At 63.2% G+C, this 110,558-nt stretch carries 108 protein-coding genes, 1 tRNA gene and 2 pseudogenes (2 of these 111 running past the window's edge); 52 read left to right on the plus strand and 59 right to left on the minus strand.

Features of this window, described 5'->3' with window-relative positions; genetic code table 11:
• From RQ479_RS30815 to RQ479_RS30835, 5 genes are all read right to left on the minus strand, one after another.
• Window positions 1–78: the 5' portion of an ABC-F family ATP-binding cassette domain-containing protein gene (locus RQ479_RS30815; protein WP_376703502.1), read on the minus strand. It extends 1,452 nt beyond the left edge of the window; only the first 78 of its 1,530 coding nucleotides appear in the window; it begins with the start codon at window positions 76–78; its stop codon lies off the left edge, out of view.
• Window positions 79–370: 292 nt separating this feature from the next.
• Window positions 371–931 carry a hypothetical protein gene (locus RQ479_RS30820; protein WP_376703503.1) on the minus strand — a complete coding sequence of 187 codons (561 nt, stop codon included), beginning with the start codon at window positions 929–931 and terminating at the stop codon, window positions 371–373.
• A 30-nt stretch (window positions 932–961) separates the two neighbouring features.
• The gene (locus RQ479_RS30825) at window positions 962–1,438 is read right to left on the minus strand and encodes a hypothetical protein (protein WP_376703504.1); all 477 of its coding nucleotides are present in this window, start codon (window positions 1,436–1,438) and stop codon (window positions 962–964) included.
• Window positions 1,439–1,500: 62 nt separating this feature from the next.
• Entirely contained in the window at window positions 1,501–4,677 is a 3,177-nt protein-coding gene (uvrB, locus tag RQ479_RS30830) for an excinuclease ABC subunit UvrB (RefSeq protein ID WP_376703505.1), read from the minus strand.
• Between the two features lie 112 nt (window positions 4,678–4,789).
• Window positions 4,790–6,043, minus strand: coding sequence for a hypothetical protein (locus tag RQ479_RS30835; RefSeq protein WP_376703506.1), 1,254 nt, complete (start codon window positions 6,041–6,043; stop codon window positions 4,790–4,792).
• Between the two features lie 143 nt (window positions 6,044–6,186).
• On the opposite strand from RQ479_RS30835, the gene RQ479_RS30840 reads away from it, so the two are divergent.
• Together RQ479_RS30840 and RQ479_RS30845 are read left to right on the plus strand one after the other, a co-directional pair.
• Window positions 6,187–7,227 (plus strand): CapA family protein, encoded by a 1,041-nt coding sequence (locus RQ479_RS30840; RefSeq protein WP_376706050.1) that lies wholly within the window; start codon window positions 6,187–6,189, stop codon window positions 7,225–7,227.
• Window positions 7,228–7,299: 72 nt separating this feature from the next.
• Window positions 7,300–8,271, plus strand: a complete 972-nt coding sequence (locus RQ479_RS30845; RefSeq protein ID WP_376703507.1) for a hypothetical protein — start codon at window positions 7,300–7,302, stop codon at window positions 8,269–8,271.
• Between the two features lie 13 nt (window positions 8,272–8,284).
• Here the strand turns inward: RQ479_RS30845 and RQ479_RS30850 are convergent, their stop codons facing one another.
• On the minus strand, window positions 8,285–8,779 hold the full coding sequence (locus RQ479_RS30850) for a YegJ family protein (RefSeq protein WP_376703508.1): 495 nt from the start codon (window positions 8,777–8,779) through the stop codon (window positions 8,285–8,287).
• Between the two features lie 193 nt (window positions 8,780–8,972).
• On the opposite strand from RQ479_RS30850, the gene RQ479_RS30855 reads away from it, so the two are divergent.
• On the plus strand, window positions 8,973–10,595 hold the full coding sequence (locus RQ479_RS30855) for an FAD-dependent oxidoreductase (RefSeq protein WP_376703509.1): 1,623 nt from the start codon (window positions 8,973–8,975) through the stop codon (window positions 10,593–10,595).
• Window positions 10,596–10,602: 7 nt separating this feature from the next.
• Here RQ479_RS30855 and RQ479_RS30860 read toward each other — a convergent pair whose 3' ends face one another.
• The 3 genes from RQ479_RS30860 to RQ479_RS30870 form a co-directional block, all read right to left on the minus strand.
• Window positions 10,603–11,118, minus strand: a complete 516-nt coding sequence (locus RQ479_RS30860; RefSeq protein ID WP_376703510.1) for a hypothetical protein — start codon at window positions 11,116–11,118, stop codon at window positions 10,603–10,605.
• Window positions 11,119–11,276: 158 nt separating this feature from the next.
• The gene (locus tag RQ479_RS30865; RefSeq protein ID WP_376703511.1) at window positions 11,277–12,407 is read right to left on the minus strand and encodes a hypothetical protein; all 1,131 of its coding nucleotides are present in this window, start codon (window positions 12,405–12,407) and stop codon (window positions 11,277–11,279) included.
• Between the two features lie 6 nt (window positions 12,408–12,413).
• Window positions 12,414–12,848, minus strand: a complete 435-nt coding sequence (locus RQ479_RS30870) for a DUF4383 domain-containing protein (protein WP_023719157.1) — start codon at window positions 12,846–12,848, stop codon at window positions 12,414–12,416.
• A gap of 739 nt (window positions 12,849–13,587) precedes the next feature.
• On the opposite strand from RQ479_RS30870, the gene RQ479_RS30875 reads away from it, so the two are divergent.
• Complete coding sequence (locus RQ479_RS30875) at window positions 13,588–14,526, plus strand: diacylglycerol/lipid kinase family protein (RefSeq protein ID WP_376703512.1); 939 nt, start codon at window positions 13,588–13,590, stop codon at window positions 14,524–14,526.
• A gap of 99 nt (window positions 14,527–14,625) precedes the next feature.
• Here RQ479_RS30875 and RQ479_RS30880 read toward each other — a convergent pair whose 3' ends face one another.
• The 4 genes from RQ479_RS30880 to RQ479_RS30895 all read right to left on the minus strand — a co-directional run bounded on the left by RQ479_RS30880 (window position 14,626) and on the right by RQ479_RS30895 (window position 19,066).
• Window positions 14,626–15,837 carry a mandelate racemase/muconate lactonizing enzyme family protein gene (locus tag RQ479_RS30880; protein WP_376703513.1) on the minus strand — a complete coding sequence of 404 codons (1,212 nt, stop codon included), beginning with the start codon at window positions 15,835–15,837 and terminating at the stop codon, window positions 14,626–14,628.
• Window positions 15,834–17,450: a GMC family oxidoreductase gene (locus RQ479_RS30885; RefSeq protein ID WP_376703514.1), complete on the minus strand. Its 1,617-nt coding sequence runs from the start codon at window positions 17,448–17,450 to the stop codon at window positions 15,834–15,836. The genes RQ479_RS30880 and RQ479_RS30885 overlap by 4 nt, the downstream gene beginning before the upstream one ends.
• A gap of 141 nt (window positions 17,451–17,591) precedes the next feature.
• A complete protein-coding gene (locus RQ479_RS30890) occupies window positions 17,592–18,125 on the minus strand; it encodes a GNAT family N-acetyltransferase (RefSeq protein ID WP_376703515.1) in 534 nt (177 codons plus the stop codon).
• A gap of 149 nt (window positions 18,126–18,274) precedes the next feature.
• Window positions 18,275–19,066, minus strand: coding sequence for an alpha/beta fold hydrolase (locus tag RQ479_RS30895; protein ID WP_376703516.1), 792 nt, complete (start codon window positions 19,064–19,066; stop codon window positions 18,275–18,277).
• A 105-nt stretch (window positions 19,067–19,171) separates the two neighbouring features.
• On the opposite strand from RQ479_RS30895, the gene RQ479_RS30900 reads away from it, so the two are divergent.
• From RQ479_RS30900 to RQ479_RS30925, 6 genes are all read left to right on the plus strand, one after another.
• Window positions 19,172–20,077, plus strand: a complete 906-nt coding sequence (locus RQ479_RS30900) for a LysR family transcriptional regulator (RefSeq protein ID WP_376703517.1) — start codon at window positions 19,172–19,174, stop codon at window positions 20,075–20,077.
• 413 nt (window positions 20,078–20,490) lie between these two features.
• Window positions 20,491–22,002, plus strand: a complete 1,512-nt coding sequence (locus tag RQ479_RS30905) for a LuxR C-terminal-related transcriptional regulator (protein WP_376703518.1) — start codon at window positions 20,491–20,493, stop codon at window positions 22,000–22,002.
• A gap of 109 nt (window positions 22,003–22,111) precedes the next feature.
• Window positions 22,112–22,774, plus strand: coding sequence for a hypothetical protein (locus RQ479_RS30910; RefSeq protein ID WP_376703519.1), 663 nt, complete (start codon window positions 22,112–22,114; stop codon window positions 22,772–22,774).
• 39 nt (window positions 22,775–22,813) lie between these two features.
• A complete protein-coding gene (locus RQ479_RS30915; protein WP_376703520.1) occupies window positions 22,814–23,266 on the plus strand; it encodes a nuclear transport factor 2 family protein in 453 nt (150 codons plus the stop codon).
• 771 nt (window positions 23,267–24,037) lie between these two features.
• Window positions 24,038–24,433 (plus strand): acyl-CoA thioesterase, encoded by a 396-nt coding sequence (locus RQ479_RS30920; protein WP_023678380.1) that lies wholly within the window; start codon window positions 24,038–24,040, stop codon window positions 24,431–24,433.
• Between the two features lie 142 nt (window positions 24,434–24,575).
• Window positions 24,576–24,896, plus strand: a complete 321-nt coding sequence (locus RQ479_RS30925; RefSeq protein ID WP_023719143.1) for a hypothetical protein — start codon at window positions 24,576–24,578, stop codon at window positions 24,894–24,896.
• Between the two features lie 50 nt (window positions 24,897–24,946).
• Here RQ479_RS30925 and RQ479_RS30930 read toward each other — a convergent pair whose 3' ends face one another.
• Window positions 24,947–25,315 (minus strand): helix-turn-helix domain-containing protein, encoded by a 369-nt coding sequence (locus tag RQ479_RS30930; protein ID WP_023678378.1) that lies wholly within the window; start codon window positions 25,313–25,315, stop codon window positions 24,947–24,949.
• Between the two features lie 91 nt (window positions 25,316–25,406).
• On the opposite strand from RQ479_RS30930, the gene RQ479_RS30935 reads away from it, so the two are divergent.
• Complete coding sequence (locus RQ479_RS30935) at window positions 25,407–26,012, plus strand: NADPH-dependent FMN reductase (RefSeq protein ID WP_352743234.1); 606 nt, start codon at window positions 25,407–25,409, stop codon at window positions 26,010–26,012.
• Between the two features lie 75 nt (window positions 26,013–26,087).
• Here RQ479_RS30935 and RQ479_RS30940 read toward each other — a convergent pair whose 3' ends face one another.
• Window positions 26,088–26,480 carry a winged helix-turn-helix transcriptional regulator gene (locus tag RQ479_RS30940; RefSeq protein ID WP_376703521.1) on the minus strand — a complete coding sequence of 131 codons (393 nt, stop codon included), beginning with the start codon at window positions 26,478–26,480 and terminating at the stop codon, window positions 26,088–26,090.
• 98 nt (window positions 26,481–26,578) lie between these two features.
• Between RQ479_RS30940 and RQ479_RS30945 the strand changes: the two genes are divergently transcribed.
• Complete coding sequence (locus tag RQ479_RS30945; protein WP_376703522.1) at window positions 26,579–27,559, plus strand: zinc-binding alcohol dehydrogenase family protein; 981 nt, start codon at window positions 26,579–26,581, stop codon at window positions 27,557–27,559.
• Between the two features lie 49 nt (window positions 27,560–27,608).
• On the opposite strand, the gene RQ479_RS30950 is transcribed toward RQ479_RS30945, so the two are convergent.
• From RQ479_RS30950 to RQ479_RS30970, 5 genes are all read right to left on the minus strand, one after another.
• Window positions 27,609–28,286 carry an HAD family acid phosphatase gene (locus tag RQ479_RS30950; protein WP_352802704.1) on the minus strand — a complete coding sequence of 226 codons (678 nt, stop codon included), beginning with the start codon at window positions 28,284–28,286 and terminating at the stop codon, window positions 27,609–27,611.
• Between the two features lie 255 nt (window positions 28,287–28,541).
• On the minus strand, window positions 28,542–28,976 hold the full coding sequence (locus tag RQ479_RS30955; protein ID WP_376703523.1) for a peptidylprolyl isomerase: 435 nt from the start codon (window positions 28,974–28,976) through the stop codon (window positions 28,542–28,544).
• A gap of 234 nt (window positions 28,977–29,210) precedes the next feature.
• Window positions 29,211–29,753, minus strand: coding sequence for an SDR family oxidoreductase (locus RQ479_RS30960; protein ID WP_376703524.1), 543 nt, complete (start codon window positions 29,751–29,753; stop codon window positions 29,211–29,213).
• A gap of 222 nt (window positions 29,754–29,975) precedes the next feature.
• A complete protein-coding gene (locus RQ479_RS30965; RefSeq protein WP_376703525.1) occupies window positions 29,976–30,461 on the minus strand; it encodes a VOC family protein in 486 nt (161 codons plus the stop codon).
• Between the two features lie 72 nt (window positions 30,462–30,533).
• Window positions 30,534–30,719: a DUF1127 domain-containing protein gene (locus RQ479_RS30970; RefSeq protein ID WP_376703526.1), complete on the minus strand. Its 186-nt coding sequence runs from the start codon at window positions 30,717–30,719 to the stop codon at window positions 30,534–30,536.
• A 207-nt stretch (window positions 30,720–30,926) separates the two neighbouring features.
• Between RQ479_RS30970 and RQ479_RS30975 the strand changes: the two genes are divergently transcribed.
• A complete protein-coding gene (locus RQ479_RS30975; RefSeq protein ID WP_376703527.1) occupies window positions 30,927–31,820 on the plus strand; it encodes a transcriptional regulator GcvA in 894 nt (297 codons plus the stop codon).
• 42 nt (window positions 31,821–31,862) lie between these two features.
• On the opposite strand, the gene RQ479_RS30980 is transcribed toward RQ479_RS30975, so the two are convergent.
• The 3 genes from RQ479_RS30980 to RQ479_RS30990 form a co-directional block, all read right to left on the minus strand.
• Window positions 31,863–32,639 (minus strand): class I SAM-dependent methyltransferase, encoded by a 777-nt coding sequence (locus RQ479_RS30980; protein WP_376703528.1) that lies wholly within the window; start codon window positions 32,637–32,639, stop codon window positions 31,863–31,865.
• A 127-nt stretch (window positions 32,640–32,766) separates the two neighbouring features.
• A complete protein-coding gene (locus tag RQ479_RS30985) occupies window positions 32,767–33,198 on the minus strand; it encodes a VOC family protein (RefSeq protein ID WP_376706051.1) in 432 nt (143 codons plus the stop codon).
• 296 nt (window positions 33,199–33,494) lie between these two features.
• Complete coding sequence (locus RQ479_RS30990; protein ID WP_376703529.1) at window positions 33,495–35,492, minus strand: ABC transporter ATP-binding protein/permease; 1,998 nt, start codon at window positions 35,490–35,492, stop codon at window positions 33,495–33,497.
• 243 nt (window positions 35,493–35,735) lie between these two features.
• Between RQ479_RS30990 and RQ479_RS30995 the strand changes: the two genes are divergently transcribed.
• Window positions 35,736–36,026 (plus strand): hypothetical protein, encoded by a 291-nt coding sequence (locus RQ479_RS30995; RefSeq protein WP_376703530.1) that lies wholly within the window; start codon window positions 35,736–35,738, stop codon window positions 36,024–36,026.
• A 52-nt stretch (window positions 36,027–36,078) separates the two neighbouring features.
• Here RQ479_RS30995 and RQ479_RS31000 read toward each other — a convergent pair whose 3' ends face one another.
• On the minus strand, window positions 36,079–36,372 hold the full coding sequence (locus RQ479_RS31000) for a hypothetical protein (protein WP_376703531.1): 294 nt from the start codon (window positions 36,370–36,372) through the stop codon (window positions 36,079–36,081).
• Between the two features lie 185 nt (window positions 36,373–36,557).
• Between RQ479_RS31000 and arr the strand changes: the two are divergent.
• Window positions 36,558–36,981 (plus strand): annotated as a pseudogene (gene arr, locus RQ479_RS31005) (NAD(+)--rifampin ADP-ribosyltransferase).
• A gap of 119 nt (window positions 36,982–37,100) precedes the next feature.
• Here arr and RQ479_RS31010 read toward each other — a convergent pair.
• Together RQ479_RS31010 and RQ479_RS31015 are read right to left on the minus strand one after the other, a co-directional pair.
• Complete coding sequence (locus RQ479_RS31010) at window positions 37,101–38,411, minus strand: hemolysin family protein (RefSeq protein ID WP_376703532.1); 1,311 nt, start codon at window positions 38,409–38,411, stop codon at window positions 37,101–37,103.
• Window positions 38,412–38,470: 59 nt separating this feature from the next.
• A complete protein-coding gene (locus tag RQ479_RS31015; RefSeq protein ID WP_376703533.1) occupies window positions 38,471–39,412 on the minus strand; it encodes a LysR family transcriptional regulator in 942 nt (313 codons plus the stop codon).
• Window positions 39,413–39,539: 127 nt separating this feature from the next.
• Here RQ479_RS31015 and RQ479_RS31020 point away from each other — a divergent pair, with 127 nt between their 5' ends.
• Window positions 39,540–40,559 (plus strand): NAD(P)-dependent alcohol dehydrogenase, encoded by a 1,020-nt coding sequence (locus RQ479_RS31020; RefSeq protein WP_376703534.1) that lies wholly within the window; start codon window positions 39,540–39,542, stop codon window positions 40,557–40,559.
• Window positions 40,560–40,606: 47 nt separating this feature from the next.
• Here the strand turns inward: RQ479_RS31020 and RQ479_RS31025 are convergent, their stop codons facing one another.
• The 4 genes from RQ479_RS31025 to RQ479_RS31040 all read right to left on the minus strand — a co-directional run bounded on the left by RQ479_RS31025 (window position 40,607) and on the right by RQ479_RS31040 (window position 43,857).
• The gene (locus tag RQ479_RS31025; RefSeq protein WP_376703535.1) at window positions 40,607–41,314 is read right to left on the minus strand and encodes an LssY C-terminal domain-containing protein; all 708 of its coding nucleotides are present in this window, start codon (window positions 41,312–41,314) and stop codon (window positions 40,607–40,609) included.
• 66 nt (window positions 41,315–41,380) lie between these two features.
• A complete protein-coding gene (locus RQ479_RS31030) occupies window positions 41,381–42,250 on the minus strand; it encodes an extensin family protein (protein ID WP_376703536.1) in 870 nt (289 codons plus the stop codon).
• 115 nt (window positions 42,251–42,365) lie between these two features.
• Window positions 42,366–43,295 carry an extensin family protein gene (locus RQ479_RS31035; RefSeq protein ID WP_376703537.1) on the minus strand — a complete coding sequence of 310 codons (930 nt, stop codon included), beginning with the start codon at window positions 43,293–43,295 and terminating at the stop codon, window positions 42,366–42,368.
• 136 nt (window positions 43,296–43,431) lie between these two features.
• On the minus strand, window positions 43,432–43,857 hold the full coding sequence (locus RQ479_RS31040; protein ID WP_292658164.1) for a DUF3775 domain-containing protein: 426 nt from the start codon (window positions 43,855–43,857) through the stop codon (window positions 43,432–43,434).
• 236 nt (window positions 43,858–44,093) lie between these two features.
• On the opposite strand from RQ479_RS31040, the gene RQ479_RS31045 reads away from it, so the two are divergent.
• Complete coding sequence (locus RQ479_RS31045; RefSeq protein WP_352912488.1) at window positions 44,094–44,654, plus strand: tetratricopeptide repeat protein; 561 nt, start codon at window positions 44,094–44,096, stop codon at window positions 44,652–44,654.
• A 317-nt stretch (window positions 44,655–44,971) separates the two neighbouring features.
• Entirely contained in the window at window positions 44,972–45,445 is a 474-nt protein-coding gene (gene greA, locus RQ479_RS31050; RefSeq protein ID WP_023719113.1) for a transcription elongation factor GreA, read from the plus strand.
• A gap of 229 nt (window positions 45,446–45,674) precedes the next feature.
• On the opposite strand, the gene waaC is transcribed toward greA, so the two are convergent.
• Genes waaC through rfaD form a run of 3 tightly spaced genes read right to left on the minus strand, consistent with a single transcriptional unit; the run spans window position 45,675 to window position 48,591 of the window.
• Window positions 45,675–46,664, minus strand: coding sequence for a lipopolysaccharide heptosyltransferase I (gene waaC / locus RQ479_RS31055; protein ID WP_376703538.1), 990 nt, complete (start codon window positions 46,662–46,664; stop codon window positions 45,675–45,677).
• On the minus strand, window positions 46,661–47,668 hold the full coding sequence (gene waaF, locus RQ479_RS31060) for a lipopolysaccharide heptosyltransferase II (protein ID WP_376703539.1): 1,008 nt from the start codon (window positions 47,666–47,668) through the stop codon (window positions 46,661–46,663). The genes waaC and waaF overlap by 4 nt, the downstream gene beginning before the upstream one ends.
• Window positions 47,641–48,591, minus strand: coding sequence for an ADP-glyceromanno-heptose 6-epimerase (rfaD, locus tag RQ479_RS31065; protein ID WP_376703540.1), 951 nt, complete (start codon window positions 48,589–48,591; stop codon window positions 47,641–47,643). Before rfaD ends, waaF begins: the two co-directional genes overlap by 28 nt.
• Window positions 48,592–48,767: 176 nt before the next feature.
• Here rfaD and RQ479_RS31070 point away from each other — a divergent pair, with 176 nt between their 5' ends.
• The 3 genes from RQ479_RS31070 to RQ479_RS31080 all read left to right on the plus strand — a co-directional run bounded on the left by RQ479_RS31070 (window position 48,768) and on the right by RQ479_RS31080 (window position 51,601).
• Complete coding sequence (locus RQ479_RS31070) at window positions 48,768–49,400, plus strand: LysE family translocator (protein ID WP_376703541.1); 633 nt, start codon at window positions 48,768–48,770, stop codon at window positions 49,398–49,400.
• A 139-nt stretch (window positions 49,401–49,539) separates the two neighbouring features.
• Complete coding sequence (gene rfaE1 / locus RQ479_RS31075) at window positions 49,540–51,018, plus strand: D-glycero-beta-D-manno-heptose-7-phosphate kinase (RefSeq protein ID WP_376703542.1); 1,479 nt, start codon at window positions 49,540–49,542, stop codon at window positions 51,016–51,018.
• Window positions 51,019–51,025: 7 nt separating this feature from the next.
• Window positions 51,026–51,601: an SIS domain-containing protein gene (locus tag RQ479_RS31080; RefSeq protein WP_376703543.1), complete on the plus strand. Its 576-nt coding sequence runs from the start codon at window positions 51,026–51,028 to the stop codon at window positions 51,599–51,601.
• Between the two features lie 333 nt (window positions 51,602–51,934).
• Here the strand turns inward: RQ479_RS31080 and RQ479_RS31085 are convergent, their stop codons facing one another.
• Window positions 51,935–52,411, minus strand: a complete 477-nt coding sequence (locus RQ479_RS31085) for an Lrp/AsnC family transcriptional regulator (protein WP_352469300.1) — start codon at window positions 52,409–52,411, stop codon at window positions 51,935–51,937.
• A 267-nt stretch (window positions 52,412–52,678) separates the two neighbouring features.
• On the opposite strand from RQ479_RS31085, the gene trxB reads away from it, so the two are divergent.
• Window positions 52,679–53,653 (plus strand): thioredoxin-disulfide reductase, encoded by a 975-nt coding sequence (trxB, locus tag RQ479_RS31090; RefSeq protein ID WP_376703544.1) that lies wholly within the window; start codon window positions 52,679–52,681, stop codon window positions 53,651–53,653.
• A 97-nt stretch (window positions 53,654–53,750) separates the two neighbouring features.
• Entirely contained in the window at window positions 53,751–54,647 is an 897-nt protein-coding gene (locus RQ479_RS31095) for a LysR family transcriptional regulator (protein WP_023719100.1), read from the plus strand.
• Window positions 54,648–54,910: 263 nt separating this feature from the next.
• On the opposite strand, the gene RQ479_RS31100 is transcribed toward RQ479_RS31095, so the two are convergent.
• The 3 genes from RQ479_RS31100 to RQ479_RS31110 form a co-directional block, all read right to left on the minus strand.
• Window positions 54,911–55,408: a methyltransferase family protein gene (locus tag RQ479_RS31100; RefSeq protein WP_376703545.1), complete on the minus strand. Its 498-nt coding sequence runs from the start codon at window positions 55,406–55,408 to the stop codon at window positions 54,911–54,913.
• Between the two features lie 1,062 nt (window positions 55,409–56,470).
• A complete protein-coding gene (locus RQ479_RS31105) occupies window positions 56,471–58,522 on the minus strand; it encodes an elongation factor G (protein WP_352469147.1) in 2,052 nt (683 codons plus the stop codon).
• A 166-nt stretch (window positions 58,523–58,688) separates the two neighbouring features.
• On the minus strand, window positions 58,689–59,555 hold the full coding sequence (locus tag RQ479_RS31110; RefSeq protein WP_376703546.1) for an alpha/beta fold hydrolase: 867 nt from the start codon (window positions 59,553–59,555) through the stop codon (window positions 58,689–58,691).
• Between the two features lie 143 nt (window positions 59,556–59,698).
• Between RQ479_RS31110 and RQ479_RS31115 the strand changes: the two genes are divergently transcribed.
• Window positions 59,699–60,298, plus strand: a complete 600-nt coding sequence (locus RQ479_RS31115; RefSeq protein ID WP_352469145.1) for an isoprenylcysteine carboxylmethyltransferase family protein — start codon at window positions 59,699–59,701, stop codon at window positions 60,296–60,298.
• A 29-nt stretch (window positions 60,299–60,327) separates the two neighbouring features.
• Window positions 60,328–60,723: a cupin domain-containing protein gene (locus tag RQ479_RS31120; protein WP_376703547.1), complete on the plus strand. Its 396-nt coding sequence runs from the start codon at window positions 60,328–60,330 to the stop codon at window positions 60,721–60,723.
• A 6-nt stretch (window positions 60,724–60,729) separates the two neighbouring features.
• Here the strand turns inward: RQ479_RS31120 and RQ479_RS31125 are convergent, their stop codons facing one another.
• On the minus strand, window positions 60,730–61,932 hold the full coding sequence (locus RQ479_RS31125) for a pyridoxal phosphate-dependent aminotransferase (RefSeq protein WP_376703548.1): 1,203 nt from the start codon (window positions 61,930–61,932) through the stop codon (window positions 60,730–60,732).
• A gap of 202 nt (window positions 61,933–62,134) precedes the next feature.
• Between RQ479_RS31125 and RQ479_RS31130 the strand changes: the two genes are divergently transcribed.
• The 3 genes from RQ479_RS31130 (at window position 62,135) to RQ479_RS31140 (ending at window position 64,604) form a co-directional block, all read left to right on the plus strand.
• Window positions 62,135–63,028: an EAL domain-containing protein gene (locus RQ479_RS31130; RefSeq protein WP_352469142.1), complete on the plus strand. Its 894-nt coding sequence runs from the start codon at window positions 62,135–62,137 to the stop codon at window positions 63,026–63,028.
• 14 nt (window positions 63,029–63,042) lie between these two features.
• Window positions 63,043–63,879 carry an EAL domain-containing protein gene (locus tag RQ479_RS31135; RefSeq protein WP_376703549.1) on the plus strand — a complete coding sequence of 279 codons (837 nt, stop codon included), beginning with the start codon at window positions 63,043–63,045 and terminating at the stop codon, window positions 63,877–63,879.
• A 116-nt stretch (window positions 63,880–63,995) separates the two neighbouring features.
• Window positions 63,996–64,604 (plus strand): glutathione S-transferase family protein, encoded by a 609-nt coding sequence (locus RQ479_RS31140; protein WP_376703550.1) that lies wholly within the window; start codon window positions 63,996–63,998, stop codon window positions 64,602–64,604.
• Between the two features lie 130 nt (window positions 64,605–64,734).
• Here RQ479_RS31140 and RQ479_RS31145 read toward each other — a convergent pair whose 3' ends face one another.
• On the minus strand, window positions 64,735–64,950 hold the full coding sequence (locus tag RQ479_RS31145) for a hypothetical protein (RefSeq protein WP_292661819.1): 216 nt from the start codon (window positions 64,948–64,950) through the stop codon (window positions 64,735–64,737).
• A gap of 501 nt (window positions 64,951–65,451) precedes the next feature.
• A complete protein-coding gene (locus RQ479_RS31150) occupies window positions 65,452–65,664 on the minus strand; it encodes a cold-shock protein (protein ID WP_023678332.1) in 213 nt (70 codons plus the stop codon).
• 299 nt (window positions 65,665–65,963) lie between these two features.
• On the opposite strand from RQ479_RS31150, the gene RQ479_RS31155 reads away from it, so the two are divergent.
• The gene (locus tag RQ479_RS31155; protein WP_023719370.1) at window positions 65,964–66,290 is read left to right on the plus strand and encodes a hypothetical protein; all 327 of its coding nucleotides are present in this window, start codon (window positions 65,964–65,966) and stop codon (window positions 66,288–66,290) included.
• Between the two features lie 44 nt (window positions 66,291–66,334).
• Here the strand turns inward: RQ479_RS31155 and RQ479_RS31160 are convergent, their stop codons facing one another.
• Complete coding sequence (locus RQ479_RS31160) at window positions 66,335–66,907, minus strand: methylated-DNA--[protein]-cysteine S-methyltransferase (RefSeq protein ID WP_376703551.1); 573 nt, start codon at window positions 66,905–66,907, stop codon at window positions 66,335–66,337.
• A gap of 162 nt (window positions 66,908–67,069) precedes the next feature.
• Between RQ479_RS31160 and RQ479_RS31165 the strand changes: the two genes are divergently transcribed.
• The 4 genes from RQ479_RS31165 to RQ479_RS31180 all read left to right on the plus strand — a co-directional run bounded on the left by RQ479_RS31165 (window position 67,070) and on the right by RQ479_RS31180 (window position 69,562).
• A complete protein-coding gene (locus RQ479_RS31165) occupies window positions 67,070–67,891 on the plus strand; it encodes a transglycosylase SLT domain-containing protein (RefSeq protein ID WP_376703552.1) in 822 nt (273 codons plus the stop codon).
• On the plus strand, window positions 67,884–68,372 hold the full coding sequence (locus RQ479_RS31170; protein ID WP_376703553.1) for a GNAT family N-acetyltransferase: 489 nt from the start codon (window positions 67,884–67,886) through the stop codon (window positions 68,370–68,372). The genes RQ479_RS31165 and RQ479_RS31170 overlap by 8 nt, the downstream gene beginning before the upstream one ends.
• A 345-nt stretch (window positions 68,373–68,717) precedes the next feature.
• Window positions 68,718–69,101 (plus strand): DUF6152 family protein, encoded by a 384-nt coding sequence (locus tag RQ479_RS31175; RefSeq protein WP_376703554.1) that lies wholly within the window; start codon window positions 68,718–68,720, stop codon window positions 69,099–69,101.
• Window positions 69,098–69,562, plus strand: a complete 465-nt coding sequence (locus tag RQ479_RS31180) for a DUF6644 family protein (RefSeq protein ID WP_376703555.1) — start codon at window positions 69,098–69,100, stop codon at window positions 69,560–69,562. Before RQ479_RS31175 ends, RQ479_RS31180 begins: the two co-directional genes overlap by 4 nt.
• Before the next feature lie 221 nt (window positions 69,563–69,783).
• On the opposite strand, the gene RQ479_RS31185 is transcribed toward RQ479_RS31180, so the two are convergent.
• Window positions 69,784–69,859, minus strand: a tRNA-Val gene (locus RQ479_RS31185).
• A gap of 272 nt (window positions 69,860–70,131) precedes the next feature.
• On the opposite strand from RQ479_RS31185, the gene RQ479_RS31190 reads away from it, so the two are divergent.
• Both RQ479_RS31190 and RQ479_RS31195 read left to right on the plus strand, forming a co-directional pair.
• On the plus strand, window positions 70,132–70,935 hold the full coding sequence (locus tag RQ479_RS31190; protein ID WP_376703556.1) for a hypothetical protein: 804 nt from the start codon (window positions 70,132–70,134) through the stop codon (window positions 70,933–70,935).
• Window positions 70,936–70,955: 20 nt separating this feature from the next.
• The gene (locus RQ479_RS31195) at window positions 70,956–71,168 is read left to right on the plus strand and encodes a hypothetical protein (RefSeq protein ID WP_376703557.1); all 213 of its coding nucleotides are present in this window, start codon (window positions 70,956–70,958) and stop codon (window positions 71,166–71,168) included.
• A 376-nt stretch (window positions 71,169–71,544) separates the two neighbouring features.
• Here RQ479_RS31195 and carB read toward each other — a convergent pair whose 3' ends face one another.
• Together carB and RQ479_RS31205 are read right to left on the minus strand one after the other, a co-directional pair.
• Window positions 71,545–75,048, minus strand: a complete 3,504-nt coding sequence (gene carB, locus RQ479_RS31200) for a carbamoyl-phosphate synthase large subunit (RefSeq protein ID WP_376703558.1) — start codon at window positions 75,046–75,048, stop codon at window positions 71,545–71,547.
• 364 nt (window positions 75,049–75,412) lie between these two features.
• Window positions 75,413–76,276 carry an SH3 domain-containing protein gene (locus tag RQ479_RS31205; protein WP_376703559.1) on the minus strand — a complete coding sequence of 288 codons (864 nt, stop codon included), beginning with the start codon at window positions 76,274–76,276 and terminating at the stop codon, window positions 75,413–75,415.
• Between the two features lie 263 nt (window positions 76,277–76,539).
• Here RQ479_RS31205 and RQ479_RS31210 point away from each other — a divergent pair, with 263 nt between their 5' ends.
• Window positions 76,540–78,951: a DNA/RNA non-specific endonuclease gene (locus RQ479_RS31210; protein ID WP_376703560.1), complete on the plus strand. Its 2,412-nt coding sequence runs from the start codon at window positions 76,540–76,542 to the stop codon at window positions 78,949–78,951.
• Between the two features lie 66 nt (window positions 78,952–79,017).
• Here the strand turns inward: RQ479_RS31210 and RQ479_RS31215 are convergent, their stop codons facing one another.
• Both RQ479_RS31215 and RQ479_RS31220 read right to left on the minus strand, forming a co-directional pair.
• Window positions 79,018–79,764 (minus strand): metallophosphoesterase family protein, encoded by a 747-nt coding sequence (locus tag RQ479_RS31215; RefSeq protein WP_376703561.1) that lies wholly within the window; start codon window positions 79,762–79,764, stop codon window positions 79,018–79,020.
• A gap of 94 nt (window positions 79,765–79,858) precedes the next feature.
• Entirely contained in the window at window positions 79,859–80,215 is a 357-nt protein-coding gene (locus RQ479_RS31220; protein WP_023719360.1) for a helix-turn-helix transcriptional regulator, read from the minus strand.
• Window positions 80,216–80,408: 193 nt separating this feature from the next.
• Between RQ479_RS31220 and RQ479_RS31225 the strand changes: the two genes are divergently transcribed.
• A complete protein-coding gene (locus RQ479_RS31225) occupies window positions 80,409–81,587 on the plus strand; it encodes an MFS transporter (RefSeq protein ID WP_376703562.1) in 1,179 nt (392 codons plus the stop codon).
• A gap of 168 nt (window positions 81,588–81,755) precedes the next feature.
• Here the strand turns inward: RQ479_RS31225 and RQ479_RS31230 are convergent, their stop codons facing one another.
• On the minus strand, window positions 81,756–82,355 hold the full coding sequence (locus tag RQ479_RS31230; protein ID WP_376703563.1) for a LysE family translocator: 600 nt from the start codon (window positions 82,353–82,355) through the stop codon (window positions 81,756–81,758).
• A gap of 92 nt (window positions 82,356–82,447) precedes the next feature.
• Between RQ479_RS31230 and RQ479_RS31235 the strand changes: the two genes are divergently transcribed.
• The gene (locus RQ479_RS31235) at window positions 82,448–83,317 is read left to right on the plus strand and encodes a LysR family transcriptional regulator (protein WP_376703564.1); all 870 of its coding nucleotides are present in this window, start codon (window positions 82,448–82,450) and stop codon (window positions 83,315–83,317) included.
• A gap of 55 nt (window positions 83,318–83,372) precedes the next feature.
• On the opposite strand, the gene RQ479_RS31240 is transcribed toward RQ479_RS31235, so the two are convergent.
• The gene (locus RQ479_RS31240) at window positions 83,373–84,026 is read right to left on the minus strand and encodes a dihydrofolate reductase family protein (protein ID WP_376703565.1); all 654 of its coding nucleotides are present in this window, start codon (window positions 84,024–84,026) and stop codon (window positions 83,373–83,375) included.
• Between the two features lie 154 nt (window positions 84,027–84,180).
• Window positions 84,181–85,548 (minus strand): Nramp family divalent metal transporter, encoded by a 1,368-nt coding sequence (locus RQ479_RS31245; RefSeq protein WP_352466717.1) that lies wholly within the window; start codon window positions 85,546–85,548, stop codon window positions 84,181–84,183.
• A 234-nt stretch (window positions 85,549–85,782) separates the two neighbouring features.
• On the opposite strand from RQ479_RS31245, the gene mntR reads away from it, so the two are divergent.
• The 3 genes from mntR to RQ479_RS31260 all read left to right on the plus strand — a co-directional run bounded on the left by mntR (window position 85,783) and on the right by RQ479_RS31260 (window position 88,869).
• Window positions 85,783–86,238, plus strand: a complete 456-nt coding sequence (gene mntR, locus RQ479_RS31250) for a manganese-binding transcriptional regulator MntR (RefSeq protein WP_023678308.1) — start codon at window positions 85,783–85,785, stop codon at window positions 86,236–86,238.
• A gap of 291 nt (window positions 86,239–86,529) precedes the next feature.
• Complete coding sequence (locus tag RQ479_RS31255; RefSeq protein WP_352466697.1) at window positions 86,530–87,450, plus strand: neutral zinc metallopeptidase; 921 nt, start codon at window positions 86,530–86,532, stop codon at window positions 87,448–87,450.
• 150 nt (window positions 87,451–87,600) lie between these two features.
• Window positions 87,601–88,869 (plus strand): TCR/Tet family MFS transporter, encoded by a 1,269-nt coding sequence (locus RQ479_RS31260; RefSeq protein ID WP_376703566.1) that lies wholly within the window; start codon window positions 87,601–87,603, stop codon window positions 88,867–88,869.
• 56 nt (window positions 88,870–88,925) lie between these two features.
• Here RQ479_RS31260 and carA read toward each other — a convergent pair whose 3' ends face one another.
• The gene (carA, locus tag RQ479_RS31265) at window positions 88,926–90,143 is read right to left on the minus strand and encodes a glutamine-hydrolyzing carbamoyl-phosphate synthase small subunit (protein ID WP_352466695.1); all 1,218 of its coding nucleotides are present in this window, start codon (window positions 90,141–90,143) and stop codon (window positions 88,926–88,928) included.
• Between the two features lie 321 nt (window positions 90,144–90,464).
• On the opposite strand from carA, the gene RQ479_RS31270 reads away from it, so the two are divergent.
• Together RQ479_RS31270 and RQ479_RS31275 are read left to right on the plus strand one after the other, a co-directional pair.
• On the plus strand, window positions 90,465–90,914 hold the full coding sequence (locus RQ479_RS31270; RefSeq protein ID WP_352466694.1) for a GatB/YqeY domain-containing protein: 450 nt from the start codon (window positions 90,465–90,467) through the stop codon (window positions 90,912–90,914).
• 60 nt (window positions 90,915–90,974) lie between these two features.
• Window positions 90,975–91,532, plus strand: coding sequence for a GNAT family N-acetyltransferase (locus RQ479_RS31275; protein ID WP_376703567.1), 558 nt, complete (start codon window positions 90,975–90,977; stop codon window positions 91,530–91,532).
• 2 nt (window positions 91,533–91,534) lie between these two features.
• Here the strand turns inward: RQ479_RS31275 and RQ479_RS31280 are convergent, their stop codons facing one another.
• From RQ479_RS31280 to RQ479_RS31290, 3 genes are all read right to left on the minus strand, one after another.
• A complete protein-coding gene (locus RQ479_RS31280) occupies window positions 91,535–92,716 on the minus strand; it encodes an MFS transporter (protein WP_376703568.1) in 1,182 nt (393 codons plus the stop codon).
• Between the two features lie 128 nt (window positions 92,717–92,844).
• The gene (locus RQ479_RS31285) at window positions 92,845–93,054 is read right to left on the minus strand and encodes a DUF2061 domain-containing protein (protein ID WP_023678301.1); all 210 of its coding nucleotides are present in this window, start codon (window positions 93,052–93,054) and stop codon (window positions 92,845–92,847) included.
• Between the two features lie 131 nt (window positions 93,055–93,185).
• Window positions 93,186–94,850, minus strand: coding sequence for a Na/Pi cotransporter family protein (locus RQ479_RS31290; RefSeq protein ID WP_376703569.1), 1,665 nt, complete (start codon window positions 94,848–94,850; stop codon window positions 93,186–93,188).
• Between the two features lie 378 nt (window positions 94,851–95,228).
• Between RQ479_RS31290 and RQ479_RS31295 the strand changes: the two genes are divergently transcribed.
• From RQ479_RS31295 to RQ479_RS31315, 5 genes are all read left to right on the plus strand, one after another.
• Window positions 95,229–95,618, plus strand: a complete 390-nt coding sequence (locus RQ479_RS31295) for an RcnB family protein (RefSeq protein WP_352466690.1) — start codon at window positions 95,229–95,231, stop codon at window positions 95,616–95,618.
• 157 nt (window positions 95,619–95,775) lie between these two features.
• Window positions 95,776–97,722 carry a DNA primase gene (dnaG, locus tag RQ479_RS31300; RefSeq protein ID WP_376703570.1) on the plus strand — a complete coding sequence of 649 codons (1,947 nt, stop codon included), beginning with the start codon at window positions 95,776–95,778 and terminating at the stop codon, window positions 97,720–97,722.
• A 373-nt stretch (window positions 97,723–98,095) separates the two neighbouring features.
• Window positions 98,096–100,117, plus strand: a complete 2,022-nt coding sequence (gene rpoD, locus RQ479_RS31305; protein ID WP_023678297.1) for an RNA polymerase sigma factor RpoD — start codon at window positions 98,096–98,098, stop codon at window positions 100,115–100,117.
• Between the two features lie 206 nt (window positions 100,118–100,323).
• Window positions 100,324–100,617: a GYD domain-containing protein gene (locus RQ479_RS31310; protein ID WP_292658752.1), complete on the plus strand. Its 294-nt coding sequence runs from the start codon at window positions 100,324–100,326 to the stop codon at window positions 100,615–100,617.
• Between the two features lie 107 nt (window positions 100,618–100,724).
• Window positions 100,725–101,105 (plus strand): thiol-disulfide oxidoreductase DCC family protein, encoded by a 381-nt coding sequence (locus RQ479_RS31315; RefSeq protein ID WP_376703571.1) that lies wholly within the window; start codon window positions 100,725–100,727, stop codon window positions 101,103–101,105.
• Between the two features lie 61 nt (window positions 101,106–101,166).
• Here the strand turns inward: RQ479_RS31315 and RQ479_RS31320 are convergent, their stop codons facing one another.
• Window positions 101,167–101,424 (minus strand): DUF2798 domain-containing protein, encoded by a 258-nt coding sequence (locus RQ479_RS31320; protein ID WP_376706052.1) that lies wholly within the window; start codon window positions 101,422–101,424, stop codon window positions 101,167–101,169.
• A 271-nt stretch (window positions 101,425–101,695) separates the two neighbouring features.
• Between RQ479_RS31320 and RQ479_RS31325 the strand changes: the two genes are divergently transcribed.
• The gene (locus RQ479_RS31325; protein WP_376703572.1) at window positions 101,696–102,376 is read left to right on the plus strand and encodes a PadR family transcriptional regulator; all 681 of its coding nucleotides are present in this window, start codon (window positions 101,696–101,698) and stop codon (window positions 102,374–102,376) included.
• Between the two features lie 112 nt (window positions 102,377–102,488).
• Complete coding sequence (locus RQ479_RS31330; RefSeq protein ID WP_376703573.1) at window positions 102,489–102,779, plus strand: HlyU family transcriptional regulator; 291 nt, start codon at window positions 102,489–102,491, stop codon at window positions 102,777–102,779.
• A gap of 8 nt (window positions 102,780–102,787) precedes the next feature.
• Here the strand turns inward: RQ479_RS31330 and RQ479_RS31335 are convergent, their stop codons facing one another.
• The 3 genes and pseudogenes from RQ479_RS31335 to RQ479_RS31345 form a co-directional block, all read right to left on the minus strand.
• On the minus strand, window positions 102,788–105,364 hold the full coding sequence (locus tag RQ479_RS31335) for a polynucleotide kinase-phosphatase (protein ID WP_376703574.1): 2,577 nt from the start codon (window positions 105,362–105,364) through the stop codon (window positions 102,788–102,790).
• A pseudogene (locus RQ479_RS31340) lies at window positions 105,361–106,738 on the minus strand (3' terminal RNA ribose 2'-O-methyltransferase Hen1). Before RQ479_RS31340 ends, RQ479_RS31335 begins: the two are co-directional and overlap by 4 nt.
• 130 nt (window positions 106,739–106,868) lie before the next feature.
• Window positions 106,869–107,513 carry an FMN-dependent NADH-azoreductase gene (locus RQ479_RS31345; protein ID WP_352466683.1) on the minus strand — a complete coding sequence of 215 codons (645 nt, stop codon included), beginning with the start codon at window positions 107,511–107,513 and terminating at the stop codon, window positions 106,869–106,871.
• Window positions 107,514–107,622: 109 nt separating this feature from the next.
• Between RQ479_RS31345 and RQ479_RS31350 the strand changes: the two genes are divergently transcribed.
• Entirely contained in the window at window positions 107,623–108,579 is a 957-nt protein-coding gene (locus RQ479_RS31350; protein ID WP_352720857.1) for a LysR family transcriptional regulator, read from the plus strand.
• Here RQ479_RS31350 and RQ479_RS31355 read toward each other — a convergent pair.
• Entirely contained in the window at window positions 108,512–109,138 is a 627-nt protein-coding gene (locus tag RQ479_RS31355; protein ID WP_376703575.1) for a TetR/AcrR family transcriptional regulator, read from the minus strand. The genes RQ479_RS31350 and RQ479_RS31355 overlap by 68 nt on opposite strands.
• A 66-nt stretch (window positions 109,139–109,204) precedes the next feature.
• Here RQ479_RS31355 and RQ479_RS31360 point away from each other — a divergent pair, with 66 nt between their 5' ends.
• Window positions 109,205–109,630 (plus strand): VOC family protein, encoded by a 426-nt coding sequence (locus RQ479_RS31360; RefSeq protein WP_352466680.1) that lies wholly within the window; start codon window positions 109,205–109,207, stop codon window positions 109,628–109,630.
• Here RQ479_RS31360 and RQ479_RS31365 read toward each other — a convergent pair.
• On the minus strand, window positions 109,627–110,558 hold the 3' portion of the coding sequence (locus RQ479_RS31365; protein ID WP_376703576.1) for a S1C family serine protease. Its footprint extends 19 nt past the window's final position; only the last 932 of its 951 coding nucleotides appear in the window; the start codon falls outside the window, past its right edge — the gene reads right to left on this strand; the stop codon is at window positions 109,627–109,629. The two genes, RQ479_RS31360 and RQ479_RS31365, sit on opposite strands and share 4 nt — an antisense overlap.

The following is a 110,558-nucleotide window of genomic DNA, read 5'->3' on the forward strand; positions in this document are numbered from 1 at the left end:
GCCGATGGTGAGATCAAGGCTGGAGAAGAGCGGCGCACTCATGGTGACGCCGAGGGACTTGAGGCTGATCAGGGCCATGTCGATTTCTCTGGTCTGTCCGGAGTGATTCCGGTTGATGCACTTTGACGGTGCGCAGGCTGGCCATCAGGCTCGGCGTTGCAGCACCACGAAGGGCGGACCAAAAAATCGAAGCGGGAAGAAAAACCCGGACCGTCTCTGGTCAGCCCTGCAAGCAAGCTCGCAGGGCCGGGACAGGGCCGCGCTGACGGTGGTGGTCGAAAGACACGCAGCCCTCCTTTCAAGACGTTCGAGTGTGGATTGACTATACCAAGGGCAAGGTGGACCGCAAGTGGCCCTTCCGCACGCACCCTTAGTCTGGAACGTGGAATGTGTAGTCACCTCTGGTTCGCTGGATTTCCTGTGGCGTCAGGAAGTGAAGCTCCATCAGGACAGGTTCTTCCGGTCCCTTGAAGAAATGAAGTTCAGCGTGAGGAAGTACGAGCCGGCGGACAGTTTCAAACCTGCTATCCACCTTATATTCGTCGCCCGGCAATCCGAGACTTGCGACGAGGGTCTTGGCGGCCGAAAACATCATCGCCGGGCTAAAGCCGTCGAGATCGATTTGACTCTTGCCGCTCCATTTCAAAGGCGAGGGCTTAGGGATATCCGGCATCTTCCAAAGTTTGATGCTGATGCGATTGACGCGCGCTCGATTGCGACTGGTCAGAATGTCGATTTCCAGATCACCATAACCCAGAAGAAAGCCGCATGGCTGATCCTGATAGACATACAGCCATTTAGGAAAGCCAAGGTGTTTCTGCACCGGACCAAGATCGGCGCCAACCCGCAGGGGCGTGTCTTTGCTGCCCAAAATCAGGGGCAGAATATGTAGTTTGCCTTGTTGCCGCATGGAACCCAGGTTTGCTGCCAATTGTTGTCGTAGGTTTGGATACTCGGCCTTTCAGCCCCGCCTGATCCCTTCGGCCCAAGCCACCAGGTCGTCCTCGCTGCTGCGCAGCCGCTTCATGACCCGTTGCATGGGCCAGCAGATAACGCCGCTTCCGACTTCGAGAGCCGCGTTAATTTCCCCTTCGGGATCATCGTCATTCGTCAGCCAATGCCCGCCGAGTTCCTTACGAAGCACCTCGCCGCAGTAGCATCCCAATGCAAACAAACGTGGCCCGATATCTTGCGACATCAAACCGCCGGAGATGGGCTCTTCATCCTTCGTCTGCTCGCGAAAGAACCGTTCCACCTCGGATATGCTCTGTGGTGAGAAATCCGCGCCATAGCCCGAACTTTGCAGTGCGTTGGATATCCACCGCGCGGCTATCGGAATGTCGCCTTGCAAGCGCCGCGGTGCGCTTGTTGTTTGAGACGCCGCGCGGGACGGCAAGAACCCTGCAGCGAGAAACGCAAAGAAACGGCGTGTTATCATCTGTAGCCACCCAAGCGATGGCAAGAAGATACATGCGGCGCTCAAGCAGCGCCACGGCAGAATTACCTTCCCGGCCGCCCTGTCTTGCCCGGCCGACGCTTTTCGCGGCGGGCGTCGCCCGGATCCTCGTAGGAACCAATGCCGGCACGCTGGCGAACGATCGGCTTGGCGGAATCGTCGCGTTCCTTCGCGCCCCCCTCTGCCCTGCCGGGCATCTCCCCCGCAAGGGGGGAGATTGGCTGTGGTTTCCCCGGCACTTTTCCCTCGACCGGCTTCTCGGTCCGCCGCACCGTCATCTCATCGAGCGAGTTCTTCTTGAACAGCGGCTTGGTCGGTTCACCCGGTATACCGAAATCCGAGCCGTGCGCTTCCTGCGCCGACTGTTTCTTGAACAGCGAACGGGACACCGCGCCTGATGGCGTAGGCATGTCGGTCCCAGGCCCCATATCGTCCAGCGAAGGTTTGGCGAACAGCGGCTTCTTGACCGGCACGGCGCCGTCGGCGCCCATTTCGTCGAGCTCCGGCTTCCGGAAGAGGTTGGGCCGTGCAGCCTTGGCTGCCTCTTCGGCGGCACGTGCCTCGTCGAGCTTGCGGAAACGCTCCTGTTCCTCTGATGTACGATGTTTGGCCACGCCCTTGTTGTGCTTGCCCTTTTCGCGGCCAGAGACCGGGCTTTCCATGTCGGCGTATTTGGCGAGTGGGTCGTCGGAGATGGACAGCTCCATCTCGCGCAGCCGCTTGATCTCGTCGCGGATGCGGGCCGCCTTCTCGAAGTCGAGATTGGCGGCGGCGTCGCGCATCTGCTTGTCCATCGCGTCGAGATGGGCTTTCAGATTGTTGCCCATCATGGCGCCGGCGCTGTCGGTGAACTGCGAGATGTCGGCGCGGACATGATCCTTCTCGTAGACCGAGTCCAGAATGTCGGAGATGCGCGACTTGACCGATTCTGGGGTGATGCCGTTGGCCGCGTTCCACTCCATCTGCTTCTCGCGACGGCGGTTGGTTTCCGCCATCGCCCGCTCCATCGAGCCGGTGACCTGGTCGGCGTAGAGGATGACCTTGCCGTCGACGTTTCTGGCGGCGCGGCCGATGGTCTGGATCAGCGATGTCTCCGAGCGCAGGAAGCCTTCCTTGTCGGCATCGAGAATGGCGACGAAGCCGCATTCGGGAATGTCGAGGCCTTCGCGAAGCAAATTGATGCCGACCAGCACGTCGAAGGCGCCGAGGCGCAGGTCGCGCAGGATCTCGATGCGCTCCAGCGTGTCGATGTCGGAGTGCATGTAACGGACGCGAATGCCCTGTTCGTGCAAATACTCGGTCAGGTCCTCGGCCATGCGCTTGGTCAGCACGGTGACCAGCGTGCGATAGCCGGCTTTTGTCGTGTCGCGGATCTCGCCGACGACATCGTCGACCTGCGTCTTGGCCGGGCGCACTTCGACCGGCGGGTCGATCAGGCCGGTCGGGCGGATGACCTGTTCGGCGAAAACGCCGCCGGATTGCTCCATCTCCCAACCGCCGGGCGTTGCCGAAACCGCGACGGAAAGCGGGCGCATGGCGTCCCACTCCTCGAAGCGCAGCGGCCGGTTGTCCATGCAGGACGGCAGGCGGAAACCATACTCGGCCAGCGTCGCCTTGCGGCGAAAGTCGCCGCGATACATGCCGCCGATCTGCGGTATGGTGACGTGGCTTTCGTCGACAAAGACCAGCGCATTGTCGGGAATGTATTCGAACAAGGTCGGCGGCGGATCGCCCGGCTGGCGGCCGGTCAGATAGCGCGAGTAATTCTCGATGCCGGCGCAGGAACCGGTCGCCTCAAGCATCTCCAGATCGAAGCGGGTGCGCTGCTCCAGCCGCTGCGCTTCCAGCAACCGACCGGCCCGTTCGAGTTCGACTAGCCTGTGCTTGAGCTCTTCCTTGATCGACTTGATGGCTTGATTCAAGGTCGGGCGCGGCGTGACATAGTGCGAATTGGCGTAGATCTTGACGCTCTTCAGCTCGCCGGTCTTCTGACCGGTCAGCGGATCGAATTCGGTGATCGCCTCGATCTCGTCGCCGAACAGCGAGATGCGCCAGGCGCGGTCCTCAAGGTGGGCCGGGAAGATCTCGATCGTGTCGCCGCGCACCCGGAATGAGCCGCGGACGAAGTTGATGTCCTGGCGCTTGTATTGCTGGGCGACGAGGTCGGCGAGCAGTGCGCGCTGGTCGAGCCGGTCGCCGATCTGCATCTGGAAGGTCATCGCCGTATAGGTCTCGACCGAGCCGATACCATAGATGCAGGAGACCGAGGCGACGATGATGACGTCGTCGCGCTCGAGCAGCGAGCGCGTCGCCGAATGGCGCATGCGGTCGATCTGCTCGTTGATCGAGGATTCCTTCTCGATGTAGGTGTCGGTCCGGGGCACATAGGCCTCCGGCTGGTAGTAGTCGTAATAGCTGACGAAATACTCGACGGCGTTTTCCGGGAAGAATTTCTTGAATTCGGAATAGAGCTGCGCGGCCAGCGTCTTGTTGGGCGCGAGGATCAGAGCGGGGCGCTGCGTCTCTTCGATCACCTTGGCCATGGTGAAGGTCTTGCCCGAGCCGGTGACGCCGAGCAGCACTTGGGTGCGGTCGTTGCTGTTGACGCCCTCGACGAGATCCTTGATCGCGGTCGGCTGGTCGCCGGCCGGCTCGAAATCCGAGACCATCTTGATGGCGATGCCGCCTTCGGATTTCTCCGGCCGGGCAGGGCGGTGCGGCGTCCACAGCACGCCGTCCTTGTGCAGCGGATTGCCGGATTCGATCAGTGCCGACAGTGCCGCGACGGTGGCGGTGACACCGCCCGAGGCCATGGTCTCGGCCTCTTCCAGGGAGACATCGAGGCCGGCGACAGGGTTGAGACCGGCCGCAGTACGCTCCCGCGCCGAAGCCGCGCCGCCCATCGAGGTGCCGCGTGCCGTACGGCCGGGGGAAGAGGAGCGTTCGGGGATCTTTTTCGCCGGCTTCGCTAATTTGCCGCCGACTTTGCCGGAAACGCGCCCTTCCTTCTCGGCTTCCTGCTCGATCTGCTCGGCCCAGTCGGTGATCGAGCCGGCCAGCGGCGCGCCGGTGAACTCGGCCTGCGGCGCCTCGGCAAAGCCGCCCTTGTACAGAGGCTCCGAGGCATCGAGAAAATCGGTCAGCGGACTGCGCCGCTTGGGCGGCGAAGCGCGCTCGTCATTCGCCGGCGGCGGCGTTTTCTTGTCGGAGAGTCTGGCCATGGCCCGAATATGGGAGGTATCGGCCAAAATGGAAAGAGCGGAGTGGCGGGTGGCGCGAGGCGCAATTTGGCTGCTGACAGCAGGCTGTCAGGAGTGACGTCGAAGCACGCCCTCAGTTGAACCAAAGCGCGAACGTCAGAAACCCGGCGCCGCCGAACTGGCGCTGGATCTGGTTGAACTCCTCGCTGGTGAGAATCTTGCCGCGTTCGAGATAGGGCGCGATGGCCGGGCCGGTGATCGACAGCACCAGGTCGAAGGGCTTTGGCTCATCAAAGAAGCGCTTCATGTTGATGCCCTTGTCGGCGATGCGGAAATGCGGCAGCAAGCTGCGGCCTTCCAAGAGATCCTCGGCCATGGCCAGCGCGGCGAGCCAGGCCTGTACCTGCTGCTCACCGACTTCGAGACCGGTCAGCGGGCTGGCGCCTTTTTGCTGCGGCCCGGGCAGCCATTCACGATCATTGTCGGTTTCGGCGCGGATGGTTTTCCAGTCCTCGCGCGACAGCCGGATCATTTCCATGAGATGGCGGCGTGCCGCTTGCCGGCGCTCAGGCTCGACCACTTGCCAGTTGATGAGATGCACCAGGGAGATGAAGTCGGCGAGGCGCCATTCGGACGTCAGAATGCCGCCGCCCATGCCACCGTCCAGCGGCACGAGCGTGTCCTGCAGCGGCAGTTTTGCGCGCGGGAACAGCATGTGGAAGGAGCCGTCGAACGTGTTCCTGAAATCATGCGCCAGCCAGAAGTCCGCCTGCGCCATCAGGAACTCGGCATAGCCCTGCAGCCAATAACCGTCGGCGCGGTCGAAGCGGAAGGTGAGGGCGGGTGCGGCCGCGTCTGGCGCACCGCCGCCGCGTGACAGAGACGCCATGATAGCCGCGGCACTTTCGTCCGGCGCGATCGTGCCGTCCTCGTTGAGGTCGATGCCGAGGCGGGTGAGGTCGATGACCATACCGATGTCCGCGTCGGCGGGTACCGAACCCAGCGTGGCTGCGGATTTCTCCAGCCGGTCGCGGAAGGCAACGAGAATGGCGCGGAATTGTTCGTAGCTCAGCGGCTCGGGATCAGGGTTGTCCGGCACCGGCAACCGCATCAGCGGCAGCATGAAGGATTGCGGGCTGTCGAAACCGTGGCGGTGCAGGCCGCCGGCCAGGATCTCCAGCGCTGTGAAGAATTCGCCGGCGCCGGCGGCGTAGGTCGCTGCCGGATCGCCGGGCGCGGCGGCTTCCAGGGCGGCAAGAGCGCTGTCGCGTTCGGCTACGGTTTTCGCCTCAAACAGGGCCGCCGCTTCGGGAGCCGCGGCGCTGGGTGAAGCCAGCGGCAGGAGAAGAATGATGGCGCACGCCACCAGCCTGGAAAAACGCTTCATCGTGATCGCCCCTTTTGTCGCTCCGCAGTGGATCATACACGCATTTGGTTCGCGCGCCTGTAGCCCTGTGGTTCACCGATAACAGTCTGCGCTTCAATCAATCCGGCTGGCGGTCTACACAAGGCAAACCATTGGGCCGTCGCGTGTCGAACTATCCGCTTTCCTACAAACTGTCGTGGCTGCCACGCTTCCTCCGGCCTTCGCTCGATGGCGACGCGCACGGCTTTGCTCCGGCGGCCGCAGCCCTGCTCGAACCGCTGCCGGCGCGGACGGTGCGGCTGGCTTTCGTTGGCGATATCTCGGCGGTGGCCAATCGCCGCGCGCCGGACTGCGATCGGGCGATTGCGGCACTGCTTGCCTCGGCCGATCTGGTGGTCGGCAATTGCGAAAGCCCGGTGGTGGAACGGCCGAGCGCTGTTTTGGGCACCAGGCTTGGCACGCACCACGCGATGAGCGAGCGGTTCCTTGCCGAGGCGCTGGCCGCCGCCGGCATTTCGCGTGAAAAACTGGTGCTGTCGCTGGCCAACAACCATGTTCTCGACCAGGGTATTGCCGGCTTCGATGAGACGGTCGCCGCCCTGGAGCGGCTCGGCATCCGCACGATCGGCACTGCGGTTCCGGCAGAGCGGTTTGCAGTCGGGGCGCTGACAATCGGCCTTGCCGCCTTTACCTTGTGGCGCAATGCCGGCGCGACTCAGTTCGTGGGCCGAGTCTCGATGCAAGGCGATCCGACGCAATGGCCGCGCGACGCCGCTTTGGGTGTCGATCTCCTCTGCGCGGTACCGCATTGGGATTGGGAATTCCGGCATTTTCCGCGTGCGAAGACGCGGGCACTGGCGCGGCTTCTGGCCGAACATGGCGTCGGCCTGGTCGCCGGACATCATGCGCATGTCGTGCAGCCGATCGAGCGGATCGGCAAGACGCTCGTTGCGTATGGGCTCGGCGATTTCATCGGCACGGCCTTCGCGCGCCAGCCGTGGCCGGGCCGCATCGGCGCCATTCTCGTCGTCGACATCAGCGACGATCCCGGCACGCGCGGGGCCATCGCCGCCTACCGGCTGCATGCCTTCATGCGGCTGCGCGCCGGCGATCACGAGCGGCTGGTCCCGGTCGAAGCGCTGGCGGGAAAATCGAGGCAAAGGGTTCTGGCCCGCCTCGATGCGATCTTCGGTGCCGGGCGCTGACGGCTGCGCTGACGCGGTCCACCAAACCGGCTATCATGCTCAACGCGGGCAGGCTTGTGGCGGCGGTGGGTGATGGAAACTGCGGATTTCATGCCGAGCGAAGCGGTGATCGCCGGCCTCAGGAAGAACATCGAGGCCTATGAGGCCGAAAGAGCTTCGGCCCATCGCCGGACGCGCTGGCGGGTGCCACTTTTCATCGGGCTGGTGCTGGTGTTCGTGGTGTTTGTGGCCTGGCTCTTCAACGGGGTTGCCGACCCGAACGAGCAGTGGTTCTCGACCCCGCATGTGTTCCTCTATATCGGCGGATTCCTGGCTGCGATCTTGCTTTATTTCCAGGCGATCAAGCCGGCGAGCAAATTGCAGCAGTCGTTTCGCAGCACGCTGTTGCCGATCGTCTTCGGCTTCATCGAGGACATGCAGTATCGGCACAACGTCAAGCCGAATTCGTTCGACCGCCTGCCGCGTGAGACGGTTGGCCCGTTCAACCGACAGTCTTTCGACGATGTTTTTTCCGGCCGCTACGAAGGGTTTCCATTCGAGCTGTACGAAGCAGATCTACGGGAAGGGACGGGCAAGAGCACGACGGCAGTGTTCAAGGGCGTCATCGTCGCCTTCGAGACGATCGTGCCGTTCCCCGGCACATTGGTCGCCGCGCGCCGGACCAACAAAGCCGTCGGCTTCTTCCGCGGCATCTTCGGCAGCAAGATGCAGGAATTGTCCAGCGGCGTGCCGGAGCTCGATGCCGCCTACGAGTTCCGCACCGACAACATCGAGGCGGCGCGGCCGCTGGTGACCGGCCGGCTGGCGCAGGCGCTGCAATGGCTCGGCGAGACCCGGCCGAACGATCCGGCACGCGTGGCGCTCAGCGGCAGTGACGGCTTCCTGCTGCTGCCGCAGGAAAGGAATTTCTTCGAGCTGCCGGATATCCCCACGCGCCTCGACTACACCAAGCATGTCGCGCCGATGATCGCCGACATGGGCGCGATCCTGGCGACAGCGGCGCTGGTGCGCAAGATCGGGGCGAGGGACGAGGAGGCGGGTTAGTCCGGCTGGGCGGTCAGCAATCGAAGCCGCGTTGGCTACGCATGTAGTCGACTTCTTCCTTCGACATCGACCTGAACATCACACAAACGGTGAAACTGCCAACCTGGTGACCGTTTCTGGTGTATCCCCAGTCGGAAATATCGTCTCGGTTGAATTCGATATACTGGCCAGCCACGACGTTGTGGACACTATGTGGCTCATTCGCCAATATCCCCACGAATCCGGTTTCGTTCCGCTGGAACGGGATGACCCAGAAGTGTTCGGTCACATTTCCGTCCTTGATCATCACCTTCAGTTTGAATGTGTCCGTTCCAGGTGGCGGTGTCTGGGATAGTGCCAGGAATTCATCCAGGCTGGCACGTGCCTGTGCAGTCGCCGCCGCCATATCTGGATCGTCAGGCGCGACTGCGACGACGCTGTCCTCGCCCTGACTGGAGTCCTGAGCCTCGGCGGATATCGGAGCAAGCGCTAGCATCAGGGACAGTATCGCGCGGGACACGTGCTTCATGGAATGGGCGCCCTTACAATGGTCAGCATCATCATGGATCCGTTCGCTTTTTCAATCATAGCGCGAAAAATACCTTCATTGCAACCATAAGAAAATGCTCCTGATGCCTCAACTGCCGCTGTAGTTCTGCTACGCACTCCGGCTATGGTTTTTGCCGGAAGCTCGCGCTATCTCTGAGGGCAGCGAGGGATTCATGATCGGAGAACGCAAGGGGTTTCGCCTGTCGCGGCGGCTGCTGCTGGGTGCGGCGGTGGTGGGCGGCGCGATGCTGTGGGGCGGCACGACCGTGGCGCGGCTGGCGCGCGGTCCGTCCGGGCAGAAGAATTCCGGGCGCATTGCCGACATTGACGGGATCGACCTGGCTCAGACGCCGCTGGAGGGCCCGCCAGCCTACGATCCGGCGCTACCATGGCTGACCAAGGGCGGCGACATCAACGATGCCAGCGGCCTGTCGATGACGCCAGTCTACGGCGTTATCGAAGTCAGCGAGGAAGACCACATTGCGAGCGCGTTGGCCTTTGCCCGCACCAATGGCTTGAAGGTCTCGATCGCGGCGGTGCGCCATTCGATGGGCGGCCACGCTTTCGACGACAACGCACTGGTCCTCGACATGCGCAAATTCAACAAGGTCAGCGTCGATGCGGCGGCGAAGACGATGACCTTGCAGCCGGGCGCGCACTGGCACGACATTCAGAACCTTTTGCACCCGCGCTTTGCGGTGAAGGCTATGCAGTCGACCGACATCTTTTCGGTCGGCGGCTCGCTGTCGGTCAACGCGCATGGCATGGACCACCAGGCCGGCTCCGTTGCCGGCTCGATCCGTTCGATGCGGGTGATGCTGGCGGACGGTTCGGTGACAACCTGCTCACCGGCCGAAAAGACCGAGCTGTTCCGCCACGTCGTCGGCGGCTACGGTCTGTTCGGCGTGGTGCTGGAGGCGACGCTCGACATCGTCGACAACGCCGTCTACCGGACCTCGCGCGAGATCATCAAATCGGACGACTTTCCAACGTTCTTCGCCGAGGTGCTGGAGCCAAACAGGGCGATCGGCCTGTTTTATGGGCATCTGTCGACTGCGCCGGGCAATTTCCTCGAGGATATGATCGTCTACCGCTACGACAAGGTCGCCGACCAGCCGCCGGCCGACCAGCCGGCAATCGGCGAACCGAGTTCGGTCGGGCTCAAGCGGGTGATCATCAACCTGGCGAAATGGGGCAGCCTGTTCCAGGAGCTGAAATGGTTCACCGAAAAGACGCTGGAGCCGCAATTCGAGAGCTGCACGGTGGCGCGGACGACGGCAATGGCCGAAGGCGAGGCCTGCCTCGTCACCCGCAACAATCCGATGCACGATTCCGTGCCCTATCTGTTCAACGATCTGCTCGACGAGACCGACATCCTGCACGAGTATTTCATCCCGCGCGCCGCCTATAACCCGTTCATCGCGGAAGCGCGCGAGATCCTGCGCAACCAGGGCCTGCCGGTGCTCAACGCGTCGGTGCGCATCGTCCACAAGGAGGATGTGGCGCTGAATTATGCGCCGGAGCCGGCCTATTCGCTGGTGCTCTACATCAATCAGCCGACAGACGCCGACGGCAATGCCAGGATGCGGGCGCTGACAAGGGCGCTGATCGATGTGACGATCAAGCATGGCGGGCGTTTTTTCCTGCCCTACCAGCTTCATTATACGGGCAAGGAACTGCTTGCCTCCTATCCGGAACTGCCGTCCTTCCTGGCGAAGAAGCGGCAATACGATCCGGGAGAGCTGTTTTCGTCGACGTTTTATCGCGCCATCACGGCATTGATCGGCACGGCCTGAGCGGCGGCTACAGACCGTCAGGCAGCTTCGCCGCCAGCCAGTTCGCCGAACGCCTGGCGATGCCGATCGTTGCCGATGCGGCGCGGCCGAGATCGGTCTTGACCACGGCGTAGCCGGCCTTCGTGCGGTAGAGCACGGCGGGGCCGCCATCGACCGCCGCTTCATAGGCGACCGGCCGGACGGCTTCCGTTTCCGTCGCCGTGGCCTGCGTTCCGACGGCAGCACTGGGCCGATGGCTCAGCTCCGGTGGCAGCGGGTCTGTCGCGGCCGTGCTGGCCGTCGTCAATTCGGGCTCCGAAGCGGTCGCCGCGAGCTGCGATGACGAAGACGAGTTTTGTGTCCGGCAGATGCCGGAGACCAGCGGATAATCGAAATTGCGCTCGTGCAGCATCTGGCTTTTCATCGCCGCTTCGCATTCGGCGATGGTCGACCATTTGGCGGGCGTCTCGCCGATATATTCGCAAAGCCTGGCGTCGCAATCGCAGCCGACGATGGTCATGGCGACAAGGGCGGTCTTTATCACGGTCTTGTCCCTCCGAGTTGCCTGGCGATGTGCGCAAGACAAATTGCTACGGCATCATCAATCGTTGCGGAACAAGGCGGGATTTGGCCGCGATTGTGGAATGAGCGTGGCGGAGCATCACGCAACGTCTTGCCGGGGCCGGCTGTGACCGAAAGGCCTCAGTAGTCGTAGACGTGCTCGAGCCTGGCGCCCGCCGTCATCAGCGCCGGCAGCACGAGGTGCAGCTTGCGCACGGCGACGGTCAGGCCGGTGCGGCGCGTGGAGGGTTCCGCCGGAAGCGGGTAGCTGAACAAGGTGCGTGCGCCTTCGGGAACATTGATCTCGTCATTGGAAAGCATGGTGACCATGATCTCGTCATTGCCGCCGATCTCGACGAAGGAGACGCCCTTGCCGATCAGGCGCGGGATCATGTCGGTGAACACCTGGTAGCGCCTGGTGACGAAGACCGTGCCGTCGGCGCCGAGATCGCGCTCCAGCAAGGTGTCGGGCTCGTTACGCGTCACCTCGCTGACCGGACCCTTGGCCCAGACGTGAATGTCGAGCAAGGCCGGGTCGGTGGTGGCGGCGAGCGCCGACTTGATCAGATCGGCGTAGCCCTGCTTGATGGTGTCGGCGAGGCCGAAGGCGAGCTTGCGTTCGCTGGTGCGGACGGCGCTGTCGTCCGCTGCCGGCTCGACGGCAAACAGGCCGGCGCGCTTTTCGGCATAGGGGAACTGGTACCACGGCACCTGGTCTAGAAAACCGGCATACTCGGCCGCCACCTTGGCCTGGTAGATGTCGACCGCGGTGCGCTTGCCGGCTGTCGCTTCGGTGACGCGGCCGACCGTATTTTCATAGGCCCACTGGATGGCGTGCTCGATCGTGTGGCTGGTGCCGATGATCACCAGCATCTGGTGGTTGTCGAGGTTGAACTTGTAGGTGGAACTGGCGCGGATGACCATCGCATAGTCCTGCCAGAAGCGACCGATATAGGAGAGATAGGGAAAACCGCTCGGCTGGTTCTTGTCGACGAAGCCGGCATATTCGCGGGCGGCGTAGACGATGGCCCATTCCGGATAGGTGAGAAAGGTCGATTCCTCCGGCCGCTGGTAGCCGGGGATCTCGGCACGGACCTTGTCGGCCAGCGCCTTCGGCGGGGCACCCTCGGTGACGCCCGGCAATGGTGTTGTGTCCAGCGACGGCGTCGTGAGAAAGCCGTAGGCCAGCCCGGCGATCGGGATCAACACGACAATGACGACGAGCCGGAGGATCGCCTTGATGATGCGCTTCAGCCAGCGGAACAGGAACATGGCCGGTCAGGCCGTGGCGAAATGGTCGTACACACGTTTCGACAGCCAGAACCCGACATAGACGGCGAAGCCGCCGATGACGATGTGCGGCAGGTTGGCGAAGAAGCGGGCCGGGAATTCGATGTCGTTCAGGGAGCGGAAGCCGTTGATGAAGATGCCGCCATCGAGGCAGCCGGAACCGGTGACCAGGCCGAGCACGCCGTCAAACAGATAGACCGAGCCGAACAGCTTGAAATAGAACACCGCCTGGCGGTGCGAGATGAAGGCGGCCGCCAGCGCCCAGACGCCGGAGAAGGCGTGCAGCAAATCGTCATACCATTGCAGCGAGAACAGGCCGAACAGATTGCCGCCGGCATCGTTGAAGGCCGGCACATAGCCGATCGCAACAACACCGAAGAACAGGAAAGCATAGGCAACAGCAAGCTTCTGGATGAGCGTCATGAAATGTCCCCCTGCCGTTAGCCCTTTTAAACGGTCCCCGACGGCAAATGGATAGTAGCTGATTTTGGCGCAGCGTGAAGCGTCGCCGGCAAAATCGTCAGGCGGGGCCACAAAGACAGTCGGCGCCGGGATTTCTCCCAGCGCCTCCCTGTCAGATCAGGACACGGTCGCGGCAGCAACTCCCGAAAGATGTCGCGCCATGCCGGCCTTGATTTTGACGGTCCTGCCAGTCGCCACCCGAGGGCAGCGTCCGTTCCGGACCACGCCGGTCTCCACTCTTGCGAGCTTTGCCCAGCGCGCCATCGAAGGTTTTTGCCGTCCTTCATGGCAGCATCGGTCCGCCGTCGGCGTTCGCACGCTTTCCGCGGCCCCGTAGGTCTCGGCGTCCATCCCTCCAACAGGCAAGCCTGTTCTCGTTCAGGGCCGTACGGGCCTCAGGAAATCCCCGTTCCGCTTTGCCTTTCGGCATGGCGATCGGTAGCCGCCTGAGATGGGTTTAATGTACGCCGGGTAAGTGTTTGGCGAAACTGCCGCGAGCCTGTGGATAGCGGGATTATCGGGGACTGAGTCCGGCACTGGAGCGAATTGCCGATCTTCGACGCCGACCGCCTGCCGGGATTTGGCGTCTCGATGCCGAAACCGCGTTATTGAGCATTCGTCCCTTGCCCCGCGGCTCGGCGCGGGCTTCAATGCCGGCAAATGATTGGAAGGCGTGTTCGATGGCCTTGGGGAGGCAGGCTTGAAGGTCGCGGTGATTCTCAATCCGATCGCCGGCGGCGGCAGGCTCAAGCGGCATTGGCCCGAGATTGCGGCTTCGCTGAAAAGACATTTCGGCGATTTCGAGCTGCGTGAAACGCAGGCCGAGGGCGATGCCGAACGGCTGGCGCTCGACCTTGCCGCCATCGGCTTCGAGCTGGTGATCGCGGCGGGCGGCGACGGCACGGCCAGTGAGGTCGCCGACGGGCTGCTGAAGGCTTTCCGGGAAAGCGGCCGGACGGCCGAACTCGGGCTGCTGCCTTGCGGCACCGGCATCGACTTCGCCCGCGGGCTCGGCCTGTCGAACGATGTTGATCTGACGCTGAAGCGGATTGCCGAGGCCAAGCCGCGCAAGGTCGATGCCGGCTGCATCAGCTATGTCGACGACCACGGCGCGCTGGCCAGCCGCCATTTCATCAACATCGCCAGCCTCGGGCTTTCCGGAGCTACCGACCGTGCCGTCAACGCCGACAAGCGCAAGGGCAAGGTTTCGGCCAAGGCGCTGTTCTACTGGCGCACGGTCTGGGAGTTCCTCCGCTATCGATTCCAGGAGGTTGCGATCACCGTCGACGACGGTGCCCCGGTCGAGGCGCGCATGGCGCTGGTGGCGGTGGCCAACGGCAAATTCTTCGGCGGCGGCATGATGATCGCGCCCGACGCCGAGCTTAACGACGGCGAATTCGACATCGTCATCCTGCGCGCCGCCGGCAAGCTGAAGCTGATCTGGGACATCCGCCTGCTCTATGGCGGGCGGCACCGCAACCATCCGGCGATCACCATCCTGCGCGGCAAGAAAGTGGTTGTCGAGCCGCTCGGCGATCTGCAAAAGAACGCCGCGCTGATCGACATAGACGGCGAATCGCCGGGTCGCATACCGGCGACCTTCGAGATCCTGCCCGGTGCGTTGACGCTGAGATATTGAATCAAGCCGTTGAGGGATCGATTCAAGTTCTTTCGGCGGTGATTCCAGCCCTACGTCCAACACGTTGAAATCGTGTGACATTGTCGCCCGCTCGACAGATCACGGCATCAACGGCGTCTGCATCATCTGCAAATGCAGGTCCTTGCCGGTCCAGGGATGCGCCTCGCAGACGGCTTCGTCGAGCTCGACGCCGAGGCCTGGCTCCTTCGACGGGATGACGTTGCCGTCCTGCCATTCGATTTTCTTCTTGAGCAGCTTCTCGTGAAAACCGCCCCATTGCTTCAGCGATTCCAGAATGAGGAAGTTGGGCAGCGTCACCGCGAGCTGGATGTTGGCGGCGCCGACGATCGGCCCGCAATAGCAGTGCGGCGCGATCTGGATGTGATAGGCTTCGGCCATGGCGGCGATCTTCTTGGTTTCGAGAATGCCGCCGGAGCGGCCAAGGTCGGGCTGCAGAATGGTCGCCGCACGGTTCTCGATGACGCGGGCAAATTCAAATTTCGTGGTCAGTCTTTCCCCTGTTGCGATGGGGATCGAAGTGCCCCGCGCCACTTGAGCCATGACCTCGGGCATGTCGGGCGGCACCGGCTCCTCGAACCACAGCGGATCGTAGGGTTCGATGGCGCGGGCGAGGCGCAGCGCACCCGAAGCGGTGAACTGGCCGTGCGTGCCGAACAGGATGTCGGCTCTGGTGCCGACCGCCTCGCGGATCGCCTTGACCATGCGGGCGGAGAGGTCGATGTCGACGAGGCGCGGCTGGTGGCCGTCGAAGGCGGTGTAAGGGCCGGCCGGGTCGAGCTTGACCGCATTAAAACCCTGCTCGACATATTCGAGCGCACAGGCGGCGGCCAGATCTGGATCGTTGTAGACGTTCTTGCCGCGGGCGTCCTCGGAGTGGACGCTGCCGCTGTGCGGGTAGAGGTAGGTATAGGAACGCAGCGTTTCGTGCACCTGGCCGCCAAGCAGCTTGTAGACCGGTTTGCCGGCCTCCTTGCCGATGATGTCCCAGCAGGCGATTTCGAGCGCCGAGAAACAGCCCATTCCCGACACGTCGGGGCGCTGGGTGAAGCCGGACGAATAGGCGCGGCGGAAGAAATTTTCGACGTCGTGCGGATCGCGGCCGATCAGATAACGCTCGGCCATGTCCTCAACCATCTTCGCCGTGACGTGGGCCGAGAAGGTGGCGTTGTAGGCCTCGCCATAGCCGACGACGCCGCCATCGGTGGTGAGCTTGACGAAAATGAAATATTTGCCGCCGATGCCGGGTGGCGGATTGCCGACAACCCAGGTCTTGACGTCGGTGATTTTCATTTTTGATCCTCCAGAACCAGTTCGGCGCCCTTCCATCCGGTCATGATCGCGGCGGCGTTGGTGTTGCCGGTTATGTTGTCGGGAAAGATCGAGGCGTCGATGACGCGCAAGGCGTCGATGCCGTGCACCCGCAGGCGCGGATCGACGACGGCGCGCGCCGGGTCGGGCCCCATGCGGCAGGTCGAGACCGGGTGATAGACGGTGCCCGAGCGCTTCCTGAAATCCTGAATGAGATCCGCATCTGAGGTGACCGAGGGACCAGGCAAAACCTCCTCTTCGATGATCTCGGCCATCGCCGGCATCGAGGCGATCTTCCTGACGAATTTCACCGCCGCCAGCATTTCGGCGATATCTGCCTCGGTCGAAAAGGCGTTGGCGACGATTCTGGGATAATCGCGCGGATTGGCGGAACGGATCATGATTTCGCCGCGGCTCGACGGACGGCAATTCGAGAGGCCGATGGAAAAGCCCGGCCATGGGTCGGGCGTCAGGATCGGCCGTTCGCCACTCTTCGGAATGACCGTCGAAAACGCCTGGAAATAGAGCTGCATGTTGGGCCGTGCCGTGGCCGGATCGGTGCGGAAGAAGCCGCCGGCATTGTTCATCGACAGCGACAGCGGGCCCGACCGCAAAAACACGTACTGCATGCCGACCATCAGCTTGCCCCACCACGGGCGCAGGATCTGGTTGAGCGTCGGCAGCCTGCCCTTGAAGGTATAATTGATGCCGACGTGGTCCTGCAGGTTTGCCCCGACATTCTCGTTGGCGTGAACGACAGGAATGCCGAGCGCGCCAAGAAGCGCCGACGGGCCGACACCGGAAAGCTGCAGCAGTTGCGGCGAATTGACCGAACCACCCGACAGGATGACCTCGCGGCCGGCGCGGGCGGTTTTCGTGGCGCCATTCTGGAGATACTCGACACCGACGGCACGCTTGCCCTCGAACAGGATTTTTGTCGCCAGCGCATTGATCTCGACGCGGACGTTTTTGCGCTTCATCGCGGGGCGCAGGAAGGCGCGCGCCGCCGACATGCGGCGGCCGTTCCTGGTGGTGATCTGGTAGACGCCGGCGCCTTCCTGCGAGGCGCCATTGAAATCCGGGTTGAGCGGCAGGCCCGCCTGGCTGGCGGCGGCGAGATAGCGCTTGGTGAGCGGGTGGACGGAGGTCGAGCAGTCGGTGACGTGCAGCGGCCCGCCGACGCCGCGCCATTGGTCGGCGCCCGCCTGGTTATCCTCCAGCGCCTTGAACGCGGGCAGCAGGTCGTCGAAGCCCCAGCCGGGATTGCCGGCCGCTGCCCAGGCGTCGAAATCCTCGCGTGCGCCCCTGATCCAGACCATGGCGTTGATCGAGCTCGAGCCGCCGAGCAGCTTGCCGCGCGGCCAGTGGTCGACATTGCCGGCCAGGCCCGGATCCGGCTCGGTCTTGTAGTTCCAGTTGACCGCCGGGTCGAAGAAGGTTTTGCCATAGCCGAGCGGCATCTGCACGTAGAAGTGGCGGTCGCTGCCGCCGGCCTCGAGCACCAGCACCGAGAAGCGGCCGGAAGCCGACAGCCTTTCGGCCAGGACCGAGCCGGCCGAGCCGGAACCGACGATGATGAAGTCATAGGTCTGCATGGTGGATAAGATGGCCCTGAATTTTCGCCCAGCCTAGACGCCGCGGACCGCCGCCATCATCGGAGCTTCCGGCATTGCTTGTGAAAAAAGCGACTGGCACCTGACCTGAAGCGGTTCTGCCATCGACGGCAGCCAGACCCATCACTGCTTGAATTCATAGCGCATGATTGGGCGGGCGGGCGTCCTGCGAGCGACGACCCTGAACCCGGCGCGCGCGAAGGTGGAGGCATATCCGCTGCCGGAAGCGCTCGGCGATACGTCGGCGTCGAAAGGATAGGCTTCGAGTGCAGGAGCGTTTGCGCGCCTTGCGATTTCCAGAGCCTGTGCAATCAGCTGGGATGTTACGCCCCGCCGGCGGTATTGTTTTCGCACGTAGAGGCAGGACAGGGACCAGACCGGCCTGTCATCCACGCGCTTGAGCTGCCATAGCCGATCGAGCCAGGGCAGGGCATCCCGCGGCGTCACCTGGCACCAGCCGACAGCCATATCGCCGTCGAAAGCAAGCAAACCTGGAGGCGGACCATGCTGGACGGCTTGCCGGAACGCTGCCTTGTTTTCCTCGCCGGGTCGCTTTCGATAAGAACGACCGATCCGCCCGTACATACACCAACAACGACTGCAGACGGCGCTGTCACCGAACAGATCCTCGAGCGCCGGCCACAGATCGGGCGTCAATGGGCGAATGCTGAGTTCCATGTCAGCCGTCATTCGCTATCGATGTTGCCCAGTCTAGCCTGCATTGCGCGCTAGCGCATCATAGGTTGCGGTCCATGCGGGCGATGTTCGAAACGGGGATTCGCTCAGCATCCCCGCCGTGCTCCGGCTCAGCGCAGAAAACCGAGCACGGCCTCCATGAATTCGGCGGGGTACTCGACATTCGACAAGTGAACCGCGGGCAGGACAACCAGTTTCGCGCCGGGCACCGTCGCCGCGATCAGCTCGCTGTGACTGGCGGCTGTCACAGTGTCGTGCCGGCCGGCGATCACCAGCGTCGGCGTGGAAATCAGCGCTACGGTTCGGCGAAGGTCCGCATCGCGAACCGCCGCGAACAAGCCAGCCAAGCCTTGCCGGTCGATGCCCAGCAGCATGGCGCGAAATTCTTCGACGACGGGCTTGTTGGCCGCCAGCATACGCGCAGGAAACCAGTTGCCCAGGAACATCTCGGCGGTTTCCGACATGTCCGGCGCCTGCAGCACGGCGGCAATCCGCTCGTCAAACTGCTTTGCCGGTCCGAGATAGGACGAGGTGTTGCTCAGGATCAAGCGCTCGATCCGCTCGGGCGCTTGAATGCCGAGCCACTGCCCGACGAAGCCGCCCAACGACAGACCGAGGAGGTGTACGCGTTCAATGCCCCGGGCATCGAGCAACTCGATCACGTCGCGGCCAAGCCGGTCGAGCGAATAAGCGCCGGCCGGAACGCTAGACCCTCCATGGCCGCGAAAATCATAGCGCAGAACACGGAAATGCTTCGACAGCTCGTCGACCTGCATGTCCCACATCCGCAGTGTGGTGGCGATGGAATTCGACAGCATCAGCACGGGTTTCCCGGCGTCGCCGTCGATGCGGTAGGCGATGCGTGTGCCATCGCCGACGGTCACGAAATCCAGCTCATTCATGGTGAATACACCTTCCTTCTTGGAGCGTTGAATGTGGCAAAGCCTAGCCGCGGCGTGCTTTGATGATATTACAAAGATAGGACGATCTCTGTAATAGAAGCTGACATGGCCGAATTCACCCTGCACGACCTGCAATGCTTCGATGCCGTTGTCCGCTGCGGCGGCTTCCAGCCTGCGGCGGCCATGCTGCATCGCTCGCATCCGGCGGTGTTCGCCGCCGTTGCAAAGCTGGAGCGGCAACTCGACCTCGTTCTTTTGGATCGCAGCGGCTATCGCGTGCGCCCCACCGAGGCAGGGCTGTCGTTCCATCGCAGGGCACAATCGCTGCTGCGCGAGCTGGAAGGCTTGCGGCTTCATGCTGCTCAGCTGTCAATGGGCGAAGAAACCGAGATCCATGTGGTGATCGGCGACCTTTGCCCGCGCCCGCAGGCACTGGGCATGCTCGGACGGTTCTTCGCCCAGTGTCCGGGCACACGCCTGCATCTGCACTTCGAGGCGGTGGGCGGCCCGTGGGAGCGCCTCTTCGATGACGAAGCCGATTTGATCCTGCACTGGATCGACAAGAGCGATCCGCGGGTGGAATGGATCGATCTGTGCAAGGTGCAATTCGTTCCGGTAGTGGCGTCGGGCTTTCTGCCGGAGCGCATCAAGCACCCCATCACGCCGGATCAGATGCACGCGTTCACCCAATGTGTCATGCGCGACACGGCCCGCCATTCGCCGCAACAAGACTACTTCATGATCGAGGGTGCGCCTCAATGCATGGTGGCCGATCAGGGGATGAAGAAGGAAATCATCCTGCAGGGCCTCGGGTGGGGCCACATGCCCCGCTTCCTGATCGAGGATGAGCTGCGCGACGGACGCCTGCAATCCATTGCCGGCCGCCATCTGCCAGGCCGTACCGAGGAGTTGGTGGTGGCGCGCCGCCGCGACCGGCCGCACGGGCCGATCTCGAACCGTCTGTGGGATCATATCGAGCAAGAGGCGCCGACGTTGGGGCGGTTCCGGTAGAGGGCGAAATGACACCCTAAGCGGCCATGACACGTTTCACACGACAGGGATTTTAGCCGGTTTCGCCACACAACAGTCGCTGGACAAACACCTTGCAGACGGCAGAGTGCGACCCTTCCCGGTCCTCGGCGGCGGACGCGATGAACGGCTCGATTGAGCCCGAAACGAACTTCTGCCACATCGGTAACCTGCCGCCACCTCCTCAGCAAGATATGTGCTATTCTGAGGATATGCCCGCGCCCTCCGACCGATCACCCGACAAGTCGCCGGAAGACGGTGCAGTTGCATCGGATCCGTATGCGGAGCTAGCCAATCGCGGAGATTGGTCCAGGCTTCACCGCGAACTGTCAGACAGAGACCGCCGCAGTGAACTTGGCGGCGCCGAGCTCCAGCGCCTCGGGGAAGCCGCCTACATGCTTGGGCGCGAGGAGGAATTCGTTCGGGATTACGAGAGGGCCTTCGAAGAGCATCTCCGGAACGGACGCGAACGATCCGCAGCGCGTTGCGGCTTCTGGATCGGGCTCACCCTGATGTTTCGCGGCGAATTCGCCCAAGGCAGCGGATGGCTGACCCGCGCCAACCGGCTGGTCGCGGATCATGCGCCGGAATGTGCAGAACAAGGTTACCTTCAGCTCCCAATGGTCGAACAATGCCTCGCCGCCGACAGTCCGGACGAAGCATTCGCGCACGCAACACGTGCTGCGGAGATCGGGCAGCGCTGCGACGATCCGGACCTCTTGGCTATCGCGCGCCACCTTCAGGGCCGGATATTGATCCTGCGCGGCGACTATGTGCGCGGCTTCGAACTGCTGGACGAGGCGATGGTTTCGGTCACCTCGGGCCGGCTCTCACCGATCGTTACCGGGCTGGTCTACTGCAGCGTGATCGAGATCTGTCAGAAATTTCATGCCACGAGCCGGGCGAGGGAATGGACATCGGCGCTGATCGGATGGTGCGCGGGACAGCCCGACATCGTTGCCTTCACCGGCCGATGCCTGATCCACCGGGCCGAAATCCTGATCCTCGACGGCCACTGGGACGAGGCCGGCCGCGAGGCCAGTGTCGCCAGCATCCGCCTTCAGCAGGGGCCCTCGAAGCACCACGCCGGTCCGGCATTCTACCAGAAGGGCGAGGTCTTTCGCCTCCGCGGCCAATGGGACGAGGCCGATGCCGCCTATCGCGCAGCGAGCAGGCTCGGGTTCGATCCCCAGCCGGGGCTGGCGCTTATGCGATTGCAGCAGGGGCACGAGCAGCCGGCCCTTTCGGCGATCCGCCGCGCACTGCAGTCGGTCGACGACATGTCCGGCAAACTCCGCCTCTTGCCGGCTGCGGTGGAAATCACTCTCGCTGTCGGTTCGGCCGATGACGCCTGGGAACTGTGCGAAACACTGCGCGACTGCGCGCGCCAATATTCCGCTGATGCAGTCCGCGCCGCAGCCGCCGAGGCTACCGCGCGGGTGCTGATCCATGCTGGTCGAGCCGCGGAGGCATTGGCCCATATCCGGCGCGCAGTGGAAATCCTCTGGGACCTTCGGGCGCCCTATCATCTTGCCCGGATGCGGGTGGTGACAGCGCGGGCCTGTCTCGCAACCGGCGATACTGAAGCGGCGCAGACCGAACTGGACGAAGCGATAAGACTTTTCCGCGAGCTCGGCGCGCGCCCCGACGAAGCCGTTGCCGGCAAGCTGCGGGCTACCATGACGGCGACAGGCAGCGAAGCTCTCACCCCCAGACAGACGCAGGTTCTGCGCCTGATCGCGTCGGGCCTGACCAATCCGGAAATTGCCGGCGAGCTCGGTTTGAGCCAGCGGACGGTAGACCGTCACGTTAGCGATATCCTGACGCGGCTGAACGTGCGCACGCGCGCGGCAGCCACGGCCTTTGCGGTCGAGCACGGCCTGATCGGCATGGGCATATCTGGGTAATCTTACCCAAGCCAAAATTTCTCGCTGCGTGGGTATTTACGCCGAAGCGGGCAACCGTGGCGCGGGTCTAAACTTCATGGCGTGGCAAAGGCCACAGGAGGTTTTCCCGATGCAAACGAATAGTAACAGCATGAGCGGGCCGGGCGGTGTCTGGCTCGCCACGGGAACGCTGCTGCTGGCGGCTGCGCTCGTCTTTCACGGGCCACCGGACGCGGATTTGTCGGTTCAGATGCAGAATATCGCCGAGGGCCATGGGCGATGGGCTACGGTCCATTGGACGGCGGCAGCGGCGCTGTTCCTGATCGCCGGCGCTTCGTTCCTGAACCTGGCGCTCAACGCCCGGGTCCGGCATTCGCCGATGCTGAGTTCCGCCTGGATGGTGATGGCTCTCGGCGCCCTGACCACGTTTTCCACCGCAGTCGCCGAGGCATCGGTGGTCGCGGTCGCGGCCGACCGGGGTGACACCAACGCCTTCATGACCTGGTGGGCGTTTTCCGGCGGCATGGGTAACGGATTCTGGGCGCTGGCCTTGGCGACAGCGCTTGTCGCGTATCACGACGCCCGCGATAACGTCGGGATACTGCCCCGATGGGCCGCGATCGTCGGCTCGGCGTTCGGTATCCTTTCGGCAACCGGGTGGACACTCGGTGAGCAGCTCGGGATCGGCATCGGGGGTCCGATCTGGCTGATTTCCTCGCTTCTCATGTGCCTGTGGCTCGCGTGGTACGGGCTGTCCTCAAGCAGCGTCCGGTCGGGGCAAGCCACGGCGTAAAGCGCCTGATCCAGCATCATCTTGAGACAGGAGGAAAAAATGTCCCTTCAAACGAAGGAAATCGAGGCGACGATCCACGACATCCACGAATTCTTCGCCGACTGGGTGGCGGGCCGATGCCCTGGCGACGACGCGACGTTCAAGAAGAACGCGCTCGACCGGATCAGCGACGATCTGGTCGCCATCATGCCAGGCGGCAGGGCGTTCGGGAAAAAAGACTTCGCAGGTTACATGAAGAGCATCTACGGATCGAATCCGGCCTTCCGTATCAAAATACGCGACATCCGGATCAGCCATCAAAGCGCCGACCTGGCGGTCGTGAACTACCACGAATGGCAACGCGACGCGAAGGACTCCGATGAACCGAACAATGGCCGGGTCACGACGATGGTGGTCCGCGATCGCGGCTACAGCCGCGGGCCCGAGATCTTGCAGGTTCATGAAACCTGGCTCCCAGCCGATGTCGTTCAGTCCGCGGATTTCGCGTTCTGAAAAGCGTCGGTCCGAAACGGGCAGAGAAAGGAATTGCGCTGGCGGGACCATCGGCTCTGCCGCCGTCATGGAGCCAGAACTTTGCTTCTTTTCAGCCCGAATTGATCCACAGTCACCTGCCCTTCCCAGGCATCGATCATGTTATTCGCGAAGGCAACACCTACGCCTACGTCCCGACGCCCTGGCCCACTTTGTGAAGCACGCCTATCGGCAGGGGCTTGGTTCTGTCGCGCCATCGGGCGCGCCAGCTTTCTCGTTGCAGCCATTTAGAGAACGGCGAACTTCGGTTACAACATTACCGGAGCAGGAGCATAGAACCATGAAATGGAGACGAGTCTTGGCCGCTTCAACTGTGCTCGCGGTCGTGCTCGTCCTTGGATATTCTGAGGGTTACACAGGTCGGTTCCTGTGTCGCAATTTCAAGGACGGCTGGTTTGAAAGGAGTGGGTTTATGGCGTGCTATAGAGCGCCATAGCCCACATCGATTGACCGCTTTCCGCCCATATTGTTGAAAAAGTCACCCAGCCAACCGCCTGACACATTCCGTTAGAATTTAGTTTCAGGACGAGGTTGATCGCGTATCACGAATACGCTGCCAGCTCCGCTACGGAATGCAATCCTAATGGTTGCGCTCGTCTAGCTTCGCGCCGCATCTTTTCAACACTGTCGACCGATACCCGAACTTCAGGCTGCGACACCATTCAGTGGCGTTGACCTGCCCGTGCCATGACGGTACGGGATCGGGCGTTCGGCTTCGAGAGGATTGGCCAAATGGTGCATTACGCGGACGGGCGGCCGATCGGCGATCTGACGCTCAGGACGCTGGCCATGCCTTCCGACGCCAATGCGGCGGGCGATATCTTCGGCGGCTGGGTGATGGCGCAGATGGATCTGGCCTGCGGCATCCGCGCCGCCGAGCGCGCCAAGGGCCGCGTGGTGACGGCGGCGGTGAAGGAAATGTCCTTCGCCAAGCCAATGAAGATCGGCGACACGCTGTGCATCTACACGCATGTCGAACGTGTCGGCCGTACCTCGATGACGCTCAAGGTCGAGGCCTGGGCGCAGCGCTATCTCTCCGACCTGATGGAGAAGGTCACCCATGCCGACTTCGTCATGGTGGCGCTGGACGGCGAAGGCAAGCCGAAGGCGGTTCCGGCCGAAGGCTGACCGGCCTGATTCCAGAAGACGGATTTAAACAGCCGTCTCTCCCGCGCGGGGGATGCGGGCAGCGATCCCGCGTGGTTTTTGGCCAACGGGTTCCCGCATGCGCGCCTGCAGCGCGACCGGCGGGATCTTGGGAGGAAAGACAATGCGTCAACACATGCTGAACGCTGCGCTGGCCGGTGCCTTTGCAGCCTTGCTCTGCCTGTCGTCCGCAAGCGCTTTTGCCGAGGTCAAAAAAGGCGATCCAGGCGCAACCTGCACATCGGAAAACCGCACCATCAACGGGCAGGCGGCCAAGTGCGAGATCTGCTCGGCGACGAAATGCGACACCAGCGGCACGACGGTGAGCAATTGCCGCAAGGAGACGACCACGACCTGCACGATTGGCGGCAAGGTGGTCAGTCCCAACCCGAAATGGAACCGGATCGAGAAGCTGCCGAAGAGCAAGATGCAGTTACAGCAGTAGGGCTCATCCGGAGGATCCCCGACAGGTTCAAACCCTTGCAGCGCAAGGGTTCAGCTGTGCATGGCGTCGAATTTTTCGCGCGCCGCCTTGACGCGCTCGGTGTTCTTGCGCGCCCATTCGCCGAGCGCATCGACCGGTACCAGAAGCTCGTAGCCAAGATCAGTCAATTCGTAGTCGACCCGCGGCGGGATGGTCGGGAACACCGTGCGGGTGACGAAGCCGTCGCGCTCGAGCCCGCGCAAAGTGGTGGTCAGCATCTTTTGCGAAATGCCGCCGACGGCGCTGCGCAGCTCGTTGAAACGCAGCGGCCCGTTGCCGAGCTTGCCAACGACGAGCACGGTCCATTTGTCGCCGACGCGCTGCAGGATTTCCGAGATGGCGCGGCAGTCCTCGGTGCGGTGCGGGTGCCTTGGTAACAAAAAAGTGCCTCCTTGCACATTGAGCGGCCAGTTACTCATATAGCTCAGGTATCTAAACGATACCAGTATTCCCGTAAGGAGAGCCCCCTCTATGTCAAAACCCAAAATCGCCATCATCATTGGTTCAACCCGCGCGGCCCGCTTTGCCGACGTCCCGACCCAATGGATTGCCAAGATCGCCAAGTCGCACGCCGACATCGACGTTGAAGTCGTCGACCTGCGCGATTTCCCGCTGCCGTTCTTCGATGAGGTCGCATCCTCCGCCTGGGCGCCGTCGCAGAACGAAGTGGCGCAGCGCTGGCAAAAGAAGGTCGCCGGATTCGACGGCTTCATCTTCACCGCCGCGGAATACAATCATGGCCCGACGGCCGTGCTGAAGAACGCCATCGACTACGCCGCCAACGAGTGGAACAAGAAGCCGGCCGGCTTCGTCGGCTATGGCAGCGTCGGTGGCGCGCGCGCGGTCGAGCAGCTGAGGCTGCATGCGGTCGAGTTGCAGATGGCGCCGGTGAAGTCCGCCGTACACATCGCTTGGGCCGATTTCCTTGCCGTCAAGCAAGGCGACAAGAAGCTCGATGAGTTCGAGCACCTCAACCAGGCGGCAACCGCGCTGGTCAACGACATTGCATGGTGGGCCAGGGTGCTGAAGACGGCGCGTCAGGCCGATGCCGTCGCCGAGGAAGTCAAGGCGGCCTGAGAGCAGGTTCGAACAGTCCTCCCAAGGATTAATTCTCCCAAGCAATTGGGGCTGCGCATGCGCCGCCCTTTTTGTTCACACGGCATGCGCGTCCTGCGCTTGCCGTGGCCTGATGATGCAATCGGCAAGGCGGTCCATCTCATTCAGCTCGTCGGCGTGGTGCTGGCCCCACTGGCACAGTGCCAGCATAATAGGCTCGAGGCTGAGGCCGAGCCGCGTCGCCGAATATTCGACGCGCGAGGGGATCTCGGCAAAGATCTCGCGGCGCACGAGGCCGTGCTCTTCCATTTCGCGAAGCTGCTGGATCAGCACTTTCTGGGTGGTATCGGGCATCAGCGCCTGCAGCGCCGACAGCCGCCGGGGCCCGTCGAAGAGATGGTACAGGATGACCGCCTTCCAGCGGCCCGAAATCACTTTCAGCGCGCGCTCCGCCGGCAGCATCGGCAGTCTCTTGATCAGCTTGGCCATAGTCACCTCCCGGTCAGCAGCGGACAAATCGGTGTGTAGTCGAAGCCAGGCAGATAGTGGCAAACAGCGGCCGATGCCAATAACGATCGGTGCACGCGATGAGAGCCATTCAACTGAGCCGTTTCGGCGGGCCCGACGTTCTCGACATAGTCGCGGTGCCGAAGCCCGAGCCGCAAGCCGGCGAGGTCCTGGTCCGCGTTCAGGCGGCCGGCGTAAATTTCTTCGAAGTGCTGATGCGTAGGGATCGCTATGCGGTGACGCCGCAGCTGCCGATGATCCCTGGCGTCGAGGCCGCCGGGATCGTGGAGGCGCTCGGGCATGGGGTGGAGGCTTCCTTGCTCGGCACGCGCGTCGCCGCGCCGTTGTTCGCCTCGAGCCGGCCGTTTGGCGGCTATTCCGAGTATGTGACGATCGACGCAAGCCTGGCCGTGCCCTTGCCGGATGCGCTCTCGTTCGAAAACGCGACGGCATTGATGGTGCAAGGACTGACGGCGTTGCATCTATCGCAGCAAAGCCCGCCGGCCGGCAGATCGGTGCTGGTCGCCGCTGCCGCGGGCGGCGTCGGCTCCCTGCTTGTCCAGCTTGCCAAGCGCGCCGGCGCGAGCCGCGTCACTGCGGCTGCCGGCAGCAAGTCCAAGCTCGACCTTGCTTTGTCGCTGGGGGCCGACGCTGCCGTCGATTACAGCAAGACGGATTGGCCGGAGCACGTCCGGGCAGCGACAGGCGGCGCTGGCGTCGACATCATCTACGACATCGTCGGCGGCCCGCTGACGGCGGTTACGCTGGAGGCTCTGGCGCCTTGCGGAGAGTTGGTCTTTGCCGCACTTGGCAGATATGCGCTCGGCACCCCGCAGATGGAGGCGATGATCGGCCGCAACCAGTCGTTGAGAGGTTTTGCACTGCTGCCGCTGCTCTCTGCAGACATGCTCCGTGATGACCTGTCGGAGCTCTTCAATCTGGCGGCAAGTGGTGAGCTTAAAGTGATCAACGGCGGTCGCTTCCCGCTCGACCAGGCCAGCCACGCACATCGCCTGCTGGAGGAGCGCGGCGCGACCGGCAAAGTCGTCTTGATACCTTAGTAGGTGCTCGGTAAGGAGCCGAGGATCCGGGCCTGTGCCGTACAGGCCGTCAGCGAACCCGGTAGAATGGATTTGGCAGCAGGAACAGCTTCTCGGCATGCCCGCCGAACAGGTCGGATGGCTGGTCACCGACATTGGCAATTATTGTGTAGCCGGCCTTTTCGATTTCGGCCCTTATGGGTGCCTTGAAATCCGCGGCGGAGCCGTATTTGGCCCCAGGCTGGACCATGTAAAGGTGCTCATAGCCGGCATAGCCGGCCGACTGCAGGTTCTGTTCGGTTGCCTGACGCTGGTCCTCCGGACGTCCGGTGATGAAGAACACCGCGACTTTCGCCGTTTGCGCCTGCCGGAAGACCTCCAGCACCGGATCAATGGCCGGATCCTTCGCAAGCTGGTCCCAGGCGGCCCAGCCACAGGGACCGTCGATAGCGATGTCGCAGGCGCCGCCGATCGGGCGCCCGAAATTGTCGCGTGTGATCACTTCCCAGTTGGCCAAAGCCGTCTCGTCGATATCGAGCACCAGTGCGGGGCGAGGCACCTCCATTGCGCGCTTGACGACCCAGTCGCCTGCCTGCTTCGCCACAGCGGCAAGGTCGCGATCATAGTCGCCGGAATCATGATAATTGGCAGCCGCCAGCATCGCATCGCCGACATTGGCTGGCTGGGACGGGCTTGTGAGAAGGAGCGAGTCGGAACGCGCCGGTCCAGGAACATTTGTGCCGATCATCAGCACGATTGCCCCGGCACGCGCAATTCTATTCCAACCAATCGCCCGCATCACGAGACTTTGCTGTCACGAGAAGTCGGCTGTCAAGCTGCGACGCTGAGTTGGACATTCCAGATGCCGAATGTCTCTAGGGTTGGTGCAAGCTACACGATTTCCGCCGTCGCGGTCTTTCCCTCCGACAGGTGACGCACCGCCGAAACCGCCGGCGGAAGTGCGTCACCCGAAAATCATGGCCGATACGCGCTTTGCCGTGCCCTACGCCGCCTGAACGATCTCGACCAGCTCGACGTCGAACACCAGATCCCGTCCCGCCAACGGATGATTGCCGTCGAGCTTGACGCTGGTGTCGTCCACGCCGACGACTGTTACCGGCATCGGGCGCCCTTCTGAGGTTCTGACCTGCAATCGAGCGCCGATATCGACGTTGATGTTGTCTGGCACGCGGGCGCGGTCGACGGTCATGACCGCTTCGGGGCGGTGGGGGCCGTAGGCGGCGTCGGCGGGAATGGTGACGGTGCTTTTCGCGCCCACCTCCATGCCCTCGACATGGGTTTCAAGACCAGGGATCACTTGTCCTTCACCCAGCGTGAATTGCAGCGGTTCGTTGCCGGAAGAATCGAACTGAGTGCCGTCGGCCAGGCGGCCATTGTAATTGATGCGCACGGTGTCGCCATTCTTGGCCTGTGTCATGATAGCCATCCTTTGAAAGTTTCGAGGGGCCGGCCAAAGCTCACGGTCCCGTCCTCGATCATCCACGCACTTAGGTGCGCGGCGCGAAACGCTAAAACTAGGGACCTGGCTGCCGATGTAAACCCCGATTGAGCGACGCCGGCAGGGACCCGCCGGCGTTCGCCGCCTTCGGCAGGAGTGCGCCGGTCTAGCGGTCATGCCGGCTCACCCATTCAGGCGGCGTGCAAACGGCGGCTAGATCAGGTTATGGCCGCCATCGATGCGGATTGTCTCGCCAGTCGTGAACTCGCTTTCCATGAGGTAGACATAGGCGGCGGCGACGTCCGCAGCGGTCGGAATTTTTCTCGATGGCAACCGGGCAGCCATGTCGGCAAAGAAGCCGGATTTGGCTTCTCCAACGATGTCCCACATCGGTGTGTCTACCCATCCGGGCGACACGACATTGACGCGCGTCGGGGCCAGTTCGAGCGCCAGGGCGCGGGCGAAGTAGCTGAATGAGCCGGCAATTGCGGAGACGACCGAGCCTCCCGGCACCGGCGGCCGATCCTTGTTTATTCCAGAGGTGAAGGTCATGGAGCCGCCGGCTTTCAGGGTGCGCACAGCGTGCTTGGCGAGCAAGACGGCGCCAATCAGCTTGTTATCGACGAAGCGTCGCGCAGCCTCCATATCGGTACTGCCGATGGGATCGCCGGGCGGCAGTGTTCCGGCGGTCGATACCAGGTGATCGAAAGGACCGACCTCGTCGAACAGGCGGGCGACGTCTGCTTCGTCGGTCATGTCGGCGACCAAGCTGGTCACGTGGCCCGCATTGAGCGTCCGTTCGTCTCGGCGTCGCGGAAGCTGCTCTCAACAGCGGAGCGAAGGTCGTGATCGTCGGCCGGTCGCCCGAGAAACTGCAGGCAGCCGCTCGTGGACAAGAAAGTCATCGTCGTCGGCGGCAGCTCCGGCATCGGTCGATGTCATAGGGGTTCTCCGTTCGTTGCGATTCCGGTGGGAGAGTCAGGCCTTGCCCGCGTAGGCGGCTTCGAGGTCGGCGACGATGATCTTGCGCATCCCGTACATCGCCTGCCGGACGCGGTTGGCCTTTTCGCGATCCGGATCGGCACTGAGCCGCGGCAGGATTTCAGGGATGACCTGCCAGTAGACGCCGAACTTGTCGGTAAGCCAGCCGCAGGGTTGTGCCCTGCCGCCGCCGGCGGTGAGCGCCTCATAGTAGTAGTCGGTCTCGGCCTGGTCCTTGGTCTCGATGTAGAGCGAGAGCCGCTCGTTGAAGGGCGGCTGCGGCCCGGCATTGAGCGCAGTAAGGTGCAGACCCTCGACCTCGAAATCGAAGGTGGCATGCGGGACCGTCTTGTTGGTTCCGGACACCCAGTCGGTGTATTCGATGGTCTGGAGCGCTTTGCTGTTCTTGAAGACCGAGAGATAGAAATCGCGGGCTTGCTCCGCATCGGTGTTGAACCAGAGGAATGGGTGGATGGTGGCCATGTCCGTTCTCCATTAATTCCTTGCGACAGCGATCTTTGGCGAAGAGCCTGTCCGCTGTTGCTTTCGTTCAGGCTAGCGGTGGTCCGACGGCCAATAGACCGAGCCGTCCCAGTCGCGGGCAAACCCGAGGTCTTCGAGCCGGCGGGTCGAGAAGCGTGCAATCTGCCGCTCGATCCGGCGCCGGCTGGTCGAGGCGAGGATGCGGCCGGCCATGCCGGCGAGGGCGTCGACGATGGGTTCAACTCGTTTGGCGTTCATGGTGCTCTCCCAGAGTGCCGGCAGTTTCGGTTCCAGCAGTTGCCCCGCGACTTTCGTCAGCGAGAGTATCAGTCACATCAAACTTGCTTTTTTCAGCCGCGGTGAATGACTGATTACGTGAGCAAACATGCCGTCTCTCGGCCTGGACGACAAACGACTTATCGGCGACAATGTGTGAGCATCGCTCACACATACAGGTATCGATCCATGCCCCGGAAACTGCCTCCCCTCACCACCTTGCCGAGTTTCGAAGCGGCGGCGCGCGTGTTGAGTTTCTCCAAGGCGGCAGAGGAACTTCATGTCACCCACGGTGCGATCAGCCGGGCGATCAAGAATCTTGAGGATCAGCTCGGTGTGCAGCTGTTCGAGCGCGGTACGCGTTCGGTGAGCCTGACAGCCGTTGGCGAGCCCTATGCGCGGGCGGTGCGCGAGGTGCTCGACCAGTTGGCCGCCGCCACCGCTGCAGCAACAGCGCGCTATTCGAGCTCGACATTGAACGTCAGCACCTCCGATGGCTTCGCGGGGAGATGGCTGGTGCCGCGCCTCTACCGCTTTCACCGTGCGCATGGCGACGTCGATGTGCGGGTTTCGACGAGCGGGAAGCTGACCAACTTCCTCGGCGACGGCATCGATGTCGCCGTCCGTTATGGCAGCGGAAATTATCCGGGGCTCACGTCAGAGTTGCTGACCGGCGAGGAGGTGTTTCCAGTATGCAGCCCAAAGCTTCTTGAGGGCGCATACCCGCTCCGTACGCCTCAGGACCTCAGACATCACACGCTGATCCGTGACAGCTTTCCGATCGACTGGGCGACCTGGCTGGCAAGCGCCGGGGTCGAGGGCGTGGACCCGCAGAGCGGGATTACGTTTGACTCTGCCACCTTTGCCATGGAGTCGGCCGCACAAGGCGAGGGGGTGGTGCTCGGCCGGACCATGCTCGTTGCAGCCGACCTCGCCGCCGGGCGACTTGTCCGCCCCTTCGGCCACGCCCTGAAATCCCCCTCCAGCTTCTATCTCGTCTACCCGCCAGAGGCTATCCGTCAGCGCAAAGTCAAGGCTTTCCGGGATTGGCTGCTTTCAGAAGTCACGCCGCAAATGGACTGACGGGAAGGCCGAGAGAACAGGATCGTCTATATCGAGCGGTTATTATCGGCTCGCCCGAAATGCGGTGATGATCCAGGCACGCGAGTCGAAAAGCACACCGTCCGCGGTCAAATGCGCATCGAGCAGATCGCGCAACCGCCGCAGTGCCGCATCGACATCCACAGCCGCGCGGGCGAGCGGATCCTTCACCAGTTGCAGGCCAAGCAAAGCGTCATAGGCCACATCGACGTCCAGGCCGTAGAAGACCGGTTCATGCACTTCGGCAAAGTCGATCGACACAAAGCCGGATGCACGCAAGATCTCCGCGGTGATGGCCGGGTCGCCAAGCGAAAACGGGGTGGCGCCCGCCGACATGGTTGTCCCCGGCGCAATTGCCCGCTGAATGGCAGTCGCCCACTCGTTGCGGTCCTGGCCCTGCCATACCATCCATACAAGACGTGCCCCTGGTCGCATCGCCTGGCTGATATTGGCGAACGCCGCCGCCGGATCGGCAAAGAACATCACGCCAAAGCGACTGATGCACAGATCGAAGCCGGCAGGCGGAAACACCAGCAATTGCGCATCGCCGCGCTCAAAGGCGACGTTTCGCAATCCCTCTTCCGCGCTACGCCTCCGGGCGATCTCGAGCATCTCCGCCGATACGTCCACGCCAAGCACGCTGCCTTCCACCGCGACACGGGCGGCATCACGAGAGGATTGTCCCGAACCGCATCCGATATCGAGCACGCGATCACGCGTTCCCGCCTTGACCGCAGCCCTGAAGACCTCGTTGTGCCGTCGCAATTCGGCGTCGTAAAACGCAGCGCAGTTCAACACCATCGCACGCCTGTCTGGAGATGATGGGGCAGGCGGCGTTGCCAGCCGCTCCGCTCTGATCTTTTCGCGTCGGGTCAGCCCAGGACTGTCAGCCGCGCCGCGCTGCCTCGATCGCAGCTACGTCGATTTTCTACATCTCCATCATCGCCTCGAATGCGCGCTTTGCTTCATCGCCGCCGGCGGCCATCGCCTCGGTCGGCACGCGCGGCGTGATTTGCCAGGAGATGCCCCAGTTGTCCTTGCACCAACCGCAGGCACTTTCCTGGCCGCCATTGCCGACGATGGCGTTCCAGTAGCGGTCGGTCTCCTGCTGATCGTCGGTGGCGATCTGGAAGGAGAAGGCTTCGTTATGTTTGAACGCGGGCCCGCCATTAAGGCCGAGACAGGGGATGCCGGCGACCGTGAACTCGACCGTCAGCACGTCCCCCGCCTTGCCGGACGGGTAGTCGCTGGGAGCGCGGTGGACGGATTTCACCGAGCTGTCGGGAAAAGTCTCGGCATAGAAGCGGGCCGCAGCCTCGGCGTCCTTGTCGTACCAAAGGCAGATCGTGTTCTTGGCGATTGTCATTGCTGGTCCCTTTACTTTCGAAATCAATCTGGGCTTTTGATGCCATTCCGGGTTTTGCAGCCAATTCGGCCATTTTCCTGCCCTCGGGGCGTTTCGCAGCCGGCGTCGGCGTTGCACCACGAACAGGAATGCGCTCGCACCATCCGACGTTCCGACCGCGGCAGCTGCACGGAATCAAGGTACCACGGCTGGTGCTTTCAGGACCAGATGTGGGCAGTGACTCGAACAGGCGAGGTCCGCCGGGTCCTGACCGGCGGCCTCACTTTTTGTGTAGGGCAGCTCCACTTTGCTCAAGGTCGCGCTGGCCTTCCGTTGGCGCGCCGTTGCCTCAGAAGGCGCATGAGCAAGTTCCGTCTGTCCTTGCGCGGGACGAGTTCGATGTCGCTGACAAGTTTTGCGCCGCCCTTGTGCCGCTCCAATGTGATCTTGCGGCTGTGGAAGGCTTCCAGCTCGGCGCGGTGCGCTACGCTTATGATGGTGACCTTCGGCAATTCGCGAATGATCATCTCCATCATCTTGTCCTGGCTCTTCTCATCGAGTGCCGACGTTGCCTCATCCAGCACGATGATATCGGGGCGGTGCAGCAGCAGACGTGCGAAGGCGAGGCGCTGCTTTTCGCCACCCGACAAGGTCTGGTCCCATGGCGCGTCCTCCTCGATCCTGTCGTTGAGATAATCGAGTCCCACTTTGTCGAGGGCAGCCTTGATCTTATTCAGCGTCCAGTTGTCGGCGGCGCCTGGATAGGCGACTGCGCGGCGAAGCGTCCCGGTGGGGATGTAAGGCCGTTGCGGCAACATGAACAACCGCCTGTCGGCGCGGATGTTGACGCTGCCGCTGCCCCATGGCCACAGACCTGCGACGGCCCGCACCAGCGTACTCTTGCCCGAGCCGGATTCGCCGGCCACGAGCACCCGCTCGCCCGGTTCGATCACGACCTCGGTCTCCTTGACCACGGCGGTGCCGTCGTCGAGCGACACGGAGAGATTGTTCAGGCTGAGCATCGCATCGCCTCCGGTTTCGCCCCGCTTTATGCGTCCCAGCGTGTTGCTCTGCTCCGCCCGCTCGAGCCCGTCGAGCGACATCATCAGCGAGGCGATGCGACGTGCACAGGCGTTCCAATCCGCGAGACGGGGATAGTTGTCGACCAGCCATCCGAACGCGCCCTGCACGATGGCAAACGCCGAGGCAGCCTGCATGACCTGTCCAAGTGTCATGCTGCCTTCGAGAAACTTTGGAGCGCAAAGCAAGACCGGCACGACAGGCGCAAACAGGCTCGACCCTTGCGACACCAGCGCCGTGCGCATGTGCTGGCCTGCAAGGAGCGCCCATTGCCTGAGCACATGGGCGAATGTCTTGTCCATGCCGCTGCGCTCCTCCTCCTCGCCGCCGAGCAATGCGATGCTCTCGCCGTTTTCCCGCACGCGCGTCAGCGTGTAGCGGAACTCGGCTTCCGCCTGATTTTTTTCCTCGGAGAGGTGGACGAAATGGCGGCCAATGACCGTCATCGAGGTGGACGTGATCGCGGCATAGAGCACCGCGGTGATGACAAGGAAGCCGGGAATGGTGACGGTCCAACCTGCGATTGTCAGGGTCAGGGCGCCGCCGATCGTCCAGAGCACCACGATGAAGGTCGCGGCCGACAGAAATGCGACGATAACACCGGCGATGAAATCGACGGGCGATTCGGTGGCAATCCGCAAATCCTCGGCGATGCGGGCTTCGGGGTTGCTGTGGTCGCCGCCGACGAGGTTCAGCTGATAATAGCGGCCGCTTGCGAGCCAACGCGCGATGACCGCGGTGGTGAGCCAGGAACGCCAGCGGCGCTGTATTCTCATGCGAAAGAAGACTTGTGCCACCACGAGGCTGGCGCTTCCGAGCACGAGTGGCACGAAAACGGCGCTCAGCCAATATACGGTGTGGGCATTGCGTTGCTCAATGGCGTCGAAAATTGCGCGATTCCAGACATTGATCCCATACTGGAAGCCGACATTGGTGACGATCAGGACCAACAGCCCGATCGTCAACGGCCAAGCGACCCTGTCGCCACTGCTGCCCCAATAACCGCGCGCGCTGATCCAGAAGCGCTTCAGCAGATATCTCTTGCGCGCCTGCTCGGCCTCTTCGGGTGTCAACTCCGGATCGGGTTCGATGAAATCCGGCGGCGGCGCGGGCTCGCCGACGACCTCGGACGCGACTTCGACGGTCGATAGCTTCTCGTGGCGCGACTTCTCGACATCGCGCGATTGGGCGCCGTCAACCGATTTCGGCTTGAATTGAGCCTCGGGCATCCGGCGATAACGGCTTAAAAATCAGAAGGTTTCATAGCGTCCGCTCGAGATGCCAGATGCCAACAACGCCAAGGCTTCTCAGCTGTTTCCGAGCGGTCTCGACAATTCGCTTCAGCAGTCAATAGGACTGAGGAAAAAAATCAGCGATCGCCAGCATCTGCTGCTCAGCCCGACCGCGCGGGCGCTGAATTCCGGAACAAGGGTGCGATTTTGCCGTTGAGCCAGAAACTGGAAGCGACCCGCATGTCCGAATTGCCGAATGAAGAGATCGAAGGGCGGCTGAACGCGCAGCGCGAGACTTTGGCGCTGGTCGTCGCACTGCTTGCCAGCAAGGATACGGCACCCGAGCGAATATGGGCCGAACTGGAGGCCCGTCTTCAGTTTCAGAACAGTCAGGAGGACCCCGGCGTCCTGCCAAGCAGCGCATTCGCCATCGAGGCCGCGAAGATGCGGGAGTTCAAGCTGATCGCCGAAGAGGCGCGGGCGCGCAATGCGGAATGGAACGGCAGGGACAAGCCACAGGGCGCCAGCTGAAACCCCGGCGAGTGGATGCAGGACCGGCTATTTTACGGTGACTGAGCAAGCGTCAGCTTTGCCCTAGAAGTGCACGCGCCAACTCTTGCCATTCCTCGTCAAGCGTTAATGACGACGGCGCGGCGTTGCTGCGGCGATACCAGTATTCCGCATTCGACTGGTCGCCTTCCTTGCGATGGAGATAGGCATGAACGTGCATGCCCGCCGTATCGTCGCGCTGCTGCGCGCACTCGTGCGCCTTAGTCCAATCGCCCTTTGCATCCCACCACAGCGCCAGCAGGGCAGGGCTCAAGCCGACTGGCGGCTGTGGTTTGGCAATCGAATCCCTGAAGGCTCGCAGATCCATGTTTCCACCATAGCGACGGTACAGGGCGCCGATAATAACCGCGCCGGCGGCCTACCGCTAGCGTGCATCGGGCGGGATAACCGGAATGGGTCTCGGGAGCCGATAACCGCACGGCCAGATGCTTGATTTGGTGACGTGCATGAAATAGTGCGCGCTACGATACCATGATGCCTGAGACAGCGAGGATGAGTAGCGAGCCGATGACAGCGTCCGACAAACCGCGCCAATTCTACCACGGCACCCGGGCCGACCTTAAACCGGGAGACCTGATCGAAGCCGGCTACAGCTCCAATTACCGGCGCGCGAAAGCAGGCAGCCTGGGTCTATCTGACCGGCACTCTGGATGCGGCTATCTGGGGTGCAGAACTGGCCGCCGGTGACGGACGCGAAAGGATCTACATCGTGGAACCAACCGGCCCGACCATGGACGACCCCAATCTTACGGACAAGAAATTTCCCGGCAATCCGACGCAGTCCTATCGCTGCCGCGAGCCGCTCAGGATCACGGGCGAGGTCACCGGGTGGCAGGGCCACTCCCCCGAGCGGCTGAAAGAGATGAAGGACCATCTCGAACGGCTGAAGGCGCAAGGCATCGACGCAATCGATTGACCGCCAAGTCCTGCGATTGCCAAGCTTGGCTCTGACCTACGGTCGGCGGCAGTCGCGTTCCGCGTCGCCGCCGCCGCGAAATACGGTTCCACAATAGGTCACACCGACCGCGCCGCTTCTTACCGCACGACCTCGCGGTGGCCGCCGGGCAGGCGAGTGGCGATGAGCTTGTCGATGCGGCGGCCGTCGAGATCGACCACCTCGAAGCGCCAGCCTTGCGCGTCGACACATTCGCCGGTCGCCGGCAGATGGTGCATATGCGACAGCACGTAGCCGGCGACGGTTTCGTAGTCGCGGTTCTCGGGCAGGTCGATGCCGAGGACCTCCGCCATCTCGTCGGCCTGCATGTAGCCGGCGAGCAGCCATGAGCCGTCCTCGCGCTTGACGGCGTTTTCCTCGTCGCCGGCATCGAGGTCCGAGCGGAAGACGCCGGTAATCGCTTCCAGTATGTCGGCCGGGGTGACGATGCCTTCGAAATGGCCGTATTCGTCATGCACCAGCGCCATCGGCACGTCGGATTCCTTCAGCGTCGCAAGCACGTCCAGCGCGTCGGCCTGGTCATGCACGATCGGCGCGGCGCGCACGTGCCGGCGCGGGTCGAGGGCGCGGCCGCCGAGCATCGCCGCCAGCACGTCGCGGGTCTGGACGACGCCGATCATGGCGTCGACGCCGCCGTCGCCGGCCGGCAGGCGCGAATGCTGGGTGTCCATCAGCAGCTTCCTGATGGCCGCCTCGTCGGCTTGCAGATTGATCCAGTCGACCTCGGTGCGCGGCGTCATCACCGCGCGCACAGCACGGTCGCCGAGCCGCATGACGCCGGCGATCATCCGCCGTTCGTCGGATTCGATGGTGCCGTGGTGCTCGGCTTCGGCGACCAGCATCTTGATCTCCTCGTCGGTGACCTTATCCTCGCTCTGACCGTGCTGGCCAAGCAGCCACAGCAGGGCGCGGCCGGAAAAATCGAGCAGGAAGACCAGCGGCGCCGAAACGCTGGCGAGGATGGTCATCGCCGGAGCGACCCTGACGGCGACCCGTTCGGGGTCGCGCAATGCGATCTGCTTGGGCACCAGTTCTCCGATGACCAGCGAGCCATAGGTGATGATGGCGACGACGATGCCGACGCCGAGCGGATCGGCGAGGCTTTCGCGGACGCCGGCCGACGCCAGGAAGGTGGCCAGCCGCTCGCCCAGCGTGGCGCCGGAAAACGCGCCGGACAGGACGCCGACCAAGGTGATGCCGATCTGCACCGAGGACAGGAATTTTCCCGGATTGGCGCCGAGCGCCAGAGCCCGGCCGGCACCCTTGACGTTGCGGTCGATCATCGCCTTGAGGCGCGCCGGCCGCGACGAGACGATGGCGAGCTCGGACATCGACAGAAGGCCGTTCACACAGATGAGGACGACCACGATGGCAATTTCAGCATAAAGCATGCCGGGTCCATAGCATTGCCGCGCGGTTTTCGAAAATAGGACGGCCGCGCTTTTTAAATTTAGCGAGCCGGGCAATCAGGCGGCACCCATGCCTCATCCCAGGGCGGCGCGGAAAAATGCCCGATCAAGGCGTCGACGACGACGCGCACCTTTGGCGCGAGGTTGCGTGTTACCGGCCAGATGGCATGCACCACGGTGTTTTCGACAAGACAGTCCGACAGAACCATTTCGAGCTCACCGCGCCTGATGCTGTCGGCCGTCAGCCATGTCGGCAGATAAACGATGCCGCAGCCGGCCAGTACCGCATCGAGCATCGGTTCACCGTGGCCGAGGACCAGCCGCGCCTTGGGCGCGAATTTTTCTAGGCGGCCGTCGGCATGCCTGACGGTCCAGGGATGGACGGTGCCGTCGCGGCCGTAGCCGATCAGGCTATGCCTGGCCAGGTCCGCGATCGATTGCGGCCTGCCATGGGCGTCGAGATAGGCGGGGGCGGCGCAGATGGCCGAACGTTGGGCATAGATGCGGCGCGCAGCGATCGAAAGGCTGTCGTCGAGGTCGCCCATGCGCACCGCCAGGTCGATGCCTTCCTCGATCAGGTCGACGCGCCGGTCGTTGAACGAGATTTCCATCGTCAGATCCGGGAATTTTTTGGAAACGTCGAACAGCAGCGGGGCGACGCACCGCCGGCCGAAGGCCAAAGGCAGATCGACGCGCAGCCGCCCGGAAGGCACCTGCTTGCGCGATGCCAACAGCGACTGGGCGGCTTCGATCTCGGCCAGTGCCCTGACGCAGGCTTCGTAATAGCTCAGGCCCTCGCTGGTCGGGCTGAGGCTGCGGGTGGTGCGGTTGAGCAGGCGGACGCCCAATCGCTGTTCCAGCTGCGCAATCGACTTGCCGACCGCCGATTTCGTGACATGCAGCCGTGCGCCGGCGCCGGTGAAGCTGCCGGCCTCCACCGCGTGAACGAATGCGACGATGCCTTGCAAATTGGCCGATTCCAATGAAGCGCTCCTATTGTAGAATTTTGCTCCTTAATCTGTTGCGGAACATGCCACATGGAAGCACTTTTCTCCATAGTGAAACGGCGTAAATGTCTCGCGCCACCATCAACCACGGAGCGCGAACCAAATGAGCACCGAAAACAGATCCTGGCAGATGACCGGTTTCGGCCTGTCCAGTTTGAAGCCGGCCGAGGGAAAGCTGTCCCAACCCGGGCCGCACGATCTGCTGGTACGCGTCACAGCGGTATCGCTGAATTACAAGGACAGGATGATCGTCGATGGCGTGCTGATACCGGACCTCAGCTTTCCGTTCGTGCCGACATCGGACGCGGTGGGCGAGGTGGTGGCGATCGGCAGCAAAGTCAGCCGCTTCGGCATCGGGCAGCGCGTGCTCGGCCAGGTGATCGCCGACTGGCCGGACGGCGACGCCCCGCCGGTGCTGCACAAGCATACGTTGGGTTCGTCACTGCCCGGGACGCTGTCCGAGCATGTGCTTTTTCACGAGGATGCCGCCGTGGCGGCGCCGCCGTCGCTCAGCGACGTCGAGGCATCGACGCTGCCGATCGCGGCGCTGACGGCGTGGTTCGCGCTGGTCGAGGCGGCCAAGCCGATCCCGGGCGAAACCGTTCTCATCCAGGGCACCGGCGGCGTGTCGCTGTTTGCGCTGCAGTTTGCCGCCGCCTTCGGCCTGCGCGCCATCGTCACCTCGAGCAGCGACGAGAAGCTCGAGCGGGCGAAGGCGCTCGGCGCCTGGAAGGGGATCAATTATCGCAGCCAGCCGGCATGGGACGAGGCGGCGAGCGAACTGACAAACGGGGCCGGCGTCAGGCATGTGCTGGAAATGGTCGGCGGCGACAATGCGCGGCGCTCGCTCAATGCGCTGGGCGCCGACGGCAGGCTGTCGCTCATCGGCCTTCTCGGCAGCATGGAGCTCAGTTTTCCGATCATTCCGTTCCTGCGCAACCGGATCGTCGTACAAGGTATATCGATCGGCCACCGCCGCGCTTTCGAGCGAATGAACCAGGCGATCGAGACGCTCGCGATCAAGCCGGTGATCGACAAGGTGTTTGGCTTCGACCAGGTGCCGCAGGCATTTGAGCGTCTGGAGACGGGACCGTTCGGCAAGATCGTGATCACCGTGCCCTGAGCCCGTCGGGACGAAATGGTTGCCAGACGGGAAGGCCGATTGCGCGCCTACGGCAGTTGCAGCAGGACGCCGATGATGGCCTTGCCGTCGGTGAAATAGGGATCGCCTTCGCCGTTGCGCCCGGTCTTTGTGGCGCCGACGCCTGGTATCTTGCTGGTCGAGATCAGCATGCCGGCGGTGGAGAGGTCGCGCATCAGCGCATCACGCTCGGCGTCGATGTCGGGGCCGATATGATGGGTGATCGCGCCGGTGTCATGGCTGAGGCCGACGCCGCGGTCGAAGCTTGCCGAGCCAAGCCAAAGCGGCCGGCCGTCGTCGCCGGTTGCATCGGTCTGCCAGAAGCGGACGTGGTGGCGCCGGTCGGCGCTGTCGCCGACCGGCCTTTCGAAGGCGAGGTCCTGGGCGCGGCCTTCGAACAGCAGCCGACTGACCGGCGCGTCGGGATAGGGGCGATTAAACAGTACGCTTTCGCCGATCTCGATCGCGGTCTTCAGCGTGACCGCGTCTGCCGTATCCCAGCCGGCGACGGCAAAAGCATGGACAAGCTCCTTCTTCGTGCCGACCAGGCCGACATTGATCGGATCGCCCGGAATGCCCTGCGGCGTGTGCGTCACCATCTCGAATTGCTGATTGCGAAAATTGCGGTCCCGCAACGTCCAGAACTCAGGCGCGGCGAAATAAGCGAGCGAAAGATAGGCGGCACAGCATGCCACCAGCCAGGTCGTTGCACGTCGTCGAAGGCTTCGTTGGCTCAAGAGGCACCACCCAAGCGTCGGCGAACCATCTTAACCGCCGCAGCAAGTCTTGGGCAGGGGCTGCAATCAGCGGCAGGCGCGATAGCCGTTCTTGCGGTTCTTGATGTCGAAATGGAAATGGTTGCGGTGGTCGTAATTGTAGCCGGGGCCGAGCACGGTGGTGAAGTACTGGCAGCCGTCGGCGCGCACATTGTTGAGGAAGCCGCGTGTGCGGAAGGCGAACAGGCCGGGCTTGCGGACGTCGATGTCGTCGCCATTGTTGAGCTCGATGCTCATCACGTCGAGCGCATTGCCCTTGCCGTGTTCCGACAAAACACCTTCGCCGGCAATCCTGCGGCAGGAATAGCTCGAGCCCTGGTGGATGGTCTTGACGCCTGAAAAATAGCGCCAGCGGGCCGACGGGACGAGTTCGTTCCTGGTCCAGCCGGCAAAAGTAGCGGCCATGTCGCAGGTCAGCGTTGCCGCCGGCTTCATCTCGACGCTGCCGATGGCCGAGACCTTGACCGGATAGTCGATGCCGCACTGGCCTTCATGGATCGGCGCAACGTCGGTGTAGACGACGCCGAGGTGTTTCAGCTCCTTGCGGCAATCGATCTCTGTGGCCGGCATCTGTTCGGCCGGCGACATCGGGTTATCCATGCGCGGATAGGCGGCCGTCATATAGGGGTTGGACGGGACGAGGCGCTGCATGCCGGAATATTCTGGGCCGGAATCTTGCGGGCCGGAATCTTGGGGGCCGGAATATTGTGGGTCGGAATTGGGCGGGACGGCAGCGGTCTGGCTGCCGACATCGATCGCCGGCTGCAGCGAAAGCACGCTGCCGGTATTGCAGGCCGAGACCGCCGCAATGGCAAGCAGGGCGGCAAGCCTGCCGGCCACGCGCGCGCGTCTTGTTTGCCGCGCAGCGGCAAGCGCAGCGCGAAGTAGCCCGGCCATCGGAAGGGTTCCTGTCCCCAGATGGCACAGACTCTAAACCTGAAGAGTAAAGGAAAATCAGCGACGCCGTTCACGCCTGCGGCCAAATTGCGGCGCCCTCTATCGGCGCCCGACATCATTGGCAAAACGTGCCGCCATTGCGGCGCGGTTCGAGGTCGAAGTGGAGATGCAGCGAATGATCGGCATCGCTGCCGGGGCCAAGCACGGTCTTGAACGGCCCGCAGGCCGCCTTGCGCACTGTATCCAGGAATTTCGCGTCCTTCTGTGGCGGCGTTGGACCGACATCGATCTCTTTGCCGTCGGAAAGCGTGAAGCTGGCGATGTCGAGGGCGTTGCCGAAGGCGTGCTCCGATAGCTTGCCGCCGGCGTGGCGCGGCCGGCAGACGAAGGCGGAGGCCTGGCCGATCGATTTGATATCCGTGCCGAACTCGGCCTTTGCGGCAGGCTGGATGACCGAAGCGGCAAAGCGGACGGCCGCTTCCGCCATCTGGCAATTCAGCTCGGGCTCCGGGCCGATGGCGATGGATTTGCCGAGTGTCTTCAGCACGATCGGGTAGGGGATCGAGCAACCGACCGCCGTATCATGCTCGGGCTTGCGCTCCTCGAAATCGACGCCCATCGACTTCAGCCGCCTGCGGCAGGCCAACTCCTCGCCCGGCATTTCTTTCCCGGCAATGGCGGCCGATCGAGGATCTGGAACGATTTTTTGCTCCGCCTTTTTGTCTGCCTCGGCCGGGTTTGGTGGCGCGCCCGGTGGGCTTGCCGGCGGCCCAGCCCGCGCCGGCTTTTCGGGCGGCTGCGGTGCAATCGCCGGCGGCTCCGGCGGCTCGGTCTTTGGTTCGCCATTTTGGCGCTGGCCGTTCTGGGATTGACCGCTTTGCGGCTGAGTGGCCTGGGGCGGCTCAGCCGCCGGGGCATCCGCCGGGCGCGGTTCGGGGACCGGGATCTCGGTTGGTGGCGGCGGAGTGACTTGCTGGTTGAGCTGCGGAACCGGTGCAGTTTGCGGCAGCTCTGGCGCCTTCGCTAAAGTGGGTCCCGTCAGCATCGACGTAGCCGCAACGGCTAGCACCAATCTGCACAGTTTGGAAAAACCTAGCGCCGCCATTACGTCGCAACGGCCAGAATGCAGGGAAGTTGCCTTGGGCGAGGGGGGCGGCCGATCACAATCGGTAACCGCGCCGTCACGCGCCGATCGCTTCCAGGCCTTCCTCGAGCCAGTCCGCCAGCAGCGGCATGCCGAGCAGATATTTTGCCGTGCGCTTGTTGGCGCGCTCGCGGGCGGCGGCCAGCGCGTCCGTCCATTCCGTAGCGTCATAGTCGCCGCGGCCGACCCAGGCCAACGCAATCAGTTCGGCCGCTTCGTCGACATTGAGATCGTCGATCAGCTCGCGCAGTTCTTCCTCGGTGAGATCTTCGGAACTTTCCTCGGCAAGGCCGTCATGATGGTGGTTGTCGTGCGCGTTGCCGTCGAGCTCTACCTCGTGCTCGGCGCCGTCGGCATAGTCTTCGTTGACGGCGGCGCTGAGCGCCTTCGCCTTGAGGATGAACAGGCGCACGGTGTCGGGACCGATCGAAAGCTCCCAGTCTCGTTCAACGCGTTGCTGCACCGGCCGTCTCCCTGCTTCGTGCTCGGTCGGCCCGATGATAGCGGATTTGCAGCGCTCGTCACGTTCTCTTGCGCGTCGGCGTTAATCGTGAAGCATGATTTCCGATGCCTCTGTTCCCGGGATAAGATGGCCTTCCTGGGAGAGATCGCGGTTTTGAGATAGGATGGCATTTTCCGGGGACGAAACGGCTTCGGCCCGGCGTTAGTGTTGCATTGTCAGGTTCAAAGGAGAGTTCGATGCGCAGACGATTGCTGATTTACGCCATGGCCATCGCCGCCCTGCCGCTGATTGCGGCTCCGGCGTTTTCGGCTGGTGAAGGCGGGGGAGGTGGTGGCGGCGGCGGCGGCAATGGCGGCGGCGGCGGCCAGAGCCAGTGCAAGAAGGGGGAGGCCTGGGACAAGAAGCAGAAGAAATGTGTCTCGCCGAAGCAAGGCATGCTGGACGACGACAGCATCTATGATGCTGGTCGCGCGCTGGCGATGGATGGACGCTATGACGAGGCGATCGCCGTGCTCAGCCTCGCCGCCAACAAGCAGGACCCGCGCATCCTCAATTATCTCGGCTATTCGCACCGCCATTCCGGCCGCATCACCGTCGGCCTCGGCTATTACGAGGAAGCGCTGCGCATCGACCCGAATTACACGCTGGTACGCGAATATCTCGGCGAGGCGCACTTGCAGATCGGCGATCTTGCCGGCGCCCAGGAACAGCTCCGCGAAATCGAGAAGCGCACGGGCAAGGGGTCTCGCGAATACGGCATGCTGTCGGAGCAGATCGATCATTTCATGAGGAGCTGATCCGACCTCCGGAACGCTGCTCATAACCGGCTGCGGCGATCGCAGCCGGTTTTTTACTGTGCTGCACATGCTGCCCCGAACCGGAATTGGCCTCACGGTACACGTGATGCGCTCCTTGACGTTAGGTCAGCCGCGCCATCGGTGGATGATTTTTCAAAATCCGACTTTTTGGACGTGAAAAACCCGCGAAGATTGCTATATCTTGCAAGATTGTGGTGAGACGGTTCCGTTAGCGAGGCTGCCGGACCGTTTTCTTTTTGTACCATCGACAAGGTCGCTCCCGATTGCGGGGGCGGCGGCAGGAAAGGTCAGGCATTATGAACAAGGTCCCGATGACAGGCGAGGGGTTCGCGTCATTGAAGGAAGAACTGCGCTGGCGCCAGCAACAGGAGCGGCCGCGTATTATCGAGGCGATTTCCGAAGCGCGCTCGCATGGCGACCTCTCCGAAAATGCCGAATATCACGCGGCAAAAGAGGCTCAGAGCCTCAATGAGGGCCGGGTCAACGAACTCGAGGACCTGATTGCGCGGGCCGAGGTGATCGACGTCACCAAGCTCAGCGGCGACAAGGTCAAGTTCGGCGCCACCGTGGTGCTGGTCGACGAGGATACCGAGGAGAAAAAGACCTACCAGATCGTCGGCGACCAGGAAGCGGACGTGAAGTCCGGCCGCATCTCGATCTCCTCGCCGATCGCGCGTGCCCTGATCGGCAAGGAAGTCGGCGATGCCATCGAAGTCAACGCACCGGGCGGCGCCAGGGGCTACGAGATCGTCCAGGTGCAATTTATTTAGGGGTTAAGGGCGTGGGCGCCTTTAGCCTCATCAGTCAGCGCCGCCCCTCATCGCCCTGCCGGGCACTTCTCCCCGTATAGTGACGGGGAGAAGGGGCCATCCGGAACCTCGGCGCCGTTTCTGCAACGCCACCGATTGGCGAAATCCCCGGTGAAGGCGTTCTTCTCCCCGTCCCTATACGGGGAGAAGATGGCGGCAGCCTGATGAGGGGCGGCGCCAACTTTCCGGGTTATCCCCTACCGACCTTGAGCTGACCGATCTCCCGAAGCGCCAGCAATCTCTCGGCTTCCGCCATCACCTCCGGCGGCGTGACGCTGCGGCCGGGCCTCGCCAGCAGCGTCGATGAGAATGGCCCGCGTGGCCCCGTCAGGCCGGGCTCCGTCGCCAGGAACACCGCCACCGTCGGCAGGCCGAAAGCGCTGGCGAGATGGGTCAGGCCGGTGTCGGCGCCGATGACCAGCGTCGAGCCGCCGATGACGGCGGCGATTTCGGCAAGCGGCGATTTGGGGATCACCACGGTTTGCGGCACGGCGCCGACGATCGCCTCGGCGACCGCCTTTTCCCTGTCGTCAGACCAGGTGGTGACCGGCGTCATGCCGCCATCCACCAGCAGGCGGGCGGTTTCGATCCAGTCCGCGACCGGCCATTTCTTGTCCTCGCGGCTGGTGCCGTGCAGCAGGAAGGCGGTTTGGCCGGCGATCGCAGCCAAGCCGTCGGCAGGTGGCCGGATGCCCGATTCAAGCCGGGAAAAATCCGGCTCATAGCCGAGCGCCAGCCCGAACAGACGTCTCGTGCGCTCGATGGCATGCAGGCCGCGGGGCACGGCGTAACGGCGCTCATAGAATATCGTGGCCGAAGGCTCGCGGGCGCTTGAGCGGTCGAAGCCGGCGATCGGTGCCGCGGCCAGCCTCGCCACCAGAGCCGATTTCAGCAAGCCCTGCGCATCGAGGACGAGGTCGTAGCGGCAATCGCGCAAGGCCCGGCGCAGGGCGATCACTTCCCGCCATGTGCCGGGCTCGAGCAGTTTCCTGCGCCAGCGCCGGACCGCCACGCTGTGGATGGTTTGGATGGCTGGATGCAGCGCCACGATGCCGGCAAACGCCTCTTCGACACACCAGTCGAAGAAGATATCAGGCCGGGCGCAGCGCGCATCCTCGAGCGCCGGGAAGGTGTGGATGACGTCGCCCATGGACGACGTCTTGACGATCAGCACCCTCATGCGGCGGCCGGCATTTCCAGCAGCCGCTCGGCCGCCGCCACGACGCGTTCGACCTCCAACGTCTTCAGGCAGTTGAGATGACCGAGCGGGCAGATTTTTTTGTGGCAGGGCGAACAGGACAGGCCGAGCCAGACCAGTTCGCGGTGCTCGGCGAGCGGCGGCGTGTTGTCAGGCGAGGTCGAGCCGTAGACGGCGACCACCGGCGTGCCGACGGCGGCGGCGACATGCATCAGCCCGCTGTCGTTGGAGACGGCAAGCCTCGCCGCGGCGATCAGGTCGATGGCGTCCTCGAGCCGCGTCTGGCCGGCGAGATCGACGGCGCCCGGCGCCAGCGCGGCGATTTCAGCCGTCACCTCGGCGTCGTTCTTCGATCCGAACAGCGCCACGCCAAACCCTTTCGCCATCATCTCGCGGGCGAGGCCGGCATAGTTTTCGCTCGGCCAGCGCTTGGCCGGACCGAATTCGGCGCCGGGCATGAGTGCCACGAATTTCCCCGCCGTCAGCCCGAAACGGCCGAGCAGTGCCGCCTGGTTGGCTTGATCGACGGCAAGCTTCGGGGCCCGGAAGGCGCCGCCCAGGGCAAGGCCGAAATAGGCCTGCGCGGTGCGCCGTTTCAGGCGATCGGGCAACGGCACGATGTTGGTCAGCAGCCCATAGCGCATTTCCTTGAGATGGCCGACACGGCGCGGAATGCCGGCAAAGAACGGAATCAGCGCCGATTTCCAGCTTCCCGGAAGGACAAAGGCCATATCGTAGCGGCCGCGCAGCAGGCGGCCGAAACGCCTTCGGATGCGGAATTCGAACGCGCCGGATTTCAGCGGCAGGTCGATCTGCTGGCGGATTTCAGGCATGCGCTTGACCAGCGGCGCTGCCCAGGCCGGCGCCAGCACGTCGATGGCGGCGTCCGGATGAAGCTCCCTCAGCGCCGAGAACAGGCACTGGGCCATCACCATGTCGCCCACCCAGCGTGGGCCGATCACGAGGATCGTTGGGCTTTCAGCCATTCGACATAGTCTCTGACGCCGGTTTCCACTGTGCGGAACTGGCCATTGTAACCGGCTGCGCGCAAGCGGGACATATCAGCTTGCGTAAAGCTCTGGTAGCTGCCCTTGAGGTGGTCGGGAAACTCGATGAACTCGATCTGGCCTTGGCCGAGCGTATCGATGACCGTTTCGGCAATGGCGCGGAAGGGCTGGGCCTTGCCTGTGCCGCAGTTGAAGATGCCGCTCGAGCCGCGTTTCCACAGCCACAGATTGACCTCGGCGACATCGCCGACATGGATGAAATCGCGGCTCTGCTCGCCGGGCCCGAAACCGTCATAGGCGCCGAACAGCTTGGGGTTTTCGCCGCGTTCGACCTGGTTGAACAAATGGAAGGCGACCGAGGCCATGGCGCCCTTGTGCGCCTCGCGCGGTCCGTAGACGTTGAAATAACGCAGGCCCGCCACCGGCGAGTGATCGGTATCGAATACGGTACGGCGGACATAGTCGTCGAACAGCTTTTTCGAATAGGCATAGACGTTGAGCGGGCGTTCGTATTGCGGCTCCTCGCGGAACTCGGCGCCGTCGCCATAGACCGAAGCGGACGAGGCATAGAGGAAGGGCACGCGCAGGGCCAGGCAGGCGTGCAGCAGGCGCTTCGAATAGGTGTAGTTGACCTCCATCATGAACTTGCCGTTCCATTCGGTGGTGGTCGAGCAGGCGCCCTGGTGGAAGACTGCCTCGATGCGGCCGAGGTCACCGGCCTCCATCCGCGCCAGGAAATCGTCCTTGTCGAGGTAGTCCGCGATCTCGAGATCGGCGAGGTTGGCGATCTTGTGGCCGTCGGTGAGATCGTCGACGACGAGGATGTCGCTGAAACCCTCGGCGTTGAGCGCGGCGACGATGTTGGAACCGATCATGCCGGCGCCGCCCGTGACGATGATCATGAAAGCCTCTGGTACCTTGTGCCGGTTGCAGCCCTTGTGGGATTCTGGCCTTATAGGGGAGGCGGGCCGGGCTGTCGACAAAGCAGGTGGCGGGGCGGCCGGATGAGCGCCATCGTGGCGCCGCAAAGGTCACGTTTCAGTCGGCCTGCCGGCCGACCGGCGACAGGAGCAAGGCAATGCCGTCAACCGAACTGCTGGTCGCCTTTTTCGCCACCACGGCGATCTTCGCCTATATCCCCGGCCCGGCCATGCTCTATGCCGCCGCGCAAACCATGGCGCGCGGCCGCTGGTCTGGCCTGATGGCGGCGCTCGGCATCCATCTTGGCGGCTATGTGCATGTCTTCGCCGCGGCTGTTGGCCTGTCGGTGCTTTTCCATGCCGTGCCGGTGCTTTACATGGCGGTCAAGCTGGTCGGTGCGCTGTATCTGATCTGGCTCGGTGTTTCGCTGTTTCGCGCCAAGGCGCAAGGCGACGTTGTCTTGCCGGGAATTCAGCCGAAATCCGCCCGCCGCGCCTTTTTCGAGAGCGTTGCCGTCGAGGTGCTCAACCCGAAAACGGCGATTTTCTTCATGGCGTTCCTGCCGCAATTCATCGATGCCTCGGCAGCGTTTCCGGTCTGGCTGCAGTTCCTCGTGCTTGGAACGATCGTCAATTTGATGTTCTCGTCGGCCGACATTGTTTGCGTGATACTGGCCGGCGCGGTGATCGCCAGGCTGCGGCAGTCGAGCCGGGCGCAGCGCCTGATGCGGCGCGCCGGCGGTACGGTGCTCGTCGGGCTGGGCATGCATGTCGCGTTGCAGAAAAGCTGACGCACTGTCTCGCCGCCGCGATCGGTCGAAGGCCTACCGTTGCGTCGGCTGAAATTGCGGTATATCGGCATCGCCATGAACGGCCGGCCCTGCCAGTCGAATTTCCCGTCACTGAAAATCGGCCCTCCCACGCGTTGACATGATCAAGCTGCCCTCTCCCGAACCTCTTCACCGCGCCATTTCGCGCTTCGGCAGCGCCACCGTGCTGGTGGTCGGCGATTTCATCCTCGACCGTTTCGTCAACGGCGTGATCGAGCGCATTTCGCCGGAAGCGCCGATCCCCGTGCTGCACGGGCGCGGCGAAACGCTGGCGATGGGCGGCGCCGGCAATGTCGTCGCCAACATCGTTTCGCTCGGCGCTGCCGTCATACCGGTCTCGGTGATCGGCGCTGACGAGGCCGGCAAGAACCTCATGCGCATGCTCGGCGAATTTGGCGTCGACACCGGCGGGCTGGCGCAGGATGCCGATCGCATGACGTCGTCCAAGAGCCGCTTCAGCGCGCTCAACCAGCAGGTGCTGCGTTTCGACGAAGAGGAAATCAAGCCGCTGGTCGATGCCGAGCGCGCGACATTGGTCGGGCATTTTCGCGAAGCGCTGGCGCGCGCCGACATCGTCATCCTGTCCGACTATGGCAAGGGCGTGCTGCTCGACGGCGTCGCCGGCGAGCTGATCTCGATTTGCCGGGGAGCGGGCAAGCCGGTGCTGGTCGATCCGAAGGGCAGCGACTATGCGCGTTATGCCGGCGCGACGGCAATCACGCCCAACCGCAAGGAACTTGGCGAGGCGGTCGGCCGCGCAGTGTTTGCCGACGACGAGATCGAGGCGGCGGCACGCCAGCTGATTTCGGCGCACGGTTTCGATTTCGTCGTCGCGACGCGCAGCGAAAAGGGCATGAGCGTCGTCGGTCCAAACGATGCCCGCCATATCGCCACGCAGGCCCGCGAAGTGTTCGATGTTTCGGGCGCCGGCGACACGGTGATCGCGACCTTCGCGCTGGCTCTTGCAGCAGGCGCCGACCGCGTCATGGCCGGATCGATCGCCAACGCAGCCGGCGGCATTGTCGTCGGCAAGCGCGGCACGGCGCGGCTGACGATCGAGGAACTCACCGGCGCGCTGTTTCGCTCGCACGGCCCGGTTGCCCACAAGGACGCCATCCTCGATGCCGCCGCCGCGGCGCGGCTGGTGGCGGCCTGGAAGGACGAGGGCTTGAGCGTCGGCTTCACCAATGGCTGTTTCGATATCCTGCATGCCGGCCATGTCAGCCTGTTGCATGCGGCGCGCAGCCAGTGCGACCGGCTGGTGCTCGGCCTCAACAGCGATACCTCGGTGCGCCGGCTGAAAGGGCCGGGGCGCCCGGTCAACGACCAGCATGACCGGGCCTGCGTGCTGGCAGCACTTGCCTCGGTCGACGCCGTCGTCATCTTCGAGGAGGATACGCCGCTTTCGCTGATCGAGGCGCTGAGCCCCGACATACTGGTCAAGGGCGCCGACTATACGGTCGATCAGGTGGTTGGCGCCGATGTCGTGCAGAAGGCCGGCGGGCGCGTCGTGCTGGTCGATCTCGTCGCCGGCAAGAGCACGACCGGCACCATCGGCAGATTGCGCGCCGGGAACTGAGGGTTTCATGTCCGAACTGAACGATTACCTGGCCCGCTCGGCGGCCGCGATTTCGGCGATGGTCGAGCGCGACCTGACCAGCGAGATGGAGCGGGCGGTCAACGCCGTCGTCGCTGCGCTTTCGCAGGGCAAGGCGCTGCTGATAGCCGGCAATGGCGGCTCGGCCAGCGACGCGATCCACATCGCCGGCGAGTTGGTCGGCCGCTTCCTCAGGGAGCGCAAGGCCTACAACGTCATCGCGCTGCCGGCCAACGCGGCGGTGCTGACCGCCTGGGGCAATGATTACGGCTTCGACACGGTATTTGCACGCCAGGTCGAGGCGCATGGCTCGGCGGGCGCCGTGCTGCTCGCCATCTCGACCAGCGGCAATTCGCCAAGCATCCTCGCCGCCGCCCAGCAGGCGCGCATGATGGGCATGACGGTGATCAGCCTGACCGGCGACACCGGCGGCAAGCTGAAGCCGCTCTCCGACATCCTGCTCAACGTACCCTCGACCTCCACGCCGATCATCCAGCAGGGGCATCTGTGCCTCTATCACCATTTGTGTGAAATGGTCGAAGAGCGCCTCTGCGACGCGGGGTGATTGCGCCAGGCCGGGTAGAGGCCGTCAATTGTCAACATTGGCGCCGCCCCTCATCCGCCTGCCGGCACCTTCTCCCCGTGAAGGACGGGGAGAAGGGACTAGCCCGCAACGTCGGCGACCCCTCTCCCCGTCCTTCACGGGGAGAGGGTAAGGGTGAGGGGCAGCGCCAGCCTGCAGTGATTATTATTTTACGCATGGCCACATTTTGTTCTTGCTTTGTGCCGGCAGCTATGCTACTAATTTGGGTATGGTGATGATTCCCACCGACGACCCGCCCCCGAGGCGGGTTTTTTGTTTCCGGGTTTTTGTTTCTCAGGCGCCTTGCCTGATCTCTCAAGCTGAAAACGCCACCAGCCCTTCGTCCTTGACCCGGCGGATGGTCAGCGCGGTTCGCACCGTATCGACATTTGGGGCCGAGGCCAGTTCCTCGATGACGAAGGTCTGGAAGGTGCCGAGATCGCTCGCCACGCAATGCAGCAGGAAATCGGATTCGCCCGACACCATCCAGGCATCGCGCACGATCGGCCAGCCGCGGGTGCGCTCGGCGAAGGTCTTGAGCTCGGCGTCGGCCTGATGATGCAGGCCGATCAGGCAGAAGGCGACGACGTCAAGGCCGAGCGCCGGTGCGTTGAGCAGGGCGCGGTAGCCGCGGATGATGCCGGCCTCTTCCAGCCGCCGGACGCGGCGCAGGCACGGCGGCGCCGAAATGCCGACACGGCCCGACAGTTCGACATTGGTCATGCGTCCGTCCTGCTGAAGCTCGCGCAGGATCTTCCAGTCGATGGCATCGAGATCGGCCTTGATCGGCATGGTGGCTTCCGTGAGGCTTCCGTGGTGACGCGAAAGAATCTTTCGCGACTTTGTAGTTAAACGACTTTGCTGTCTATTCCATCCGCTGGATCGAGGTTTTTCGCATCATCTTGCTGCGGGTTGCTTGTCGCCGTCGCCGGCGCCGAAGCTTTCCGGGGACGAACGGCAACTTGCCTTGCTGGCGTCGCAGGCAACACTTACATTACGCGCAACAATCGACGAGAGTTCATGCCACAATCCATGGCTGCTCCCCCGCAGAGGCTTTTCATGATCACCAAGCACGCGCCTGTTCTCATCATCGGCTCCGGCCCCGCCGGCTATACGGCGGCGATCTATGCCGCCCGCGCCATGCTCAAGCCGATGCTGGTCGCCGGCCTGCAGCAGGGCGGGCAACTGATGATCACCACCGACGTCGAAAACTATCCGGGCTTCGCCGAACCGATCCAAGGTCCATGGCTGATGAGCGAAATGCTCAGGCAGGCCGAGCATGTCGGCACCGATATCGTCAACGACATCATCACCGAGGTCGACCTCAACGTGCGGCCGTTCCGCGCCAAGGGCGATTCCGGCACGATCTATACCGCCGACGCGCTGATCATCGCCACCGGTGCCCAGGCGAAATGGCTGGGCATCCCGAGCGAACAGACCTTCATGGGGTTTGGCGTTTCGGCCTGCGCCACCTGCGACGGCTTCTTCTACCGCGGCAAGGATGTCGCGGTGATCGGCGGCGGCAATTCGGCGGTGGAGGAAGCGCTCTATCTCTCCAACCTGGCCAAGAGCGTCACCGTCATCCACAGGCGCAGCGATTTCCGCGCCGAGCGCATCCTGCGCGAGCGGCTGCTGCGGAAAGACAATGTCCGCGTCATCTGGGATACGGTTGTCGACGAGGTCACCGGCCGGCCCGGCAAGGCGCCGCTGCCGCCTTCGGTCGAAGGGCTGAAGCTGCGCAACGTGGTGACCGGGCAGGAGATGCACCTGGTGGTCGACGGCGTGTTCGTGGCGATCGGCCACGCGCCGGCGGTCGAGCTGTTTGCCGGCAAGCTGAAGCAGAAGCCGAACGGCTATCTGTGGACGGCGCCGGATTCGACCCGCACCGACATGCCGGGCGTGTTCGCCGCCGGCGACGTGACCGACGATATCTACCGCCAGGCGGTGACGGCTGCCGGGCTCGGCTGCATGGCCGCGCTCGAGGCGGAAAAATATCTGGCAGGGATCGAGGTTCACCGCGAAGCGGCGGAGTGATTGTTCGACAAGCGGCTGAGAAGAGCCGCGCAAAAGCCTGATTTTTCATTCAGACGCCATAACAGGCGGACGCCAGAAAACAGGACGAGGGGAAATCATGGCGTTGGATTGGGACAAGCTACGCGTGTTTCACGCCGCAGCGGAAGCGGGGTCGTTCACGCATGCGGCGGAAACACTGCATTTGTCGCAATCGGCGATCTCCCGGCAGGTCAGCGCGCTCGAGCATGATGTCGGCGTCCCGCTGTTCAACCGCCACGCCCGCGGCCTGGTGCTGACCGAGCAGGGCGAGATGCTGTTCCGCACGGCGCACGACGTGCTGATGAAGCTCGAAACCATCAAGTCGCGACTGACCGAAACCAAGGACCGGCCCTCCGGCGTGCTCAGGGTGACGACCACGGTCGGCCTCGGCGCCGGCTGGCTGACCGAGCGCGTGCAGGAATTCATCGAGCTCTATCCCGAGGTCAGCCTGCAGCTCATCCTGGCCAATGAGGAACTCGACCTCACGATGCGCCAGGCCGACTGCGCCATCCGGCTACGCCAGCCGCAGCAGCCGGACCTTATTCAGCGCCGTCTGTTCACCGTGCATTTCCATCTCTATGCGGCGCCATCCTATGTGAACAAATACGGCAAGCCGAATTCGATCGCCGAGCTGAAGGCCCATCGCATCGTCACCTTCGGCGTTCCGGTGCCGGCGCATCTGTCGGAACTGAACTGGCTGGAAACGGTCGGCGATTTCGAAGGCGGGCAAAGGGTGCCGACGCTGCAGATCAACGACATCCTGTCGATCAAGCGGGCGGTGCAGGGCGGCGCCGGCATCGCCATGCTGCCGGATTACGTGGTCAGCAAGGATTCCGGGCTGGTGCAGTTGCTGCCCGAGACCGAAGTGCCGTCCTTCGATACCTATTTCGCCTATCCCGACGCGATGAAGAACCAGGCGAAGCTGCATGTCTTCCGCGATTTCATCATCGCAAAGGCGCGCAGCTGGTCGTTTTAGCGTTTAGTGCAGCTCGCCGACTTTTCCGAGCAACGCCGGCGATTGACGAAAGCTTCGGTGAAAGCGTCCTTCTCCCCGTCACTCTGCGGGGAGAAGATGGCGGTAGCCAGATGAGGGGCAGCACCAGCCTTTGTCGTACTTGGCTTGGCTCGGCGATGGGCAGTCCTGATATGTCGTGCCGCCGCCCTGCCGGGCGCTTCTCCCCGTAAGTGACGGGGAGGAGGGGCTGTAACGCCGGTTTGGCCAATCGTCGGCGTCCAGACCTACCCGCGCCAAGGTGTCAGGCGGGGCAGCCAGCCTGGTACGGCACGGCGGTAGGCCTCGTATTCGTCGCCGTAGCGGCGGGCAAGCGTCGGTTCCTCATATAGTTTCACGAAGGAGATCATGGCGGCCGCGGCGATGACTAGATAGGCGGCGACCGTCCAGCTCGAAAACAGCAGTGCCTGGCCGAGGACGATCGACAGCACGGCGACGTACATCGGGTTGCGGACATGGCGGTAGATGCCGCCGACGACCAGCCTTTCGCTCGGCGCGACCGGGGCGGGCGTACCCAAGCCCTCCAGGGCAAACCGGGCGAAGGCATGCAGCAGCACGGCTGTGCCGGCGACAACCAGCAGCCAGCCCACAGGAACGAAACCGGGCAGTCTCGACCAGGGCAGGCGATAGCGGTCGGTCAGCAGCCAAGGCACCAGTCCGGCGACGACGCCGGGCGCCGCAACAAGGAAGATGAAGCTGCCGGCGATCGCCGAAGCGGCCCGCATGGAGGTCTCCTTAGCTAGAGCGCGTCGCGTTCGACCGGCCTTCATGCGACGCGCTCTAGATTCTTGTTTCTATGCATGTCGTTGTCGCAAAACCGCTCCACACTTCTGCGCGACATGCATTAGAGCCCGTTCCACCCCGATGGGATCGGGATGTGGCTCTATCTTCCTGTTCGACCGGGATCATGCTCTATGGCGCGCGCTTGAACGGTCTTCTGCGACGCGCTTAAGCTTTTGGGCGGTATGCACCAGCAAGGTCTGGCTGCCGAAAAAACAAACGCGTGCTGCACGATTCCACGTCATCCTGCCTTTTTCGATTTTTCAGGCAAGAATTGCTGCTGATTCGCGGCTGCGGATCGATTTTTGCCTTGCCGCACGCCGTATTTCAGCGATTCAACTGGTCCTATTGCGCTTCGGGACGGATTAGACCACAGCCGGCACCTTTTTGCATGTGAGTGTTGCAAAATAGATGCTTGTTTCTTGGGCATGAAGAGCACATATATAGATCATCTCCTGAGCGCGTTCTCCTCCCATTAGCGCTCTCGAGTGTTCCCCTCTGGAGGTTAGCCTTAACAGGCACTTCCAATCAAACTCAGCCGGGTCTTCATTGATCCGGCTTTTTTGTTGCCCGAAACCAACACATCGCCAGAAAATCGGCCGGAACGGTCGCGTAACAGTGACATGTAACCTCGGGTAACATGCCGCGGGCGCGCCAAATCGACTAAGCAGAGCATAGGACGCGGTGTGGCTCGTCCGGGGGATGGGGGCATCACTCGGACGACCCGGGCTCAGGCAGCTACCGCGTCCGAACCTTCCTCCGCCGCCGGGCACCGGCGGCAAGTATGCGGCGGACCTGCCGTTTCGCCTCCCACGAAGACGGTCCGCAACGAAACGGCGCCCGAATGATCCGGGCGCCGTTTCCTTGTGTGCTTCCTAAAAGCGAGTCGCGTTCGACCGGCCTCATGCGACGCGCTTTTAGGTCCTTGTTTGATGCATGTCGTTATCGCAAAACCGCTGCACACTTTTGTGCGACATGCGTTAGTGTTCTGGCCGCAAGCTGCCGTTTCAGGCGGCCTTGCCGTTGGTGTTCAGCGCTTCGTCGGCCAGCCGGCCGGTGAGTTCGGCCATGTGGTCGAAGACGGCCCGATAGCTGGCGACACCCGCCGTGGCCGAGCGCAGCTCGATGATGAGGTCACCGATCTCGGCCTGCGGCATGGTCGCCTCGACCACGTCCCATCCCGGCCAATCGGGCCGCGCGTCGTAGCCGAGGATCTGACCGCGCCGCTGCGGGATCAGCGCGATGATCTTCGACGTCGCATCCGACGGCGTGACGATCTCGACCTTCATCACCGGCTCGAGCAGCACCGGCGAGCAAGCAGCCATGCCTTCCTTCATCGCCAGCTTCGCCGCCATCTGGAAGGCCATGTCGGAGGAATCCACCGCATGATAGGAGCCGTCGGAGAGGTTGACGGCAACATCGACGACCGGGAAGCCGAGCGGGCCGGATTTCAGGTAATCGCGCACGCCGGTCTCGACCGACTGGATGTAGGTCTTCGGCACGACGCCGCCGGTGATCGTATCGGTGAACTGGAAGCCCGACCCGCGCGGCAGCGGCTTGATCTCGAGAACCACGTCGCCGAACTGGCCGTGGCCGCCGGACTGTTTCTTGTGGCGGCCGCGCTGCTGCGTCGCTTTGCGGATCGTCTCGCGATAAGGCACGGCCGGCACATGGCCTTCGACCGGGATCTGGTTCTTGCCTTCCAGCCGCTCGCGCACGACGCGCAGATGCATCTCGCCATGGCCGGACAGCACGGTTTCGGCGGAATCCTGGTTGTGATGCAGGTTGAGCGAGGGATCTTCCTCGGCCAGGCGCTGGATGGCCGCCGACATCTTGACCTCGTCCTTGCGCTCTTTCGGCCGCAGCGCGAAGGCGAAGACCGGTTGCGGCGGCGCCAGCGTGACCAGCGGCTTGATGCCGCCCTTGGTCGAGCTCAGCGTCTGGCCGGTCCTGACGGCGTCCAGCTTGCCGAGCGCGATCGTGTCGCCGGCCTTGGCCGAAGTCAGCTTGACCTGGTCCTTGCCGAGCATCTTGTAGATGCCGGAGACCTTTGCCGTTTCGCCATTGGAAAGGAACAGCTCGCCGGCGTCGGCGACCTGGCCGGACAGGATGCGCGACACCGACAGCTTGCCGCCATGCGCGGTGTGGATGGTCTTCATCACCTGGACCACGGTGGCATTGCCATCGGGCGCGCCGAGACGCTGGCGCGTCGCCTCGATGTCGGGTGCGTCGTGACGGATCGCCTTCAACAGGCGCAGCACGCCATTGCCCTTCTCGGCGGTGCCGATCAGCACCGGCGTCACTATGCCGTCGCGCAGGTCGGCGGCGAGGTCGTCGAAGATCGCGTCCTTCGGCGGTTCGATCTCGTCCAGCAATTGCTCCATCAGGCGGTCGTCATGGTCGGCGAGCGTCTCCAGCATGGAAAAACGCGCCTCGAGCTCGCGCGCCTTGTCGTCGCTCGGGATCTGGGCGACCTCGCTCTCGGCATATTCGCGATAGATGTAGGCACGCTCCAAAGCGAGGTCGATCGAGCCGATGACGACGCCGTCCTTGCGCAGCGGGATCTGGCGCAGCAGCAGAGGCACCGAGCTTGCCGGCTGCAGCATCTTCAGCGTGTCGCGCACGCCTGCTATCGCCTTGTCGACCTTGTTCAGGAACAGCATGCGCGGCACGCCGAGATCGTCGAGCTTGCGCATGATCAGCTGCAGGGCAGGGATCTTCTTCTCGTCAGCCTCGGCAACGACCACGGCGACGTCGCAGGCGGCCAGCACCGGCTCGGCTTCGAAGGAGAATTCGATGGAGCCGGGACAATCGACGAAGGTGAACGGCTCGCCCATGAAATCGGTGGTGGCGAAGGTCGCCTCGACGCTCATGCCGTGAGCGCGCGCCTCGGGCGAATGATCGGAAACGGTATTTCCGGACGAAACGGGATTCTGGCGGGGAATGGCGCCTGTACGGGCGAGTATGGCTTCGAGAAGTGTCGTCTTACCGCTTGCGAAGGGACCGACTATGGCAATGCATTTCGGTCCCGTGCGTCGTCCTCCGGCGCGAGTACCCATGGCTGACCTCCACTCAGGCGTTTCCCTGTGAGCGGCGGCCGGCCTGTCGGCCGTCGCGGGCGAGGCTTTTTTCAATTTGCCACCTACCCAATGGGCATCGTCCCACGGGCAGGCCGGGAGGGCAAGGGATTTGAAGTTGAAGGGATTTGAAGTTGAGGGGCTGGGTTCAGCCGGTGCCGGCTAGGCGCGACGCCAGCGGGGGTGCGTCCACGCGCTGCACCGCCACCGTCTCGGCAAAGCGCGCGAGCAACGGATTGAGAAGGTCCGCACGCTCCCAGAAAGGCGCATGCCCGGCACCGGGAATGATGTGGCAATGCTCCCACAACGAGCCGTAGGCGAGCGTCTCAAAATAGCCGAGCCGGACGAACGGATCGTTCTCGCCATTGACGATGGCGACCGGAAACGCGGCCTGCTCGACCACCTGTCTCTGGTCGGCGCCCTTGCCGGTGAGCATGCCGCGCGTCACCGCGGCGCGCAGCCGGCCGTCGGTGCGCAGGATGGCTTGGCGGAAGGACGGATCGGCGGTGTCGCCGAAACACAGCGTCTCGAAGCGCTCGGCATCGCGTTCGGAATACGTCTTTTTGGACGCCAGCAGCATGTCCCAATGCGCGTGGAAGCCGCGCAGCATGCCGAAAGGACCCTTCGATACCGGCGGCGCGCCGGTCAGCATCAGCCCGCCGACGGCGCGGTGAAAACTCGCGAGTTCGATTGCCACGTGCCCGCCAAGCGACCAGCCGAAGACGACGGCGCGGCCGATGCCCAAGGCATCGAGGAGCTGAGCCGCCGATTGGGCAAGGCCGGCGATGGTGTAGTCCGTCGCCGGATCGCGGGCGTCCGAGGATTCGCCATGGCCGGGCAGGTCGAAAGCAATCAACCGATGGGCAGCGGCCAACGGGCTGTCGAACTGGCGGGCGAATACGGCGCGCGAACTGCCCGAGCCGTGGATCAGGACAAGCGGGATGCCGGGTCCCGACGACTGGCTGAGGCGCAAATCCGCGTGCGGCGTGCGGATCGTGCGGTGGGAAACGGCCATATCTGGTTGGACCTTGGGATTGTCTCCAGGTCAACATCGCATGCCGAGGTCACCATCTTGTTTAGAACGGTGGTTAAGAAATGATTTCTCGGTTTGCGCCGGGTATGATGACCGAATCCACCACAGCTAACCCCGGGACCCTGATGATGGAATCCACGCTCGACCTTCTCCTCTCGATCAGCAGCATCGCCACGCTCGGCCAATATGCCTGGTCGATGCGCGCGCATTTCCAGTCGCAGACCATGTCTCAAGGCGCGATGATCATTTCGGCCGTCGTGGTCGGCACGGCGCTGTTCTTTCTTGCACTGCTGTGGATCGAGCGGCAGCCGGTGGCGGCGAAGATCGGCGGGCTCGCCATCGAACTGGCAAGCTCGGCGCTGTTCTGGTGGGCGATCTCGGTCTCCCGCAAGGCGCGACTGCGGTTCGCGTTCGATCCGGACAATCCCGACAGCCTGGTGACCGAAGGCCCTTATCTCCATGTCCGTCATCCGTTCTACACGTCCTACATTATCTTCTGGATCGGGTGGGGTATCGCGACCTGGTCGGTCTGGGCGGTGGTGCCGGTCGCCGGTATCGTTGCGATCTATGTGATCGCAGCCTTGGACGAAGAACGAAAATTTTCGCGGACAAGGTTGGCCGACGCCTACGACGCCTACCGCAGGCGCACCGGCCTGTTTTGGCCGCGCCTTGCCCGCAGCCGGCAGGACATGCAGCCGGCGTCGGACGAAAGTGGTAGGCTCTAGACACTAGATTGGATCGAGGATTTGCGACGATGAAGATCATTGCCTGCGGCAGCGTGCCGACGATCGTTGCGCCGGAGACATATTTTACTGGCCGGGTTTTGCAGACGCCGATCATCGAGAAAGAGGCGCCGGCGCGGCTACGCGCCACGCTGGTCAGTTTCGAGCCCGGCGCCCGCACCCACTGGCACACGCATCCGCTCGGCCAGACGCTCTACGTCACGTCCGGTGCCGGTCTCGTGCAAAGCTGGGGCGGGCCGATACAGGAGATCAGGGCCGGCGACGTCATCTCCTTTGCGGCCGGCGAAAAGCACTGGCACGGCGCCGCGCCCAAATCGGCGATGACCCACATCGCCATGCAGGAGGCACTCGAAAGTGTGCATGTCGATTGGCTGGAGAAGGTCAGCGACGAGCAGTATGGCGGCTGAAACGTCTCAGGCCAGCGAGGCGGTAAAGCGCTGGATGCGCGTGCAGGCCTCTTCGAGCAAGGCCTCCGACGTGGCGTAGGAGATGCGGAAGTTCGGGCCGAGGCCAAAAGCCGAGCCGAAGACGACCGCCACGCCCTCGGCCTCGAGCAGTTCCGAGCAGAAGATTTCGTCGCTGTCGATCACCTTGCCGGTCTTCGTCTTCTTGCCGATCAGCTTGGCGCAGGACGGATAGACATAGAACGCACCCTCCGGCGACGGGCAGGTGATGCCGCGCGCCTGGTTGAGCATCGAGACGACGAGATCGCGCCGGCCCTGGAAGATCGCCTTGTTCTTCGGGATGAAATCCTGCGGGCCATTCAACGCTTCGACCGCCGCCCATTGGGCGATGGTGCAGGCGCCGGAGGTCTGCTGGCCCTGGATCATGTCCATCGCCTTGATCAGCGGCACCGGGCCTGCCGCATAGCCGATGCGCCAGCCGGTCATGGCATAGGCCTTCGACACGCCGTTCATGGTCAGCGTGCGTTCATAGAGCTTTGGCTCGACCTCGGCGATGGTCTTGAAGACGAAGTCGCCATAAGTCAGGTGCTCGTACATGTCGTCGGTCAGCACCCAGACATGCGGGTGCTTCAACAGCACGTCGGCAAGGCTCTTGAGCTCCGCCTCGGTATAGGCGGCGCCCGAGGGGTTGGACGGCGAGTTCATCAACAGCCATTTGGTGCGCGGCGTGATCGCCCTTTCCAGCACGGCCGCCGTCAGCTTGAAGCCGTTGTCGATCGAGGTCTCGACAAAGGCCGAGGTGCCGCCGCAGATCGCCACCATTTCGGGATAGCTCACCCAATAAGGCCGCGGGATGATCACCTCGTCGCCGGGGTTCAGCGTCGCCATGAAGGCGTTGAACAGGATCTGCTTGCCGCCAGTGCCGACGATGGTCTGCTCCGGCCGGTAGTCGAGATTGTTCTCGCGCTTGAACTTTTTCGCGATCGCTTCGCGCAGCGGCACGATGCCGGATACCGGCGGATATTTCGTCTCGCCGCGGCGGATCGCCTCGATCGCGGCGTTCTTGATGTTGTCGGGGGTGTCGAAGTCCGGCTCGCCGGCGCCCAGCCCGATCACGTCGCGGCCGGCGTTTTTCAGCTCGCGCGCCTTCTGCGTCACCGCGATGGTCGCGGAAGGCTTTACGCGGGAAAGGACGTCGGCAAGAAAGGCCATGACAGATGTCTCCAGAAGGACCGGCGCGGCGAAGGCGCCGCGGCGCCTCTCATGTCGCATCGTCTTGCCAAGCGCAAGCCCAGCGCAGGCATTGTCGAATGAGCCAGCGCGCAATGCTGGCAACAATAAATTCATCAACGATCGGTAAAAGCTTGAACGGCAGGACCGTAGCCGGTCCGCCAGTCTCGCACAGCGAGGAACCGTGACGCGCAGCATCGGGCTTGCCCATATCATCCGCCATGATGACGGCACCGCCAGCGGTGTCTGGGGGGTCTATACGCTGCAAAGCGCGTTCCAGCCGATCTTCGCCTTCAACAAGGGCAAGCTTTCCGTCGTCGCGTTCGAGGGGCTGATCCGGCCGTTCCGCGAAGGCGAGCCGCAGCCGCCAATGAGTTTCTTCAACAGCTGTCCGGCGGTCGACCGCCTGCATATCGAGGCGCTGACAAGGACGCTGCACCTTCTGAACGCCGGCGCCTGCCTGCCGCGAGACGCCTCCATCTTCATCAACTTCGATCCATCGGTGTTCACCGACCGCAGCATCGCCGACAATGCGCTGCGCGACATGCGGCTGGTGCTGCACGAGGCCGACATCGATCCGCGCCGCGTCGTCTGCGAGGTCACCGAGCAGAAATCGGCGTCGCAGGAAACGCTCTACAATTTCGTCGAGGCGCTCAGGGGCAATGGTTTGCGCATTGCCGTCGACGATTACGGCGCCGACGAATCCGACATCAATCGCATTAAGGAACTCAGGCCCGACATCGTCAAGTTCGATGCCGACTGGATCATGACGCTGATGGAATCCGGTGCCGGCTTCGCCTTGTTGACCGCCATGGTGACCAGCTTCGAAGAGCAAGGCATTCGTACGGTGTTCGAGGGCATCGAGACGGGCTGGCAGCTCGAGCTTGCCGAAAAGTCGGGCGCCTCGATGGTGCAGGGCTATGTGCTGGCGCGCCCCGAGCTTGCGCCGACCAGCTTTCACGTCTTCGACAAGAGCGGGCAGGCGGTCGCAGTGTCGCCGGACATGAAGGAGGTGCCTGCGGCAGTTCCGACTTCGCGGCGACCGAGGCGGGCCTTTGGCCGCAGGGTGGCATCGTGACCGGGCAAGCCGACATGCGGCGTAGGGTCGGCGAGGCGATCTTTGCCGACGAGGTCGGCATCGAATATGGCGTCTACGGCGCATTCCGGCTGAGGAGCGCCTACCAGCCGGTCTTCGCGCCGCGCGGCAGGTTTCTCGCCGCCGTTGCGGTCGAGGGACTGATCGAGCCGCATCGTGCAGGCAGGCCGATGGCGCCGCAAATCTTCTTCGAAGGCGTGCCGGCAGCGGATCGGCTGTTTGTCGAAACCATGTGCCGGGTGCTGCATTTGCGCAACTTCCGCAACATCGGCGTCGACGAGCTCGACCTGTTCTTCAACTACAATCCGCTGATCAACGATGACCCCGCACGGGCGCTGGCCGAAATCAGGCTGATGACCAGGCATCTGACGGATTTCGGCCTGCATCCCGGCATGCTGGTCTGCGAGATCACCGAGCAGGCGGCCGGCGACAAGGTGCTTGTCAGCCTGGCGCGTGAGATGCGGCGCGACGGCGTCCGCATCGCCATCGACGATTTCGGCACCGGGCATTCGACGGAAGAAAGGGTCGCCCTCGTGCAGCCCGACATCGTCAAGATCGACGGCACCTGGTTCGCCGAATTCTGCCGCCATGCCGCCGCCGAGCGGTTTTTCCGGCCGCTGGTTTCGACGCTGCACGACCGCGGCGCCAAGGTGCTGGTCGAAGGCGTCGAGAACGCAACGCATCTGCGCGTCGCGCTGGATGGCGGCGTCGACCTGCTGCAGGGTTTTTACCTCGCCCGGCCGGCGCTGGCCGGCACGCTGTTCGACGAGGAGCCGTTGTCGATCGACAGGCTGCTCGGCAGGGATAGCAACGTCATCCCCTTGTTCGGATGAATGCATCAGCGGCGCTGATGGTTACGCCAAAACAAATCACTGGATGAAGCCGCCGCTGCCGCGATAGAGGCTGGATCAAGCCTTGAGTCGGGTGGTTGCGAGCAAGGGGAGCACCGATGATACTCTATGGAATGATCGACAGCGGCAATTGCTACAAGCCGCGCCTGTTGATGGCCAAGCTCGGCATCGCTTTCACCAATGTCGAAGTCAGCTCGCATACCGGCGACACGCGCAAGCCCGACTATGTCGCGAAAAACCCGAACGCCATGGTGCCGCTGCTCGAACTCGACGACGGCCGCCGGCTGGCCGAATCCAATGCCATCCTGCTCTATCTCGCCGAAGGCACGCGGTTTCTGCCGGCGGACAAATATGAACGCGCGCTGGCCTATCAGTGGCTGTTCTTCGAGCAATACAGCCACGAGCCTTATATCGCCGTGCGCAGGGCGCTGCTGACCTTTCCAGAACGCGCGAAAGACGCGACACCCGATCGGCTGGCGGTGACGCTGGAGCGCGGCAACAAGGCGCTCGGCGTCATGGACAAGCACCTGGCCGGGAGCAGCTTCTTCGCCGGCAATGCGCTCAGCGTCGCCGACATCGCGCTCTATGCCTATACGCATACGGCCGAGACGGGCGGGTTTCAGCTCGACGCCTATCCGGCGGTGGCCGCCTGGCTGAAAAGGGTCGAGGCCGACCCGGGGCATGTGCCGCTGGAGTGGCTGCCTTAATTCTGTCCTCACGCTTGTCGCCGCTTCGCGGCTCGCTCCGGACGGGCGCGCCAACAGGCGCGACGCCCGGTCGCGCTAGCGGCCCTTGGCCGGTGGTGCTTATTCGGGCTGTGTGATGTGGTGGTGTGATTTAGAGCGGGCGGATCCGGCCGGCTCGAATCTCAGCTAAAGCTTGCTCTGCAAGCTTATCGAGCCTGCCGGCTTTTGCGTCGGCCTCGATCTGTTGGTCCCACAAATCGCCCTGTAATGCCTCAAACCAGACGGTGAATGCCTTCAGTTCTTCCCAACTCAGTTCGACAATGGATTTTTTGATCTCTTCGAGCTTGGTCATGGGCAGAAAATACATGATCGGGGTTCCAGGGCAAAGTGTGTTGGTATTGGACGAGGTGCGCCAGCAACGCCGGTGATTGGCGAAAACTTCGGCGAGGGCGTCCTTCTCCCCGTCTCTACACGGGGAGAAGATGGCGGCAGCCAGATGAGGGGCAGCGCCAGCCTTTGTTGTGATATCGTGCTTGGCTTGGCGAAGGGCAGTCTTGATACGTCGCGCTGCCCCTCATCGCCCTGCCGGGCACTTCTCCCCCTCTCCCCCTATAGAGACGGGGAGAAGGACGTTGTATCTGCGGTTTCGCCAATCGTCGGTCTAAATCCAGACAGCAAAAAGGCGGGACAAAATCCCGCCTTCCCATGCTTGGTAGCCTGATCGGGAGCGTTTTGGCCGGGCCGGCAGCAATCTGCTGCTTCGGCTTGTCGGGGTCTGTCGCTCCGGCGCGCTTCTCGCGCGACTGTCAGTACATCCGTGACTTGCCGCGCGCCCCGGGCTATCGCCCGGCGCGCGCCATTCGCAAAATCAGGCTGCCTTGCTCAGAGATCCAGCGGACGACTTGCCAGTGCGGCGGTCCTGCTCGATCTCGAAGTTGATCTTCTGGCCTTCGACCAGGGTCGACAGTCCAGCGCGCTCAACTGCGGAGATGTGGACGAAAACGTCCGCGCCGCCGCTGTCAGGCTGAATGAAGCCGAAACCCTTGGTGGAATTAAACCACTTGACCGTACCTGTTGCCATTTCGATAGTCCTTTACGTTTGCTTTAGTTTGACTGGACCGAAACCCAGCCGGCTTGTATCGAGATTTTGGAGATAGAACGTCAGCAAACGCGAACATCGCGAGGCCCGGATCGATCGGCCGAAATATCAATGGACCGCATATAATATGCTTTCGCGCGAAAAACAAGACGGGGCGGAAAATGGCGCGGCGGCAACGCTGCCCAACGGCCGCCCCAATCGCGTGAGAGCGTCGTCGTTGCGCGCCTGACGCGGGAGATCGCGCCGGCTTCGGGCACGACCAGGTTTTGGGGAGAGGGGCCATGAAAATCGTTCTGCTTGCCGCCTGCCTGACGCTGGTGGCCGCCGAGGCGCAGGCGGTGTCGCGTTACGATCCGACGCGCATGAGCTGCGGCAAGGTGCAGGCGACGATCGCGCGCGAGGGTGCGGTCATCCTGCGTTACAGATCGGCGCGCGTGCCGGGGCTGGCGCTCTACGACCGCTACGTGCGGAGCCAGCAATTCTGCGACATCGGCGAGGTCAGGGCGCGGGCCTCGGTGCCGAGTGCCGATACGAATTCCTGCACCGTCTACAAATGCAAGCGGGTGGAGATCGACCGCCGCTTCCGCCGGCGCCTGCTTCCGGATTAGGATGACGTGCCGGGATATCGGCCTCACCTGAACATCGACATACCCTAAAACCCGAACGACACCTGCGCCGGCGGCGGCGCGCCGACGTGCACGCCTTCCATTGCCAGCATCTTTTCCTTGGTGGCCGAGCCGCCGGGGGCGGAAAAGCCGCCGATCTTGCCACCGGCGGCAAGGATGCGGTGACAGGGAATGACCAGCGGCACCGGGTTGGCGCCGAGTGCGGCGCCTGTCTCACGCGCCAGCCCGGCATGGCCGGCGCGCTTGGCCAGTTCGCCATAGGTGGTGGTTTCGCCGAAGGCGAGTTTTCGCGCGGCGTCATAGATCGCCAGGCGGAACTCGTCGACGCCGCTGAGATCGACCGGCACGCCGGAGAAATCGATGTCCTCGCCGGCGGCGTAGGCCTTGATCGACGCGATCAGCTCGGCAACCCATTGCGGCTCGGGCTTCACGGGTTGCTCGACGGTTGCCGCATGGCGCAGCAGCCGGCGCTCTACCGCGTCGCGGTTGCGCTGCGGCAGGCAGAGCCGGGTCAGCCCGGCATCGCTCCAGGCGATGCCCATGAAGCCGAGCACGGTTTCGAAGACCGCGTGGCCGGCGGTGGCATGAGAGGCGTCCATGGCGTGTTCCTTTCCGAAATCTTTTGAAGTACAAATCCAGAACAATATCGCATTTCCCGGCTCGGCTCGCCACCCGAAAACCACCTTCTACCGCGGATTGCAGGGGGAAAGATGCTGGTGTAAGGACTTCTTAACACCCGACGAACCGGACCCGAGCGCCGCTTGCCAGCAAAATTCCTCTTTCCCGTCCTTGCGGCGGTGTTGGCCGTCGCCGCTCTCAGCGGTTGCACCTCGACTTCGCCGGCGACCCCGGCGCCGGCCTTCACCGAAAATGCGGCCAACACCGATGCCGGCTTTGCGCTGGCGCTGCCCGACACGGTTTCGGTGCTACCGGAACCATCCGGCGTCGCCCAGGTGGCAGCACTGCCGGTCGAGCCGGACGCCGCCTTTGCCGGGCCGACGCCGCTGGCGGCAACTACCCCCGCCGTCATGACCGCCAATGCCCAGCCTGTTTCCGCGACGCCCGCTGTCGCCATGCCGGTCGCCGAACAGGCCGCCGCCATGCCCGGCGTTCAGTCGGTTTCCTACGCGGTGTCACAGAACCCTGCCGCTCTGGCCGCGACCGACCCGGCGGAGGGCCAGTCGAATGCCGGCGGCCGCAGCGAGATCGAGCGGCTGATCGAGAAATATTCCGCGCTTTACCAGGTGCCGGTCGATCTGGTGCGCAGCGTCGTCAACCGCGAGAGCACTTTCAACCCGAAAGCCTATAATCGCGGGCATTGGGGGCTGATGCAGATCAAGCACGCGACGGCGCGCGGCATGGGCTATGACGGGCCGGCCAGCGGCCTGTTCGACGCCGAGACCAATTTGAAATACGCAGTGAAATATCTGCGCGGCGCCTGGCTGGTCTCCGGCGGCAACCCCAAGCGCGCCGACCGGCTCTACCAGAGCGGCTATTATTACGATGCCAAGCGCAGGGGGATGCTGGGCGAAACCGGCCTCGGCAGCGACAGCCTGCGCCGCCGCATGCAGCCCGATGCCTGAGCCGCGCCCGCCGGCGCCAAACGACATCCGCCTGCGCAAGATCCTCGACGACACGCTTCTGGCGCCGCGCTGGCCAGAAGGTTTTTTCATGCGCGGCTTCGAAGCCGCCGATGCGCTTGCACTGCATGCGCTTTTGACCGCGGTGTTCGACGACGGCGCCGACGGGCCGTTCGACCAATGGTGGCCGCGCATTTCCGGCGACGCGGAATTCGACCCGGCTTTGTGTTTCCTGGTCATCGACGGCAAGGGCCGGCTGGCGGGCGCCGCGCTCTGCTGGACGCGGGCTTTCGTCAAGGACCTTGCCGTCCACCCCGAGGCACGCGGCAAGGGCATCGCCGAAGCGCTGATGCGGCACGCCTTCGCGGTGTTTCGTGCGAGGGGTGCGGCGCATGTCGATCTCAAGACCAATACGGTCGAGAACGCGGCTGCGATGCGGCTTTATCAGCGGCTGGGGATGGTCGAGGTGGACTGGGCGGGGTGAAGGATCGGGCAGGCGCCTCGGTAAGTGCGGCGATGTTCAGCAGAGGCTGCGACGCTCGAAGGTAACGGCATGGATCCTAGGGTCTCCGCGACGTCGCTTCGCTCCTGCTCCGCCCTAGGATGACGAAGATACAGTGGCATAAGGCTAATCGCGGACGTTGGAGATTGGCTGGAAACTCCCCTCGCTTCGTCATCCTAGGGCGGAGCGAACGCGAAGCGGAGCGCAGACCCTAGGATCCATGCCGTTACCGTGGCTGTGGAGCGCAGCGACCCAAAAGGCCCTCATGTGATTTGACGCTGCCACGCGCTGACCTACCCTCTAATGCCGGAACCGAGGAGACGAGCGATGCTGTCACCTTCAACCGGAGGCGTCACGCTGGCAGCGGCGGTGATGCTTGCCGCCGCCACCGCGGCCTATGCCCATCATGGCTGGTCGTGGACGCAGGACGGGTTCTTCGAACTCAAGGGCAGGATCACGGCCATCTATATCGGCAATCCGCACGCCACGCTGGACGTCGACGCCGACGGCGAGGTCTGGCGGGTGGAGATGGCGCCGCCGTCCCGCACCATTGCCGCCGGCTTTACCGAGGATGTCGCCAAGGTCGGCGACGAGGTGACCGCGATCGGCCACCGCTCGCTCGACGAGACCGAGAAGCGCATGAAAGCGTCCCGCGTCATCGTCAACGGCAAGACGTATGACGTCTATCCCGACCGCGTGCCGCCGGCTTGAACGAGATCCTCGCCGGTATCGAGCAACTCGCCTTGGTGCGGGGACTGAAGGCCTCTTTCGTCGCCTACCCCATAGTCAACGCGCTCCACATCATGTCGATCGGCGCGCTGCTGACCAGCGTTTCGCTCATGGACCTCCGGATCTTGGGCGCCTTCCGCTCGTTGCCTCGGGCGGCGTTCATCGCGCTGCTGCGCCGCACCGCATTTACCGCGTTCGCCGGTGCGCTTGTCACGGGGTCGCTGCTCTTTTCCGTCAGGGCGAGCGAGTATGCGGCGATGCCCATTTTCCTCGTCAAGATGACACTCATCCTCCTCGCCGGCGCCAACTTCCTAGCGTTTATGCGCCGCGCAAAAGGCGGTGACGAGCCGGCCGGCGGGACTGTCACCATCCTGGCGGTGCTGTCGCTGGTGCTGTGGACGTCGGTGCTTTTCGCTGGACGGTTTATTGGGTTTCTCAACTGAGGCGGGCTACGGAATTGGCGTTCCGACCATGGCGGCAACTTGCCTTGAGCAGAATATCCATGGGGCCAATCCAACGTTTGTGGTTTATGGGATTGACTTCGCGTCCGCCTCTGGCGGAAAGACCGGGAATCCTATATAAAGCGGAGCCGTCATGACGCAGGGGCCAACCCCTGCGAATTGATCCGGGCCGACTGTTCGCGCAGATCGGCCTTATCGATTCTTGGTTCCCCGGCCAGGATTCGGACCTGGATTGCCATACTTGTAAGGAAGGGCGTCCTACCGTTAGACGAACGGGGAGAGCTAAGTAGCCTATTGCAGGGCCGGTCACCTTTCCTTCGCGGGGTCAGGGTGTGCCGGCCCTTCCTTCATCCTCGCCCCTGAGCGTCGGCTGCCGCATTGGGGCTCAAACTGTTGTCATGGTGATTCCTTCTTGCCTTGACCAATCTATTGCGAGAAATGGACAGCGTCAACAAGCTTATCCATTTCGCGCAAAACAAGTTGACTCCTGTTCGTCGCGCGCATAAGTTAAGGGTAGGCCGCAATCCAGCGGCGCGAATGGAGGTAGCCTTATGAGTGGCGAGACCATATCCGTGTCCGAGGCAGCGAAGGCCGATGATGTACAAACCAGGCAACGCTCGACGATTGCCTTTCCTTATGACGATCTCGACTCGGCGATAGAGCTGGCAACTGCCATCCATGGCAACGCTGGCCTTGGAGAGTGTGACGATGCCCAGCTCGCCGCGTGGAGCAAGCAGAGCGTCAAAAGCAGCGGATTCAGATTGCAGTTGTCGGCGGCAAAGCTATTCGGCTTGATCGCATCGGAGGGGGGAAAGCACCAGCTGACCGACCTTGGCGCTGCAATTGTCGATCCCAATCAGGCGCGGGCTTCGAGGGCGCAAGCATTCATGAACGTCCCGTTGTTCAAAGCCATATTCGACAAATACAAGACCGGTGTCCTGCCTGCTCAGGCGGCAGCCTTAGAGCGCGAGATGGTCGCAATGGGGGTCTCGGAGAAGGTCAAGGATCGAGCGCGGCAGCGATTTGAGAAGTCAGCTGATCAGGCGGGCTTTTTCGAGCACGGCAAGAACCGGCTCGTTATGCCGGCAACCGTAGCCGGTCTTACGCCTCCGCCTCTGCCGCACAGCGAAAGGGGGGGCAACGGCGGTGGTAGTGACGGCGACGGCGGTGGCGTAAGGCTTGATCTCGATCCGCTTTTGATTGAACTGTTGAAGAAAATACCGCCCACGGAGCTGGGCTGGCCGGCGGCTCAGCGAGTTCGCTGGTTCAAGACGTTCGCAATGAACGTTTCTCAAATTTACGACGACGATGACGATCCGGTCGAACTTGACATCAAGACGTCGGCTAGTGCCTAGACTAGCGGAGAATTAAAGACATGAGCCTCAAGCTCGAAAAGCTGAAAAACTGGACGTATCGGATGAGCGTAGCCACGGAAACGGGAACGGCTGCCGTTGAGGTGACGATCCCGCCCCCGCGCTCGAAGCTTTACACCGAGGGCGAACGAGAGATCGAGGCCTGCAATGCCGCCAGCGGTATAGTCGAAGAATTGTTGCACGAACTGACCGATGTCGCCATTGGCGAGAGCTGAGGGTCATATGCATTCAGCATATCGGTTCAGCGTGACGGTCAACTCAGACGACCTGGCTGTAGTGAACTGCCTGCGTTCACTCGCACAATTCAGCCAGAAGACTGGCAACAATCGGATACCATGGGGCGGCACCAAAGATGATGATTGGAAGCGAAGCGGTCATAAGGTAACTTTCCGCTTCACCTCTCAGGTATACCGAGCGGCTTTCTGGCTGAGGCGCAACGACTGCTGCCAGACAAGTTGTGGGTCATCACTGGACAACGCGACGATGACCCGGCGCGGCCGCAGTAAGCGATTTGGGCCAACTGCCCTCTAGTTAGGGCAGCAGCATTTATTGGATGTTACACCACAAGGTATCGAGAGTGGTCCCGAAGCCTCACCCAAAATACTCCTGCAGCGGCCGAACCTCTAAACTCCCCGCCCTCAGCGCCGCAATCGCCTCCGCCACGGCCGCCGCACCCGACAGCGTCGTGTAATACGGCACTTTCTGCATCAGCGTCGCCCGGCGCAGCGACTTCGAGTCCGAGACCGCCTTCTGGCCGTCCGTGGTGTTGAAGACGATTTGCACCTGGCGGTTGCGGATGGCGTCTTCGATGTGCGGGCGGCCTTCCAGCACCTTGTTGATTTTCTCCGCCGCGACGCCGTTTTCGGCGAGGAAGCGAGCGGTGCCGGAGGTGGCGAGCACCTTGAAGCCCTGGCCGGCGAGGCGCTTGACCGCCGGCAGGATACCTTTCTTGTCCTCATCGCGCACCGAGACGAACAGCGTGCCGGAGCGCGGTAGGTCGACGCCGGCGCCTAGCTGGCTCTTGGCGAAGGCGAGCGCGAAGTCGCGGTCGAGGCCCATGACCTCGCCGGTCGAGCGCATTTCCGGGCCGAGCAAGATGTCGACGCCGGGGAAGCGGGCGAAGGGGAACACCGCTTCCTTGACGGCGATATGGCCGGGATTGCGCGGGTCCGGCATGGCGCCGTAATGGGCGAAGGCGTCTTCCAAGCTCTCGCCAGCCATGATGCGGGCGGCAATCTTTGCAATGGGACGGCCGATGGTCTTGGCGACAAAGGGCACGGTGCGCGAGGCGCGCGGGTTGACCTCCAGCACGTAGACGGTGCCGTCCTTGATCGCATATTGCACGTTCATCAGGCCGCCGACATTGAGCGCGCGGGCAAGGGCGGCCGTCTGGCGCTCGAGCTCGTCGACCAGCTCCGAGGGCAGCGAGTGCACCGGCAGCGAGCAGGCTGAGTCGCCCGAATGGATGCCGGCCTCCTCGATATGCTCCAATATGCCGGAGACGTAGGTCGACCTGCCGTCGCAGAGGCAATCGACGTCGACCTCGATGGCGCCTGAGAGATAGGTGTCGAACAAAAGCGGGTTCTTGCCGAGCAGCGTGTTGATCTGGCCGGTCTTGTCGTTGGGGTATTTCTGCTTGATGTCCTCCGGCACCAGGCCGGGCACGGTGTCGAGCAGGTAGGATTGCAGCATGCTTTCGTCGTGGATGATCTGCATGGCACGGCCGCCGAGCACATAGGACGGGCGCACCACCAGCGGGAAGCCGAGTTCGCCGGCGACGAGGCGGGCCTGCTCGACCGAATAGGCGATGCCGTTCTTCGGCTGGCTGAGGCCGAGCTTGTGCAAAAGCTTCTGGAAGCGGTCGCGGTCTTCGGCGAGATCGATCATGTCAGGCGAAGTGCCGAGGATCGGGATGCCGGCCTTCTCCAGCGCATCCGCCAGCTTCAGCGGCGTCTGGCCACCGAACTGGACGATGACGCCGACCAGCTCGCCCGACGCCTGCTCGGCACGCAGGATCTCCAGCACGTCCTCCGGCGTCAGCGGCTCGAAATAGAGCCGGTCGGAGGTGTCGTAATCGGTCGAGACGGTCTCGGGGTTGCAGTTGACCATGATCGCCTCGAAGCCGGCGTCGCGCAGCGCAAAGGCGGCATGGCAGCAGCAATAGTCGAACTCGATGCCCTGGCCGATGCGGTTGGGGCCGCCGCCGAGGATGACGACCTTTTTACGCGAGGAGACCTGCGCCTCATTGGCAAGGCTGCCTGCGAACGGGACTTCATAGGTCGAGTACATGTAGGCGGTGGGCGAGGCGAACTCGGCGGCGCAGGTGTCGATGCGCTTGTAGACGGGATGAACGTCGAGCTTGTCGCGAATCTTCTGGATCTCTTCGACGTCTTTCCTGACCAGCGACGCGAGGCGGGCGTCGGAGAAACCCATTGCCTTCAGCATGCGCAGATTGGCGGCGTCCTGCGGGATGCCGTGCTCGCGGATGCGATCCTCCATGGCGAGGATGCCGGCGATCTGTTCGAGGAACCACGGGTCGATCTTGCACATTGCGTGCACGTCTTCCAGCGACGTGCCCATGCGGATCGCCTGCGCCACCATGCGCAGCCGGTCGGGCGTTGGCGTGCCCAAGGCGGCGCGGATAGCGTTGCGGTCGTCGGCGTGATTGGCGGGCGCGTTCCCGTGGCCGATGCCGGGGATCTCGATCTCGTCCAGACCGGTCAGGCCGGTCTCCAGCCCGCGTAGCGCCTTCTGTAGAGATTCCTGGAAGGTGCGGCCGATGGCCATGACCTCGCCGACCGACTTCATCGAGGTGGTCAGCACCGGCTCGGCGCCGGGAAATTTCTCGAAGGCGAAGCGCGGGATCTTGGTCACGACATAGTCGATGCTCGGCTCGAACGAGGCCGGCGTCGCGCCGCCGGTGATGTCGTTCTCCAGCTCGTCCAGCGTGTAGCCGACGGCGAGCTTGGCGGCGATCTTGGCGATCGGAAAACCGGTCGCCTTGGAGGCGAGCGCGGACGAGCGCGAGACGCGCGGGTTCATCTCGATCACCACGAGTCTTCCATCGGCAGGATTCACGGCAAACTGCACGTTGGAGCCGCCGGTCTCGACGCCAATCTCGCGCAGCACCGCGATCGAGGCGTTGCGCATCATCTGGTATTCCTTGTCGGTCAGCGTCAGCGCCGGGGCGACGGTGATCGAGTCTCCCGTATGCACGCCCATGGGGTCGATGTTCTCGATCGAGCAGATGATGATGCAATTGTCCGCCTTGTCGCGGACGACCTCCATCTCATACTCCTTCCAGCCGAGCACGCTCTCCTCGATCAGCACTTCGGTGGTCGGCGAGGCGTCGAGGCCGGACTGGACGATCTCGTAGAATTCGGCGCGGTTGTAGGCGATGCCGCCGCCGGTGCCGCCCATGGTGAAGGACGGGCGGATAATGGCGGGCAGGCCGACATGATCGAGCGCCTGCGCGGCGATGGCCATGCCGTGGTTGATATAGCGCTGCTTGCGGTCGCCTTCGCCGAGGTTCCAGCGCGTTTCCAGCGCATCGAGCGCGGCATCGAGATTTTCCGGCTTCTCGGCCTTCAGCGCGGCGCGCTCGGCCTCGTGCGTCTTGCGGTCGGCATTCTTGACGTCGGTGGCGTTGGCCAGCATCGACTTCGGCGTTTCCAGGCCGATCTTGTTCATCGCCTCGCGAAACAGCGCGCGGTCCTCGGCCTTGTCGATTGCGGTGGCGTCGGCGCCGATCATCTCGACCTGATAGCGGTCGAGCACGCCCATGCGGCGCAGCGACAAAGCGGTGTTGAGCGCGGTCTGGCCGCCCATGGTCGGCAGCAGCGCATCGGGCCGCTCCTTGGCGATGATCTTGGCCACCACTTCGGGCGTGATCGGCTCGATGTACGTGGCATCGGCCAGTTCCGGGTCGGTCATGATGGTGGCCGGATTGGAATTGACAAGGATGACGCGAAAACCCTCTTCCTTCAGCGCCTTGCAGGCCTGGGTGCCGGAATAGTCGAACTCGCAGGCCTGGCCGATGACGATGGGGCCGGCCCCGATGATCAGGATCGACTTGATGTCGGTGCGTCTTGGCATGTCGAGGTCCGTTCGGCGGGCGGCTTGCACAAAAAGCCGGACGGGATGACCCGGCCGGTTGTGCTCGCGATTCTGGTATCAGGCTAGGAGGGCCTTATAGGGAAGAGTTTTGCCGGATGTAACCCCGAAAATGCGGCTTTGTGCGGGGCTGCCTGAGCAAACAAGCGTCTCGTTCCGTCGCGCCCCCCTCTGTCCTGCTGGACATCTCCCCCACACGGGGGGAGATCGGCCTTCACCTTTGATTTCGCCAATCGCCAACCTCGAAAAAGAGGCGCTGTCAGCGAAACAGCCAATCTCCCCGCTTGTGGGGGAGATGTCCGGCAGGACAGAGGGGGGCGCTGTCCCGCCGGCGTCTCGAATCTATCTAACCTCCCAACGCCATGGCGTCGGGAATCTCGAAACGCTCGGAAACGCCGACGCGGATAATGTTCAGGCTGCCCTCGCGGGTGAAGCGGAATTCGCCGGGTCCGTTGGAACCGGCCGGCTTGCCGGCCTTGAAGCTGATGATGCGCGTGCCGCCGTCGGGCCAGGTCACGGTGACGTCGATCTTGTCGCCGGTGCGCGCGACGCCTGCCTTGCAGCTGGTCATCGGCTGGCCGAGATAGCGCGCGCACGGGATGGCGTTGCCGGCACCTGGAACCGGTGTCCCCGGCGGCTGCAGCCGCGCAACGGTCTGTGCGTCGGCCGGAGGCGCCGCGTTGGCCGCGCCGAAATTCTGGACGGGACCCATTGCCGCGCGCGGCGATCCATCAACCTGTCCAGTCGCGGGGTTTCCACCGGCCAGGGCCAGGCGGTAAGCATCCTCGATCGCCACCCTGCCGATTGCGTCAGCGGAGTTCAGCGGGGTTTCGGGAGCGCCGGTTGCGCCCAGGCGCGTTGTCAGATCGGGCAGCGGTTGAGAGGCAGGGTTCTCCGCACTGGCCGCCACCTGGGGTGTCACTTGCTGAGGATTGATGGGGTCGAGGTAGCGCGCCGGAGCCCATCCGCTCAACTTCGGGTCGTCGATGTCTTCAACCTTGCACCACTTGTAGCCACTGACGTCGCCGCAGCCGAGATTTTTCACGCTCGAACCACTCGGCAGCCGTGCCTCAATCTTGCCCATGGCCGATGCCGTGGCGCGCACGTTGAGGAGGTCATCCGGCGCGAGACCCGTCACAATCGAGATGATGGGCTCCGGCTCCTGGCCGTTGGCCGGCAGCTCCGCCAGCATCAGCGGAGCGGCAACCATCGCAAGCAGCGTCGTCGGGAGTGTTACAGTGCGCCTAATCATCTGCCATGGGCGGTAGGTTCAATTGCCGAAGGCGCGGCCAGGCACGAAAGCGCCATTGCACGCCAGCCGGTTTTTATAGGCGACGAGGCGGCGCTGTGTAAGCCCGAAAAGGGGCCGCGTGTTGAATCGCGGCCAGGCCACTTCCGTGAACTAACAGCCGGCAAAATATTGCACATTTCATGTAAATATGCACTCTCTCAAGTAAGGTTGAGGAGGGCAAAATGGTCGACCTTGAAATATTTGCGCAGGTGGAAAACATAGTTCGCCAGCGTATCAAGAAAACGCGCGCCGAAATTGAGGCTTCACTTGGTCACATCGCCAACGGCAATCCGCTGGCCGCCGAACAGACCCTCTCCAGGCGGCTCGACAGGTTGCAGGTAAAGGCGTCGCTCAGCCGCACCGAAGCGGAGATGATATCGGCAGCGATCGACATGAGGTCTGCCGGGGAGAGAAAGGCCGCCAAGCAGCCAGGGCCGGAAGCAATTCTCGGCCCAACACTCGATTTCATCGGGGTCGCATTTCTGGAGCGTGGGCGCCGTGTGGCCGATGCGGTCGGCCGCGTTGCCTTTCTCAACGGCAATCCACAAGGATCGGGTTTCCTGGTCGGGCCAAGGCTGTTCCTCACAAACAACCATGTGATTTCGTCGCCGGCGGATTCCCGGCGCTTCCAGGTCCAGTTCGATTATGAGCAGGACGGTGCGAATGCCGTGCGTACGCCGACGACGTTCCTGTTCGATCCTGAATCCTGTTTCGTGACCGATAGCATAGAGGGTCTGGACTATACGCTGATCGGGGTCGGCGAGCGGCGTTCCGGTCCAAAGGAATTGGGGGAGTTCGGTTTTATCTCGCTGTCGGATGCGCGCGACAAGCATATGCTTGGCGAAATCGCCAACATCGTTCAGCATCCCGATGGCCGCTTCAAGGAACTGGTGCTGCGTGAAAACCGGCTGGTGGCCCGCGATGAAACGGTGCAAGTGCTGCACTATGTCGCCGATACCGAACAGGGTTCGTCCGGATCCCCGGTCTTCAACAATGAATGGGAGCCTATCGCCCTGCACCATTGGGCCGGCCCGTTCCACGAGGTGACGGGCATAGGTGGCTATGCGCTTACGCGCGAAATCAACGAAGGCATACGGATCAGCGCCATCGTTGACGATCTCAGCACTAGAAAGTCCAAGCTGCCGGGCTCCTCGGCATCGGCAGTTTCGGAAGCTCTGGCGATTTGGGCCGGCACGCCGCGCATGATGGACGAGACAGTTCGGCTGAACGCCGACATTCGCGAAGATGTGCTGGACAAGCCGGTGCAGCGACCGGAACCGGACGGCAATCCGCCGGCGACGAGACACAATGCCGATGGCTCGGTCACCTGGACTTTTCCCGTCGAGATAAATGTCCGGGCGCCGTTGATCGACGGCGACGGAGGCGATGCAAGACGAAACGACGGCAAAGGGCCGGCAAGCGAACCCGCGAAGGTAGCCATCGCCGAGGCAGCGGGTTGGAAAACAGAGGACTTCGACGATCGTGGAGGGTATGAGCCCGGCTTCATACCGGGCTTTGTCCTGCCAATGCCGACGGTTGCCAATTCACCCTTCCGGTTGGCCAAAAACCTTCTTGCCAAACCGGGCGAGGACCCACACGAATTGCGCTACCATCATTTTTCGATCTTGATGAACGCCGATCGCAGGCTTGCCTTCGTCACCGCCTGCAATATCGATGGATCCCGCACCAAGGCGGTCAATCGTGAGGACAAGACGATCATCGACAACCCGTCGCTTGTCGAATTGGGGGTGGAGTCGATTTCCGGTTCGGAAGCCAGCGATGCTTTCCGGCCCGATCGCCGCATCGACCTTGGCGAGCAGATGACCCAGGAATTCTATTCGAGCCAGAATGTGCCTGGATTTCCCGTCGCAAAATCCAAGGAACGAATAGCTCGAATGTTCCAGAAGGGCCATATTACGCTTCGCGGCGACCCTGCATGGGGGGTGGATCAAGAGGCGGTCGCGGCAGAACGCGACACGTTCTTTTATACCAATGCAGCGCCGCAAGTCGGCTTCTTCAATCAGGGAAGCTCGCTTAACCATCCCGGCTCCAAGGGGAAGCTGAGATGGCGCGCGGTGGAAACCTATGTGCTGCGCAACGCCTATACGACGCGAGGCCGTGTCACGGTGTTTGCCGGGCCAGTGTTCCACGAGGACGATCCTCCTTACCGCTTCAACAGCCATGTTCCGCTGAAGTTCTGGAAGATCGCGCTGTGGTCCGATCAAGCTGGCCTGCGCGCCATCGCGCTGCTGGCGGACCAGAAGCCGGTTTTGGAAGTGATGCCCGAAGCGTTCGGCGAGCGTGCCGAGGCATTCGATGACCCGCTTGAAATTGCCAGGGTATCGGAGTTTCTTTCGACGGTGGCCGAGATTGAAGAGCTGACCGGCCTGAACTTTGGCCAGCAGGTGCGCGACGCCGACATTCGGGCTGGTTCCGAATCGGTTCCTGCACAGACTTTCAACCCAACGCAACTGGCGCCAAAGCCGTCACGGCCAAAGGCTTCATCGCCCAAGACTTCGACGCCCAAGACTTCGGCGGCGGCCAGCACCCGACGTCCTGCCAAGCGATCGAAGCGATCCGCGTCCGACCACTGAAGATTGGACCGGTCGCGGCTTCTGGCGCTCGAAGGCGGTCATCCGTTCAGCCTGGGATGAGCAAGCTCAGCCCGGCATGAAGCCGGTGCGCAGCGCGTGAGCCCATTCGGGCCGTCCCGCCTGCTCGGCCTGACGCGCAGCCGCCTCGTGGTCATAGTCGACAGCAATGGCCTCGAAGCGATCGGGGTGCAAGTCGACGAGGCCGTAGCGGGCGTGCGGCGAGCCTTGCTCGGACACATGCGCCGGTGGGGTCGAATCGTCATAGGCCGGGCAGCCGATGCTGCCCGGGTTGAAGATGACCGGACCGCCGGGGATGCGGACCAACTCGCTACGATGGCTATGGCCGCAAAGCATGATGCGGCAGGTGGGATCGATCGGGCCGAGGCGCCGTTCGATTGCGGCCAGCGGCGCGCGCACCAGCCGGCCGTCGACTATTGCGTCAGTCAGGTATTTTTCGTCGTGGTCGGGCCGGGCGTGGAAGGCGAGTATGCCGGGCGTGACCTCCAGCGTGAGCGGCAGAGCGAACAGCGCCTCGCGTTGGCCTGCCGTCAGGCGTTCGTGCGCGTAGCGGTCGGACGGCCACATGGTCTCGTCGGCGGTGTCGCGGGCAACGCGGCGGTCGTGGTTGCCGCGCACCGTCGGCAGCTCGAGCGCTTCGAGCCGCTCCATGGTTTCGCGCGGCCAGAGCGGGCCGGAAACGCAATCGCCGAGATTGACGATGAGGTCGGCGCCGCCGCGTCGCCGCAGATCGTCGAGCACGGCTTCGAGCGCCAGGACATTGCCGTGGATGTCGGCGAGGACGGCAATGCGCATGGGAGGCTCCGTTAATTGGAATGGCTGGAGGGCAGGTGAAGCTACTTTGCTCGTCTCGCGAAGCGGGCGAGAGCGGAACGCAACTTCGGGTCGTTCAGGCGCGGACTTCGATCTCGTGGCCGCCGACCGCCGGCAACGATGCGTCGTCGCCGGCCGCGGCAATGACGCTGTCGAGCAGGCCCGGGAAGCGGCGGTCGAGATCGTCACGGCGCAGCGTGATCAATCGACTGGTGCCAACCGCCTCGGTGCGGGTAACGCCGGCCTCGCGCAGCTTGGCCAAATGGTAGCTCAGATTGGTCTTCGAGCAGAGGTCTAGGAACCGGCTGCAATTCAGCGGCACCCCCTCCTTGCTCGCGAGATAGCGCACGATGGCCAACCGCGTCGGGTCGCCCAGCACGGCAAGCACGTTCGGCAGGCTGATCTGGTCGGCGGTGGGATGGGGCAAGGTCATGCCCAGGAATTAAGCACATTCGGGGCCGATTTCAACGCATCTCCTCTCGTGGCTGATGGACACATAGTTTCGCCCCGTCGCCCCGTCCTGACACCGGGCTGTCAGGATGGTTCGGCTATTTTGCAGCGGCTTTATTGACATCATGCCCTGTTATGTCCAATTGTTCAATAACCTTTGAACTAAGGAAATTGCCATGGATAAGCGCCTCATCTGGCTTGCGCTCGGATCGTTCACGATTTCGACCGAAGGTTTCGTCATCTCCAGCCTTTTGCCCGACATTGCAAAGGATGCCGCCATCTCCGTTCCGCTCGCCGGCACGCTGATCACCGCGTTTGCGCTCGCCTATGCGATCGGCACGCCGATCCTGGCAACGCTGACCGGCGAATGGGACCGGCGCCGCGTCATCCTGTGGACGCTGGTGTTCTTCGTGTTGGGCAACGTCGCCGCGGCGCTGAGCTCCTCCTTCGAATTGCTGTTGATCGCGCGCATCGTCATGGCGCTATCGTCTGGCCTGTTCGCGGCGACCGCACAGGGAACGGCCGTTGCGCTTGTCGACGACCATCATCGCGCCCGCGCCATTGCCGTGGTCGTCGGCGGCACCACCGTGGCGGTCGCGGTCGGCGCGCCGCTTGGCGCGCTTGTTGCGACGGTTGCCGGATGGCGCGGCACGTTCTTTGCCATTGCCGGCCTTGGCGCGCTCGCCGGCGCGATCCTGTGGTACCGGCTGCCGCGCGGCATCGTCGGCACCAGGCTGCCGCTCCGCATGCGGCTGGCAGCGGCACTTCGCCCCGGCGTCATGCCTATCCTGGTGACGACGATCCTGGCGCTGATGGGCGCCTTCACCGTCTTTGCCTTTGTCGCGCCGCTCGCCATCGAAGGTGGCGGACTGAACCCGATCGCGCTTCCCGGAATGCTGCTCGCCTTCGGCGTTGGCGCGGTTATCGGCAACATCGGCGGCGGCCAGGCCGCCGATCGTTTCGGCGCGACGCGCACCGTCTGCTGGTCGCTGGCGCTGAGTGCCGCCATGCTGGTCACGTTTTCGCTGATCCCGATGTTCCTGCCGCGCGAGATCGCCGGGCCGGCGCTGATGGCCATGATGGTGCCGTGGGGCATCGTCGGCTGGGCATTCCCGCCGGCGCAGGCCAGCCGCATCATCAAGCTGGCGCCCGATGCCGCCCCCATCGTGCTGTCGCTGAACGCTTCGGCACTCTATCTCGGCGTCGCACTGGGTGCGGTGGTCGGCGCCGCAGTGCTGCGCTATGGCGCACCGGCCGACCTCGGCGTGGTCGCGGCGGCATTCCCGATCATTGGTTTGGGCGTGGTGCTGGCGGGCCACCTGGCGGCGCGACCGGTGACGATGCCGGCCGAATAAGGCTTGTTAGCAAAGCTTGGCTGCCGGCCGCCGATAATTCAACTCGCGGCCGGCGCTGCGTCAAAATCCAACGCGGCGATTTCGTCCAGCGCCGCTCGCAGGCTTGCCGTCTGCTCTTTTCCAAACATCTCCTCGAAGCGCTGCTGGGCGACGTGCCACAGCTTGGTCTTACGCTGTCCGCCACATCGGAATGATCGTGGCGGCCAGCAGCAGGCCAAGCATGATGTTGAGCATGCGCCACTGCCGCTCGGTTCGCAGCAACCGGGCGAGCAGCGTGCCCGCCACGCACCACGCCGCCAGCGATAGGGCCGCGGCAAGACCGAAGACCGTGCCGAGCAGTACGGCGAGCTGCAGCGGCCCGTTGGCGAGCGCGGCAAAAGATGCCGCCGCTCCCAGCCCCATGGCCCAGCCCTTGGGATTCATCCATTGCAGGCCGGCGCCGCCGAAAAAGCTGTTCGGCTTTGTCATGGTCACGTCCAGGTTGGGCGGCCCGCTGCGGCCGATCTTGAGGGCAAGCCACATCAGATAGAGCGATCCGGCTATTTTCATTGCCAGTTGCAGCGAAGGAGCGGCGGCCAGCAGACCGGCGAGCCCGGCAGCACCTGCCGCAGCCACCGTGGCCAGGCCGGCCGCACTTCCGGCCATCAGCGGGATAGAGCGGCGAAAGCCGAACTGCGCGCCGGACGCCGTCGACAAGGTCGTGGCCATGCCTGGGGTTGAGGTTGAGACCAGCGCGAACGCGACGAGGGGAAGGACGGTTTCAAACATGCTGCTTCCTTTGAAGCCTGCACGGTAGGCTGTTCGGCTCATTAGTAAATGCAATGTTTGCTATGATGCGCATTAGCAAATATAATAGCCGGATGCTCCGCAACCTCGACACTGCCCTGGTTCGAACCTTCGTCACCGTTGTCGACAAGGCCAGCATGACGGCGGCGGCCAACGCACTGCATCTGACACAAGGCGCCGTCAGCCAACATATCAAGCGCTTGGAAGAGGTTCTCGGCTGCAGCCTGTTCGACCGCGATCGGCGCGGATTGCGGCTGACCCGCTCCGGCGAGCGATTGTTCGGCAAGGGCAAGCGCCTGCTTTCCCTCAATGACGAGATCCTGGCGGAGATGGCGGGCGATGCGGTCGCCGGTCAGGTGCGGCTTGGCGTGCCCTACGACCTTGTCGGCACCTTGCTTGCGCCGGTGCTCAAGGCCTATGCCGAGGCCTATCCGCAGGTCGAGATCTCGCTTGTCTGCGCCTCGTCGCCGGAGTTGGCTGCGGCCTTGGCGGCGGGCACGATTGAGCTCGCGGTGATCGAGGAGCCGATCGGTCGGTCGCCCGGCGAATGCCTTGTTGTCGACCGGCTGGTCTGGGTCGGCGCCAAAGGCGGTGGCGCCCGCCGCAAGCGACCCTTGCCGGTTTCGATGGTCGCCGAGACCTGCGCGTTCCGCCCGGTGGTGCTGGAGGCGCTTAACGAGCACGGGCTGGAATGGCGCACCGTCTTCGAAAACGGCAGCATTGACGCGACGACGGCGACGGTGCGTTCGGACTTGGCCGTCACCACCTGGTTGGCGTCAACCGTGCCTGCCGACCTCGATATTTTGGCCAACGATCCGGAGCTGCCGTCATTGCCGAATTTTTCGATCAATCTGCATTTGCCGAAGCACGGCGTCGCGCCGGCTGCATTGGCATTCGCGGGCCACCTCCGCGATGGGTTGGCACGCCGACGAGAGGCGGCTTAGAAAACAGCAAAAAGGACGGCCAGTGTTCAGCCGTCCTTGATCGCCTCGGCAGCCTCTATTTCCAGTTCTTGCGCCGCTCGATCTCGGCTTCGGACGGCTGCTCCGTGGCAAAGGACCCGGTCCTGATCTCGCCGGAGCGTTCATAGCTCGCCATGAGCACGCCGGTGGTCGATGCCTGCGAACGGGTCAGCTTGAACGCGGCGGGTATCGTGCCGCTGCCGAACAGTTTTTTGCCCTTGCCCAGCACCAGCGGGAAAATCAGCAGGCTGATCTCGTCGATCAGGTCATTGGCGAGCAAGGTCTGGATCAGCTCGCTCGATCCCTGAATGAGCAGGTCCGGACCGTCCTCCTGCTTCATCCGGCGCAACGTCGCCACGACGTCGCCGCCGAGCGGCTGGCTATTTTGCCAGGACAGCGTATCTGGCCTGTGCGTCGCCACATATTTCGTGACGGCGTTGAAGCTGTCGGCGATCGGACCGCTCTTCTGGTACGGCCAGTGGGCGGCGAAGATGTCGTAGGTCTTGCGGCCGAGAAGCAGCGCGAACGGTTTTGAAAACGTCTCGCCCATGGCGGCGCCCATCACATCGTCCCAGTAGTGAAACGTCCAGCCGCCGAATTTGAAGCCGCCGACAGGGTCCTCTTGCGGGCCGCCGGGCGCTTGCATGACGCCGTCGAGGCTGACGAATGTTGCGGCGATGATCTTCCTCATTGGAGCTCCCTTTCCCTGATCCGTACCGTCATGGCCGGAGTTCGAGCCAAGGACGGGCGAACGGACATTTATCCGACAGCGGCCGGCAATTTTCCAGGGTTGGAAGGGCGGATGACTGCCGACCTTGTTGCATCGGCTTGGAGAAGAGAAACGCTCAGCCCAGACCGACGACCGTATCGTAGAGCAGCTTGAAGTTGAGCACCAGGATGAGCCCAGCGACCACCCAGGCCAGCACGGCAACAGCGCGGGAAATGGCGAAATTGCCCATCTTGCGCTTGTCCGAGACGAACTGCACCAGCGGTACGACAGCGAAGGGAAGCTGCATCGACAGGATTACCTGGCTGAAGACCAGCAACTGGCCGGTTCCCTTCTCGCCATAGAGCGCAGTGACCACCACCACCGGGACGATGGCGATGCCGCGCGTCAGCAGGCGGCGCGCCCATTGCGGGATGCGCAGACGCAGGAACCCTTCCATCACGATCTGGCCGGCGAGCGTCGCCGTCACCGTCGAGTTCAAGCCGGAGGCAAGCAGCGCTACGGCAAACAGGATGGAAGCAATGCCGAGGCCAAGCAGCGGCGACAGAAGCTCGAAGGCCTGGCCGATCTCGGCAACGTCATGATGACCGGTGCCGTGGAACGCCACCGCCGACACGATCAGGATGGAGGCATTGACGAACAGCGCCAGTATCAGCGCGATGGTCGAGTCGGTCGTCGCCCATTTGATGGCGTCGCGCTTGCCGCGATCGGTGCGCTCATAGGCGCGGGTCTGCACGATCGAGGAGTGCAGATAGAGATTGTGGGGCATCACCGTGGCGCCGATGATGCCGATGGCGATGTAAAGCATGGCCGGATTGGTGACGATCTCGGACGACGGCACGAACATCGCATGCAGGATCGAGCCGACCGGCGGCGCGGCGGCAAAGATCTGGATGGCGAAGCAGCCGAAGATGATGATCAAAAGCGCTATGATGAAGGCCTCGAGGAAACGGAAGCCCTTGTTCATCAGCAACAGCAGCAGGAAGGCATCGAGCGCGGTGATGATGGCGCCGCCGATCAGCGGAATCCCGAACAGCAGTTGCAAGGCAATCGCCGTGCCAATGACCTCAGCCAGGTCGCAGGCGATGATGGCCAATTCGCAAGCGACCCAAAGCATGAAATTGACCGGCCGCGGGTAATAGGCGCGGCACGCCTGCGCAAGGTCACGGCCGGTGGCGATGCCTAGCCGGGCGGCGAGCGCCTGCAGCAGGATCGCCATCAGGTTCGACAACATGATGATGAACAGCAGCGTGTAACCGAACTGGGCCCCGCCGGCGAGGTCGGTCGCCCAATTGCCCGGATCCATATACCCGACCGAAACCATGTAGCCCGGCCCCATGAAGGCGAACAGCCGGCGAAGCCAGATCCCCGAGTGCGGCACCGCGATCGTGGCGTTGACTTCGCGAAGGCTGGGCTGCTCGCCGTCCTCCGGGCGGGCAAATCGCCACATGGACCGGGGGGCTGAGGTGGCTTCGGCTTCCGACATGAACTGGCTTTCCACTGGAGCGATCGACATTCTCTCCTTATGTATGCCACGGCTGAACATTATGCAATATGCTATATTTCATTGTCTGAGCTTTCGTGTAGCCGCTTGGCCGTGCGGCCGGCACGGCAGTGAACGCCGGTTGCGCCGACCACCGAATGGAAATAAACGGCCAGAACCAATAGGGTTCTGTGCTATGACTGCAAAGCCGATTCAAACTGCCGGGAGGAGCGCGTATTGGCGCTGAAGAAAAGACCGGTTCCTCGCGAAAAGCCGCTGCCTGATGCAGAAATCCACTCCGAAGGGTTCAGGCAGACCCGTGAAGCGCGTCGCAGTGCGCTGGTCGAGGACTATGTCGAGCTCATCGCCGACCTGATCGAGGACGGCAACGAGGCGCGCCAGGTCGACATCGCGGCACGGCTCGGCGTCGCCCAGCCGACGGTGGCGAAAATGCTGACGCGGCTGTGCGCGGACGGGCTGGTCTCCCGGAAACCCTATCGTGGCGTGTTCCTGACCGATGCCGGCCGCAAGGTCGCGGAAGAGAGCCGCATTCGCCACCAGACGGTAGAGGCCTTCCTGCGCTCGCTCGGGGTCAGCGCCGAGACGGCGCGCATCGACGCCGAAGGCATCGAGCACCATGTCAGCGCCGAGACGCTCGAAGCCTTTCGCAAGGCAATAATCGCCGCGCGTTGAATCGAGGACCATGTCAGCGCCGAGACGCTCGAAGCCTTTCGCAAGGCGATAATCGCCGCCCGCTGAAAAGCACGGCCAACGCACCTCGTCGCGCCACTCGCTTCCCACATGCAGAGTGGACGCCACAGACCTTGCGATGTCTCGGCCGGAGCAAACAAGCGTCAGCAAGTGTTGCTTGCTCGCACGAAAAATACTGTGACTTGGCGTAGCCATTGGGATAATTGTTTGCTGGGTTGGAACCGGCCAGGACATCGGCGGGTTGACTGCAAACGTGCATCACGGGGAGTTGCCATGCTCTGGAGAGGCCGCCGTCAAAGTGACAATGTCGAGGACGAGCGCGGCCAGAGTGGCGGGCTTGGCGGCGGTCCGGGGCAGTTTCGCATCCCGATCGGCGGTCGCGCCGGCGGCGGCGGCATGTCGGGCATTATCATCGTAGCGTTGATTTTCCTGGCAGGGTGGTATTTCGGCTTCGACCCGAGCCAAATTCTCGATGACAGCGGCTTGCAGCCTGGCGGCGGCGGCCAGATCACCGACAATAGCGGCGGGCAGGGCGGCGGCACCGGTGCGCCGGCGTCCGACGAGATGAAGCAGTTCGTGTCGACCGTGCTGGCCGAGACCGAGGATACGTGGACCGGTATTTTCCAGTCCGAGGGTCTGACCTATCAAGATCCAAAACTGGTCCTGTTCAGCGGCCAGATCCGCTCCGCCTGCGGTTCTGCCTCGTCAGCGGCCGGACCATTCTACTGTCCCAACGATCGCAAGGTCTATCTCGATACCACCTTCTTCCAGCAACTCGACCAGCAGTTCGGCGCCTCGGGCGATTTCGCACAGGCCTATGTTATCGCGCACGAGGTCGGCCATCACGTGCAGAACCTGACCGGCATCCTGCCCAAATTCAACCAGATGCGGCAGAATATGAGCGAGGGCGACGCCAACCAGATGTCGGTGCAGGTCGAGCTCCAGGCCGACTGCTTTGCCGGCATCTGGGCACATTTCACCGGTCAGAAGGGCATTTTGGAACAGGGCGACATGGCGGAGGCACTGAACGCCGCCAAGCAGATCGGCGACGACACGCTGCAGAAGAAGATGCAGGGCTACGTCGTGCCGGAAAGCTTCAACCACGGCACGTCTCAGCAGCGGCAGACCTGGCTGGCGCGCGGCTTCCAGAACGGCAAGCTATCGGACTGCGACACGTTCAACAACCCGATCTGAGCCGACGGTTTTCTCGTAATCCGAGAGACTGGATCGCAGTCAGGGGATGTCAGGATGAAAACACTCTGCCCGTTCCCTCATTGTTCCCAGCGATGTGCTCGCCTATAAGGTGTGTTCCCGTTCGCTCGGGCGGCCCGAGGAGATACCATCATGATAGACCCCAAAACCGCCAGACGGGGCCTTGCGCTTGTTTTCACCACCCTGCTGCTCGACGTCATTGGCTTCGGTATCATTATGCCGGTGCTGCCGGCCTATCTCAGGGAATTGACCGGCGTCGGCATCAGTGAGGCGGCTATCGAGGGCGGCTGGCTGTTCTTCGTCTATGCGGCGATGCAGTTCGTTTTCGCACCAGTGATGGGCGGGTTGAGCGACCGATTCGGGCGGCGGCCGATTCTGCTCGCCTCGGTGCTGACGTTCGCTATCGACAATCTGATCTGCGCTATCGCCTGGTCCTATCCGATGCTGTTCATTGGCCGCGTGCTGGCCGGCATTTCCGGCGCCAGCTATTCAACGACATCGGCATTCATTGCCGATATCTCGACCGACGAAAATCGTGCGAAGAATTTCGGGCTGCTCGGCATTGCTTTCGGCGTCGGCTTCGTCATCGGGCCGGTCCTGGGCGGGTTGCTCGGCACGTTCGGGCCGCGCGTTCCGTTCTATTTCGCTGCAGGGCTTGCTTTCGCAAACTTTCTGATCGCGCTGTTTCTGTTGCCGGAAACGCTTGATAACAAGCACCGTCGCCGCTTCGAGTGGAAACGCGCGAACCCGGTCGGCACGCTCGTCCAGATGCGCAACTACGAAGGTATCGGCTGGATCGGACTTGTCTTCTTTCTGATGACGCTGGGGCACATGATGTATCCTGCGGTCTGGTCGTTCGTCTCCAGTTATCGCTATGGCTGGAGCGAACAACAGATCGGCTTCTCGCTCGGCGCCTTCGGCCTGTGCGGGGCGATCGTCATGGCGACAGTCCTGCCGCGCGTGATCCCTAAACTTGGCGAGTGGAAGACGGCGGTAATCGGTCTGGCATTTACCGCACTCAGCGCCTTCGGCTACGCCTTCGCGTCACAAGGCTGGATGATCTATGCAGTGATCGTCGTCGGATGTCTCGAGGCGTTGGCCGACCCGCCGCTCAGAAGCCTGGCGGCCGCCAAGGTGCCACCTTCCGCCCAGGGCGAACTCCAGGGCGCGATGACCTCGATCTTCTCGATCACCTCGATCATCACACCGCTGCTTTATACGGCGATCTTTTCCTGGTTCACGGGGCCGAGCGCGCCCGTAGTTTTCGGCGGTGCCCCATATCTGCTCGGCGCGATTTTCCTCACGCTGGCGCTCGTCGTCTTCGTCACCAGGGTGGCCAAGCCGACGCCGAAGGAAGTCAAACGCATGCACGCGCAGGAAGCGGTGACGGACGGGGCTTGATCGGCGCCGGGAGCCCCGGCCGGCGCCGTCAGTCAAATCCGTTTTTACGCAATGCGCTAGACACGCTCGGCCAGTGCCGGCTCGCCGCGCTTTTCGCGGATGAGATTGACGAAGCGGCGAAACAGATAGTGCGAATCCTGCGGGCCGGGCGAGGCTTCCGGATGATGCTGGACCGAGAAGACCGGCTTGCCGGTCAGCGCAATGCCGCAATTCGAACCGTCGAACAGCGAGACATGGGTTTCCTCGACGCCGCTCGGCAATGAGTCGGCGTCGACGGCAAAGCCATGGTTCATCGAGACGATCTCGACCTTGCCGGTGGTGTGGTCTTTGACCGGATGATTGGCGCCGTGGTGGCCCTGATGCATTTTTGCAGTCTTGCCGCCGAGCGCCAGCGCCAGCATCTGGTGGCCGAGGCAGATGCCGAACAGCGGGATTTCGGTCTTCAGCAGATCCTGGATGACCGGCACGGCGTAGTCGCCGGTGGCTTCCGGATCGCCGGGGCCGTTGGACAGAAAAATGCCGTCCGGCCGCATCGCCAGGATCTCCTCGGCGCCGGTGTTTGCCGGCACCACCGTGACCTTGGCGCCGAGGCCGGCCAGCAGGCGCAATATGTTGCGCTTGACGCCGTAGTCGACGGCAACGACGTGCATCGACGGATCGGCCTGTTCGCCAAAGCCCTCATTCCAGACCCAGGGCGTCTCGCGCCAGACCGAGGACTGGCCGGAGGTGACCTCCTTGGCGAGATCAAGCCCGATAAGCCCCGACCATGCGGCGGCGCGGCGCTTGAGGTCATCGATGTCGAAGGTACCGTCTGGGGCGTGCGCGATGACGGCATTGGGCATGCCCTTTTCGCGGATCAGCGCGGTCAGCGCCCGCGTGTCGATGCCTGAAAGTGCGACGATGCCGCGCTTCTTCAGCCACTGGTCGAGACCGGTTCCGGCGCGGTAGTTCGACGGGTTGGTGACATCGGCCTTGAACACGGCGCCGACGGCGCCGGCGCGGGCCAGCGGATTGAGGTCCTCGATGTCTTCGTCATTGGTGCCGATATTGCCGATATGCGGAAAGGTGAAAGTGACGATCTGGCCGGCATAGGATGGGTCAGTGAGGATTTCCTGGTAGCCGGTCAGCGCGGTGTTGAAGCAGACCTCAGCCACGGCGGAGCCGGAAGCGCCCAGACCGCGGCCCTCGATGACGGTGCCGTCGGCCAGCACCAGCAGGGCTGTCGGCCTCTCGGTGGCCCAAGGGGGGGTCGACGCGGCGGTCATCGTTGCCATGGCGGCACTCCTAAAGGCTGCGCCCCTCAATCGGCGCAACAAAAGGCGCGAAGCGGCAATCTCACAGCCTCGGCGCGCTAACTTTTCACTTGTGCATGTCGTGGCCCCAAAACCGCTACGCACTTTTGGGCGACGTGCACTAGAATTCAATTCATGCAAGGCCCAGTACATAGGGGAAGGCGCCAAGGGGGTCAATGATGCCGCGCCGTGCGAGCCTGGATTTATTTCGTCAAACAATATCAGCGGTTTGCCGGACGCCATCGAGTTTGCCTTGAGCTATCGGCACGACTATTGTCCGCCGCATTCGAAGGAGAAAGCACTATGCGAGGAAAAATCGCCGAATCCCTGAAGAGCGCGATGAAGGCGCAGGACAAGCGCCGGCTGCCCACATTGCGGCTGATCCAGGCGGCCATTCATGATCGCGATATCGCCAATCGCGGCGCCGGCAATGAGCCGGCCAGCGACGACGAAATCCTGCAGATCCTTGCCAAGATGGTGAAGCAGCGCGAGGAATCGGCCAAGGCGTTCGATGACGGCAAGCGGCCGGAGCTTGCCGCGCAGGAGCGCGACGAGATGGCGATCATCCGCGACTTCCTGCCGACGCAACTGGGCCAGGCCGAGACGGAAAGCGCCGTCCGTTCCGCCATCGCCGAGACAGGCGCCAGCGGCGTCAAGGACATGGGCAAGGTGATGGCGGCGCTCAAGGAAAAATACGCCGGGCAGATGGATTTCTCCAAGGCGAGCGGCATCGTCAAGAGCCTGCTTCAGTAAGCTGCGGAAGGCCCTTGCCGTCGCGCCCGCAATCCTGGCGACAGCCAAAAGCTCGCGCCCATGATCGAACTCCTCAAACCGGCGCTTGAACACCTGCCGTCCTACAGGGCGGCCCTCGAGCGCGGCTGGTCGCCGGACAATGTGCGGCTGCTCGACGCGACGCGCGAGCAGCTTGCGGCTATCGAAAAGGATCCAGCGACTTTCCTTGCCGATCTCGACGATCCTGATGGCAAGGGACCGCCGATCGCCTTGCCGGACGGTTCGACGGTGCCGCGGCTGCCCGGATTCCGGCGCTGGATCTGGGACGGGGAAGTCGCAGGCTCGATCGGCCTGCGCTGGCAGCCCGGCACCGCGGCGCTGCCGTCGCATGTGCTCGGTCACATCGGCTATGCGGTGGTGCCGTGGAAACGGGGACGCGGCTATGCGACCGAGGCGCTGCGGCTGATGCTGGTGGAGGCGAGGGCGGTTGGCCTGCCCTTCGTCGAAATCACCTGCAAGCCTCACAACGTGCCCTCGCAGAAGGTGGTTCTGGCCAATGGCGGCCGGCTTGTCGGGCGTTTCTTCGAAGACGCTGCCTATGGCGGCGTGGAAAGCCTGCGCTACCGGATCGATCTGTAGCCCTATTCAGCGGCGGCCGGCAGCGGCGGCGCAGCTCGGCTGCGCCATTCCCAGACATGCGAGGCAAGCGCAACCGCGACGGCGACCAGCATGGCGATCGCGCCAACCACCGGCAGGCTGCGATAGCCATAGCCGGCGTTGAGCATGGCCGCGCCGAGCGATGCGGCGAGTGCGATGCCGACATTGAAGCCCGACGGAATGAGTGACGAGGCAAGGTTGGAGGCATCCGCGGTCCAGGTCAGGATGCGGGTCTGGATCGGCGTGCCGATAGCGAAGTTGAGGCCGCCCCAGATGAAGATCGCCGTCACCATTGGCAGTGGGTAAGGGCTGACGGCGTAGATCAAGGCGAGCATTACCGCCTGCAGGAAAAGCATGGCGATAAGCGACGGCATCAGCTTCCAGTCGGCGAGCCGCCCGCCGACAAAGACGCCGATCGTTGCGCCGACACCGTTGAGCAGGAGCACCCAAGGTATCCATTTCTCGTCGAGACCGGTGACCTCAAGCAGCGTCGGCGTGATGTAGGTGAACAGGCCGAACTGGCCGATCATCAGCATCAGCATGATGATGAGCGAGGTCCAGACCTGCTGGCGTGCGAGTACGCGGACCTCACTGCCAAGACTGACGGACGGGCTCGACGATCCCGTCGTGCGCGGCAGCAGGGCGCCGATTGCCGCGAAGGCCACCACGCCGAGCGCGCACATCACCCAGAATGTCGCACGCCATCCCCAGATGTTGCCGATTGCCGTGCCGGCCGGAACGCCGATTACGTTCGATACGGTGAGGCCGGACAGGATCAGCGCTACCGCCATGCCGCGCTGGTCTTCGCGCACGAGGCCGACGGCCACCACCATGGCAACGCCGAAATAGGCACCATGCGCGACGGCCACCGCTATCCGCAACAGCAGCATCGAGGCGAAGTCGGGCGCCAGCGCGCAGGCCGCCTGGCCGATGGTAAAAGCCGCAGTCAGTCCAAGCAGCAGGGCCTTGCGGGAGAACCTTTTGGTAGCGAGCGCCAGCAGCGGGCCGCCGACTGCAATGCCGCCGGCATAGCCGGAAACGAGATAACCGGCGGTCGGGATCGCGACGCCAAGGCCATCCGCCACCTGCGGCAGCACGCCGGCGATGACGAATTCGGTGGTGCCGAAGGCGAAGGCGGCAATGAACAGGGCAATGAGGGGGAGCATGGCGGAAAGGCGATCCTCGGATAAGGTGGCCTCAAACCACGGATGAGGGCAACAGGCAATCCAGAAATTGTCGACGCCGCTTTAGCTTTTCTTGACCGCCGGTCAGGCGCCCGCCGCGGAGGCAAGAGCTAGGCGGCTGCCTTCCTTCCATAAGGAATTTTCAGCCACGCCCGCTCGTGAAGATAGTAGAGTAGCGACTTGGTGACGACCTCGGTCAGGCCGATGGCCGCGGCGAGCTTGATGCTTCCGGTCACGACGAGCGAAATGATCATCGTGTCGATGGTACCGGTGACGCGCCAGGAAAGCGCTTTGGCGAAGCTGCGAGAATGGGTGTCCATCGACTTCCTTCCGGTAGATGCGGCGATCTTTAGCCGACAGACAGGAGGTGGCGCAAAGATAATTTTTGCGCATTGGCCCACAGCAATTTTCATAGGCGATGTTCTGAAGCTACCCGGCCTGTGGACGCAATCTATCCAGCCTTCAGCCGCGAACCGGTGAGCAGGCCGCGCTCCTCGAGCACAGGATAGGCCATCGAGGCGAGCAGCGAGTTGATCTGCTTGAGGTCACGAATGGTGTCGAGATGGATGGAGCTGGTCTCGACGCTCTTGGCGGTGCCGTCGCGCAGCCGCACGAAATGGCTCTGGCTGGTTTCCTTCTCGCGGTCGCGCAGCCGGTCCTTTTCCAGCACCAACTGGCGAGCGGTCTCCGGATCGCGGGACACCAGCACGTTGAAGGCAAGCCTGGCATTGGCAAGCACCAAGGCATGGAAGGCGCAAAGCTCACGCCAGCCTTCCGGCGTGAACTCCAGCCCGCGCTCGAATTTCTTCTTCACGTGGACCAGCATGTTGCGCACGATGATGTCGCCGACTTGCTCCAGCTTGACGCAGGCGCCGATCAGCTCCTGGCAACGCAGGGCCTCGTCCTCGCTCAACGGGTTCTTGGTGACCTTGGCCAGATAGAGCTTGATCGCCGCGTGCTTCCTGTCGACACGGTCGTCGAGTGCGGCCAGCGCGCCGATCTTGTCGGCATCGGCGCTCTCATAGAGCTCGATGATCCGTTTCAGCATGATCTCGACCGTCTCGCAGACCCGCACCACCTCGCGGGTGGCGTTGGCCAAAGCCTGGCTCGGCACGTCGAGCGCACTTTCGTTGAGCGCCGAAAGCTCGACGACGTCGAGCGCGTTGGCGGGCTGCGGCTTGGTGCCCAGCGCCACGATCTTTTCCGAGGCACGATAGACCAGGCTCGCCAGCGGCAGGCCGGCGATCAGGATCAGGATGTTGAAGACGATGTGGGCATTGACGATCTGGTCGGGCACGGTGCTGCCCAAGAAGGCGACCGGCGGCTTGAACGTCAGGAACAGGATCAGCATGATCAGCGAGCCCATGCCGCGCATCAGGAGATTGCCGATCGGCACGATACGAACGCCGGGTTCTGCGTTGCGGGTCAGAAGCGGCGCGATGATCGAAGAGCCGAGATTGACACCGAGCACCAGCACGATGCCGAGTTCGGGCGGGATGAAGCCGCGGCCGGCCAGCGTCACCATCAGCAGCACCGCGGCGATCGAGGAATGGAACAGCCAGGTGACCAACGCCGCCAGAAGGTAGGCGGTGACCGGATCGCCAGAGAAGTAATCGACGATGAGTGGCATCAGCGTGCTCTGGCGTAGCGGCTCCGACGCCTGGCCGATCATCTCCAGCGACAGAAGCAGCAGGCCGATGCCGACCAGGATGCGGCCGAACTGGCGCCAGTCGCGCCGCTCGGTGGCCATGAACATGACCGTGCCGGCGACAAGGCAGACCGGCACCAGCAGCGACAGATCGAAGGTAAGCAGCTTGACCACCAGGGCCGAGCCGATCTCGGCACCGCGCACCGCAAGCTGGCCCGACATGCCGCTGACAATACCGGAGCCGGCGAATGAGCCGACCAGCAAGGTGACGGCGGTCGAGCTTTGCAGTGCGACAGCTAGGCCGCAGCCGGCCAGAACCGCCATGAACGGATTGCGCATGGTGGCGCGCAGCTTGTGGCGCAGCACATCGCCATAGGCGCGCTCGACGCCGGTCTTCACCAAACGGGTGGCAAACAGCATCAGTGCGACCGCGCCGGCAAGGTGCAGCAAAACGACGGAACCACTCATGCCAGGCCTCGCAACCCGACCGGTATCAGCGACGCGAGCGCCGTGACGTCAAGGGGGCAAAAGTGGGCGCGAATCGTGGACATTGCAGAGGTTGATATTACTCCGATTTTTTTTAGCCGAATAATAAATTTTGCCCGGTTCGGACGCCTTTTGGCAAGCGACGGAGCGTGTCGGAAATGGATGGCTGACAAAATGGTTGCATAGACTGCGGAGTTGCGGAGGGTCACGCGTCCATTCTCGGACGGTCGCTTTAAAGGTAGCGCTGAATTAGTTGTGCTAAACGTAAGAAATCATTACGAAAACGTAATCCCGGTGTTCAGTTTCGGTTCATCCTTCCGGCTCTATTCCAGAGGCGTCGACAACCTAGGAGTACCCGCTATGAAACGCATCGTTCTTTCCGCCATGGCCTTCTCGATGCTGGCTGCAACGGCCCTGCAGGGCCAGGCTGCACCGCTGAACACACCAAACGCGCCGCAGTCGAACTACAGCCAGGTCGACTGGCAGAAGCCCGGCAGGTATGTCGACGTGAACAAGCATGTCGAGGTGAACAAGCGCGTCGTAGTGAAGAAGAAGATCGTTGTTAAGCGCAGCCATTGGCGCAACGGCCAGAGATATTCCAGCTGGAAGCGTCACCAGCCGATCCGCGACTATCGCCACTATGGCCTGCGCCGTCCCGGTCCCGGCCAGGAGTGGATCCGGGTCGGCAACGACTATCTGCTGGTAAGCGTTCTCTCCGGCCTGATCTTCGGCGCCATCGCCGCGCAGTGAGCCCGGAGCGGCTGACCGGCGCTGCGCCGGTTTAGATCGGGAAGGCGGCCCGCGGGCCGCCTTCTCTTTTTGGCCTGTGAAAACCGGGTATGGCCGCCATTAGGAGTCGTCGGGCTTCGCCCGTGTGATTATATGGAGGCCAAACGAGCTGTCCCCCATGCGCTTTCCGCCTGCTTTCCTCGACGAAATACGCGACCGCGTACCGATTTCTTCGGTGATCGGCCAGCGCGTCGCGTGGGACAGGAAGAAGACCAACGCGCCACGCGGCGATTATTGGGCGTGCTGTCCGTTCCATGGCGAGAAGAGCCCGTCCTTCCACTGCGAGGACAAGAAGGGCCGTTATCACTGTTTCGGCTGCTCGGTTTCCGGCGACCATTTCAAGTTCCTGACCGAACTCGATGGCATGAGCTTTCCTGAAGCGGTCGAGAAGATCGCCGACATGGCCGGCGTGCCGATACCGGTTCGCGATGCCCAGGAGGAGCGGCGCGAAAAGGAACGCGCCAGCCTGACCGACGTCATGGAGATGGCGACGGTGTTCTTCCAGGAACGACTGCAGGGACCGGAAGGGGCAAAGGCCCGCGCCTATCTGCGCGACCGGGGCCTGACACCGGCGACGCAGCAGTCTTTCCGCCTCGGCTATGCCCCCGACAGCCGCAATGCGCTGAAGGAGCATCTTGCCGCCAAGGGTGTCCCCAAGGCCGACATCGAGGCGTGCGGGCTGGTGCGCCATGGCGACGACGTCCCGGTTTCCTATGATTGGTTTCGCGACCGCATCATGTTCCCGATCCCGGATTCCAGAGGCAAGATCATCGCCTTCGGCGGGCGGGCGCTGGCGCCGGATGCGCCTGCCAAATACATGAACTCGCCGGACACGGAGCTCTTCCACAAGGGCAACGTGCTCTACAATTTCGCCCGCGCTCGCAAAGCGCTGGCCAAGGGCGGCACCGTCATTGCCGTCGAAGGCTATATGGACGTGATCGCGCTGACGCAGGCCGGCTTCGAGAATGTCGTGGCGCCGCTCGGCACTGCGCTGACCGAAAACCAGCTCGAACTTCTATGGCGCATGGCCGGCGAGCCGGTGCTGTGCTTCGACGGCGACCAGGCCGGGTTGAAGGCAGCGTGGCGCGCCGCCGACATGGCGCTGCCGATGGTCCAGGCTGGCCGCTCCGTTCGCTTCGCCCTGCTGCCGGAGGGCAAGGATCCCGACGATCTGGTCAAGGGTGACGGACCGGATGCGTTCCGCGCCGTGCTTTCCGAGGCACGGCCGCTGGCCGACCTCTTGTGGATGCGCGAGACCGCTGGCGGCATCTTCGACACGCCGGAACGGCGGGCGGAGCTCGAAAAGACACTGCGCGAACTGACCAGCCGCATCCGCGACGAGAGCCTTCGCTATCACTACCAACAGGAAATGCGCGAGCGGGTACAGAGCTTCTTCGGGGCCCAGCGCGGACGCCAGGGACGTCAGGACGGACGGCCAAGTGAGCGCTTCCCGGGCAGGGTCTCCGCACCGGGCGGACAGTTTGCGCGCGGCGGCAATGCCGGTGGGCGCACCGCGATCACCGAAAGCCTCGGCCGCTCGGCGCTGGTCAGGCGCGGTGGCGAGGGCATGTCGGTGCGCGAGGCGACGATCATTGCGGCCCTCGTCAACCATCCCGTGCTGATCGACGAGAATTTCGCCCATGTCGAGTTCCTCGATCTCGCCAACTCCGATCTGAAGCGGCTGCATGCGGCCATCCTCGACGCCATGGCGCACGATATGGCCAACAACCGCGAGGCTGTAATCGCGACGATCGAGCGGGCCGGCTGCGGTGAGATCTGGCAGCGCGCGGTGGCGCTGATCAAACGTGCGCGGCAATGGCCGGCGCTGGAAACGGCAGCACTCGACGATGCTCGCGATGCGTTCAGCCAAGCTCTCCACTTGCAGCGCAGCGCGCGCACCTTACATAAGGAGCTGAAGCAGGCGGAAGCAGCGCTCGCCAGCGATCCCACGGACGAAAACTACCGGCACCTGGTCGAAATCCAGGCGCAATTTCGTGATGTGCAGGCAACGGAAGCGCTGATCGAAGGGTTTGGCGTATCGTCGGGCAGGGCTGGGCGCGTTTAGATCGAAGCCTCCAGAAGACTGAAATGTAAGGACGTGCTTGCACGTTGAATCAAGCGTGCGGTGCTCTAAGTCGGGTAATTGATTCGCTTTTTTCATGCGAATCATGCGAGAGGCGCTTGACCTTCCGACAGAATGGCGGAATCAGGTCGATTCGAAACGTTAACCCGCCCGGCATCGACGGGAATGCAGCGATGTAAGGTACTGATCACTGGACAGGCAGTCAGCTTGCCACAGATATCAGGGTTAATTTGGACTTAACGAGAGATGCAGTTACTGGCCCGGTAAAGCGCGTTCTGGAAGGAGCGCATCCAATTTGACCGGACCGGCAGCTTACGCGGCTTTGATACTCAGCCGCTTGGAGAAAATAAAGACTATGGCGACAAAAGAAAAGGAAGAAGTCGAGACCGAACGCGAGGCCGCGACCGATGGCCCTCTGCTCGACCTTTCCGACGATGCTGTCAAGAAGATGATCAAGGCCGCCAAGAAGCGCGGTTATGTCACCATGGACGAGCTGAATTCGGTGCTGCCCTCGGAGGAAGTGACCTCAGAGCAGATCGAGGACACGATGGCCATGCTTTCCGACATGGGCATCAATGTGGTCGAGGACGACGAGCAGGGCGAGGAGCCCGAAGCCGCCGATACCGCCGCTGACGCCGAGGAAGATGCCAACGAGCTGGCCGAGCAGACCGGCACCGCCGTCGCCGCCACCACGACTAAGAAAGAGCCGACCGACCGAACCGACGATCCGGTCCGCATGTATCTGCGCGAGATGGGCTCGGTCGAGCTTCTGTCGCGCGAGGGTGAAATCGCGATCGCCAAGCGCATCGAGGCCGGCCGCGAGACGATGATCGCGGGCCTGTGCGAAAGCCCGCTGACTTTCCAGGCCATCATCATCTGGCGTGACGAGCTCAACGAATCGAAGATCCTGCTGCGCGAGATCATCGACCTCGAGGCGACCTATGCCGGGCCGGAGGCCAAGCAGGCGCCGGTTGTCGAGCGTATCGAGGAAGCCAAGACCGAGGAAAAGTCGCGCCGTTCGCGCGAGGACGAGGACGACATCACCAATGTCGGCGGCGACACCCGTGGCCTGGTGGACGACGACGAGGAAGACGATGACGAGGCGAGCCTGTCGCTGGCGGCGATGGAAGCGGAACTGCGCCCGCAGGTGATGGAGACGCTCGACGTCATTGCCGACACCTACAAGAAACTGCGCAAGCTGCAGGACCAGCAGGTCGAGAACCGGCTGGCCGCCGCCGGCACGCTGTCGCCCAGCCAGGACCGCCGGCTCAAGGAGCTGAAGGACCAGCTGATCAAGGCGGTGAAGTCGCTGTCCTTGAACACGGCGCGCATCGAGGCGCTGGTCGAGCAGCTCTACGACATCAACAAGCGCCTGGTGCAGAACGAAGGCAAGCTGTTGCGGCTGGCCGAAAGCTATGGCGTGCGCCGCGAGGAGTTCCTCAAGGAATATCAGGGCTCGGAGCTCGATCCGAACTGGACGCGCTCGATCGGCAATTTGACCTCGCGCGGCTGGAAGGAATTCACCAAGAACGAGAAGGACGCGATCCGCGACCTGCGCGCCGAGATCCAGAACCTCGCCACCGAGACGGCGATTTCGATCCAGGAATTCCGCAAGATCGTCAACCAGGTGCAGAAGGGCGAGCGCGAAGCCGCGATCGCCAAGAAGGAAATGGTCGAGGCCAATCTGCGCCTCGTCATCTCCATCGCCAAGAAATACACAAATCGCGGCTTGCAGTTCCTCGACCTGATCCAGGAAGGCAATATCGGCCTGATGAAGGCGGTCGACAAATTCGAATACCGCCGCGGCTACAAGTTCTCGACCTACGCGACATGGTGGATCCGGCAGGCGATCACCCGTTCGATCGCCGACCAGGCGCGTACCATCCGCATTCCGGTGCACATGATCGAAACGATCAACAAGATCGTGCGCACCTCGCGCCAAATGCTGCATGAGATCGGCCGTGAGCCGACGCCGGAAGAACTGGCGGAAAAGCTCGCCATGCCGCTGGAAAAAGTGCGCAAGGTGCTGAAGATCGCCAAGGAGCCGATCTCGCTCGAAACGCCGGTCGGCGACGAGGAGGATTCGCATCTCGGCGACTTCATCGAGGACAAGATGGCGATCCTGCCGATCGACGCAGCGATCCAGGCCAATTTGCGCGAGACGACGACGCGCGTATTGGCCTCGCTGACGCCGCGCGAAGAGCGCGTGCTCAGAATGCGCTTCGGCATCGGCATGAACACCGACCACACGCTTGAAGAGGTCGGCCAGCAGTTCTCGGTCACCCGCGAGCGCATCCGCCAGATCGAAGCCAAGGCGCTGCGCAAGCTCAAGCACCCGAGCCGGTCGCGCAAGCTCAGAAGCTTCCTCGACAGCTGAGGCCAATGACGGATAAGCAGTTTAAAGGGCGCCGGTGGCGCCCTTTTCCGTTTTGGCATAGGCGATCACGATTGGACCCGCCGCTCTTGCGGGTCGTGCCCTACGAGAGGATAATTCCGCGACGGACGCATTCTCTGGGCGACAAACCCGGATGCCCGCCCCGGCGGTTGGACGCCGTGCTCCGCGGCACCGGAGGGAGGTGTGCCATGACAACTTACATCGTGCTGATCAACTGGACGGAGCAAGGCGCCAAAAACGTGCGCGAGTCGCCGAAGCGGCTCGATGCCGCCAAGAAACTGCTGGGCGACATGGGCGGGTCCTTCAAGGCATTTTATCTCACCATGGGGGATTGCGACATGGTGGCCGTGCTCGAAGCGCCCGACGATGCGGTGCTCGCCCGTTTCTCGCTGATGCTGGCGACGGGTGGAAACGTCAGGACGCGGACGCTCAAGGCTTTCCCGGAGGATGCCTATCGCGAGATCATCACCTCGCTCGGGTAAGTTGCGCTCCAGGCCTGGCCGGCCATTTCGCGGGTGTCATGTTGCGTTGCGGCGCAACGGCGTTTGCCGGATAGTCCGTGCGCGTCCCTCTGGTGCCGATTCGAAACATGAGCAAGCCTCTGCTGACCGTCTGGTACAATACGCGCTGTCCGGTCTGTGATGCCGGCATCAGCCGGCAGAAGCGGCGGCTGATCGAGGCGGTCAAGGCCGGGCGGATCGAATTTCGCGACATCAATGCCGAACCGACGGCGCTGGCCCGCTACGGCATCGGGCTAGAGGATATCCGGCGCCGGCTGCATGCGACCGACGCCGACGGCAAATTGCTGGTCGGCGCCGATGTTGCCGTTGCGGTGTGGCTGATAACGCCGGGCGAGGGCTGGTTGGCGACGCTGTTCGGCAATCCCGCCGCGCTGCCGTTGACGCGCTATGCCTATGATCGTTTTGCTGATCTGCTCTATGCCTGGAATCGGCGCAAAGGCCGCTGGTGACGGTGCCAGTTCACTTGGCACGAAAGGCCCCGAGATTGTTTCCAAGCCTTCGTATGGCCGGCTATCGAGCCACAGGCTCGCAAAGCCAGCCAACGATGCGGCGCACCGCCGGCAGCACAAGCAGCAGCGTCGGAAATGCCACCAGCCAGGACAGGCCCCAGGCCGTCAGCCAGGTGGCCGGCAGATCGGGCTGCAAGCCAAGGCTTTTCAGGGTCGAGATAAACGACACGATGAACGTCATCAGCAACGACAGCACCAGCGGGCTGACGATGGCGGCATAGTGCGCTGGCAGCTTTCTGCGCGAGGTTTTCACAATCATCTGGGATTTTCCCTGAAGCATCCGGTCCGTCGCCTTGGCATCCATTCGCCGGTTTTCGGCGTCACTGCCCGGAACGACCGGGGGTGGATGCGTTGCTTCACGTCAGACGCTTACGGAGGGTCTTCGACCCTCACGCGCTTCCTAGCTGCCCTCGCTGGCGAAATCAATCCTGCTGGCGCTATTTTCAGATACATCGTAAGATATATCTTGACTCGGTGGCCGTGGGTATCTAACTGAGATATATCTTAAGACATAACTCAAGGAGCAAACAATGCACAAAGGCAATCATTTCGGGCATCATCGTTTCGGCGAACACGCCGAGCGCGTTTTCATGCATATGGCCGGCAAGTTCGGCGGACGCGGCGGCTTCGGCCCGTTCGGGCATGGCATGAGAGGCGGAGGACGCGGCGGGCCGGGCGACATGTTCCGCGCCGGGCGCATGCTGGCTGACGGCGACCTCAAGCTGATCACGCTGTCGCTGCTGGCCGAGGCGCCGCGGCACGGCTACGACATCATCAAGGCGCTGGAGGAGCGCACCAGCGGCTTCTACAGCCCGAGCCCCGGCGTGGTCTACCCGACGCTGACCTTCCTGGAAGAGGCCGGCTACGCCGTTTCTGCGGCGGAAGGCAACAAGAAGGTGTTTTCAATCACCGAGGCTGGGCAGGCGCACCTCAACGAAAATCGCGAGATGATCGACCACGTGCTCGAACATCTCGAGCGCTTCGGCCGCAAGATGGCGAAGGCGCGCGACTGGTTCGGCTGGAACGATGACGGCGACGGTGGCCGGCGCGGCCGCGGCCGCTCGGAAAAGCGCGACGAGTTTCGCGCCGTGCGCCACCGGCTGCGCGCCGCGCTCGGCGAAATCGTCGATGCGCCTGAAGCAAAGCAGGCCGAGGCAATCAGTATATTGGAAGCTGCCGCAGAGGCCTTGGAAGCGTTGTTGCGCGACTGACCTCTGAGTGCCAAGCCAGCTGCGGCCCTTGCCCGCTCGGCCAAGGACCGGTACTGAAAATCATCCTGCACCGCGCTATGTAGTGCAGGATGATTGCCGTTGGAGGATACCCATGTCTTTTCTGAAGCGTCTTTTCGGCGGAGGCAACGAAGCCGCCGAGCCAAAGACAGCGGCGCCGGCAAAGCAGATCGAGCACAAGGGATTTTTGATCAGCGCCACGCCCTACAAGGCGGAGGGCCAGTACCAGACCTGCGGCGTGGTTTCGAAGGAGATCGACGGCGTGATGAAGAAGCACAAATTCATCCGCGCCGACCGCTTTGCCGGGCTTGATGACGCCGTCGACATCTCGATCAAAAAGGGCATCCAACTGGTCGACGAGCAAGGCGAAAAGATCTTCGGGTAGATCGGCTACTACAGCCTTGGGTCGATTGGCTCGCTTTCCAACGCCAGCACGGCGAAGACACACTCGTGAACCCGGCGTAGCGGCTGCTTGGCGACAAATCGCGTTAGCGCTTCGTGACCAAGCGCGAACTCTCTCAGCGCCAGGCTGCGCTTGCCGGCCAGGCCGCGTTCTCGGAGGCGGACGAGATTGTCGGGCGCGTCATATTCGGGACCATAGATGATGCGCAAATATTCCGGGCCGCGGACCTTCAGCGCAGGCTGAATGAGTCCCTTCTTGCCACGGCTGACGAAGTCGCGTGGTTTGACCACCATGCCTTCGCCGCCTGAGCCAGTCAGTGCTTCCCACCAGGCGATGGCCTCCGCACACGCGCTGCCGTCGGCCAGATCAACCATACGCCATCGAGTCGGCGTGACCACGCCGCCACGGGCAGCCAGACGGTCCGCGAGCGACATGTGCCAGACATGGTCCTGGTCAAACCAAACACGTCCCTCGCTGGCCAGCAGGTGGAAAGGCGCGGCCTTAAGGTCCTCGACGCCCGAAACTGGCCATACGTAGGGCGCCCAGGCGGTGGCGTATTTGGCTGCGCGGACGGCCCGGTCTTCAAGGCGTGCGTTCAGGCCGGCTGCATCGACGCCGCGCGCCATCGCACGGGCCAGCGCCTCGCGGCTGGCCTTGAATCCGGCGGCTGAGGATACCGCCACCGGCGCATATTGGCTTTCGATCAAACTGCCGGCCTTGGCCGACCAAGGCATTATCTCGGCGTCCAGCAGCAGCCAGTCGCTGTTCAATTCCTTCCACAGGTCCGCCGCGTCGACCTCGGCGCGGAGACGGGCGAGCAAGCCCTCCGTCATGGCACTGTCATTGAAAAAGGAGCGTCCGGTGCGGGTCCAGATTGCGCCGGTTTCGCCGCCCGGGATCCCGAAGCGGCTGCGTGCCGCCTGCGCGTTCCGGCAGAGCGCGATCACTGCCCGCGAACCCATATGCTTCTCCTCGCATACGACCTGCGCAACGCCTCGCTCGCGGAAGTAAGCGAAGGCATCCTCCGGACGCTCCAGCCAGCCGTCCTGGCTGCTCGTCTCGGACGGCGACATGGTCGGCGGCAGATAGATCAGCCATTGCGGCGAGAGCGCGAAGCGGCTCATCACCTCCAGTGCTGCCGACGCGTTCTCCTCAGCCACGACAATCCGGCCCCTCAGTCCGGTCTCGATCCAACGGCGACCGGAGACGTCCTGATAATCGAGCACGCCGTCGGCGTCGGCCTGTGCCGATTTACCGGGACCGGACCCGCCCAGCGGACGTATCGGCTCCGACCAGGTCTTGATTGCCGGCACCTCGACCAGTTCGCGTTCCGGCCAGCGCAAGGCCGTCAGCTTGCCGCCGAATACGCATCCGGTGTCGATGCACAGGGTGTTGTTGACCCATTCAGCCGATAGCGTGGGCGTATGTCCATAAATTATGGCCGTCTTGCCACGATAGGCCGCAGCCCAGTCGGCGCGGACGGGCAGCCCGAACTCGTCGGTCTCGCCTGTGGTCTCGCCGTACAGAGCGAACTCGCGCACGGCGCCGGAACCGCGTCCGACCATCTCGTCCTTGAGGCCGGCATGGGCGACGGCGAGACCTCCGCCATCGAGCCAGACATGGCTGCGCAGGCCGTCGAGAAAGGCCGGCAGCGCCTCGCGCAGGCCTCGGTCCTGTGCACTTAGCTGATCTACAGTCTGCTGGAGGCCGTGGGCGACCGTGACCTTGCGGCCTTCTAGCCAGCGGCTGAGTTTGCGTTCATGGTTGCCCTGGACACAGTATGCGGTTCCAGCCGCGACCATGCTCATCGCAATGCGCAGTACGTCGGGCGAGTTGGGGCCGCGATCGACGAGGTCGCCGACAAAGACGATCTTGCGGCCCTCCGGTGGGACCACGGTGACCGTTCGGTCGCCCTGATGCTCGGACCAGGCGATGCTGTAGCCCAATCGAGCGAGCAGGATATGAAGCTCATCCGAACAGCCGTGGATGTCACCAATGATATCGAAGGGGCCATGATCGTCGCGCTTATCGGTCCACAACGGCTGTCGCGACACCTCGGCCGCGTCGATGCTGGCCTCGCTGGCAAGCTTCCAGACCTGGCGGAAGCCCTCGCGTTGCAGGCCGCCAAGACCCTTGCGAATCGCGGTTGTCATGCGCTGGGCGACCCCGGCGCCAAACGGCCGGTCGGCTCGCACCGCATTGCGTGCGACGCACACCTCGACACCTGGATCGAGGACCACGGCGACGGGCAAAGCGTGCCACTTGCGCGCCAGCTCAATCCAGGCCTTGCGGTCGGCGGCTCGCACATTGGTGGCGTCGATGACGCCCAGCCTGCGGTGTTTAAGCCGTTTGCCGGCTATTTCGCGAACCAGATGGAAGGCATCCGCAGAGACGTCCTGGTCGGTTTCGTCGTCGGCGATCAGCGCCCGGCACTGGTCCGAGGAGATGATCTCGGTCGGCAGAAAATGCTTGGCGGCAAAAGTCGACTTGCCCCATCCGGTCGAGCCGATCAGCACGACGAGGGCGAAGTCAGGAATGGTGAGGTTGGTCTTATCGGGTTCTCTCATCGGGTGAACACTCCCATCTGTGTGGGCGCGCCGAGGGTAGGGTCCTCGGCTCCGATACCGCTGAAGGTGGCTGCATAGCCATAGATTTCGCCGATTTTGGCCGCCCAGGCTTGGAACTGAGCCCGGCTCCATTCGAAACGGTGATCGGGATGGCGAAATGCGCTGGGGGCCAGTCTTGGAAACAGAGCGTTGTAGTCCGCATTCGGAGTGGTCACGATGACGGATTTGGGCGCCGTCTCACCGAAAACGATGCGTTCGACCAGGGGCAGCCTGTCCTCGTCGAGATGCTCGATGACCTCGACCAGAACAGCGACGTCGGCTGCGGCCCAACGGCTGTCCCGGTAGGTCAGCGATCCATGCAGCAGCGTGACCCGGCCCTCGGGCGGCCCGCCTAATTCGTTCAGCTTGAGACGCTTTGCAGCCCATTCCAGTTCGCGTACCGCCGGATCGAGCCCGAACAGTTTATGAACCCATCGCTCGCGCACGAGCCGACCGAGCAGCTTGCCTTCGCCGCATCCCAAGTCCGCAACCGTGCTTGCTCCCGTCGCCCGGATGGCGTGGACAACCGCGTCCATCCGTAGGTCATTCAGCCGGATCGGCGTCTCCAGCGCTTCCTCGGGCGTAACGCGCAGCTCGGCAGGTTGTGCCTCGCCAGCCGTCTCGGGAGCCAGCCGCTCCAGGGCGATGCGGGCCAAGGCCCTGCGATTGCCAAGATAGCGGCGCACGATCAGGTCTTTGGCCGGATGGTTTTCCAGCCAGCCCTCTCCCCTGGACAGCAGCTTGTCGATCTCTGCTTCGCCGATCCAATAATGCTTGGCATCGTCCATCACCGGGATCAGCACATAGAGGTGATTCAACAAGGCGCTGAGCCGGCCCGTGCCGGTCAGCTTCAGATGGCCGTATCGGGGCTCGCCTGCAGTCCCGATTCCTTCGATTGACGTCAGATCGACTGTCCAGCCCAAGGGTTCGAACAAACTTCGAACCAGAGCCTCACCGCCGCGCATCGGCAGTGGAGTAACCACGGCCTCCAGCGGCAGTTCGCTGTCGGCTAGTTCCTGGCGCTCCTTCGATATACCGGTCATCGCCGTCCGCAGCATTTTGTTCAGCGCCACCGACAGGAAGGATGATGCAGCGTAAGGCCGGTCGTTCACATTGGTCGAGCAAGCCTTCTGCCTGGCCCTTGCCTCGCACCAGTCCCACCGGGTCGACGTCGAGCAGGAGTGCAGCCTCGCAACGGTCTTCGGTTGCCTCGGGATAGAACAGCCACGCCTTGCCGAAAGACAGGTCGGTCTTGTGCAGGCGATCCGGATGCTTGTGCAGCAAGAAACCGAGATCGGTGGCCGGACGGTGAGTTGTGGCAACAGACAGGAACATCCGCGACCGATAGCGCAGACATGCGGAATAACCAATGGCGGTTGTGTGGCCCACGACAGGCTGTCGCTAACGAAAAACAAGGGCAGGCGCCGGGCGCCTGCCCTTGTACAATTCAGACGATGCTGAGGCTTTATGCCGCGGTGGCGACGCGCTCGGCATTTCCGGTCGCAGCCACAATGGCATTGACCTTGGCCGTGGCCTTGGCCAGCGCTGCTGCCACCGCGTCGGCGCCCATGCCGACTCCTTCGATGCGGATGACCTCGACATCGGTCATGCCGAGAAAGCCGAGCACGCTGCGCAGGTAGGGAATGGCGTGATCGAACTGCACGGCCGCACCTTCGGAATAGATTCCGCCCGAAGCCAGCACGATATAGACCTTCTTGCCGGTGACGAGGCCCTTGGGGCCAGCATCGCCATAAGCAAAGGTTTTGCCGGAGCGGGCGACGTGGTCGACCCAGGATTTCAGCGTCGACGAGATGTTGAAGTTGATGAAGCCGGTGGCGAGAATGACGGTGTCGGCCGCAAACAGCTCGTCCAGTACAGTATCAGAAACGCCGACGACCTCAGCCTGGCGCTGGGTGCGCGCTTCGGCCGGCGTATAGATGCCGGTCGAATAGTCGGGGTCGATATGCGGCAGCGGGTTGGCGACGAGGTCGCGGGCGACAAGCTTGGCCGAAGGATCGGCGGCAAGCAGTTTGTCGGCGAGTTCGTTGGCGACGCGGGTCGAGTGCGAGGCGGCGCCGCGTGGGCTGGATGTGACAAGAAGGATGGACATGGTGACTCTCCAGGGTTGGATTAAAATCTCCCGGCAAATATGTGTGCGCAGACTCATTTGAAAAACTGGTATATTTTGTATATGATCCATCTAAATTGTGGATTGAAAGATGCAGCCCAACCCGACGCTTGACCAACTGCAGATCCTGGTTGCGGTGGCCGACACCGGTTCCTTCTCGGCTGCCGGCCGTAAGCTCAACCGCGCGCAGTCGGTCATCAGCTACGCCATTGCCAACCTCGAAGCGCAGCTTGGGCTGAAGCTGTTTGAGCGTGAGGGCACGCGTGAGCCGCAACTGACCGATGTCGGCAAGGCGACGCTGGAAGATGCGCGACGCATGGTCGGCGTGCTGCAACGCATCCGCTCGCGTGTCGACGGATATCGGCAGGGATTGGAGGCGGAAGTTGCGCTGTCGGTCGACGTGACGCTACCGTCGCCGGTGCTGGTTCGGGTGCTAAAGGCATTCGAGGCGCAGTTTCCGGCCGTGACACTGCGTCTGCACATCGGCTCGCTTGGCCTTATCCTCGATCATGTTGTCGGCGGACAGGCCGATCTCGGCATCGGAGGGCTTCTGGGCGAGGCGGACGTGAATCTGCTTCGCATCGGCTTCTTCTCTCTGGTGCCAGCCGCAGCGCCTGATCACCCGCTGGCGCTGCTGCCGAGACCAGTGGCGCTGGAGGATGTCCGCGAACACATTCAACTGGTGGTCTCGGACCAGTCCGAGCGTACGCGCGGGCGTGACTATGGCGTCTTCGCCTACCGCACCTGGCGGCTGACGGATGTGCGCACCAAGCACGTGCTGATGCGCGAGGGGCTGGGCTGGGGCGGGCTGCCGCGATGGCTGATTGCCGATGATCTGGCGAACGGCCGGCTCGTCGAACTCGATCTCGAGCCTTACAGCGAAGTCCGCTCGCCGCTCTATGCTATGCACCGCGCCGATCGCAGCCCGAAACCGGCGGCCGCTTGGCTGATCGACCAGTTCAAGCGCCAGCTAGGCTGTTTCAACGAGTTCGAACCGGGTGAGGTGCCTGAGGGGGAGCCGGAGACAGGCCGTCGATCAGCGCCATGAGAACGGCGCGATAGTCCTCGATCGATGCTCCAGTTTCGATGGCGAGCGCTGCGCGGTCGAAGGCGGCGGCGAGCAAAGCGGTCAGTGCTTCCACAGGCAGTCTCGTCATGGAGTGCGAGCGCATTGCGGCGACAAGGCCCTCGCGCAGCGAACGGTTGCCATGGCGATTGTCGATCGCATCCATGGCGGCGCGGCCGAGCACGGCCGGGCCATCAAGCAGCAAGAGCCGCGTGCGGCCGGGCGCACGCATGGCAGCCAGATAGACATCCGAGCCGGCTATCAGCGCATCGCGGGCAAATAGCGAAGGCGGTGACGCGCGTTCGATCTCTTCCGAGACGGCTTGCGCCTCTTGTTCGACCACAGCGGCAAACAGCGCCTGCTTGTCGGCAAAGTGATGATAGAGCGCGCCGCGTGTGACGCCGGCAGCGGCGACGATCTCGGGTGTGCCCGTTTCGGCAAAGGACTTTTCGGTGAACAGTTTGCGCGCCGCGGCGATGAGCTCGGCGCGTGTCGCCTCGGTGCGATCACGGTTGGAGCGACGAGTGGATCCCTGTTGCATACATGCAGCCTGTATGTTAATGCGATTTACATGCAGACTGTATGTTATTCGCCGGGAGAAGGAAAGATGAGGACGACGAGCTATTATCCGGTGCTGATGACGAGCGACGTTGCCGGCACGGCGGCCTTTTATGTTGCGCATTTCGGCTTCAAGCGGCTGTTTGAGGCCGACTGGTACGTGCATCTGCGCTCAGCCGAAGATCGCCGCGTCAACCTCGGCATCGTCCAGGGCGATCATGAGACGATCCCGGAGGAAGCGCGGGGCCGCACGTCCGGTCTGCTGATCAATTTCGAGGTCAGGGATCCGGATGCCGTCTATGAGCGGATCACCGCCGCTGGCCTTCCGATCTTGCGAACGCTGTGCGACGAACCCTTCGGCCAGCGCCATTTCATCACCAGGGATCCCAACGGCGTGCTGATCGACGTGATCAGGCCGATCCCGCCGAGCCCAGAATTCCTGGCGCAATATGCGCAGGGTGCTGCGGCGGGCTAACTCGCCCGCGCCAACGGCATCACCGTGACCTGAGTAATGCCGGAGCGGCGCACCACGGTGCACAGTGTCTCGCGCCCGATGCGCTCGGCGTCGAGCATGCGCACCAGATCGTCGACGCCGGTGACCGGGCGGCCGTCGATGGCGGCAATAATGTCGCCTTCCCTGAGGCCGGCCTTGTCCGCCGGGCTGTTCTTCTCGACACTGCGCAGGCGCACCGCCGTGCTGCTCGATACTTGCGACAAAAGGGCTGCGCGGCGCGGCAGGTTGGTGGTGTCGGCGGAAACGCCGATGAAGGCACGGCGCACGCGGCCGAAGCGGATGATTTCCGAGATGACGAAATTGGCCGTGTTGGAGGCAACCGCGAAGGCGATGCCTTGTGCACCATGGATCATCGCGGTGTTAACGCCGATCACCTCGCCGGCCGAGGACACCAGCGGTCCGCCGGAATTGCCGGGGTTGAGCGCGGCGTCGGTCTGGATGACGTCGTCGATCAGCCGGCCGGTGGAGGCACGCATCGAGCGGCCGAGTGCCGAGACGACGCCAGTGGTGACGGTCCATTCGAAGCCGAGCGGATTGCCGATGGCAATTGCAATCTGGCCGCGCCTCAACCGCTTGGAATCGCCAAGCGGCGCAACGTCGGCAAAGTTGCCGTCGGCGCGCACCAGCGCAATGTCGGTGTCGGGATCGCGGCCGAGCACGCGGCCTTCCCTGGAGGCGCCGTCCGGCATTGATACGCGCACGCTGCGCGCATCGCCGACGACGTGGAAGTTGGTGACGACCAGCCCGTCCGGCGCGATGACGAAGCCTGAGCCATGGCCGCCCGGGCCACCGACGCGCTCGATGCGGCAGACGGCGGGCCCGATACGGTCGACGGCATCGGCGACCGTCGCCGAATAGGCATCGAGAAGGCCATCGTCATATTGCAATT

The sequence above is a fragment of the Mesorhizobium sp. ISC25 genome (assembly GCF_042295465.1).
GTDB lineage: Bacteria > Pseudomonadota > Alphaproteobacteria > Rhizobiales > Rhizobiaceae > Mesorhizobium.

Excerpts from the sequence above, each read along its gene's own strand:
- RQ479_RS30825 (WP_376703504.1), bottom strand. The coding sequence starts at position 1,438 with ATGATAACACGCCGTTTCTTTGCGTTTCTCGCTGCAGGGTTCTTGCCG.
- uvrB (WP_376703505.1), bottom strand. The coding sequence starts at position 4,677 with ATGGCCAGACTCTCCGACAAGAAAACGCCGCCGCCGGCGAATGACGAG.
- RQ479_RS30835 (WP_376703506.1), bottom strand. The coding sequence starts at position 6,043 with ATGAAGCGTTTTTCCAGGCTGGTGGCGTGCGCCATCATTCTTCTCCTG.
- RQ479_RS30845 (WP_376703507.1), top strand. The coding sequence starts at position 7,300 with ATGGAAACTGCGGATTTCATGCCGAGCGAAGCGGTGATCGCCGGCCTC.
- RQ479_RS30850 (WP_376703508.1), bottom strand. The coding sequence starts at position 8,779 with ATGAAGCACGTGTCCCGCGCGATACTGTCCCTGATGCTAGCGCTTGCT.
- RQ479_RS30855 (WP_376703509.1), top strand. The coding sequence starts at position 8,973 with ATGATCGGAGAACGCAAGGGGTTTCGCCTGTCGCGGCGGCTGCTGCTG.
- RQ479_RS30865 (WP_376703511.1), bottom strand. The coding sequence starts at position 12,407 with ATGTTCCTGTTCCGCTGGCTGAAGCGCATCATCAAGGCGATCCTCCGG.
- RQ479_RS30870 (WP_023719157.1), bottom strand. The coding sequence starts at position 12,848 with ATGACGCTCATCCAGAAGCTTGCTGTTGCCTATGCTTTCCTGTTCTTC.
- RQ479_RS30880 (WP_376703513.1), bottom strand. The coding sequence starts at position 15,837 with ATGAAAATCACCGACGTCAAGACCTGGGTTGTCGGCAATCCGCCACCC.
- RQ479_RS30885 (WP_376703514.1), bottom strand. The coding sequence starts at position 17,450 with ATGCAGACCTATGACTTCATCATCGTCGGTTCCGGCTCGGCCGGCTCG.
- RQ479_RS30895 (WP_376703516.1), bottom strand. The coding sequence starts at position 19,066 with ATGAATGAGCTGGATTTCGTGACCGTCGGCGATGGCACACGCATCGCC.
- RQ479_RS30900 (WP_376703517.1), top strand. The coding sequence starts at position 19,172 with ATGGCCGAATTCACCCTGCACGACCTGCAATGCTTCGATGCCGTTGTC.
- RQ479_RS30905 (WP_376703518.1), top strand. The coding sequence starts at position 20,491 with ATGCTTGGGCGCGAGGAGGAATTCGTTCGGGATTACGAGAGGGCCTTC.
- RQ479_RS30910 (WP_376703519.1), top strand. The coding sequence starts at position 22,112 with ATGCAAACGAATAGTAACAGCATGAGCGGGCCGGGCGGTGTCTGGCTC.
- RQ479_RS30915 (WP_376703520.1), top strand. The coding sequence starts at position 22,814 with ATGTCCCTTCAAACGAAGGAAATCGAGGCGACGATCCACGACATCCAC.
- RQ479_RS30920 (WP_023678380.1), top strand. The coding sequence starts at position 24,038 with ATGGTGCATTACGCGGACGGGCGGCCGATCGGCGATCTGACGCTCAGG.
- RQ479_RS30925 (WP_023719143.1), top strand. The coding sequence starts at position 24,576 with ATGCGTCAACACATGCTGAACGCTGCGCTGGCCGGTGCCTTTGCAGCC.
- RQ479_RS30935 (WP_352743234.1), top strand. The coding sequence starts at position 25,407 with ATGTCAAAACCCAAAATCGCCATCATCATTGGTTCAACCCGCGCGGCC.
- RQ479_RS30940 (WP_376703521.1), bottom strand. The coding sequence starts at position 26,480 with ATGGCCAAGCTGATCAAGAGACTGCCGATGCTGCCGGCGGAGCGCGCG.
- RQ479_RS30945 (WP_376703522.1), top strand. The coding sequence starts at position 26,579 with ATGAGAGCCATTCAACTGAGCCGTTTCGGCGGGCCCGACGTTCTCGAC.
- RQ479_RS30950 (WP_352802704.1), bottom strand. The coding sequence starts at position 28,286 with ATGATCGGCACAAATGTTCCTGGACCGGCGCGTTCCGACTCGCTCCTT.
- RQ479_RS30955 (WP_376703523.1), bottom strand. The coding sequence starts at position 28,976 with ATGACACAGGCCAAGAATGGCGACACCGTGCGCATCAATTACAATGGC.
- RQ479_RS30960 (WP_376703524.1), bottom strand. The coding sequence starts at position 29,753 with ATGACCGACGAAGCAGACGTCGCCCGCCTGTTCGACGAGGTCGGTCCT.
- RQ479_RS30965 (WP_376703525.1), bottom strand. The coding sequence starts at position 30,461 with ATGGCCACCATCCACCCATTCCTCTGGTTCAACACCGATGCGGAGCAA.
- RQ479_RS30970 (WP_376703526.1), bottom strand. The coding sequence starts at position 30,719 with ATGAACGCCAAACGAGTTGAACCCATCGTCGACGCCCTCGCCGGCATG.
- RQ479_RS30975 (WP_376703527.1), top strand. The coding sequence starts at position 30,927 with ATGCCCCGGAAACTGCCTCCCCTCACCACCTTGCCGAGTTTCGAAGCG.
- RQ479_RS30980 (WP_376703528.1), bottom strand. The coding sequence starts at position 32,639 with ATGGTGTTGAACTGCGCTGCGTTTTACGACGCCGAATTGCGACGGCAC.
- RQ479_RS30990 (WP_376703529.1), bottom strand. The coding sequence starts at position 35,492 with ATGCCCGAGGCTCAATTCAAGCCGAAATCGGTTGACGGCGCCCAATCG.
- RQ479_RS30995 (WP_376703530.1), top strand. The coding sequence starts at position 35,736 with ATGTCCGAATTGCCGAATGAAGAGATCGAAGGGCGGCTGAACGCGCAG.
- RQ479_RS31000 (WP_376703531.1), bottom strand. The coding sequence starts at position 36,372 with ATGGATCTGCGAGCCTTCAGGGATTCGATTGCCAAACCACAGCCGCCA.
- RQ479_RS31010 (WP_376703532.1), bottom strand. The coding sequence starts at position 38,411 with ATGCTTTATGCTGAAATTGCCATCGTGGTCGTCCTCATCTGTGTGAAC.
- RQ479_RS31020 (WP_376703534.1), top strand. The coding sequence starts at position 39,540 with ATGAGCACCGAAAACAGATCCTGGCAGATGACCGGTTTCGGCCTGTCC.
- RQ479_RS31030 (WP_376703536.1), bottom strand. The coding sequence starts at position 42,250 with ATGGCCGGGCTACTTCGCGCTGCGCTTGCCGCTGCGCGGCAAACAAGA.
- RQ479_RS31035 (WP_376703537.1), bottom strand. The coding sequence starts at position 43,295 with ATGCTGACGGGACCCACTTTAGCGAAGGCGCCAGAGCTGCCGCAAACT.
- RQ479_RS31045 (WP_352912488.1), top strand. The coding sequence starts at position 44,094 with ATGCGCAGACGATTGCTGATTTACGCCATGGCCATCGCCGCCCTGCCG.
- greA (WP_023719113.1), top strand. The coding sequence starts at position 44,972 with ATGAACAAGGTCCCGATGACAGGCGAGGGGTTCGCGTCATTGAAGGAA.
- waaC (WP_376703538.1), bottom strand. The coding sequence starts at position 46,664 with ATGAGGGTGCTGATCGTCAAGACGTCGTCCATGGGCGACGTCATCCAC.
- waaF (WP_376703539.1), bottom strand. The coding sequence starts at position 47,668 with ATGGCTGAAAGCCCAACGATCCTCGTGATCGGCCCACGCTGGGTGGGC.
- rfaD (WP_376703540.1), bottom strand. The coding sequence starts at position 48,591 with ATGATCATCGTCACGGGCGGCGCCGGCATGATCGGTTCCAACATCGTC.
- RQ479_RS31070 (WP_376703541.1), top strand. The coding sequence starts at position 48,768 with ATGCCGTCAACCGAACTGCTGGTCGCCTTTTTCGCCACCACGGCGATC.
- rfaE1 (WP_376703542.1), top strand. The coding sequence starts at position 49,540 with ATGATCAAGCTGCCCTCTCCCGAACCTCTTCACCGCGCCATTTCGCGC.
- RQ479_RS31080 (WP_376703543.1), top strand. The coding sequence starts at position 51,026 with ATGTCCGAACTGAACGATTACCTGGCCCGCTCGGCGGCCGCGATTTCG.
- RQ479_RS31085 (WP_352469300.1), bottom strand. The coding sequence starts at position 52,411 with ATGCCGATCAAGGCCGATCTCGATGCCATCGACTGGAAGATCCTGCGC.
- trxB (WP_376703544.1), top strand. The coding sequence starts at position 52,679 with ATGATCACCAAGCACGCGCCTGTTCTCATCATCGGCTCCGGCCCCGCC.
- RQ479_RS31095 (WP_023719100.1), top strand. The coding sequence starts at position 53,751 with ATGGCGTTGGATTGGGACAAGCTACGCGTGTTTCACGCCGCAGCGGAA.
- RQ479_RS31100 (WP_376703545.1), bottom strand. The coding sequence starts at position 55,408 with ATGCGGGCCGCTTCGGCGATCGCCGGCAGCTTCATCTTCCTTGTTGCG.
- RQ479_RS31105 (WP_352469147.1), bottom strand. The coding sequence starts at position 58,522 with ATGGGTACTCGCGCCGGAGGACGACGCACGGGACCGAAATGCATTGCC.
- RQ479_RS31110 (WP_376703546.1), bottom strand. The coding sequence starts at position 59,555 with ATGGCCGTTTCCCACCGCACGATCCGCACGCCGCACGCGGATTTGCGC.
- RQ479_RS31115 (WP_352469145.1), top strand. The coding sequence starts at position 59,699 with ATGATGGAATCCACGCTCGACCTTCTCCTCTCGATCAGCAGCATCGCC.
- RQ479_RS31120 (WP_376703547.1), top strand. The coding sequence starts at position 60,328 with ATGAAGATCATTGCCTGCGGCAGCGTGCCGACGATCGTTGCGCCGGAG.
- RQ479_RS31125 (WP_376703548.1), bottom strand. The coding sequence starts at position 61,932 with ATGGCCTTTCTTGCCGACGTCCTTTCCCGCGTAAAGCCTTCCGCGACC.
- RQ479_RS31135 (WP_376703549.1), top strand. The coding sequence starts at position 63,043 with ATGCGGCGTAGGGTCGGCGAGGCGATCTTTGCCGACGAGGTCGGCATC.
- RQ479_RS31140 (WP_376703550.1), top strand. The coding sequence starts at position 63,996 with ATGATACTCTATGGAATGATCGACAGCGGCAATTGCTACAAGCCGCGC.
- RQ479_RS31145 (WP_292661819.1), bottom strand. The coding sequence starts at position 64,950 with ATGTATTTTCTGCCCATGACCAAGCTCGAAGAGATCAAAAAATCCATT.
- RQ479_RS31150 (WP_023678332.1), bottom strand. The coding sequence starts at position 65,664 with ATGGCAACAGGTACGGTCAAGTGGTTTAATTCCACCAAGGGTTTCGGC.
- RQ479_RS31155 (WP_023719370.1), top strand. The coding sequence starts at position 65,964 with ATGAAAATCGTTCTGCTTGCCGCCTGCCTGACGCTGGTGGCCGCCGAG.
- RQ479_RS31160 (WP_376703551.1), bottom strand. The coding sequence starts at position 66,907 with ATGGACGCCTCTCATGCCACCGCCGGCCACGCGGTCTTCGAAACCGTG.
- RQ479_RS31170 (WP_376703553.1), top strand. The coding sequence starts at position 67,884 with ATGCCTGAGCCGCGCCCGCCGGCGCCAAACGACATCCGCCTGCGCAAG.
- RQ479_RS31175 (WP_376703554.1), top strand. The coding sequence starts at position 68,718 with ATGCTGTCACCTTCAACCGGAGGCGTCACGCTGGCAGCGGCGGTGATG.
- RQ479_RS31190 (WP_376703556.1), top strand. The coding sequence starts at position 70,132 with ATGAGTGGCGAGACCATATCCGTGTCCGAGGCAGCGAAGGCCGATGAT.
- RQ479_RS31195 (WP_376703557.1), top strand. The coding sequence starts at position 70,956 with ATGAGCCTCAAGCTCGAAAAGCTGAAAAACTGGACGTATCGGATGAGC.
- carB (WP_376703558.1), bottom strand. The coding sequence starts at position 75,048 with ATGCCAAGACGCACCGACATCAAGTCGATCCTGATCATCGGGGCCGGC.
- RQ479_RS31205 (WP_376703559.1), bottom strand. The coding sequence starts at position 76,276 with ATGGTTGCCGCTCCGCTGATGCTGGCGGAGCTGCCGGCCAACGGCCAG.
- RQ479_RS31210 (WP_376703560.1), top strand. The coding sequence starts at position 76,540 with ATGGTCGACCTTGAAATATTTGCGCAGGTGGAAAACATAGTTCGCCAG.
- RQ479_RS31215 (WP_376703561.1), bottom strand. The coding sequence starts at position 79,764 with ATGCGCATTGCCGTCCTCGCCGACATCCACGGCAATGTCCTGGCGCTC.
- RQ479_RS31220 (WP_023719360.1), bottom strand. The coding sequence starts at position 80,215 with ATGACCTTGCCCCATCCCACCGCCGACCAGATCAGCCTGCCGAACGTG.
- RQ479_RS31225 (WP_376703562.1), top strand. The coding sequence starts at position 80,409 with ATGGATAAGCGCCTCATCTGGCTTGCGCTCGGATCGTTCACGATTTCG.
- RQ479_RS31230 (WP_376703563.1), bottom strand. The coding sequence starts at position 82,355 with ATGTTTGAAACCGTCCTTCCCCTCGTCGCGTTCGCGCTGGTCTCAACC.
- RQ479_RS31235 (WP_376703564.1), top strand. The coding sequence starts at position 82,448 with ATGCTCCGCAACCTCGACACTGCCCTGGTTCGAACCTTCGTCACCGTT.
- RQ479_RS31240 (WP_376703565.1), bottom strand. The coding sequence starts at position 84,026 with ATGAGGAAGATCATCGCCGCAACATTCGTCAGCCTCGACGGCGTCATG.
- RQ479_RS31245 (WP_352466717.1), bottom strand. The coding sequence starts at position 85,548 with ATGTCGGAAGCCGAAGCCACCTCAGCCCCCCGGTCCATGTGGCGATTT.
- RQ479_RS31255 (WP_352466697.1), top strand. The coding sequence starts at position 86,530 with ATGCTCTGGAGAGGCCGCCGTCAAAGTGACAATGTCGAGGACGAGCGC.
- RQ479_RS31260 (WP_376703566.1), top strand. The coding sequence starts at position 87,601 with ATGATAGACCCCAAAACCGCCAGACGGGGCCTTGCGCTTGTTTTCACC.
- carA (WP_352466695.1), bottom strand. The coding sequence starts at position 90,143 with ATGGCAACGATGACCGCCGCGTCGACCCCCCCTTGGGCCACCGAGAGG.
- RQ479_RS31270 (WP_352466694.1), top strand. The coding sequence starts at position 90,465 with ATGCGAGGAAAAATCGCCGAATCCCTGAAGAGCGCGATGAAGGCGCAG.
- RQ479_RS31275 (WP_376703567.1), top strand. The coding sequence starts at position 90,975 with ATGATCGAACTCCTCAAACCGGCGCTTGAACACCTGCCGTCCTACAGG.
- RQ479_RS31280 (WP_376703568.1), bottom strand. The coding sequence starts at position 92,716 with ATGCTCCCCCTCATTGCCCTGTTCATTGCCGCCTTCGCCTTCGGCACC.
- RQ479_RS31285 (WP_023678301.1), bottom strand. The coding sequence starts at position 93,054 with ATGGACACCCATTCTCGCAGCTTCGCCAAAGCGCTTTCCTGGCGCGTC.
- RQ479_RS31290 (WP_376703569.1), bottom strand. The coding sequence starts at position 94,850 with ATGAGTGGTTCCGTCGTTTTGCTGCACCTTGCCGGCGCGGTCGCACTG.
- RQ479_RS31295 (WP_352466690.1), top strand. The coding sequence starts at position 95,229 with ATGAAACGCATCGTTCTTTCCGCCATGGCCTTCTCGATGCTGGCTGCA.
- dnaG (WP_376703570.1), top strand. The coding sequence starts at position 95,776 with ATGCGCTTTCCGCCTGCTTTCCTCGACGAAATACGCGACCGCGTACCG.
- rpoD (WP_023678297.1), top strand. The coding sequence starts at position 98,096 with ATGGCGACAAAAGAAAAGGAAGAAGTCGAGACCGAACGCGAGGCCGCG.
- RQ479_RS31310 (WP_292658752.1), top strand. The coding sequence starts at position 100,324 with ATGACAACTTACATCGTGCTGATCAACTGGACGGAGCAAGGCGCCAAA.
- RQ479_RS31315 (WP_376703571.1), top strand. The coding sequence starts at position 100,725 with ATGAGCAAGCCTCTGCTGACCGTCTGGTACAATACGCGCTGTCCGGTC.
- RQ479_RS31320 (WP_376706052.1), bottom strand. The coding sequence starts at position 101,424 with ATGATTGTGAAAACCTCGCGCAGAAAGCTGCCAGCGCACTATGCCGCC.
- RQ479_RS31325 (WP_376703572.1), top strand. The coding sequence starts at position 101,696 with ATGCACAAAGGCAATCATTTCGGGCATCATCGTTTCGGCGAACACGCC.
- RQ479_RS31330 (WP_376703573.1), top strand. The coding sequence starts at position 102,489 with ATGTCTTTTCTGAAGCGTCTTTTCGGCGGAGGCAACGAAGCCGCCGAG.
- RQ479_RS31335 (WP_376703574.1), bottom strand. The coding sequence starts at position 105,364 with ATGAGAGAACCCGATAAGACCAACCTCACCATTCCTGACTTCGCCCTC.
- RQ479_RS31345 (WP_352466683.1), bottom strand. The coding sequence starts at position 107,513 with ATGTCCATCCTTCTTGTCACATCCAGCCCACGCGGCGCCGCCTCGCAC.
- RQ479_RS31350 (WP_352720857.1), top strand. The coding sequence starts at position 107,623 with ATGCAGCCCAACCCGACGCTTGACCAACTGCAGATCCTGGTTGCGGTG.
- RQ479_RS31355 (WP_376703575.1), bottom strand. The coding sequence starts at position 109,138 with ATGCAACAGGGATCCACTCGTCGCTCCAACCGTGATCGCACCGAGGCG.
- RQ479_RS31360 (WP_352466680.1), top strand. The coding sequence starts at position 109,205 with ATGAGGACGACGAGCTATTATCCGGTGCTGATGACGAGCGACGTTGCC.